Origin of the sequence: Bartonella sp. CL100XZDX (genome assembly GCF_042195375.1) — a bacterium.
In the GTDB taxonomy this organism is placed as follows: domain Bacteria; phylum Pseudomonadota; class Alphaproteobacteria; order Rhizobiales; family Rhizobiaceae; genus Bartonella.
Window position 1 is genome coordinate 1 of record NZ_JBHIOH010000066.1, and the last position, 113,682, is coordinate 113,682.

The window sequence follows — 113,682 nt, forward strand, 5'->3', positions numbered from 1 at the left end:
CGTCAGTGGCTTTTTCTATCACATCAGATGCTGCTTTATCAGCTGCTTCAGGTGCTTTCTTCACATCATCGACAGCCTTATTAACAGCGTCAGTGGCTTTTTCCGCCGCATCAGATGCTGCTTTATCAGCTGCTTCAGGTGCTTTCTTCACATCATCGACAGCCTTATCAACAGCGTCAGTGGCTTTTTCCGCCGCATCAGATGCTGCTTTATCGGCTGCTTCAGGCGCTTTCTTAACATCATCAATTGCCTTATCAACAGCGTCAGTGGCTTTTTCCGCCGCATCAGATGCTGCTTTATCGGCTGCTTCAGGCGCTTTCTTAACATCATCAATTGCCTTATCAACAGCGTCAGTGGCTTTTTCCGCCGCATCAGATGCTGCTTTATCGGCTGCTTCAGGCGCTTTCTTAACATCATCAGTTGCCTTATCAACTGCATCAACTTTATCCGTATCATGTGCAGGATATTCGGAAGCCTTTCGTGCCGCACTTTGAACAAGTGAAGTAGAACAAGCTATGAAAACCCCCATATAAAAGAGTGTTTTCCAATTGATTTTACGATACATTCTTTTTTCCCCTTAAGAGCTTATTAAATAGTTGAAACAAACAATCTTCTTTTTAATGACTATTCATGTCATTCAACGTTGTCACAGCACGTCGATTTTGATTCCAACAGGAAATATCATCACATACTGCTACAGGTCTTTCTTTTCCGTAAGAAATTGTTTGAATCCGTTGTGCAGACACACCTAGAGACACCAAATAGTTTCGCACAGCAACAGCACGGCGCTGTCCAAGTGCCAAGTTATATTCACGTGTTCCCCTCTCATCAGCATGACCTTCGATCATAATAGAATAATAAGGATAATGAAGCAACCATTCTGCTTGGCGCGTTAAAATACGTTCCGCATCAGCATCAAGTGAAGAAGAATCGAGACCAAAAAACACGCGATCACCCACATTAACCGTAAATTCTTGTCCTGAACCTGGTGACATCTGATTCAAACCAGCATCATTCATATAAGCGCCATTCATACCGTTAAGTGCACCAACATTTTTTTTGCCACACCCACCCAAGCATAGTGAGAAAAGAAAGAGGATAGCTAAGGAATGAGAGATGGTTTTTTTGGTAGAGCGCATAGTCCGTTTCTCCTTGAATTTCGTAAAGAAGGGTCAATTCTTAAAAATATTTTTAAGAATAACCGTTAATTCCTAATGAAGACGAAATTTTTTCTGTTTTTTTTCGTCCTCATTTTTACTTTTAAGTCTCTGCCAATTTTTCTTCTCTTTGGCCATTCCTCTAACATTTCCATAAGAAATGTTTCCCTTATGCGTCATGGCTTTTTATGCATCATCTTGATCTTGATCTTGACGATTTTTTTGCAGCGCGTTCAGCTTTGCAAAAACTTTATCAGCGTCAAAAGTCTTATGCAGATTTTCTTCACTCTCATTTTCCTCTAGAGCAGCGTTTTCCGTCACAGAAGCGGGAAGCAACGACCTATCTTCTTCTGCAGCAACAGGGCGATTTTTCGCCGCACGCTGGAGCTCAAAATCTAAATCGATTTGCGAACACAAACCAAGCCCTACAGGATCAAGAGGAACCAAATTTGCACTATTCCAATGGGTTCTAAGGCGGATTTGTTCAATTGTCGCTTTTGTTGTCCCAATCAACCGTGCAATTTGTGCATCTTTCAACTCGGGATGGTTTGTAACCAACCATAGGATACCATTGGGACGATCTTGGCGTCGAGAAAGAGGGATATAGCGCGCCCCTTTACGTTTTTTTTCAGGAATATGCACCCTCGATTGAGAAATTTTCAATCGTGCGTTTTGATCAGCCTCCACCCGTGCAATTTCACTGCGCGTCAATTGCCCAGAACTAATCGGATCTAAACCTTTAATACCATAAGCCGCATCACCATCGGCAATAGCTTTTACTTCCAAGACATGCAATTTACAAAATTCTGCAATCTGATCAAAAGAAAGAGCTGTATTATCAACCAACCAAACAGCTGTTGCTTTGGGCATCAAAAGTTGCGTTGCCATTTTTATAAATCCTCTTCTGCGCCTCTTCTATGAGGCAGGTTACCGCCCACTCAAGAGCACTGGAACTTTTTTATATGTTTAGGTCTCTCCAACCACTCCTAAAACAAAGCGAGGCATGGAATAAACCATTTTGCTATGAGATTACATTCTGTTATAGCGTTATTTTTGCTCAACGACAAGAGATCTCTCTTGTAATGATCCTCAACTAAGGTGTCTTTACCTTTAAGATGAATTTTCTTATAAAGGGTTTATTCGATTATTTCACCTCATGCTGTGGCACATTTATTCTGGTGGGATGCGTGCTTTATCGCCTTAAATTCTAAAGAGTATCCAACTGGAAAGAAAGCCCTCAAATAGGAAGGAAAACTATGGCAGGCCATTCACAATTTAAAAATATTATGCACCGTAAAGGGCGTCAAGATGCAATGCGCTCGAAAATATTTTCTAAGCTTGCACGCGAAATTACCGTAGCAGCAAAACAAGGTGCTCCTGATCCAGCCATGAATCCACGTTTAAGGCTGGCTGTTCAAAATGCCAAAGCACAATCGATGCCGAAAGATAATATTGAACGCGCGATTAAAAAAGCGTCAGGCGCCGATGTCGAAAATTATGATGAAGTACGCTATGAGGGCTATGGACCAGGTGGCGTTGCCGTCATTGTTGAAGCTTTAACCGATAACCGCAACCGCACCGCTTCAAATGTGCGCGCCGCCTTCACAAAATCAGGAGGAGCCTTAGGGGAAACAGGATCGGTCAGTTTCATGTTTAATCGGATTGGTGAAATAATCTATAAGCCAGAAGCAGGGACAGCCGATAACATCATGGATGCAGCAATTGAAGCCGGTGCCGAAGATGTGCAATCAGAAGAAACCGGACATCATATTACCTGCGCATTTGAAGATATTGGTGAAGTTTCCAAAACACTTGAAGCAAAACTTGGTGAAGCAGAATCGATTAAAACGATTTGGAAAGCCACCACCCTTGCACCAATAGATGAAGAAAAAGCTTTGTCCGTTTTACGGCTGATTTCAACATTAGAAGAAGATGATGATGTGCAAAATGTTTATGCCAATTTTGATGTCAGTGATGAGATTTTGGCAAAATTGTCTGTATAATTCCCATCATTTGCATAAGCCCTCTCTTCATTCATGAGGGCTTCAAAAGCATCTGTTACCTCTCCTCTTTATCCGCACATATAAAAGCCCCGCGTCAATAGCGGGGAAAAGCTGTCAGTGCAACAAGAAAACCGCAATTAATTTCAGAAAACATAACCAAAAAAAAAGAAAGCATACAAAACTCTGTAGCCTCACGCCTTTCTTACATGCCCCAAAAATTATCCCTATATCCCCTCTCTATTTGATCTTTTTGTTCTTTAAGATGAACCTCCTCTCCGCTCTCAAGTGATGAAAATGATCTAGCCTCTAAACAATTGGGATTTTCCTAACGTATTCCTATGACGAATCACTCATAAAATTCACTTGAAACTTAAGGCTCAACAAACATGCACTCCCCTAAATATTCGCCACGCACTTAAAAACACTTAGAATATATCAAGGAGGTTTATACGTCCTATATCACCACACTTCAAAGGACAGTGTTTTTACAACATCACAGAATAAAAATAAGCAAATAGAAAGCCAGAGCTGATTGTTTAGCAAAGTATTGTACAAAAAGGCGGTACATCTCTCTAATCTGTTGCGGATAAATTTTTGACTTTATGGCATTAACTTTATGGCATCGTATATTTCTAAAATAACGTCATTTATCTTAAAAATCTGTCCTTTTGCTCTTACCAATCAATCAATATTCAGACCTAAAACAACCGCGTACTTGAATAAAACACATCAAAGAGCAACAGCCCCCCTGACAAGAGGACTCTTCACAAACAAAATCGAAGAGGAAGTTTAAAAAAATATATATAGCGACACTTTGAATAAAAAATTGAAATCTAGAGATCTCAGAATTTTCGACTCTATTTTTTCAAGGTACTGTTTTGAATTTTTTTAAGCATTTTCCCCCAAGGAAATTCCATTATCGATCAACAACCGTAGATGATAGATGAAACCTACATAACTCCCCATGCCCACTATAATCAATTCCTTCTTTTAAATAATTAAAAAACTATTGAGATTGTTTAAACTTGAGACTGTATTCCTTCTATATTCTGTTTTTAAGCATTTTGTTTTATTGTATATTGAGCAAAGGCGACCATGCTGGATCTGAAGCATCATTGGGAGTGGGTAATTGACGTTCATTGCGACCCGTAATATCAATCGTATAAATTTTTGGTCCCATACCGGGATTTTTGCGAAAGAACATCAGCACACGACCATTAGGGGCCCAAGTTGGTCCTTCATTGTGAAACCCCGTGGTTAAAATTCGTTCTCCTTGTCCATCAGGGCGCATAACACCGATAGAAAATTGTCCGTTTAATTGTTTTGTAAAGGCGATATAGTCACCCCGTGGAGACCAAATAGGTGTTGAATAACTCCCATCGTTTGAAGAAATACGCTGAATATCACTCCCATCCGCATTCATTTTATAGATTTGCGGCTTTCCACTACGATCTGAAGAAAAGACGATTTGTTTTCCATCCGGTGAATAAGAAGCAGAAGTATCAATAGCAGAAGTTGTTGTAAGTCGCGTCATCGTACGGGTTCGTAAATCCATGGTGTAAAGATTGGCACTCCCATCATTTTGTAACAAACTCATGATAACTTTTTGTCCATCAGAAGAAAAACGTGGAGCAATTGTCATGTTATTAAACGTTCCGATCAACTCTCTTTGCCCCATTTCAATTTGTTGGAGATAAACATGAGGTACTTGATTGTCCTCATAAGCCATATAGGTCATTTCTTGTCTTTTTGGGGAAAAACGCGGTGTAAGCACCAATTCACTTCCATCAGACATATAAATCAAATTTGCGCCATCTTGATCCATCATTGCTAAGCGTTTAATGCGTGCATTTTGGGGTCCTGTTTCATCGATAAAAACAATTCGTGTATCAAAATAACCACTTTCTCCTGTCATCTCACTATAGATCTCATCTGCGATCATATGTGCCACACGCCGCCAACGTTCTGTCGCGGTATAAAAACGCCGTCCTTTCAATTGTCTTTGTCCAAAAACATCCCATAAACGAAAATCGACCCTCAAACGTCCATCGATTTCTCTCATGACTTGCCCAGTAACTAAACCTTGCGCTTTTATTTTCTGCCAAGAAGCAAAATGCGGTTGTTTATTAGGATTAGAAATGTTTTCAAAAAAATTTGCTTTATCAAGCGGTAAAAAAAGCCCCGACCGTTCAAGATCGGCTGTCACCACAGCAGATATTTTCAACCCAATCGAATCATTGGAAATAAAGTCTGTAATTGCAATGGGAATGGGATTAAAATCAGCGCTCGAAATAGTTCCTTTCAATTGCGCATAACCCGATGAATTACTTGAAAGCCACAACCCACAAGTGACAATAAACCAAGCAAAAACTTTATGTCTCGTTATAGTCATCATGGAATGTGTCCTTTCGTTAAGCGCTTTTTTCTCGTTTATCATCTTATTTCTTGGAGGGGATCAACATTAAAGTCAAAACCTTGCCCCCATAGATCATATTGATCACGTGGGAGATCTGCATAAGGTTGGCATGAAAAGACAGCAGCGTACACCTGCCTTATCATAATAGCTTGTTGACTCTCAAGGCCGCTTACGGGATCAATGATAGGATCACCCACAACCATCCCTTCACGGTCTAAGTAAAATCGCAACCGCACAACCGGACGGTTTTTTAAATCGCCGCCAAGCGCCACAAGTTTAAGCTTCTGTTGAATACATCCCCCCGCAATATTGACCAATGTTTGTGCCATTTTTGTGGTATCATTAATATTTTTTCTTGCACCCAAAGCTTCTGGTGTATGAGAACGTTTTGCCCCCCCTCCTTGTGACCGCGCACGATTAAGCAAATTATTTTCCTCCAGAGCTAAAATATCTTCAATGGTCTGTTTCTCTTGGTTTTTCTTGTTAAGCTTTGGCGTCTTTTGATTCAATGCAGCCTCATTCTTCCTTGGAGATTTTTCGTCAAACTTTGGTTTAAACTGTGGAAGAAGAGATTTTTCTGGAAGTACAATTTTGGGCGCTTGATGAACAATCTGCTCTGCTGGTACTTTTGGGACCGTTGGAGCCAATTCTTTTGGCGATATCATCTCTTCGTTTTTGTGCGCAGGCTTGAGCGCAACCTTAGAGGCATCTTCCGGCACTCTCAAAGGCATCTCAGGTGCAACCTTGGGCGCATCCTCTGGTGCCTCCAAAGGCATCTCAGGTGCAACCTTGGGCGCATCCTCCGGTGCCTCCAAAGGCATCTCAGGCGCAACCTTGGGCGCATCCTCTGGTGCCTCCAAAGGCATCTCAGGCGCAACCTTGGGCGCATCCTCTGGTGCCTCCAAAGGCATCTCAGGTGCAACCTTGGGCGCATCCTCTGTTTTTGCTTCTAATAATTCTGGTTTTGTAAGTTCTGGTGCAAATGTTTCTGATGTGTTCTCGCTTGATGGTGGCGATGCTGTTTCAACGGGACGCGGCTTTTCCTTTGGTTGAAATGGTGCAAGACTATCTATTTGTCCCTCTCCAATATGGCGTGCATCTTCTTTCTCTTGTGGCTGCATAGTTGGTTTTATGGCAGGGACAGCACGGATAGGAGCCTTCACGGCTCCTTGTTGAGAAGAAAACTCGTCCACTAAAGGAGCAAGAGTAATGGGAATTGCTTCCAATGGTTGTGGTAAAGAGACAGAGCTTGTAAACTGAATGGCTCCCCAACTGAGAAAAATGACATGGACCACAAGGGATAAAGCCAAGCCTCGTTTCATACTATGATAGGAGTCTTTGTTCATTCTTTATGCCTTATTTATGCCTTACATTTTTTCATTTTTAATCACTCTATGCTCTTTTTAAAAAAAAATTAAAAACAACCGGTTATGCGCAATTTTATTACTTATTATTTATTGTGCTAGACTTGCTAACGCAACTTGAGAAAACCCCGCTTTTTGAATATCCGCCAGCAATTTTAATACCTGCTGATATTCAACAGTTTTAGCAACCCGCACAAAAACCCGTTGATCTTTTTGTGTAGCATCTACTTCCAGAAGAGTTTTCAGGTGTGCAATCAGGGCCTGTGACGTTTCATAATAATCTTGATTAATGGCAAAGCGCCCTTGCGCGTCAAGTGAAACCGTAAGGGGTGTTTTTTGAGCTCGTACGGGACCCGCTTGACTACGAGGCAAATCTAGAGGAATACCGTTCACTAAAAGGGGAGCAGAGACCATAAAAATAATCAACAAGACCAGCATGACATCCACAAAAGGAGTGATATTGATCTCACTCATCAGTTGGCTTCGTGAATGATGCCGCCTACGTGTATTTTTGCGAGAAGAAGAAGCAACAGAAACGCCCATGGATAAGCTCCTTTTTATAAAGAGGAAGGTGCTGTGCGTGTTTCATCAATACGCCGCGATACAATTGTTGAAAATTCATCGGCAAAATTTTCTATTTGTGCAATGATGCGCGCACTTTCATGAGTCAACTTGTTATAAGCAATAACGGCTGGAATTGCTGCAAACAAACCAATAGCGGTTGCCAAAAGCGCTTCTGCAATCCCCGGCGCGACAATGGCAAGTGATGTATTTTGAGAAGCTGAAATAGAAAGAAAAGACTCCATAATACCAATAACTGTTCCAAAAAGTCCGATAAAGGGTCCCGCGGATCCCAGTGTCGCAAGAAAACTTAATTTTGATTCTATTTTTTCACTTTCACGTCCCAGCGTCAAATCCATAGCCTTATCAATTCTGCTCTGCAAACTTTTCGATGTATGGGTCCCTTTTTCAAGAGATTTTTTCCATTCAACCATTGCTGCTATAAAAACTGCGGATATACTATTGGTACGTTGACTTTTGCATGATGCATAAAGATCTTCTAGCGCTTTGCCGGACCAAAATGTACGTTCAAACTGCTTTATTTCACGCCGTATTCTCCGATACGTAAAAATTTTATCAAAAATAATTGCCCAACTCCAGATGGAAGCGAGCAGCAACCCAATCATAACACCTTTCACGATCCAACTCGCTTGCATAAACAAATGCAACATTCCAATTGTTTCCGGATTTGTTAGTTCACCATGCGGCATAATTTTTGTCCCTCTAAATGAAAGGTGTATTTTTAAAAGTTTTATAAAACAGATTATTTTATAGTTTCTAAATTTAAGTAAAAACTCTAGTCTCACATAAATCCATGCGCTAAAACAAGACTTGTTTCTTAAATTTCCTTAAAAAGTGATGACGAGAGACATCCCTCAATGCAGGCCCCTCCTCATTTCACAACAGCATTTATGAAAAATATAACGATAAGAACTTCTCCATAAATACTATAAAAATAAAAGATATAAAAATGCATAATATAAAATCTATTATGCACCACCATCTTTACGCTTATGATAAAGAACGCTAAACCATCATACGCGTTTTAAGCTTAAAATGCTGCAATAAGTCTTAGCACTTGAAAAGATTCATAAGAAGCATTTTATTCCTTTCTTAAGTGTTTTTGTACCCACTCATCAACCCCGCTTGTGATATGTAAGAAAATGTTTTTAATTAATTCGCAGCAATAGAGCTTGAAAAGAAAAAATCTTACAAGTTTCAGAATTATCTAAAAATTGCAACGCAGTGAATTATCATTATAAATAAATATGTTATCATCATGAAAAATTATGCTTTGCCTCAGGCTATTGTTTCTCTCATTCTTTAATAAGATCACACCATCGGGCAAAAAAACGACACTAAACCACCCTACCATACCTCACGACAATGCGCCTCCCCCATGCACCCCTACAAGTCCTATATAATCTAGTGTAAGTCTCATGTAATCTCATTGTGTTGTGAATTTGCCTCTTTCAATGCCTATCATCTCTCTGGCACTATGGTATAACGTAAAAGCTTCTGTGATATGAAAAAAGCCTTTTCACGTCTTTACTTCATGAAAACCAGCTTCTTCGCTCTCTTTGCTCACTTGCGATATTTGATCGTTATTGCATTGAGAATGATACATAAGGAACATTTTTACAATTTTTTCAATGATTTATATTGCTCTCTTATGATGTGTAAGCAAATGATTTTAATTGTTTCAACATGAACAGATTTGAAATGCAAAGTATTTTATTCCTCTATTAGGGTTTGTACCCGTGAGAAGTGATAATTTATCTTTCTCAGTCAATATATTATATAATAATATGCTTTTGAAACTTTAAATCAAGAATGCATTTCTGCTTTGTATACATTGATCTCTCACTCATTTACTACGCTTAGAAGCGCACATAAAGTGATGCATTATAGATAGAAATGGATGAAACACGTGCTCTTGTGATGCCAAATGACAGTCCAATAAAAAAACAAATCAAATTGCTTAAAAACACCCTTTGGGTGTTTTGAGACAATTTTCGACCTAATGGCTTATTATCACTTTATTGCAATATTGCGCTGGGTATGTGCATTTTTATAAAAACAAATCTTAATCCATTTTTTATTTATTTTTTTTTGTACTTTTCGCTGTTTTCCGATGCCAACAAACCTTTCTTCAAAAGAAAGAAAATATCTTGAGTTTATAGCAGAAAATGGATGAGGCGACATTGTTTTTGAATCATAACATGGATGAGGCGTGTTTAATTTTGTGAAATATCATCTTCAATTTATTGTAGTGTTGTAGCAGAGCTGTTTTCTTTTGCTGTATCGTGTAACCTTGTTGGAAAACATTTAGGCTATGATAAATGTATAGTTTTAGATTGTAGATTACTTTATATCTGCCGATCTCTCCTAAAGCTGCTGGTTCAATGAATAATACTTTTAACCAAGAATTTTTGCAAAAAGTTCTTTGGGTAAACGTCGCGGTTTTGCCTCCTCATTAATCAGAGCAATTTCAACTTTGGCTGTTACCAACGTGGTCATCTCATGCAAAATAGATTGCTCCATAAAAAAGCGTGCCCCTTGGATATGAGTAACACGTGTTTTAACGACTAAAAGATTATCAATTTTAGCTGGTCTTGAAAAATTAATTTCCATATGACGAACAACAAAAAACAGTTTTTCTCCCTCAACCCCTGCTGCTAACATCTTATTATTAAAACCGGCATCTCGTAAAAACTCTGAACGTCCTCGTTCAAAAAACTCAAGATAACGCGCATGATAAACCACACCGGAAAAATCTGTATCAGCAACATAAACGCGGACCTGAAAATTATGAAAAGCGTTTGTATGATTGCTCTTAAAAGGTGTTATTTCTGTCATCGACTTCATGCCCCATAAAATCATCTAATATAGCTAATATAGCAAATTGTTTATCAATCAAAAGATTGAACACATTTTTGTGTTGAAGTTGTGGAAAGCAAAAGCAAAAAACCCTCAATAGTGCCAAACTTTTTCGACCAGAATATGTTAAAGGAAGCACGTCTCTTGTATTTTATGACCTTGCTATAAAATGTTCAAATAGTTTCTTTTAATGAAGAAATGCCTTAGTCATCTTCCCCATCCCATAAAGACGTCTGAAGTAATGAATTGTCTTGAGCATCAGAAAGTTGAGAACGCCTTTGTATAGACGTTGTAGAGGCTGGAGCAGAAAGCCCTAAATGGCTCCAAGCCTTTTCAGTTAGAATGCGTCCACGAGCGGTTCTTTGAATAAAACCTTGTTGGAGCAAATACGGTTCAACAATATCTTCAATGGCATCGCGTGGTTCTGATAAAGCAGCAGCAATCGTTTCAATCCCCACCGGTCCCCCTAAAAAAGTTTCCGCAATCAGAAGCAAGTAGCGACGGTCAAGCGAATCAAGACCAAGATGATCGACCTCAAGGCGCGAAAGCGCTTCATCGGCGATTTTTTGGTCAATTTGTTTTGCTTGTTTAACCAAAGCAAAATCACAAACGCGCCGTAAAAGCCGTCCGGCAATACGAGGGGTCCCCCGTGCTCGGCGTGCAATTTCATGGGCACCATCATCACTAATCTTGACGGCAAAAAGCCGCGCATTACGCTGCACAATATATTCCAATTCTTCTATCGTATAAAAATTGAGACGAATTGGGATGCCAAAACGGTCTCTCAGCGGTGTGGTCAAAAGCCCCAAACGTGTGGTTGCCGCTACCAAAGTAAATTTAGCCAGATCAATTTTCACCGAGCGTGCGGCCGGCCCCTCCCCAATGATCAAATCAAGTTGATAATCTTCCATGGCTGGATAAAGAATTTCCTCAATCGCCGGATTTAAGCGATGAATTTCATCAATAAACAAGACATCACGTTCTTCAAGATTGGTCAAGAGAGCGGCTAAATCTCCTGCTTTAGCGATGACCGGCCCTGAAGTAGAGCGAAAATTAACGCCTAATTCTTTTGCCATAATCTGTGAAAGCGTTGTTTTTCCCAACCCCGGTGGTCCTACAAACAAAACGTGATCCAGCGCTTCTTGCCGCGTTTTTGCTGCTTCAATAAATATTTTTAAATTAGCCCGTGCCGCTTCTTGACCAATAAAGTCATCGAGAACTTGTGGTCTTAAGGAACGATCTGGATCGTTAGGAAGGGAGGCGGAACCCAGAAGGCGTTTATCTTCATCTTTATGCATTGTTACCTTGATTTTAAGTAGGAGAAGAAAGCAATTTGAGACTATGGCGGATCAGCAGGGCAGAAGAAACAGTTTCCCCCTCAAGAGCGTTCATCGCAAGAGCAAGAGCACGGGATGCATGCTCCCGTTCAAACCCTAGCTTCATCAACGCGGAAAGCGCATCATGCGCAGGTTGATTGGTCATCTCACGCTGAGAAACCGAAACAGTCTTGAGCGCTTGTTCAAAGGGGAGTGTTTTACTTTTCAACTCACCCACAATTCTTTCACTGACTTTTTTACCAACGCCCGGCGCTCGACTAATCATCGCAACATCGTTTAAGGCAATAGCCTGTGCAAGTTCATCTGGCGATAAAGTACCCAAGATTGCCAAAGCAACCTTTGCCCCTACTCCAGGAACATTTTGTAGAAGACAAAACCACTCCTGTTCAGCTCTTGTAGCAAAACCAAAAAGGCGGATTGCGTCTTCCCGAACATGCGTTTCAATAAAAAGGCTTAATGCCTCCCCAACAGAGGGTAAAGAAGGACGCAGCCGATTTGACACAAAAACAACATAACCCACACCGTGCACATCAAGAAGGATATGATCATCAAAGATATGTTCAAGAGTGCCCTTTAATTTGCCAATCATGTTGCCACCCCACTCATATCGCCTTCCTTGCCTGATAAGATAGGTCAATACTGTTACGGTGCATACTATGACAAAGAGCAAGAGCAAGAGCATCAGCCGCATCACTGCTATCAAATTCAGCCCGTGGGAGGAGAACTTTGACCATCATATGGATTTGTTCTTTAGCCCCATGTCCAACACCAATAACCGATTTTTTCACTTTGTTGGGCGCATATTCAAAAACAGGAAGATTTGCTTGCGCAGGAACCAGCAGTGCAATTGCACGTGCTTGCCCAAGTTTTAAAGTTGCTGTAGCATCTTTATTGACAAACACATGTTCTACAGCGGCTTCATGGGGCATAAATTGATGCACAACCTCTGAAAGACCTTTGTGGATCTGACATAGTCTGGAAGCCAGCTCACACTTTACATCAGAAGAAACCGTCCCTGCTGCAATAAACTGAAGACGATTACCCGCAACATCGATAACGCCCCACCCTGTACGCCGTAATCCGGGATCAATGCCTATAATACGAATCGTCTCTGCCATAAACTACAGTCTATACACTTTTCCCCCCTGTGAATAAAGATGTGAATAAAGACAAGACCACAAAGAAAACAGCAGTACAAGACAAAACCAGTAAAAAGATAATCATCCCCCCAAATTTATACAATTATAACACGCAACGAACAGCATCTTTATGAAGCATAACTGAAATCAATCAAAACCATTCACACATCACAAGCAAGCACCTTATCAAGCACCCTCTAAAGCATAAAATTTCCCTTTCTATATCATATCCAATGCCATAACGGTTAAACATCGCAAGTGAGCAAATAGATCAGTGCTGGATTGCACATTCATAATGTGTAAAGAGGCTATGCAATGGATGCTACACACTTTGCGAAAACTTTTTACATTATAGCATGACGCTACCATAACACGACAACACGTTGATTTATAAAGATAATTAATTATTTTGTATGTTGCATAAGAATCCCGAATATCCTAAGATTTTCTCATTACAAATCTGTTTATATTGAAGCAATCAAAACCATTCTCTTACATATGAAACGTGGGATTGCCGTATAGAGTGAAACTGTACAAGAAAGGACTAAAAATAATGCTTCTAATGAATTGTCTCAAGTTCCAAAGGCTGCCGCAACATTGGGGACTGGCAAAGATGATGATAGTGCCGGCTTTCTCCTTTGCAAGCATAAAGATGAGAGAGGCTCAACGGATATGAATAAGAACTAAGAGATATTTTTGAATATACTCATCACACCACAATGACATTGCGTAGAGAGGGACATTTCATAGAGAGGAACATGCATAGGGGCACAAGGAACCCATGGGACATTCATTATATGGCACTATATGGCACTATATGGCATTTTATTTTGGATATTTTATTTTACGCGAAGGAAAATACCTTCCATTCAAAACAAAAGACGCCCAAAAACTGTAACAATGTGTATCATCCTCATTAACACACACTTTACAGCAGCTTTATAGGCATAAATTATAGAGCATAAATAAATTGATGTACAAGCCCCTACTCTATCTTAGAGCCAGATCATTATCATAACCAAAACAAAATCACACGATAGATCAACAGAAAGTGTTCCAGCTGCAATCAACCAAAGCCGATTTCCCACAAAACCAACCATACTCCATCCCATGCCATAATTTACAATCAATACCTATACCCTTCAGCTATAAGCTCAAGATATTTCCTACGCTCAAATAGAAATTAGGCAGAAAAAAGCACTCTAGATTAGTTTTAGTTGTGAAATTTCGGTTGTAAAAAAAAATGGGTATACTGCTCTAAATATCGCAAGAAAGAAGCAAGGAGCTATTATTCTCAGCACGCCCAAAAGCTGTTTTGAGTAATTCGATTTGTTTTCCCACTAGATTATCATCGTTCAAGATAAAGCCGCCGCTTATTGACCAAAGTGCTTAAACTACAGCAGCATCTCTAAATGAAAAAAATGCACGCTTCTAAACGCAATGAATGAGAAACAAATTGGCGAAAAACTTCTGGCAATTCATGCCAATGAGGGGTCTCAAGTTCTAATGCTCGGTGTATGAAGTGACACTTTTACAATGTCTTTTTTATTTGTTCTGATGACATTTCCCCTTCGCACAAAGCAAGGGAGTACCTCTAAGAACGCCCAAAAGCTGTTTTCAGTAATTCGATTTGTTTTCCCACTAGATTATCATCGTTCAAGATAAAGCCGCCGCTTATTGACCAAAGTGCTTAAACTATAGCAGCATCTCTAAATGAAAAAAATGCACGCTTCTAAACGCAATGAATGAGAAACAAATTGGCGAAAAACTTCTGGAAATTCATGCCAATGAGGGGTTTCAAGTTCCAATGCTCAGTGTATGAAGTGACACTTTTACAATTTCTTTTTTATTTGTTCTGATGACATTTCCCCTTCGCACAAAGCAAGGGAGTACCTCTAAGAACGCCCAAAAGCTGTTTTGAGCAATTCGATTTGTTTTCCCACTGGATTATCATCTTCTAGAGCACAGGAGGCCGCAGTTTCCCACCCAGCACGCATATAGGTTATCCGCGCTTCTAAACGCAATGAATGAGAAACAAATTGGCGAAAAATTTCTGGCAATTCATGCCAATGCGGGGTTTCAAGTTCCAATGTCGGTGTATGAAGTGACACTTTTACAATTTCTTTTTTTATTTGTTCTGATGACATTTCCCCTTCACGCTCTGCGCGAAGAAGAAGGAGTTGAGAAGCGATTTGCATAAGTCGTGTACTTAAATACATAGCCTCTTTTGCATAGATTGCAGAAACCTCTGCCGAAAGAGAGCGTGCTACTAATTTCCCTTCTGAGTCAATATACGCTGCGGTTTTTTCAATCAGCGCCATTGTTTCTTCATAGAGACGATTAAAAGCATTTTCAAAAGCATTATGCTCAATCATGATAATAGGTTCATCATATGGACGTTTATGTACACTCACGCTTTTATACTCCAAGTATCAGCACAAAATTATACCACTCAACGAACAGAGTATTAAAAAGTTTCTTTTGTTGCTGTATAGAACGCTTTTTTTAAAACTGCTACCTCTTTTAATTTTTTTGCGCAACGCACTTTTTATACTAAGGTTAACGTGCCCAACAAACACTATAGGAATGTTTTTTATAAACGGATCATTTTCCTTGAAAATGACCACTGCCAAGATTGCCGTTTTTCACAATAATAAGCGACTCCAAATTGCAAAGCAATACCCGTTATTATTAAGAGGGTATCGGAAAAAAACGTTTCTGTCATCACTGTTTTTATAATTTGTCCAAACATCGCAAAAATGGTTCCCGTTACAAAGACCGGTAAACTATGTTTTCCTAAAATTGCTAAAGGATGTTTCTGAGAGACATAAAACCATTTATTGATGCACGGCAAAGAAAGAATGAGAAAGGCTAATGCAAGAACATGGAGTAAACGTGGCAAGCTTAAAAAGGTTTTATTAAAGTTCAACAAGGGGGAAGACCAGCCAAGCCACCCCAAAATGCCCCACCAGTTTAAGCGAACCCATAACAGCGCCAACAAGAGATACGCTGCCGCACAAACAATCCAAAAAGACTGAAAAGCGATTTTTTTTCCTTGTTTAAGCGCTAAAGTACTGGTCAATCCTATGACAAATAAGAATTGCCAAGACAAAGGATTTAAAAACCACTTTCCCTTTAAAGGATAAGAAGGAGGAGCAATTTTATAAAATCCGCAGATAAGATACAGTGTAAAGGAGCCCAAAAGCAGCCATTTTGTCTGCTTACAACTCAAATAAAGGATAAAAGGCGCAAAAAACATCAAAACGATATAAAGAGGAAGAATATTATTATATCCCAATTGATGCCCAAAGCTTAAGGTACTCAAAAATGCGATACCAGGCTCTTTAAAAAAGAGTCCCACATTGTTCATCGATAAAAGTTTTTCTGTTTTCCATAATAAAAAGGCAGCAAAAAAAAGACTTAACGTGACAAAAGTAGTAAAAAGATATGCACCATAGAGCTGCAGAGCTCTGTACCAAAGTTTTCGGATAATAAAAGCAAAGGATTTTTGCTGTAACCGTCCATGAAAGCTTAACCCAAGAGCAATCCCTGAAAGCAAAACAAACACTTCTGCACAATCAGAAAAACCGAAATTTCTATGAGTAAAAGACTCATAGATCGTTCTGGGAATATGGTTGATGAAAATCGTCAATAAGGCTAAAGAACGAAAAACATCAATACGTGTATCACGGCGAAAAGGTTGAGTATTATGCTCAAGAATACCTTGGTATTTCATCAGTGGACTCCCACACGTCACACCCCCCTTGAAGTCCCATAAAAATGGTGCTTACCCTTATTGCCAACAAGCATGAACAGGATGAAATTTTAATTTTTAAGTGTCAAGTTTCATTTTAAGCGTTTATTTTTTAAAAGGCAAAAGTTTTTTAAAGGCAAAAGAACGAAAAGCGTCCATACGTGTATCACAACAAAAAGGCAACATATTATGCTTTAAAACACTTTCATTTCTCATAAGCAGGCTCCCACACACCCACAAATCCTTTAAATTACGTGAAAATGGTGGTCACTTTTATCACAAATAAGCATAATAGAATGAAACTTTAATTTTTAAGCATTATTTTTTCTAAGAAACAGGGATTTGACATGACACAACAAAAAAATAAACCAATTGATCCACCTCTTTTCCCTCAGTTGATTTTAACACTTGATGTTCGGCGCAACACCCCACACACATTTTTGCAGCAAATTTTGCAAACAAAGTCTTTTGCATGCGTCATCCTCTATGATTCTGAAAAGTTGAAAGATGATAGCTCTTTTTTACAACAACAAGCGCAAACTTACGCAGAAGATATTCAACATCATAACGCAGCCCTTCTCATCGCTGATGACAGCCGCATTGCTGGGCGCATAAAGGCTGATGGATTGCACATAGAAGATGATCTTAACGCTCTTGAAAGCTTCAAAAATCAGCAAAAGGAACAAAAAATCATAGGCTTTGGCAATCTACGCAATCGCCATAGTGCTATGCTTGCAGCGGAAACAGGTGTTGATTACCTGTTCTTTGGAAAACTCGGTGCTGATAAAAAACCCCAAGCACACCCCCGCAATCTCCAGTTAGCAACATGGTGGGCAGAAATTATGCAAACCCCCGCCATTATCCAAGCAGGAAGCGATTTTTCAACCTTTGATGAAGTCTTAAAGACTGGATGTGAATTCATTGCTGTAGAAGAAGTCATTTTGGGGAACGACAACCCCTTAATACTGCTTAAAACAATGCAAGAAAAATGTGAGAAAACCCCCTTGTAATATAGGAGGAGAATTTATAAATAAAGCGTTAACTTTCGTGCTTCTTATATAGAGCACATAACGCCATATACAAATAGGAGAAAAATTCGTTTCGTTCATTCACAATTCAATCAGATCGCTTTATCACGCAGTAAAATTTCCCATCATTTAGTCAAGTTTTCCCACGTTTCAATCAATTGAATGGAAGGTGACCGTCTCTTTTTGTGCATTGTATAAGAAAATGAAATCATAAAGCTATTTAAATTCAAATAGTTATAAAAATAAATCAACATTTTATATTAATAACCAGCGATATTGAAAGAATATAAACAGTGAAATATAGCGGCACCTTCGAAGACCTTAAAGATATAGTTAAAACAGCTGGATATAAAATCATAGAAACTAAGTTTCTATCACTTAATTCTTCTAAAGGATATCAGATCAAAACCTCCGAAGGAGGCGTTATTAATTGGTATGAAAGCACAGGAACAATCAACGTTCAAGGCAAAGAATCCGCTGTGACAAATCTAGAAAAAGCTTTGGTTAAACACATACAAGAAACATCAACGAATCCTTCTCCAAAGACTGCTTCCAATACCTTAGAATCTTCTCCTAAAAAAATTTTTATCGTTCATGGTCATGACCGTACTGCCCTAAAGCAACTTACATCTATTCTTAATGATTTTAATCTTGAACCATACATTTTACAAAATACTGGCGGGAATGGCTTAACCATCATTGAAGCTTTAGAAAAAGGAATCTGTAGCGATTTCATAAAATTTGGTATTGTGCTGCTTACTCCCGATGATATAGGCTATGCCAAATCTGCCGGCAAAAAAGCAGCACAACCCCGTGCACGACAAAACGTTATTTTCGAAATGGGTATGTTAGCTGCCGCGCTTCCTCTTGAGAGGATTGCTATTCTACAAAAAGAAGGCATTGAAATACTTTCAGATGTTAATGGAGTTTACTACCTTTCTTTTAAAGAACACGTAAAAGAAACATTTCCCAAACTTATTAAGCGCTTAAAAGAAGCTGATTTCTCTTTTAATACAGATACAATTACTCATGCATTAAATTAAATTTGAATAATGCTTATGTTTATTTTTTAAAGCGCACACCCAAAATCACAAGGCACTCCACCACATTCCACAGACACACATCCTATAGCACAGAGAAACGATCACCCCCCACTCTTATTCAAACAGCAAGCGATTGTGCAAATTTTAATGAAGAGACCGCGCGTGAATTCATTACCGTGGAAGAAATCATTTTAGTCTCTTTGATAAACGCGGGGCTGTTGTCATGATTTTGGTAATTGTTCCAGAAAGGTTTAAGAGGCAGCCTCTCATTAGATTAAAGAAAAATAGGAAATTCACGTCGGGCATGTACTACAGCTACAATTTCGATTTGATGTGCAGCTACTCGATACAATATAAGGTAATTTGGATGCGCTACAATTTCTCGTAATCCTAATACCTTCTCACTCTGTCTGTATAAATATGGATGTTCAGCCAATGGCAGTACGGATGCTTCCAAAAACCTTTTCATTCGGCGGCGCGCGCAGCAGATGGATTTTCGCGAGCAATATAGGTAACATCTGACGCAAATCGTCACGTGCCGAAGACAACCAAACAACCGGAAGCATCACTTGTCCTGTTCAGCTTCAAGCTGACTGATTATAACTTCCATTTCAGCCATAACCTCATCATGCGGAATAGGAGGATATGGATTTGCAAGACTGCTCGCTACCTTATCGCGCAGCCATGCAGTGTAGCTGCTTTCCTGTTCAACGGTTTTGAACTCTGAAATTAGCGGAGAAAGGGTGGTCTTCATAATATATGTCCTTTCTATTCCTGAATATTGGAGATAATTACTCTTGTCTATGTTGTCAATATTAGCGAATTGAAAATGTTTAACTTTTAAGCGTCCAAAGTTCTTTTGATCTTAAAACTTAAGGCTTTTTAACCCTCTCAAAAAACACGAGGGCTAATGTCATGATTTTGACAATCATTCCAGAGAGATTTAAGAAGCGGATAGCCTCTCATAAAAAAACAAATTTTGTAAGTAAAAAACTATTTTTATTGTAAATTTCCTGAAATTACTTTATGAATTAAAAGATGTTTTGGTCGCATACGCAACGACCAAAAGGGGCCTTGAAAACCCTAAGTTCTAGCGTAAAGATGAGCCCACTTTGTGGGTATCCCGGAATTCCGGGAGTTTTTGCTATGTCCAGGTGCTTTAAGCACTAAAAGCAAAAAGGCTGACTAGAACTCAGTATTTTCAAGCTCCCGGAATACTCATGCGAGGGCGCTCGCGACCGGCGGGGGGCTTTAAAATGCGAACCAAAGATCTTGATAATGATATTTTCATTGGCAAAAAAATTCGTTTGAGACGAAAAATGCTAAAAATGTCTCAAACAACTTTAGGGCACGCTTTAGGCGTAAGCTTCCAACAAATTCAAAAATATGAAAACGGCTTAAATCGTGTCAGCGCAGGGCGATTAAAGAAAATTTCCGATATCTTGAATGTTCCACTTTCCTTTTTTTATGCCGATATCTTAACAAAACAGCAGTCCCCATACCACCATGATGAAATCGCATCAAGCACAGAGGAATACCTGCTGCTCAAAAGATTTAGAATTCTAACAACGGTAAAAAAGAAAGCCTTTTTACAGCTGATCTCTGATGAGAATGCAAGCTAACATAACGCGATAGTGTGTGCTATTCAAAGTCCCCTTTGTGAACACTTTATTGCTTGAATGCAAAACATGCCAACTCCCTGTTTTAAGAAGCGACACGTTAAGAGACACTATTTTAATTTTTATTGTAAATTTCCTAAAATTACTTTATTAATTAAAAGATGTTTTGGTCGCATACGCAACGACCAAGAGGGTCTTGAAAGCCCGAAAATCTAAACATGAATTTACCCCACTTTGTGGGTATCCCGGAATTCCGGGAGTTTTTGCTATGTCCAGGTGCTTTAAGCACTAAAAGCAAAAAAAGCTGATTAGATTTCAGTACTTTCAAGCTCCCGGAATACTCATGCGAGGGCGCTCGCAACCGGCGGGGAAAAATGCAATCTCAAAATCTTAATATTGATCTTTTTATTGGCAAAAAAATTCGTTTGAGACGAAAAATGCTAAAAATGTCTCAAACAACTTTAGGACACGCTTTAGGTGTCACTTTCCAACAAATTCAAAAATATGAAAACGGCTTAAATCGTGTCAGCGCAGGGCGTTTAATGGAAATTTCTGATATTTTGAATGTTCCCATTGCCTTTTTTTATGCCGATATCTTAACAAAACAGCAGTCCCCATACCACCATGATGAAATCGCATCAAGCACAGAGGAATACCTGCTGCTCAAAAGATTTAGAGTTCTAACAACGGTAAAAAAGAAAGCCTTTTTACAACTGATCTCTGATGAGAATGCAAGCTAACATCACACGGATAGCGTGCGCTATTCATAAGCATTCATACGTATTTTTAAAAGCAACCTCCATTGTAAGCATTTTTTCATTTTAGGGGGATAAGCCATTGATATAATAGAAGATAAGCATCTTTACATACGATAACCCCTCATCATTATTATTTTTAACAGGACTGTATTATTTTTAACAGAACTGTTTTAAACAGTCTGTCTCTCGTCGACATTTATGCTACTTTTTTAACTTACCCAACCCTACCTTGAACCAAGACGAAAAACTGAGAGATAAAAAGTAATATAGAAATGAAATTCTTATACGGCTTGTAATGATGAAAAAAAAATGTGAAAATTCTGATCGGTAATGAGGAGAAAACACCATGATCAAGAGAAGCGTGAAGCTGCTTATCTTAGGCGTGATTGGGCTTGCAAGTTCTGCTGTAATTTCAGCGGGAAACACTGAAGAAATCTCAAATTCTGAAAGCTCTTTCAATACGATTCAAGAAGCTTCAAACACTCAAGAACCCTTTCAGCCCTTAAAAGCTGGAGACTATGACCAAGCCTATGACTATTACATCCAAGGTTATTATTTAAAAGCTTTTCGTGAAGCACTCCGACGTGCTGAAAAAAATGATCCTTTTGCACAAACTCTTCTTGCCCGAATTTATATGGAAGGATGTGCTGTTCCTATTGACGGTGCGCGTGCTGCTTTATGGTTTGAACGCGCTGCAAAACAGGGGGAACCCCAAGCACAACTACGCTATGGACTTATGTTGTTTGATGGTAACTTTATAAAACAAAATCAAGGACTTGGTGAGCAATTCATTCAAAAAGCTGTCAAAGCAGGCGTCAAGGAAGCCTATTTTTATTATGGACAACTGCTTCTTTATAAAGCCTCACAGGAAAAACAAGCTCTCCCTGGTGTTTCTTCCCAAAGTCGTGAAAATGAAGCAATAGAGCAAGCCTTAAAATGGTACTTAAAAGGTGCTGCTCTTGGCGATGCTGATGCTGCTTTTTCTGCTGCAAAAATTCTTTCCTTAGGCACATTAAAACGACCAAAGGATGATCGCAATGCCCGCAAGCTCATGGAGGTAGCGGCTCAAAACAACCACTTAAAAGCTCAACTTCATTTAGCACAATGGCTTGTACAGGGGCGTGGAGGAGAAACAGATTTTCAGCGTGCTTTTCATTTACTTCAAAGAAATGCTATCAACATGGTAGCACCAGCACAGATTTCCCTTGCAAGGCTTTATCGAGATGGCACAGGAACAAAAGGCGATATAATAATGGCAGCGGCATGGTATACGCTCGCAAAGGAGGCAAAAATGCAAGCCCCTGATCTTGAAATAATGCTCCAAGGCATGGATAAGGCACAACTAGAAAAAGCGCACAAAGAAGCAATAAAGCTCCTTCCTGTTTTTTAAAATACTCCTCTCTGCATCAAAAAGATAAAATTTATAGAAATTCCGAGAGATTTTGCTCTGTCCAGGTGCTTTAAGCACTAAAAGCAAAATGCTGATTCGGACTCAGTGTTTTTAACTCCCGGAATACCAACGCGAGGGCGCTCGCAACCGGCGGGGGCTTTAAAATGCGAGCCAGAAATCTTGATAACGACATTTTCATTGGTAAAGAAAACGCACTGGTATCATTTGCTTAACAAACAATACCCAATAAGCAAAAGAGCTAGGCTATCCCGAAAATTCCGAAAGCTCTATTTTTTCATTCTTTTTGCTTAGATGAAAAACACGCCGTCTCTTATAAAAAAGCTATTTTTTATTGTAAATTTCCTAAAATTACTTTATGACTTGAAAAGTGTCTTGGTCGCATATGCAACGACCAATAGGGATCTAAAAACCCGAAAACTCAAACATGAATTGACCCCGCTTTGCGGGGATTCCGGGAGATTTTGCTATGTCCAAGTGCTTTCAGCACTAAAAGCAAAATGCTGATTTGAGTTCAGTGTTTTTAGACTCCCGGAATACCAACGCGAGGGCGCTCGCAACCGGCGGGGGCTTTAAAATGCGAGCCAGAAATCTTGATAACGACATTTTCATTGGCAAAAAAATTCGTTTGAGACGAAAAATGCTAAAAATGTCTCAAAAAGCATTAGGTCAACATTTAGGTGCCACTTTCCAACAAATCCAGAAATATGAAAACGGATTAAATCGTGTCAGCGCAGGGCGTTTAAAAGAAATGGCCGATATCTCCAATGTTCTACTTTCCTTTTTCTATGCTGATATCTTAACAAAACAACAGCCCCCGTACTCTCATGATGAAATCGCATCAAGTACAGAAAAATACCTGCTTCTCAAAAAATTTAGAGTCCTAACCTCGATAAAACAAAGAGCCATTTTACAATTACTCTCTGATCAAAATGAAAGCTAACATCATACGATAACACACACCACGCTCTATCCCATGAGACACTCATAATAAACTCCGTATGCACATATTCTTAATTAAAAACACCTCATGGTTTTAGGGAACTTATATCATTACCATCAATTATATCATTGCCATCAATGATGATATTTTACGACACAACGGGATAAATTTCCCCAAAATCTAAAAAATTTTTGTGCAAATTTTTAAAAAGCTTGCGTCTGAGCGCTTTTTATGGTCTTGCAAAGAACTGAAAAGCAAAAATACATAAAGGTCCTTTTTTACTTAAGCTTTTCTCTTTGCAAAAAGCAGGAGAAAGCCCATAAAGAGCACACAGGACCATGAGAGAGCCGCAAGGTTAATCAAAGGGATTTTAGCCCGAAAATAACAAAAGAGCTTGACTGTTAAAGGCAGCAAAGAAAAGCGCCATAAAGATAACAAGAGAGTTCTTTTTGCAAGAATAGAATTGGATAGAAACGATGAAAATTAATGGCAATGAAATTCGCCCTGGTAATGTGATCGAACATCAAGGAAGTTTATGGGTTGCAGTTAAATGCAACGCTGTAAAACCAGGAAAAGGTGGTGCATTTAACCAAGTTGAAATGAAAAATTTGATTGATGGTACAAAACTTAATGAACGATTTCGCGCTGCTGAGACCGTTGAACGCGTGCGCCTTGAACAAAAGGATTTCACATTTCTTTATCAACAAGGGGATGCTTTGGTCTTTATGGATTCAGAATCTTATGAACAACTTGAACTTCAAAAGGATTTTGTTGGTGAACGTGCTGCGTTTCTCCAAGATGGGATGACTGTCACAGTTGAACTTTATCAAGAAAAGCCTATTGGCATCTCACTTCCTGATCAAGTTGCTGTCACGATTGCGGAAGCCGATCCTGCCATCAAAGGACAAACGGTTACCTCCTCTTATAAACCCGCCATTCTTGAAAACGGGATTCGTATTCTTGTTCCCCCCTTTATGAATGCTGGTGAACGTATCATTGTAGACACCAATGAGTTGATTTATTTGCGTCGTGCAAATGAAAAAGATAAATAAAGGAATAAAAAATGGCCCATTCTGCAGTCATGAATGTCATGGTGCAAGCTGCAATGAAAGCAGGACGCTCGTTGGTACGTGATTACGGTGAAGTGCAAAATTTGCAAGTGTCTTTGAAAGGACCAGCAGATTATGTCAGCCAAGCAGATCGCAAAGCGGAAAAAATTATTTTCAATGAATTAAGCAAAGCGCGCCCCAAATTTGGTTTTCTGATGGAAGAGTCAGAAGAAATCATTGGAGAAGATTCACAACACCGTTTTATTGTTGACCCTTTAGATGGCACCACAAATTTTCTCCATGGCATTCCTTTTTTTGCTGTTTCCATTGCCTTAGAAAGCCAAGGGAAAATCGTTGGTGGTGTCATTTACAATCCCGTGAATGATGAACTCTTCACCGCAGAACGCGGGTGTGGTGCTTTTTTCAATGACCGACGCTGTCGCGTTTCTGCACGGCGCAGACTAGAAGATTGTGTCATTGCCACAGGCATGCCTCATTTTGGTCGCCCAAATCATGGAGCCTATCTTATTGAATTACGTAATGTGATGGCAGAGGTTGCCGGACTTCGCCGTTTTGGTGCTGCTGCGCTTGATTTAGCTTATGTTTCTGCTGGAAGAACCGATGGCTTTTGGGAAGATAACCTGCAAATTTGGGATATGGCTGCTGGAATACTGATGGTTCGTGAAGCAGGTGGTTTTGTCACCGATAAAGAAGGCGGTAGCGATATATTCCGCAAAAAAAATATCATTGCCGGCAATGAACACATTCGCCTAAAATTAGAAAAAACCCTCAAAAAAGGCATTTAAACCTCAGAAAAGATCTAGCAGATTACGTCAGCCAAGCAGATCGCAAAGCGGAAAAAATTATTTTCAATGAATTAAGCAAAGCGCGCCTCAAATTTGGTTTTCTGATGGAAGAGTCAGAAGAAATCATTGGCGAAGATTCACAACACCGTTTTATTGTTGACCCTTTGAGATGGCACCACAAATTTTCTCCATGGCATTCCCTTTTTTGCTGTTTCCATTGCCTTAGAAAGCCAAGGGAAAAATCGTTGGTGGTGTCATTTACAATCCCGTGAGTGATGAACTCTTCACCGCAGAACGCGGGTGTGGTGCTTTTTTCAATGACCGACGCTGTCGCGTTTCTGCACGGCGCAGACTAGAAGATTGTGTCATTGCCACAGGCATGCCTCATTTTGGTCGTCCAAATCATGGAACCTATCTTATTGAATTACGCAATATAATGATGGAAGTTGCCAAACTTCGCCGTTTTGGTGCTGCTGCTCTCGAATTTAGCTTATGTCGCCGCAGAAAAAACCGATGGTTTTTGGGAAGATAACCTGCACATTTTTGATAAAACTACCAGCATACTGATGCTTCGCAAAACCGGTGGTTTTGTCACTGATAAAGAAGGCGGCAGCGATATATTTCGCAAAAAAAAAATATCATCACAACAAAACGCCCCAAGAAGCAACAACGACATCAGAAGCCAACATCCTCCCCTACTTCTCTTAAGAAATCACCGCCTACACAGCAAAAAAGATTGACTATAATTTAAAATATCCCCTCTCTGCTAAGGGCTATCACATATGCCTCTCATAGTTTTCACCTCTACATGACAACAGAAATTTTAGCAAATCCATTGATTTATACAGCCATTCCCCCCCTTCATTTAACCATTATCTCAGATAGTCTATGAAATACTCTCGAGATTTATAGTAACAAAAATCTTTGTTTTCCAAAATTGCTTTCTGCATTTCACTTGCAAGTTGGTCTTTATCTTTTTCAACAACCTCTTTCAGCGCCTTTATCTTCTCATTACCGAAGATAATTTTTAATTTTTCTTTTAACTTTTTTTCCTCAACAAGCTTCTCCCAAAAGATCAATCGGTTATCGCATTTCTCATTTGATGATTTCATCCACTCTTTAACGCCTAATTTGTAAGCTTCTTCAAATGTTGGATTCCCTTCAACAATGGAAAGATTTTTTGCTCTATTTGTGTCATTCTCTTGACAAGTATTGATTACATCTCTAACTGTGACAGAATGGCAACCATTATCAAAGGCAACATAGCCTTTTTTCACTGTTTTAATAAGCTTCTTATAGTAAATGAAAGTTTCTCTTGCCGCCTTATAATCACTGGAAATATCACACAACAACAACAACACATTCTTTTTACAATATAATAATAAAGTACACTCACCAGACCAAGATTCCGAAAGCTTTAGCATTTTCTCTATCTCTTTGTGTTCTATACTTATAGATATGTTGTCCCACAAAGTATCTGTAAATTTTTTCTTTTCATCCTCCCCTGTAAAGTTTTCCTTTTGGTGCTGTTTGCATTCAGCTGTAATCATATCATCAAGAACATATAACCACCAATGAAGTAATAACATCGTAGGTTGACTCCGTTTTTTTTTCGTAAGAGGATCTACAAACCTTTGCAGAGTTATTCCATTCTTTCTCATTAATCGCACTGCTTTTATAAAAAATTTCCTAAAATACGAGGTATCCAAGAGACTACATATTTTTTTGTAATGTTCATAAGTAAGTTTTTTTCCAAGTGCTTGCTTGTACAATAAACGCACTTTGTGATCCCCTCGAACACAAATATCCTTTACCAATGGAAGCCGATCTCCACTGAATTTCATATCTTCCCTAGGATTTTTTATCCCCAGTACGTCTCTTTCCCATAGCCTTACTCCCTCATCCCATTGTTTCAACCATTCCTGCGATACTTTTTGAGTTTTTGCAAAAAGCCTTTGTTCCCCTTGTGCAATAATATCTTTATGTCCAGCGCAATCTTGCTCTTTTCGCTCAAGTTGGTCAGTCAATTGAAGACACTTCTGTTCCCCTTGTGCAATAATATCTTTATGTTCAGCGCACTCTTGCTTTTTTTGCTCAAGTTGTTCAGTTAAATGCTTGTTCTGATAAATTGCCAATGCAAGCATTAAGCTTCCCCCACAACACACTATCATTGCCAAACCGAACAAAAAATCCACTGAGTATCCCGAATACCACGACTTCCCCATCCATATGATGCAGAAAATCATAACGCCGCATCTTACACTCCCACATTTTTTCCCCCATTTCCAAATGACCTTAATTATAGCTATTATGAATAGCTATTGCCAATTTTATGTCTTCTTCCATTCTTGCTCTCTTTTATTCCCACCAATATTTAACGCAGCTCTTTTATCGATCCCTCGATATTGTATCATTGTGTGTACATCTGATTTGAAAATCACTACATATTATATTTTAATAAAAACAATACACAAAATATAGATATTTTTTCTGGTAAAATAAAACAATTTGTATTTAATTGTACTGCTCTAATGATTTATGCACTTTTAAGAAGAGCTTTATAATTCTTAAAATGCACTCCCACAATATTGGTTCAAAGTACTCAAAAGCCTAACACAGCAAAACATGGCTGCGTGCTCACCTTGTTTTATAAAATTGATAAAAAGCGTCTTTCTACTCATTTATCGGCTCTTTTTTAGTAAAGCGACATCATCATACACTTTCCTAATCCCCTCAATATTACTACAGCCCCTAAAACTTGAGACGCTTCATGAAGAAGACTTATTCTTTCTTTAAGTATTTTTACTTCACGCAATCTTCCCTGCTTGGTATATGCAAGAGACATGGTTTTGACTAATGCAACATAACCAAATTTGAAACGAGAAATTCCATGTAAGATCTTTCATGAAAAACAATGAGTTATCATTATAAATCAACGTGACAGTGCTGTTATGAAGAGAACTCCTCGCTCATCTTAATAGTCCATAGCAACTGGATATCGTTTTATATTCTATACACAGAAGTGTCTTTATAAAAATACTTCATCTCAGGCAAAAAAAAAGAACAGCCCGTTAAAAAAGAAAAACATCTCAATGCTTGCCTTTCTTTTTTCCATGAGAGATTTAAATTGATAAGCCTGTCTGAAAAGAGTACTGTTTATGCCCTTAAAAATACTGCTCTTGTATCAAGATCACTTACTCAGATGAGAATTGCAGTTTAGCCAAATGCGCATAAACATTATTTTTTATAATGAGTTGTGTGTTCCTTCTTCCACGAGAGCGCCTTTATCCATCACGAGAATACGATCTGCTTTTAAAATTGTTGCCAAACGATGTGCAATGACTAGGATTTAGGATTTTGCATCAATCCTTCTAAGGCATTTTGCACCAACTTTTCACTGTTTGCATCTAAAGAAAATGTTGCTTCATCAAGCAGTAAAAGTTTGATTTATAATAATAATTCATTGTTTTGTATGTTGAATGAGAATTCCGAATACCGTAAGTTTCTCTCATTTCAAACCTGTTCCATGTTGAATCAACAAAAACCATGTCTTTTGCACTTTACAAGCAGGGAGAGCCCGCGTGAATAAAAAAACTATTAAGAAAGGGCTTAAAATGCCTATAGTAAATCGTCTCAAGTGCCAAAGGCTGTAGCAACATCGACGAGTTGGCAAATATAATGATGGTTCCCGATTGCAGCAAGAGGGGTGCATTTCTTAAAATCGCCCGTGCAATACCGATGCGTTGTTTTTGCCCCCAGAAAGCATAGTACCACGTTCTTCTACTTGCGTATCCAAGCCACCTAGTAAAGCTTGAATAAATTCAAGTGCATTGGCAGCTTTAGAAGCGGCAAAAATTTCCTCTCCATGGGTATGTTCAGTTCCAAAAAAGAAGAAAAGTTTGCAATTATTTTATTTCAAGTCTTTATACTCTAGGGAAGAAAGGATTTTTGCGTGTATTTCAAAATGATTTTTGAATTTAAAAAACGCAACCACAATGATTTATAGACCCATCTGTTTATGTCGGATGCGTTTTTGAATTAATATTTAAAGTACACTCTTTGATAGGATAAAAAATCCATCCATTTGCAATCGTTTTGTTTAAAACCCTTGTACCCCATAAAAAGGAGGCTTTTACATGCCAATATTACCAAAACGATTTTTGAATTTAGAAAGACGACCACCACGATCTACGAGCGTTTGGGAGCCACCTGTCCATGCCGGATGCGTTCTTGGATCAATATCTAGATTAAGAGTATCGCCTTCTTTTCCCCAAGTAGAGCGCGTCGTATATTGGGTTCCATCCGTCATAACAACGGTAATTTTGTGATAGTTGGGGTGAATATTCGCTTTCATGCGTCAAACCTTTTGCGTTTATAGAATAAAATAGCACTTGCTTGTTTTTTTAAGTGCACTTCCTTTGTCTTTTTGATACATTGATTAAAGTATTTATTCCTATAACTGAGCACGCATCAAAAAACAAGTGTTCAAGATACATCATTGTATCAAGTGTTACAAATCCAATACAGTGAGCAAAATTTTATGACATTACGTTCTCGTTCAGAAAAATCGACAAAGTCTTCCCCTAAGAAATCTTCATTCTCTTCGCTTGCAATTTTTGTTCCTTATCTTTTGCGCTATCGTTGGTTGTTTATCTTTGCTTTTCTAGCGTTATCTGTTGCTGCTCTAGTCACATTAGCTTTGCCTGTGGCTATCCGCCAAATGTTTGATCATGGGTTTTCTACTTCAAGCCATGGACATATCAATTTTTACTTTGGAATTTTGTTTATCTTAGCCTTGTTTCTCGCATTTGCTTCAGCAGCCCGTTATTACTGTGTTATCACCTTGGGAGAACGGATTGTTGCCGATTTACGGCGTGATGTGTTTGTCCATATTATGAAACTTTCTCCTGCTTTTTTTGATCGGTCACATTCAGGAGAGATTGTTTCAAGGCTTCTCACAGATACCACACAAATAAAATTAGCTGTGGGCTCCACCGCCTCTACCGCTTTGCGTCAGCTGATTATCGTGATCGGAGCCGTCGTGATGATGGTGATCACCAATGCTAAATTGTCTTTGTTGGTTTTAGCGGCTATTCCTGTTGTGGCCATTCCCTTGGTCGTCTTTGGACGTAAAGTTCGCTCTCGTACCCGCGCGGCGCAAGATCGTCTCGCAGATGCCAATGCTGTTGCTACAGAGCAGGTAAGCGCTATTCGCACTGTGCAAGCTTTTACCGCTGAAAAACTCGTTACAATACGTTTTTCACAATTGATAGAACGTGCTTTTCAAACAGCACGTGCTTCTGTAATCTTGCGCTCCTTTTTTACGGGGTTTGCAATTTTTTTGGTTTTTAGCAGTGTGGTTGCTGTTTTATGGATTGGATCGCGTGATGTTTTGAATGGAACGATGACAGGAGGGACATTAGGGCAATTTGTCCTTTATGCGGTTTTTGGAGCTTCTACTTTTGCGCAATTATCGGAACTGGGAGCAGAATTAATCCAAGCAGCAGGCGCTGCTGAACGGCTTGCCGAATTGTTACAAGAACAACCTACTATTGTAGCTCCTAAAAATCCTTTATCATTAGAGCAACCTGTTCGAGGTGAACTTGTTTTTGATCAGATTGATTTTACTTATCCTTCTAGACCACAAGAGAAGGTTTTACGCTCGCTTTCATTTTCTGTAAAAGCAGGCGAAACGGTTGCTTTTGTTGGGGCTTCTGGAGCAGGAAAAAGCAGCATTTTTTCTTTGATCCTTCGTTTTTATGATCCGACAAATGGAACAATTCGGTTGGATGGCATGGAAATTAATCGCCTTTCTTTACAAGATTTACGCAGTGCAATTTCCTATGTTCCACAAGATGTCGCCATTTTTGATGGAACATTGCGTGATAATATTATTTTTGGAACTGAAACTACCCATGAAGAGGAAATTCTTGCTGCCGCTAAAGCGGCTAATGCACTTGAATTTATTCAAGCTTTACCAGATGGCTTGGATACGCAAGTAGGAGAACGTGGTACCATGCTTTCTGGGGGGCAAAAACAACGCATTGGTATTGCACGGGCAATTTTAAGAAATGCACCCCTGTTGCTGCTTGATGAAGCAACATCTGCTTTAGATGCAAACAGTGAAAAGTTGGTGCAAGACGCTTTAGAAGGATTGATGCAAAATCGTACAACCTTGGTCATTGCGCATCGTTTGGCAACAATTTTAAAAGCTGATCGTATTCTTGTGATGGATAAAGGCGCCCTTGTGGAAGAAGGAACCCATGCCGAACTTGTGGCAAAAAATGGCGTTTATGCTTACCTCGCAAAACTCCAATTTTCGCCTGAGTAAGTGATCTTGATACAAGAGCAGTATCTTTAAGGGCATAAACAGCACTCTTTTCAGACAGGCTTATCAATTTAAATCTCTCATGGAAAAAAGAAAAGCAAGCATTGAGATGTTTTTCTTTTTTAACGGGTGGTTCTTTTTTATGCGCAAGATGGAGCATTTTATAAAGACACTTCTGTGTACAGAATGTAAAATGATACCAAGTTAATCTCTATGGGCTATTAAGATGTGCAAGGAGTTCTCTTCATAACAGCACTGTCACGTTGATTTATAAGGATAATTCATTGTTTTTCATGAAAGATCATGAATACCATAGGATTTTCTCATGTCAAACCCTCATAGTGAGTCAAACAAAATCTCTTGGCTTGCTCATCACAAGCAGAGTTGGCGTGTGGAGTAAAACGGTACAAGAAAGAGGTAAAATACCTCCCTTGCCCCTTTACGTTCTAAGGGCTGTCAAAACATTGGGGCGCTGACAAAAGAGTATACGCTGGCAAAAAGTATAATAGGTGCTCGCTTTCTTGAAGCCTTTATGCGGCTCATTTGATAGGCTCTAGGGACACAAGCTCTATCCTAAAGACTGACCACACTCTTTAAAAAACTGAATATTAAAATTTTTTCATGCCCTCTCTCACCGCTCTAAACAATAGTGTTTACCGAAAATCATGACAAATTGTAACTCACAAATACGCTTCTCTCTATTGCAAGAGTATCCTTTTATGCTCTTTCAAAAACACGAACACTTTTTGAATATTGTTTGCAGATCCGTCTTATTGAAAAAGAGCAAAGACTTTTTTAGCACTTTTGGGCTTCTTATAACTTTTGTATGAGCGCGTATAAGCAACAGCTTTTATAATAAACTGGCTTTTGGCAAAATCGTAAAATTTTATCAAATTTATTGTTTGTAAATATCACCACGACCACTGTTCTGCTCTTGCAGACACGCAACCTCAAAACACTTTCTCTTTGCTCATAAATTGTCTCTCCAGCTCGCTCTTCCAGTCATAGCCCATAAAAATAAGGATCGAGTACTTCGATTGAACACCATCTTCTCACACCACCACCAACGCCATCATTTATATTTACAGCTCTCAACTTTATAGCCACCCCCTGTCGTGCTTTAAGAAGGCATTTTAACGATGATAAGAACATGTACAAAGAGGATATATCTTTAAGGTGTTTATGTTTTAAAGCTTGCACCAAATCATAATTTTTTTGCATAGCGAGCCAAGCATATGCAGCACTGACACCCTAACCATTTCAAACCGTTCAGCTGTTTTAGCAACAGATAAGCCAAGTTATACGATTATATCTTCAACTATGCATTCACCGAGGAGCAGAGGATTTTCTATCATTTTTTAGCGCTCCCTCTTCAGTGATCCTCTAGATAATTAACTCATTCAGCATCTATACCAGCAAAGCGAAATATTACGTGCTAATTTTCCTTTACATTCATTAGCTAAGCCCCCTCAAAATGACCTTTTAATAAATAGAGCTAAAAGGATAAGTCTTCAAAACCATTTGGTGAGATAGCTATATCAAGAGCACCTAAAATACGCCTTAGTTTCTAAGAATAGGCGATTTTCCCCCTTTTATTGTATCAGTCTTGTAGAAGACTTTAAGTCTTTTATGCTTAAATCAAAAAATTATAATTGGATTATATTGCATAAAGATGCTTTTTCTCATTTTTCCATTTAACACACGATAAGTTACCATTTAGGCACGATGAGAAGCTTGCCCTTTATATCATGATTTCAGAACCACATGAGAAGAATAAAAGATGATGTGGCTTAATAAGAGAGTTTGTTCATAAGCCGTTTTGCTGTCTTAAGGTCAAGGATGCCGTTAGGCGCAACTTGTAAAGGGTTGCCTTGAGGCTTAAGGACCCAAAGCTTGTTAGTCCCTTCATTAAACGCGGGTTTGATGTTATGATTTTGGAGAGCGATTATTAAGAATTTGAGAGGCAGACAGCCTCTCATTTTGATTTGTATGCAAACGAATTGCACCCTATTTATTCAGGGAGAATAAGAACATACCCAGGAGGTGCTAAACGGAATAAGAGAGCGTCGTAACCCCACGCAGCATACAGGGAGCAAATAGAAAAAATGCCTTCACCAATTGCTAAAAGTAATGTGAGCGATATACCGGCCTCATCTGCTGTTGCTTCGCGGCGTTGTAAGTAGTATCCGACAAAAAAGAAAAAGCACGTTATTCCACTCGCACCTGCAAAGAAGCTTAGTACGGCATGAACCGGTCCACGTATGCTGAACAGGATAAGAAAAATTGTGAAAGTAAATACTGTAAAGATCCCTTCGAATACCCCACGCACCATATTGCACAATTTTCGCATCATAATTGCAGAAAAGCTCTGTTCTGCGTATCGATTTTTTCTTTTGATGCTTGTATTCTTAGAAGATATACTGTTATTTTTAGAAGATATACCGTCCACAACTCCCCCCGTTTTAAGCCAAGATGCTATGAAGTTATTTATTTTTAATTATATCATCAAAAAATACAAGAAAAATTTATCCATTTTAACGAAAAAATAGGTGTTTTATTGAGGTGCAAATCTATTTTCTTTCGCAAGAGTTATTCAATTCGTTCGCCAATAGAAAAACTACCCCCATTGAAGAGGAAGCTATCCTGACGCAGAAAAGCTTCATAAGCTGTATTCCAATCCGCTCAGAAATCGCAACTCTCTAATCTACCCGCTTAATCCACCTTTGAAACTGCAATAAAATAAATTCTGCTGATGACAAGTAATGACAACATGAAAAAGAAAAAATATCACAATATCAAACTCTTCAATACAGTATGAGCTTTCTGATTTTCACTCAAAAAGCAAGTACCCACCCATAAACGACACCATACTAAAGTGCTGTGCATTCACAAATTTCCTAGCATTATCTCCCCTTCTCGAAATTGCACCTCTCCCGCAATCTTATCTCTCGATAGCACCCATTAAAGACTTTTAAAAGGTCCAAGGAAAAAACTCTCTGAGAAAGCTTTCAAGCCTAAAATGCCCCCGCCATTTTTATCATGATGAGGGCACAAAAAATCACGCAGAAATATGAAAAATCTCTCCGCATTTAAAAACAGGGCTTGTGCTTCAATCGCACGCTTTTTCTTGTTCTTTTGTCCATTGTCCCAAAGCCGCAAGATGGTTCATCCGAGCCCGATGACGAAATGCCTTCTGTGCAACAGCAATATTTTCATCTTTTCCCGCCCATGCTTTTAAGGCAGCTGCTTGCAGTGCTCGTCCATAGGAAAAGGTCAATTTCCAAGGCAATACGCCCAAAGAATTCATGGCAGATAAATGCGCCGTTGCTTCCTGATCAGACTGCCCTCCAGAAAGAAAAGCAATTCCGGGAACAGCGGCAGGAACAGTCTGTTTAAGCACTTGGACAGTCTTTTCAGCAACTTCTTCAACAGAAGCCTTGCGAGCATCCTTTCCATCAATCACCATATTGGGCTTTAAAATCATCCCCTCCAAAAGAACACGAGCTTCAAACAATTCTTTAAAGACAGCCTGCAAAACAGTGCGTGTCACCTCAAAGCAGCGTGTAATTGAATGCCCACACGATGATCCATCCATCAACACTTCCGGCTCAACAATGGGCACAATATTGAACTCCTGACATAAGGTAGCATAGCGTGCAAGAGCTTGTGCATTTTGTCTTATGGCGCCTCTTGTTGGCAAAGTGTGTTCATCAATAGCAATTACCGCACGCCATTTAGCAAAACGTGCTCCCAAAGCATAATAATTTTTTAGCCGCTCACGAAGACCATCCAACCCTTCGGTAATTGTTTCTTGGGGAAAAGCAGCCAAGGGTTTTGCACCGGTATCAACTTTAATCCCTGGCAAAGCGCCTGAATCCCGAATAAGATCCGTCAACATTTTCCCAGTTGATGCTTTTTGCCGAATGGTTTCATCAAATAAAATAACCCCAGAGATGGCGTTTTCCATCGCTTCTTTTGTACTAAAAAGCATTTCACGATAAGCACGGCGCTTATCTTCATTGGATTCAACACCAATGCTTTCAAAACGCTTTCCAATGGTCGCCGTACTTTCATCTGCCGCCAAAATACCTTTACCTGCATGCACCAAAGCAAGTGCAATATCTTCAAGCCGTTCATTCATAAAAAATTCCTCTTTATTTTGTCTTAATTTCTAAAAATGCGCAACACTATCAAAAACACTCTACACGACTGTATAGTTTTTCTTTAACCTTCCCTTCAAAGAAACCCTTTAAGCCTGCATGAGGGCAAGAATACCAGGAAGGGTCTTTCCTTCCATCCATTCCAAAAAAGCTCCTCCAGCAGTCGAAAGATAAGTAAAATCATTGGCAACACCGGCATGATTAAGGGCAAAAACCGTATCGCCCCCTCCCGCAATTGAAACCAACTTTCCCGTCAAACTACGTTCTGCTGCATGGCGTGCAACGGCAATGGTTCCCTTATCAAAGGGAGACATCTCAAAAACACCAAGGGGTCCATTCCACACAAGAGTAGCAGCTTCATCTATCGCAGCATTGATATGCGCAATAGAGCGCGTCCCAATATCCAATATCATGCCATCTTGTGGAATATCTTCAATGTCATAAAGACGATGCGGTGCATCTTTTTCAAAACGAAATCCAACGACAGCATCCTGAGGGAGCAGAAGCGTACAGTGACACTCTTGCGCTTTTTTAATGATTTTTTTTATCGTTTCCATCAATGCATGTTCACACAGTGATTTCCCTACATGGATACCTTGCGCAGCTAAAAAACTGTTAGCCATCCCCCCACCAATAATTAAGGAGTCAACTTTTTCCACCAAATGATTGAGCACAAAAAGCTTACTAGAAACCTTTGCTCCTCCCACAAGGGCAACCACAGGACGTGCTGGATTGCCAAGTCCTTTTTCTAATGCCTGCAATTCACCTTGCAAAGAGCGTCCTGCATAAGAAGGCAACAAATGCGTTATTCCCTCCACCGAAGCATGGGCACGATGAGAAACTGAAAAAGCATCATTAACATAGAGATCTCCATTATGAGCCAAAGCTTCTGCAAAAGAACAATCATTCTTTTCTTCACCAGCATAAAAACGAACATTTTCAAGCAGTAAAACACCACCATTTTGTAATGACTCAACTGCAACCTGCACCGCCGAACCGATACAGTCCGGAGCAAAAGCAACCGGCTGATTAATGATCTTTTCCAGCACTTGCACAACAGGACGGAGTGAAAACTCTTGCTCTACCTTTCCTTTGGGGCGACCACAATGAGAAAGCAGAATAAGTTTAGCACCACACTTTTGTAGCTCAATGAGTGTCTCTTTATGCCGTACAAGACGCGTCTCGTCACAAACTTTGCCCTGTGCCATAGGAACATTAAAATCTACGCGCACCAGAACACGTTTGCCCAAAACATCAACATCATCAAGTGTACGAAACCCCATCACTGCTTCCTCTTCACTTTCCATTGTTTCAAATAAAAACGCATCCAACAACCCTGCCCACTTTTCTTTCCACTTATCCCCCTCTTTGCTTTTACAAGAGATCCACGACAGCCTATCTCTCACCCTTTTCTTAATAAAAATCCAAAGCTTTTATCGTCAAATGTACAAAAGCCCACCATTGCTCTTAATCTTCATATTCCATTGTGGCAAACAAATGCATTGGCTCAACTTGATCTCTATTAAAGCTTCCTTTTACTTCTAGGAAAAAGAGTTTACATCTCCTGTTTCTGTTTTCTAACGTTTTCTCAAAAGGTATCTCGTTCAGATCTTACTTTTTAAAAGTTTACTCTTTCATGCATCTTTTAAAAGCACGTATTGACACAGTATTAAAACAAAACACATCATCAATTTTTCAATAGCCTCTTCTCTCTAGCGCATGAGAACAACAGCCTCTAACTATTTTTCTCAAAATTGCACAAAAATGAGACTTTTCCCTATAAAAAGAGGACCCTGAGGTCCTCTTATATTGTCTTAGCAAAAGCCACTGCCGTATCACTCATACGGTTAGAAAAGCCCCATTCATTATCATACCAAACCAGAACGCGACAGAGCTTACCATCAATCACTTTGGTTTGATCATTGTGGAAAATAGCTGAATGAGGATTATGATTAAAATCACAACTCACGAGTTTCTCTTCTGTAGTGTCCAAAACGCCCTTCAAAGAACCCTGTGCAGCAGTAGCAATAGCTGTATTAATTTCTTCGATTGTTGTGGAACGTTTAGCGATAAATGTCAAATCAACCACAGAAACATTAGGGGTCGGAACACGAATCGATACACCATCAAGCAATCCCTTTAATTCTGGCAAGACCAATCCCACAGCTTTTGCCGCTCCTGTTGAGGTAGGAATCATAGAAAGAGCTGCCGCACGTGCACGATAAAGGTCCCGATGCATTGTATCCAATACAGGTTGATCACCCGTATAAGAATGGATTGTTGTCATAAAGCCCTTTTCAATGCCGACCGTATTGTGTAAAACTTGTGCAACAGGCGCCAAACAATTGGTTGTACAAGAAGCATTTGAAACAACGCGATGCTCGCTGCTTAAAGATTGATGATTAACCCCATAGACGACCGTAAGATCTGCTCCTTCAGAAGGCGCAGAAATAAGAACACGCTTTGCCCCCGCATCTAAATGAGCACTTGCTTTATCACGCGCAGTAAAAATACCCGTACATTCCAAAGCAATATCGATATCCAAATCTTTCCAAGGCAATTGAGCAGGATCACGCTCTGCGCATACCTTTATTAAACCACCTCCCACATCAATAGCATCCCCTACCACCTTAACGATCCCAGGAAAACGCCCATGAACTGAATCATAGCGTAATAAATGGGCATTTGTTTCCACCGATCCCAAATCATTAATTGCAACCACTTCAACATCTTGTCGTCCACTTTCCACAAGTGCACGTAAAATATTGCGACCAATACGACCAAACCCATTAATTGCAACACGAACTGTCATTTCACATGTTTCCTCATCAATTTTTTAAGCACAACATTTAAAACACAATAAATGGGTATTTCACCAATCCAAAATCATTAATTCCCACAATGTCAATATCTTGATCACTCACTCACTTATCCACAATAATGCACAAGATCATCCACAATACTGCACAAAATATGATGCCCTACAATCACCCCATTCATGACAACACAAGCTGTCACTTTGTCTTTTCCTCTTTGATCTTTTCCAGCTCTTTTTCAACGGTGGCAACAACATTTTCCCAAGTAATACCAAAATGCGCATAAAGGGCATCAATTGTTCCACTTGCCCCAAAGCCCTCCATACCAATAAACACACCATCACAGCCAATAAAACGGTCCCATCCTTGGGCGACAGCAGCTTCAATGGCAATTTTAATCGGTGCATCTCCAATGAGAGCACGCTGATAGGAGAGAGATTGTTGAGAAAAAAGTTCAAAACAAGGCACAGAAACCACACGCGTTGGGATGCCTTTTTCTTCTAACACCGTATGTGCCTCCACTGCAATTTGCAATTCTGAACCAGAAGCAAACAGCGTCACTTGTGCATCATCGCTAGCTGTTAGGAATTCATAAGCACCAAGCATACAGAGATTTTCTTCTTCATACTCTTGACGCAAAAGCGGTAGATTTTGTCGACTTAAAGCCAAGGTAGAAGGCGTCCCGCGTGCTTTCAAAGCCAATTGCCAACACTCGACTGTCTCCATAGCATCGGCAGGACGAAACACAAAATGATTAGGCATTGCACGCAGGCAAGCCAAATGCTCCACGGGTTGATGGGTCGGACCATCCTCACCAAGACCAATAGAATCATGAGTCATGACATAAATCACCCGCAACCCCATGAGAGAAGACAAACGCATAGCAGGACGCATATAGTCAGAAAAGCATAAAAAGGTTCCCCCATAAGGAATAAAGCCGCCATAAAGGGCAAGACCATTCATCACAGCTCCCATTGCATGTTCGCGAATTCCATAATGCAGATAGCGCCCTGAAAAATCTTCAGCAGAGATACTTTTCATCTGGCTGCTTTTTGTATTATTAGATCCGGTTAAATCAGCCGAACCACCAATAGTTTCACTAACGACTTCATTGATCACTTCAAGAGCCATTTCCGAAGCTTTACGCGTAGCAACAACGGGGCGCTCTTCAACCAATTTCTGTTTATAAGTATCAATAGCGCCATCAAATCCGCCCACGAGATCGCCCCGCATCAATCTTTCAAACTCCACACGCTCTGAGATAGGAAGATCAGCAAATTTTTCTTCCCATTTTTGGCGTTTTTTAGCAGCATTGAGACTAGCCAAACGCCAATTATCGAGAATATCGGCTGGAATAACGAAAGGCTCAGCATCCCACCCTAAAGCGATACGGGTTTCAGCGATTTCTCGTGCGCCCAAAGGGGCTCCATGAACTTTATTGGTACCCGCTTTATTGGGTGCTCCAAAACCAATTGTTGTTTTACAAGCGATCAAAGTTGGTTTATCGGAATTTTGTGCCGCCTCAATAGCCCGCGCAATTGCTGCTTGATCATGCCCATTGACTTTATGTGTCTCCCAACCAGAAGCCTTAAAACGCGCAATCTGATCTGTACTGTCAGCAAGGGAAATCTCTCCATCGATAGAAATATTATTATCGTCCCACAACACAATAAGCTTATTGAGTTTCAAATGACCGGCAAGGGAAAGTGCTTCTTGAGATATCCCTTCCATAAGGCATCCATCGCCCACCAACGCATAGGTGTAATGGTTGATAAGATCACCAAAACGGGCATTTTGCAAACGCTCTCCAAGAGCCATCCCCACGGCATTCGCCAACCCTTGTCCGAGAGGACCAGTCGTTGTTTCGATTCCCGCCACATGCCCATATTCTGGATGCCCAGCAAGCTTTGCTCCTAATTGGCGAAAATTTTTGAGATCTTCAATGCCAATATCTTCATAACCAGAAAGATACAAGAGAGCATAAAGCAACATAGACCCATGTCCTACTGATAACACAAAACGATCACGGTTAGGCCAGCGAGGTTTTTTGGGGTCATGAGCAAGGAATCTTGTATAAAGAACCGTAGCAATATCGGCGGCTCCCATTGGCAAGCCTGGATGACCAGAATTTGCTTTTTCAATCGCATCAATAGCAAGAAAACGGATAGCATTGGCCATCTGATTCTGTTGGTGGGTGTTTGTCATGAATAATCGACCATTTCGTTAAATACGTTATTCTGTTGCTTTTTCCGTATTCTCTTAAAATTCTCAAGAAATACTATTTTCTAACCATTAGCGTGAGACTTTTTGCCACCACTTCAATAACATTAATAACATTCCCCTCACGCGTCCTGTATATCCATGTCATTTATGCCAATACGCGCAAAAAATCCAGCTTTTAATTTATATCTATCCCCTGCTTTGCTTGCTAAAATATCTTACATACTTAAAAATAAAATGCACACAACACAAGAGTGAAAGTGATTCGTTTTTGCATAACACATTGATAAAGGATACAATTACCCAAAGGATAAAAGCAATGAACCAAGAGACTACAGTTCTACAAGATGCTTTAGAGCACCTAGAAAAGGCACTTAGAACTTTAGAGATCACCATAATAAACCGTAATGCCGTTATTGATAAAAATAACGAATGGGAAGAAGAAATCCAACGAATGAATGCTGACCGCAGCCATCTTGCCCAAGCGCTTGACAAAGCTGAAGCCCAAATTGAACGCTTAGAGTCCGTAAACAAAGAAGTTTCCAAACGTCTTATTAAAGCAATGGAAACAATTCGTGTTGTCATTGATAGATAAAGGTTTGAATGTATGGAAACTGTTTCCGTTACCATTGATGGTAAAATTTATCGCATGGCTTGTGACAAAGGACAAGAACGTCGTCTTATTGCGCTTGCTGCTCAATTAGATCAATATATCACACATTTAAAGAACAATTTTGGTGAAATTGGCGACCATCGTTTATCGGTTATGGCTGGCATAATGATTATCGATGAAATGGAAGAAATAAAACGAGAAAATAAAAAATTACAAGAAGACTACAATGCTCTTTTACGACTCCACAACGAAAGAGACCGCACCATGGGGAAAATTATGCGTGACACCACACAACGCATTGAAAATCTCACCAACCAATTGCTCAAAGATGATCAAAACCACACAAACATTCAAGAACAAGAACAGGAAGATTTCTAAAAAGTACATCAGCGCATAATAAACCAGAGACTTGACTTGTCCGCCACATCTCACAGGATAAAAATTCTTAAACCCACACCAGTCTGTAAACAGTCTGGTTTCTTATAGGAAGGATTCCAGCTACTCACGACTTATGGGATTAACTTAAACCTCAACAAGAAAGCCCTACCCTGAATATTTCACCTCCGCACAAACGCTTCCTATATCAAGGAGGCTGCCTTATATCACCACATTTCAAATGAGATGTCTTTTAACAGCGCAATAAGATAACAAAACCAACATCATTGTAAAAAAAATCATATAAATGACAACAGCAACAAACAAATAAAGCACCCTTCGAAAAAAAGAGCTATATTCATGTTCCCTATGAATGCATGTCCAAAATCCTTGCCCCTAGATAATATCAAGCAGATTCAATATATTAAAAAAATAACCTTATCTATTATACCGTAAAACACCGCTATTTGATAATATAAGCACCATAGAGTCTTTGCACCTAGAATGTTCATCCGATGAAACCCACCGAAAAGAACCGTATCATTTATAAACCAGCGTGAATTAAGTATTTTCATCCTTTAGAGCAAGAAAAAAGTCAAAACCGAAGAGTATGTTAATCTCATACAACCTCAAACATCATAAACAACAATAATAGCTCTTGAAAACATCCTCTACCGCTATTTTTATCCTTATAACAAATAATCCATATTCCTCTCCCCACCACCCAAAATCTCCAAGCTTAATAAAAGAGCAAGTCGGCACCATCATTATAACCAGCCCTCAATATTGCGACAGCCCCCTTGGCTCTTAAAACGGTTCATAAGAATTATGCCTTTCTTGTACAATTTTTACCCACATGTCCCACCCGCTTGTGACGTACAAGCAAAGAGTTATAATTAACAAAACATAAATAAATTGAAGAGAATTTTACGGAATTCGGGGTTCTAATTCAAGTTTAATAACGATAAATTATCATTATAAATCAATATGTTACAAATGATCAGACAAAGCATATTTTAAAAACACATTCACCCATCACTTTTTCTCATAACATACCAGCACGATTTTTTAGGCACATAATTTTAATTTTATTCAATTCTGTCTGCAAAAGTTTAAAATGAGAACAATTTCAAGGCTCTCATTCAAAAAGAAAAAGAATAAATTCTCATTATCAATGAACATCTCGCTCGTATAAACTCAATAAAGCAATCCCCAATATGCCTTAATGAAATAAAAGGGGGGCTCCCATTAAATGCCCTACCGTAAAAGCAGCTTCCTCAGAACTAAAACAAAATCAACAGACAACATCACCGCATCTGCTCCCATCCCCAAACTGGACAACCTAACGCAATACCTTTCTATCTTACGATAAGAGATAAAAGAATAATGGGTTCTATGGAGGCATTCACAAGAGGCGCGCACCCGTTGTTTTTAAAGCCTGTTCAAAGGCGCATGAAAAAACACCATGCGTAAACGGCTCAAATCCCTTTCGTTCCATCTTGAGAGACAGAAGCAATACGTAAGAGATTTGTCGCACCGGGCGTTCCAAGGGGAACCCCAGCTGTCACAAGGAAGCGATCTCCCCCTTTGCAAAAACCTTCCTGAAATGCAATAGCTGCTGCACGATCAACCATATCCTCTAAACTCCGTGCATCTTGCGTGACCACACAATGAAGCCCCCAAACTAAAGCCAAACGCCGTGCTGTTTCCACAATGGGCGATAAAGCAATAATCGGTCTATTAGGGCGTTCACGAGAGGCGCGCACCCCGGTGGTTCCTGAAGCCGTATAGGCAACGATAGCGGATAGAGCAAGTGTTTCAGCAATCTGACGCGCAGCAAGAGAAATCGCATCCGTTCCTGTTGATTCTGGTGCTGGATGTTGTGCCCCAACCTGAGCAGCATAAGTGTGATCCTGTTCGATTTGCCGCGCGATTCGGTCCATCATAAGCACAGCTTCTTCAGGATAGCGACCAGAAGCAGATTCAGCAGACAACATCACCGCATCTGTTCCTGCATAAACTGCTGTAGCAACATCCGACACTTCTGCGCGTGTGGGAACAGGAGATGTAATCATTGATTCGAGCATTTGTGTTGCCACCACAACAGGCTTTCCTGCTAAACGACAAGCTTTTATGAGCTCCATCTGAAGTGCAGGGACCTTTTCCAAGGGCATTTCCACTCCAAGATCACCCCGTGCAATCATAATACCATCGGATACCTCAATAATTTTCTCTATATGCTCCAAGGCTTGAGGCTTTTCGATTTTAGCCATCAAAGACACCTTGCTTTTCGTCAACTGACGCACCGCTATAATATCTTCTGGACGTTGAATAAAAGAAAGAGCAACCCAATCAACAGGCTGCTGTAAAAGAGCCTGAAGATCCTCCTTATCTTTTGACGTCATCGAATCAAAAGGCAAAATTGTATCGGGAAAACTGACACCTTTTCGATCAGAAATACGGGTTCCAGCAACCACGCGACACTGTACAAAATGACCATCACAAACTTGCGCACGCAGTTCCACCCTTCCATCATCAATCAACAACCGATCCCCTGGTTTAACAGCCGAAAATACATCCTCATGAGGGAAAAAAACACGCTGTGCATCACCAAGAACATCGCGATTATCTAATGTAAAGCTTTGCCCAACACGCAAATCTTCTTGCCCCTTAGCAAAACGCCCCACACGCAGTTTTGGCCCCTGAAGATCCACTAAAATACCAATGGGGCGTCGAACTGTTTTTTCAACTTCTCGTATAGACTTGACCAAATCACCCAGCATATCACGATCAGTATGGCTCATATTAAGACGAAAAACGTCTGCCCCTGCCCTAAAAAGCTTCTCAATCATCAAACGAGAAAAAGAAGAAGGACCAAGAGTCGCAATAATTTTTACTTTACGTGCACGTTTCACGGTGGAGAATTTCCTGAAAGAGAAGGTATAACTGAATTGTTTAACAAAGACTCATCCGTCAACTGTACCATCCAACTGGTTTGATTTCCGGTATCGATCTCTTTAAATTCAGCCTTTTGATATCCTCGAGGGAAACAATCATGAACCCCTTGAATGGTAAATTGGCTATCTTGTACACACATGGTCACAGAGCCTGCCCAGTTCCCTTTTTTTTGTGCTCCTTCCGCATAAAAATAATAAAACCGTGAAGCAAGAGGCCCCTCAATTAAAGTTTTACATTCCGTCACTGGTACCGTCCACCAGCCTTCGCTCACCCACCCTGAAAATGTACGATATCCAAGAGCAACCCCTACAGACTGTTGGGTTGTATTACAAACTCTAAAGTCAGCTTTTGCAAAAACAACGAGGGGAAACAAGAGCAAAATACTCAAGAGAAAAACTTTTAATCCTTTCTGAAACACCCAATATCGTTTTTTTAAAATCACAAAACTTCCTCTATAATGTCAAATTCTCAAAACAAATTACACATTTCTTTTTTAAAAGCTTTTCAAGTCTAAAACGTATATTTTCATATTTTTCTTTTTATAGCCCTTTTATCAATGCATATATCTTAAAAATTTTACAAAATATTTAAAGTCAATTTGTAAAAAAGCTGTGTAGCTTGATTTACTTTTTATTTTCAAGCTTTTTTAACATAAATTCGTCGTCGAAAAACAACTTAAAATATATAACTTGGAGAAAAATACAATGAACGATACAGTAACCGATCAAACACACGCTATATCCGTAAACCAATTACGCTCTTTTATCGAACGTATTGAACGACTAGAAGAAGAGAAAAAAACCATTTCTGATGATATTAAAGACGTTTACACTGAACTTAAAGGCTCTGGCTTTGATAGTAAAGCTGTTCGAAGCATTATACGGCTGCGTAAAAAAGAAGAGCATGAAAGAATGGAAGAAGAAGCAATCATTGAACTTTATAAAAATGCGCTTGGTATGAATTAAAACCATTGATAACATTGGAAATTTTCTTAAGAAAAGAAAATACAAAAAACAAATGGCAAAAAATAACTGAATGTATAAAAATTTCACCCAACAATAAGCCGTTTGTGTAACTTGTAACGAGACTATCGGTCACAGAATACACAATATTGCAACAGCCCTCACATTTAAAAGGATTTATACAGAGAATTTTTATTCTTATTCTTCAATCATTGTTTATCCACATAAACCCTCACTTGTATGCCAACCCAGTTTGTGATGTGCAAGAGAGGTGTTTTTTATGATTAAACATCAATAAATTTGAAGTGAGAAAGTCTTCCGATATTGAGGACTCTCTTCAAATTGAAAAAAATGAATTATGATAATAAATCAATTTATTATCTACGAAAAGAAACATATGAAAATAGTCAGCAGTTGAAATCCGCTAAACGAGATTCTAAACTATTTATAAAAGAAGAGGTGGTTAAAGATCTTAATCTTTGAGGATAGGGAGAAATTCAGCATATTTACACATTTGATAAAAAGACCCTTAACAAAACTTTATTGGAATCTATTAACGGACTCATAAAGATCATTGATTCGAGAGGTTAGAATGTGATCTCTCCATTTTCCAGAAATCATCAAATAGTCTTTGGCATAGCCTTCTTTTTCAAAATGAAGGCGTTTTAATAAACGTTCGCTTTTTATATTCTCAGGTCTATAATTTGCCATCACTCTATGCAGATGATAAACATGAAAGATATGGCGTATTAGAGCCGATAAACTCTCAAACATGAGACCTTTGCCTTGTTGTTTTTCATCAAGAGAAAAACCAAGATGACAGGCTTGAAAAACACCCCGAACCACATTTGTAAAATTCACAACACCGATGACTGTGTTTTCATTTTTTAATCGTACAGCATATCGATATGCTTGTCCCTGTGCGCTTTCACAAGCAAATGCATTGGCTCGTGTTTCCCAAGCTGTTAGGGTATGGTAATCATCAGATCTAACAGGTTCAAAAGGACGCAGATGATTCGCATTACGCGAGGTAATAAGAAGACAGTTCAGCTGCATCTTCTAAACCGATCAATGTGGAAATTGTTCGCTTTGTTTTAATTGCCATCATTTTCTCCTCCTAGACAATGTCACAATAACACGTTGATTTATCTTAACAAATCATCATTTTTAAACTCAAATCATAATGTCGAATACAGTAAGCTTTCCTCATCACAACACTTCTTACGTTAGAATCAATGAGGATCATTTGCTTTTCCATCATAAGCGGAGGTGGTATGTTTAAAGCATAAGGTAAAGACAAGGGAATATTTCTTATGAATGCTCTCAAGTTCCAAGGGGCGCTGTAGCAACATTGGGGACTGGCAAAATATGCAAGGGAACTGGCATACTTCCATATACGAAATTTTGAAAAAACTCACGGCAAAGATAGTTTTGTTTCTTTGCCTTGTAAGCTCAGAGCATGCTTGTTTTGCGCTATCATATCACTGTCCCCCCGTATACAAATCCCAATGACCATCACCTTGAGGTGCTATATGTTACAGTGCGATCTAAAAAGTCTCTGCCATAACTCGTCAACAACACTGTTCCCGCAAAATCAGCCATAAGATCTTGTAACAAATCAAAGAAAAGCGATGATGCAATACGAATTAAAATGCTTAGATATTAATATCTAAAACATTACCGTGAACACGCTTCCATTTCTTCGCGTAAAATTTCAAGTTCTAACCATTCTTCTTCTTTTTGTGTGCAAGTATTTTTCTTTTTTTCCAACGTTGTTGATAAACGCTCAAAACGCTCTTTATCACTGCGATAGAGAGCTGGATCAGAGAGTTCTTGCTCAATTTTTTTGATTTCGTCCTGCAAAACAGCAATTTCTTCAGGCAATTTTTCCAATGCATAAACCTGCTTATAAGACAATTTACCTCGTGTTTTTTTCTCCCGCCCTATCAAGCCATGATCTGTTGATGTGTCCTGCTTTGAAAGCTCTTCCGCATGAGATTTTGAAGGTGCTTTACGCTGCGATAATTCTGTTTTTTTGCGTTGTAAACGAAGAGCATGCTGGTTTTGCGCCATCATATCACTATAGCCGCCCGCATACAAAACCCAATGACCATCACCTTGAGGTGCCAACATATGCGTTACAGTACGATCTAAAAAGTCTCTGTCATGGCTGACCAACAATACAGTTCCCGCAAAATCAGCAATAAATTCTTGCAACAAATCCAAAGTTTCCATATCCAAATCATTGGTCGGTTCATCAAGAATCAAAAAATTTGCAGGACGAGAAAGAAGTCGTGCAAGCATGAGGCGTGCTCTTTCTCCCCCGGAAAATTCTTTAAGGGGAGTGCGTGCTTGTTCCGGTGAAAATAAAAAGTCTTTCATATAAGAAACCACATGCCGCTCCAGCCCATTGATCACAAGAGTATCACCTCTTCCCCCCGTTAAATAATGCGCTAAAATTTCTTCTTCATTTAAAATACGTTGCTGATCAAGCAATGCCATAGAGAGGTTATAGCCATGCCTCACCGTTCCACTATCCACGGCTTCTTGCCCAATTAATGCAGAAAGGAGCGTTGTCTTTCCGATTCCATTGGGTCCCACCAACCCGATTCGATCACCCCGCTGAATGCGCAAAGAGAAATCTTTCACGATAATGCGATCACCATAGGATTTTGAAATTTTCTTTGCTTCAAGCACCAATTGCCCAGAATCATGACTTTTTGCTGCTGTCAAAAGTGCATTTCCTGGCTGCCCTTTATAGGTTTGATGACGCTGTCTTAAGTCTTTTAATTCGCCTAAGCGCCGTACATTACGCTTACGCCGTGCGCTCACGCCATAACGCAACCATTGCTCTTCACGAGCAATTTGGCGCCCCAATTTATGCTGTTCGATGGCTTCTTCTTCCAGTGCTTTATCACGCCAATTTTCAAACTCAGAAAAACGCTTTTCCAGTCTTTTGGTTGTGCCACGATCAAGCCATACCGTTGACCGCGTAACATTTTCTAAAAATCGCCGATCATGGGAAATCACCACAATCGCTGAACGCAAAGAAGCCAAAACAGCTTCCAGCCATTCAATGGTTGGTAAATCAAGATGATTGGTTGGTTCATCTAAGAACAAAATATCGGGTTTTGCAGCAATGGCCCGTAACAGTGAAACACGCCGCTTTTCGCCTCCCGAAAGCGTTTCCAATTTTTCCGCCCCAGAAAACCCTAAATTTGTGCGAAGCGTATTGATCCACTGGACATCAGATGTATCGTCCAGCCCCGCTTCCATATAAGCATTAATATCTTCAAATCCTGAACAATCCGGATTTTGTGAGACATAACGGAGCGTTACTCGCGGGTGGCGAAAAATTTCGCCACCATGAGGTTCTAATATTCCTGCGGCAATTTTTAATAGGGTCGATTTTCCACAACCATTACGGCCGACCAGCGCAATACGCGCCCCCTGCTCAACCGATAAACAAGCTTGATTGAGCAAAGGCGTTTTTCCAAAATTTAAGAAAATGCGGTCAAGCCGCAGAAGCGGCACCGCCATTAACGAACGCGGCGCGGACAAGGTGCTTTATACATCACCCCTCTTGCATCACGGTAAGCACATAATTGTCGTACAGGAACTCTCTGTCCACAAGGTGCTTGGTAAACATGCCCTCTACGACCACGATACGTGCACAATTGTGATACCTGTCTTTGTTGTTTTCTTTGATTTGCAGCTGCACCTGTTACTGTTCCAGCCAAAGCACCAAATGCTGCACCGGTCAGTGCTGCTCCAGGCGTACTTCCAGCAATAGCAGTTCCAGCCAAAGCACCGATTGCTGCTCCTCCTACGCCGTAACGTGCAACGCGTTCATCGTTTGTAGTACAAGCGACTGAACTGAAACCAATGGCTGAAACAACGGCCACTTTAAAAATTGATTTTAACATATCAAAACCTTTCCTTCTCAAGATCAATACATATATCGTTTATGTCGGCACTTCATCACTAGGCCCCCCCCTGCCTTATTCAAAATATATTGGAAGAGCTTTATGGAATAGGTACAGACACTAACAATATAGCTTTTCCAGAACCTAAATGGCAAGAAAAGGTTCCACAAATACGGTTAGAAAGTGTTAAAGAAGAGCCAAATGACACATTTTTGTCACAAATTGGCCATTTTACCCCTTTAAGAGTTAAACCTTTTAAATCAGAAAAACCGATAATACTAAACAAACATCCCTTAGGCAAATCATACGAACAAGGTTTTGACAAAACCGGCCAACCTTCTTCCAAACCGCTTGTCAACAACACTGAAATACCCCTTTCAGCCATCATCAACGCTTGCGTTATATGAGAAAGGCTATGATCACTTCGCTCCCCTCCCAAAGCACCGCACAAAATAAGCTTTTTAGCGCCATTTTGCAGCGCTCTTTCACATGCCAGAGCACTATCTGTCATATCTTTATCAGAGGGAAAAACTTCACGCGGAACATGACTATATTGACGTATTAAATTCTCATCTGATGAATCAAAATCCCCTAACCACAACTCAGGCGTCGCATTAAGCGCTGCCGCATGACGCATACCACCATCAGCAGCAATTACCCGACTGTTTTGAATTTGATTAAGCAAACGATCAGTGATATGAACATCCCCATTTAATAATATCGTAAATGTTGTCATGCCATACTTTGCCTTTCACAAAATTTTCTTTACAGTGCATCTTTTTATAAGTGAGAGTCATTTTTTATAAACAAAAAGCATGATATAGCCAAACGAATCCTTATCTCTAATGCCTTTCTTAAAGAAACATACGATACAAAGATACAAATGCAATTTGCCAAATTACTCCGCAGAAATAATGTGCACCATGGTCCAACGCACCCCATTTTTCACCGCAATTTTCTTTTTCGCTCGTGCTTGTATAAAGCCACTCTCATAAGTTTAACGTTTCTCCTTTCGGCTTGTCATACACCACTTTCTCAAAATGATAGGCTTTCTTCCACTTCTTCTAAAACGATCAAACGTACCAACAACCACAATATCTATGTCACATTAAGCGCTCTGCAACACCCACGTATTCTGCAAATGTATGGTGGCGCTTATCATGATGCAAAACTTGAACACCTTTTAGCAAAGATTGTCCGTAAACTGGCAGTTGCATCACATAGTTCTCATCAAAGCTATTCTGTAACAATTTTAAACTCAGAAACTGTCAATGCCTTTGCGCTCCCCAATGGCTCGATCTACATCACTCGTGGTATGCTGGCATTAGCCAATGATTCTTCAGAAGTTGCAGCCATTTTAGCCCATGAGATAGCACATATCAGAGCCAATCATGGCATTTTACGCCTGCAAAAAGAAGCCCAATTAAAGATGACCAATCACATGTCTTCACGTCTTCTTTCTTCTATTGGCAAAAAACTTCATAACCCTATGCAAAACAAGCAACAACTCGCGCAATTTTCCCGCAATCAAGAGCTGGAAGCTGATTCCCTTGCACTCGAAATGCTCCAACAATCAGGATATGATCCATTTGCTTCACCGCGCTTTCTTCAAACAATGGAAGCCTATAGTGCTTTTCGTAATATCTCCGGCACCCAAAATGCCTCTCTAGATTTTCTAGCTTCTCACCCAACCACCCCTCAACGCATTCGGCTTGCGATAGAAAAAGCGCGTAAAATCAGTAAAGGGAATAGTACAATATCCGATCATGATTCTTTTCTCAAAAGCATTGATGGCATGATTTTTGGAGGAGGCTTTTATACAGGTTTTGTACGAGGCAACCAATTTATTCACCCACAATTGCGCATAGCTTTTTCTGTTCCAAATAATTTTACAATAGAACATTCAGCACACACTGTTTGGGCCAGTGGACCAGATAAAATTGCGATTCGTTTTGACGCTATTCCACATCCTGCTGAAATATCTGCGAGTGATTATTTGAAAAGCGGCTGGATTCTCGGGCTAGACCAATCATCTATCCGCCCCATCACAATTCAAGGGCTCCCCAATCAAGAATTTACGCGTCAAGGATTCCAAAGCCAAAGTTTACTTGGAGCACAGGCCTATGCTACCAATGATCAATGGCAATTTGATGTGGTTGCCATTCCATTCAACAACCACATCTTTCGTTTTTTGACGGCCGCTCCACATAATTCTCGAAATTTTGCAGAGGTTGCCCAAAAAACGCTACAAAGTTTTCATTCTCTTTCATCTTCACAGTTAAAAAAATTGCAGCCCTTAAAAATCCGTGTTGTTCGTGTTAAACAAGGAGAAACCGTTGCAAATCTTGCAGATAAAATGCAATACACACCATATAAAGAAAAACTCTTTCGCATCCTCAACGCCCTCTCACCAACGCAAACTTTACCCGCAGGTACCAAAGTAAAAATTATTACAGAATAAGCCTTTTTTCTCATCTGCTACAGTTTTAATTCTTTTCTATCTGTATCACGCCCTCCCCCTTAAAGCATATTCGAAAATAAGGAGGAATACTTTAAAATCCAATTTCATCATGCCTCTATAGGCCTCCGTGTGATACATATTTTCTCCAACTAACTCTGCCCCCTGTCTTCCTCTGTTTATCAGTAGCGCCCCCAAGGAGGCATATTCCTAAACAAATATGCCCCCCTAAAACTGACTTCATCATATTCTCATATGCCCCCACTTAATATATTCTCTTTCCTCCTCCCCCCCCCCAAAGCATTTCACTGCTTATATATCGTAAGCGTCTTCTGAATGAACCGTAAGGAGAGCAGAACGCAATTTTTGCAAAGCCCTAGCTTCAATTTGACGCACGCGCTCTTTCGAGATTCCTAACTTTTCACCCAAAACTTCTAGAGTCGCCCCCTCTTCATTTAAGCGACGAAAGCGAATAATTTCCAACTCCCGTTCGTTGAGAATTTGCAACGCATCGTAAAGCCACTGTGTACGCCGTTGACCATCAATGACTTGCTCAATTAAAGCATCAGGAAGAGGACTATCATCCACCAAAACATCCATCTTAGCAATGGGATTATCACTATTCTCAGAAACAGAAACACTCAAGGAATTATCAGAACTGGAAAAACGAAAATCCATCGTTTCAACATCGCGCACGGAAACGCCAAGCTTTTCAGCGATTGTGCGAAAAATATCCTGTTTTGACAAAGCACTATCATCTTGTATCAGTTTTGCACGCAAACGCCGAAGATTAAAGAAAAGTGCTTTTTGCGAAGAACTCGTTCCCCCTCGAACGATTGACCAATTTCGCAAAATATAATCTTGAATAGAAGCGCGTATCCACCACGTTGCATACGTTGAAAAACGCACTTCCCGATCAGGTTCAAAACGTGCAGCGGCTTCCAATAGTCCCACATACCCTTCTTGGACCAAATCTCCCAATGGCATTTTGAAACGTTTAAAGCGATTAGCAATAGCAATCACTAAACGCATATGAGCCGCTGCAATTTGATGCATGGCATCATCATCACGTTTGTCTTTCCACCGCAGAGCCAAATCATGCTCTTTTTGTCGTTCAAGATAAGGTGCTTGCATAGCAGAACGCATCATATTACGTCCTAAGCTTTTGTCTGCATCGCTATAATTTTTGCTGCTTTTATAAACAGCATTTGAAAGATTACCCATAATAACCCCTTGCGATTAAAATTATCAAAATTGATTTGGCAACGACATCATTGTTCTTTGCTTAAAAAGAACGCAAAAGTTGTTAACTTCTGTATCCACTACTTTAACGTGTAATTTTATAATCGCAATTGTTTTTTTTACTGTCATGGTAAAACTTCTTGTCATAAGATACAATTTCACCTGCAAAATGCCTTTACAATATGCCTTTTAGCCTATGAAATATTTGAAAAAACTTTCTCTCCACTTTTCATGACAAAACAGCAAAAAAAATAAAGTGATCACGCAAAACAAATGCTGTTTTTTGATAACCAATTCCGTTTCCTTTTAAATTGAAGAATTTATTCATGCTTTCAGCTTTACAATACAACTAATAAGTGTAATTTGCAAATATAAAGCATCTAAACTGAATGAAAACTGAATAAAAAAAGAATCATTCAAGTTTTAAAGGCGCAAAGAAACAGCAAAAAATGACAAGAGTGATTGAAGCAAACGCAACAAACGTGTTAAAGAAAGAGCACCATTATGAAATTGTCGCAAAAAGCTTTTGACCAGTGTCACACTGAGAAAGAAAATGATCATGGATAGCAAGATTGTTCAACAGAATGAGATTCTTCAAGATGATATTCTCATTGAAAAACACGGAAGGGGTAAATTTGAAGGTTTTCGTTTTTATGCCAACAAAAACAGTACCGATCAAATAGCTGAGAAGCAAATTTCAACAGAGAATGAGAATTTGATTCTTGCTTTTTCCAAACGCGCGGCACGTTTTTGTGCTTGTGCAAATGGAGATTTTACCCTCAGTTCTGATGGAATTGTGCGCTGGATTGGTCAACCCGTAGGACAACTTGTAGCAACAGAAGATTTTTTCAAACCAAAACTGATTGTTTTAGCAGATGAACAACTCACAGGAGAATCCCGCAATAACGTTGTGAAGCGATTAGAACGCTTTGTCACCTTTCATTTTGAAACGACTTTAAAACCCCTGTTTGATTTGCGCAATGCTGATAATTTAACGGATTCAACAAACAGTCTTGCTTTACAACTTTTTAACTCTTTAGGGATTTTACCACGCCGCGAAGTTTTAGACATTGTCAAAAAACTTGCGCAAGAATCACGTGCCGTGCTTCGGCGTCTAGGCGTGCGTTTTGGCGCTTTTCACATCTATGTTGCCGGAATGCTTAAACCTGCTCCGGTTCAAGCCATTACTCTCCTGTGGAATCTTCAAAATGCGGGACAAGATCAAACTGGTTTGGGTGAAATTTTTTCAGCATTATCTGCTGGTCGAACCTCTTTGATTGTTGACCCTACCTATAATCGCCAATTTTATCAATTAGCCGGCTACCGAATCTTAGGACAACGTGCTGTACGGATTGATATTTTAGAACGTCTTGCCAATCTCATCCGCCCCGCACTTCATTGGAAACAAGGAAGTGATCCCAGACCCGATGGAGCCTATGATGGCAAAAGTTTTTTTGTTACACCAGCCATGATGTCCATTCTTGGGGCCAATGGAAACGATATGGAAGAAATCCTCAAAGGACTTGGTTATCAATCGTACAGCATAAGCAATACTGTTTTTGAACAAAATCTCTTTGCACACCAAGCCCCTTCCCCTGTCAATAGGACAATGCAAGATGTTCCTGCAGCAGAATGCGTTGGAAGTCAATGGCAAACAATAAGCGATTTAGAAACAACACGAGAAGAAAAAAATACCTCATACCCAAACACTTTATCCTCTGATATTGAAAAACATCTCCATAAAACCAATCGCTTACCAGCAGCTGAACCTGTTGGGAATTTTGCCAAATCCCCTCGCTCTACAGAAGAAGATAAAGTTATTTTATTATGGCATTATAAGCATCAATTTCACCACCACGCACAAAAAAAAAGTGATAAATTAGGAAATAAGTGGCAAAATAAATCGAAGAACGCTGTAAAAAAAGCGGAACACACAAATGAAAATTCCCCTCAAGAAGCACTATCACAAGCAAAACGCTCTCATAAGTTCCACAAATCCCAAGGAAAACATGCAAATCATAAGCCTTTTCACAAAGAAAAGCGCCTTAATCCTGATTCACCTTTTGCGAAACTAGCTGTACTACGCGATCAACTCACCAATCATAAAAACACGCACCCACTTTCCTCTAAAGAGAATTAAAGTAACAAATGGAGTTTGATCTTGACCCACGTAGTAACCGACAACTGCATTCACTGCAAATATACGGATTGCGTTGAAGTCTGCCCTGTTGATTGTTTTTATGAAGGGGAAAATATGCTTGTTATTCACCCCGATGAATGCATCGATTGTGGTGTTTGTGTGCCAGAATGCCCAGCAGAAGCGATTTTACCTGATACAGAACCAGGATTAGAAAAGTGGTTAGAACTTAATCTTCATTATGCAAACAAATGGCCTAATCTAACCACCCGAAAAGATCCCCTTTCTCAAGCAAAAGAAATGGATGGCGTTCCAAATAAATTAGAAAAGTATTTTTCAGAAAATCCAGGAAGTGGCGAAGAGTAATGATACAGTGTACACCCTCCTCCTTCAACGACTGAAAGACTTCTCTTGTAAAAATAAAAAAATCCTTAAGCGAAATGATTGATTCTTTTAAAGTTTGATGTTAGTGTTATTTTAACATGATCATCTTTCTAAGTATTTTTCTTTGCTTTTTACAGTAAAGCAATGTATTTTTTTGGATTTAAAAGTACTCGGCTTTTATGCTCACTTAATTGGTACGATATACTTGGTTAAAGAAAACTCAACCCTCAGGTTTATAACCTGTTTTCCGATACATTTGTTGATCATAAGGGAGTAAACTAAAATATGGCATCCCAACATGGAACGTCTTCCAAGACCAAAGAATTTGCAACCTCTGAATATATCGTCTACCCTACACATGGAGTAGGACAAATTATAGCGATTGAAGATCAAGAAGTTGCAGGACATAAATTGAAACTTTTTGTCATTCATTTCGCGAAAGATAAGATGGATGTCAAAGTCCCCATTGCAAAAGCCCTTTCCGTTGGAATGCGTAAATTATCTGCTAGTGACTCTGTCGAACGTGCCTTAAAAGTTTTACGTGGAAAAGCACGTGTTAAACGGACCATGTGGTCACGTCGTGCACAAGAATATGATGCCAAAATCAACTCAGGAGATCTTATTTGTATCGCCGAAGTGGTCCGTGATCTTTTCCGCTCTAATCTACAACCTGAACAATCTTACTCTGAGCGCCAACTTTATACAGCTGCTCTTGAAAGAATGGCCCGCGAAATTGCGGTTATTAATAGTCTTTCTGAAACAGAAGCTATCAATCTCATAGAGATGCATCTCTCCAACAAGCCGGAACGCGAGTTTAAAACTGAGAGAGAAGAAACAGATGAAAACAGTAAAGCTGTCTACGCTGCATAATACACTCTCTCATCATAATGATGATATTTCGATAAAACCAGCGAAAAGCTGGTTTTATTTTTTAACATCCTCTCTGCCCTTAAGGACAAAGTTTCTTAACCAGCGCCAATCTATAAACAATCTAACTTTTCGACAAATTCCTCCCCTTTATTTTCTTTCTTCATAGATAACAAACTGATTAATCATCATAATCTAGCATTATTCATATTAAATTAGAATCTTGAATATGGTAAGATTACTCATTTCAAATTGCTCTCATGTTGAATTAATCAAATCACTAGCTTGTCAATCACAAGCGAGGCTGATCTGTGGGTAAAAACTGTACAAAAAGAGCAAGACACTGTCTCAAGCACCAAAGGATATACCGACATTGGAATCTGGCAAGATGTGTAAGGGGGCGGGACTTGATTTTTTATTAAGCGTAAAGATCATAGTGCCGTTTATACACTACACCGAGATTTTACCATTTACCCTTCTACAAAACCATTATAACATTCAAAAACGCCGTCATAAAATGGATAGCACAAATATTGAAAAATATTCCTTTAAAAAAAACGCGTGACGGTACAACATAAGCATATTTTGTCGTGGGCGCTCTATTTTGCATGAGAAGCATTCCCCCATTAAAGAACGCGATAAAAAAAGCATGAACTAAAACCATCATCTCCATTCTGTAAAAAGCATTCCAAATACTTTTGAAAGCAGTAAAGCTAACGTAAAAAATAACAATAAAAATGAACGTTAGCATTGCCCTTTCAATTTCATATTTTTCCCAAATGAGATTTCTCATTTCAGAGATTACGAGATATACGCAATATTCTTACTCCAATCGGACACATAAAATCTAGAATGATTCATAGAACTCTTAAAAGTCTCAATCTCTGTTTCAAACAAACCGCTAAAGATTGGATATTCTCAGCAGGAATTGTCCAGATATCATCTTCAATCTGATCTTCACGAATATGACGCAAAGGATTAGTATGAACGCCTGTCAGGATAAGTAAACGCAAAGCCAGTTGTGTTATGTTTTGTGTTTTACAGAGTAACTGATAAAAAACCGGCACATCTTTCCAATCCATAGCTGGTCTATTTTACGTTTTATGACGTTGCTTCCTTAAGAGCGCGCATGCTTTTATCGTTGCTTGTAAATCAACATCAAAACCCAAGGCAACCGTATGTTTAAGACAAAGATTAAGACGCTTCAGTGCTATCTGAGCTGTTCCAGCTTTTGCATGCCAAATGGGAGAAAGCGTATTGCGTATCTCAGTTTGCGTAATCTCTGAAACGGGCAGACAACCTAATTTGGGGAGAATATGGAGGCGTCAGTGTAAAAACCAATCACACGCCTCACCATCATTTTTTAATTCAGCTTTACGGCTTTCAAAAGCATCTAAAGCAATATTTTTTAAATAATGGAGATTGCGCATTGCCTCACGCTTTTGTTTCTCACGTTCTTTAATGGGATCACGCCCCTCACGTAAAACAGCCCGCCACCCAGTTGCCAATTCACGGGCTTGTTTTAAAGAAACATCTCTCAAGGCACCCAAGCCCATTTCGCAGCCCCCGGAAAGGTATAACGGTAAATCCTGACACCACCCCCATCTCTTACGTTTGTGAAGAAGCAAGCCGGCACCATCGTTATATTTGTCAGCTCGTGGGTGTTGTGCTACAGCCCTTGGCTCTTAAGACAATTCATAAGAGTCCTTTCTTATACAAATTTTATCCACACACTCATCCCGCTTGTGACGTGCAAGCAAGTGGTTTTGATTGATTCTAGATAGAGAGATTTGAAATGAGAGAATCTTACGTTATTCGGGGTTCTAATTCAATATGAAAACAGTGAATTATATATATAAATCAATGTGTTGTCTAGTAATGAACAGATAACAAAAAAAATCATAAACTTAGGTAAGCACCACCATAAAATCACTCATAAACCAGCTATGAACTGGAGAGTCGTACCGGCTTTGATAAAATACTTTGCTCATCCCCATACACAACACATTTGGTTTTAAGTTTACTTATTTTTACAAGCTGTTCGCAACAAATCCCTTATATTCACAAAAATAAGAAAAATATATGGACAATTCTTAGTTCAAAAATATGAAAAGACAGCGTGATATTCATAGAAAAGTCTCATGTACCTTTATCAATCAAAAGCACTAAAGATCATTGAATGTGTACACCTTCTGTCTTGTAACGGTTGTCTCTTTTCTGCTCATAAGAAAGCACGCTGGCATCAGCATACACTTAATCCCAATGTTACAACAATTCTTACATTTGAAAGTATTCATTATAGACATTTTTTCCTTTTTTATAGAGTTTTTACTCACATACCATCCCCACTTGTGACCGAAAAGCAAGTGATTGTCATTGATTCAACATGAGAGAAATTTGAAATGAGAAAATCCTACGATAGACCTTCCATTCAAGGCGCAAAACAACAAATGATCTTTATAAATCAATGTGATGTCGATCTCTATTTTTTTAAGGAGAATCACATGTCACAATATAAGCCTATAGACAACCATTGCCTTAAATATTCTCATAAAAAACACCGATATGCTTAAAGCCTTACATAGATCAACTGCCTTAAACGATGATATTTTACGGTCTAATAGGATTCTCTCTATAATCAATAAAGATTAAGTGCGATACAAAATGATTCTATTACTGAGCTAACTTATATCAATACCCAAGCTCTTAACGAAGTCATCATAAAAGACACTGATACAAGTAGCCCTTTATAGCCTCTCAAGAAAACAAGAAAATCATCTCCCACAATAGAATCATTTCTCTACGGCAAAACTTTATCCCACATATGTTCCCAAGAAAAAGCGAAAAACGCATCTTACCCAATGCATTCACTAATGAATCAAGAGAAACTTACCACTGAAAGAGATAAAACGCTAAAGTTTTAACCACTAAAACAGAACGTCCACGATACATTCCCTGTTCCACATCGATAGAAGACGATGCAAGGGAACCTCAACATTCATCTTAAAGCGAAAATGCACGCCCCAAGCATGCATTGATCGATGAAATAAAAGAAGTTCACCACTGGAAAAGAAAGAAAACGCTAAAGTTTTAACCACTAAAACAGAACGTCCACGATACATCCCCTGTTCCACATCGATAGAAGACGATGCAAGAGAACCTCAACCTTCATCTTAAAGCGAAAATGCACGCCCCAAGCGTGCATTGATCGATGCAATAAAAGAAGTTCACCACTGGAAAAGAAAAAAAACGCTAAAGTTTTAACCTCTAAAACAGAACGCTCACGATACATTCCCTGTTCCACATCGATAGAAGACGATGCAAGAGAACCTCAACATTCATCTTAAAGCGAAAATGCACGCCCCAAGCATGCATTGATCGATGAAATAAAAGAAGTTCACCACTGGAAAAGAAAGAAAACGCTCAGTCTTTAACCACTAAAACGGAACGCCCACGATACATTCCCGTTTTCAAATCAATGTGATGAGGACGACGTAATTCACCAGAATTTTTATCTTCGATATAAGTCGGCGCCTTCAGAGCATCAGCCGAACGGCGCATGCCCCTCTTCGCTGGAGAGGTTTTTCGTTTAGGTACAGCCATAAAAAGACACTCCAAATCCATTAAAACAGAAAAAGCAATGTCAAAAATGACAATGCTTCATTTAAAAACACCATAAAATTTTAAGATATTATACACTGATAAAAAAGAAGAGGCAATGTCAAAATGATCCTCCTCTTACTAAAAATGAGCTTCTTGTTATCAAAAATGGTGTCACAATAATCAAAGGAATATCAAAAACACTGCAAAATTTGAGAATTTTATACACCAATGAAAGCTTTTTTATAAGATCTTCATTCAATTTTTATTTGGTTTAAAAAGGGATTTGCGCATACAGTAGAGATACGGATAAAAAGAGAAGTTGATTTTTAATAAAAAACGACGCCAATTTATGAAAACAAGAAAAAGCGACAACCTTTCTCTTTAAACTTCATAATTTCATTTTTGTAAAAACAAAGGAAGCAAGAATGCACGAATTTACCACCCTTCTTGCAAAACATAGAGACACCGTTGAAAAGCGGCTTGATACCCTGTTAAGTGATCAAATCCAAAATGGTGAAATTTCACGCCCTAAAAACTTAATCAAAGCCATGCGTTATGGTGTGCTGAACGGTGGAAAACGCTTGCGTCCTTTTCTTGTAATTCAAAGTGCTGCACTTTTTGATGTCCCTGTAGAACATTCTCTTGATATTGCATGTGCCTTAGAATGTATCCATTGTTATTCGCTCATTCATGATGATCTTCCCGCTATGGATAACGATATACTCCGGCGTGGAAAACCCACTGTCCATGTAGCATTTGATGAAGCAACAGCAATTCTAGCAGGCAATGCCCTCTTAACATTTGCCTTTGAAATTATTGCTCATAAAGCTAGTATTTTATCTACAGATATTAGAATCAAGCTGATCACGTCTCTTGCACAATCGGCAGGGCTTGGCGGTATGTTAGGTGGACAAATGCTGGACCTTGAAGCTGAAAAAAGACCGCAAGAAAGTACTGACATCATCACTCTACAACACATGAAAACAGCAGCCCTGATAAGCTTTGCTTGCCAAGCAGGTGCCATCATTGGCAATGCATCTAAAGAATTAACTGAAAAGCTTACTGATTTTGGTACCTATCTTGGTTTAGCCTTTCAATTAACCGATGACCTTCTTGATGTCACCGCCAACACGCAAACCCTAGGAAAAACGGCTGGGAAAGATGAAACGGCACAAAAAGCCACTTTTGTTCATCTTTACGGCATTAAAGAAACCCAAAAAAAGCGAGATACACTCATCAGTAAAGCAGAAGCATTCTTACATCCTTTTGGCGCTAAAGCACTCCCCCTCCAACAAGCAGCACACTTTAGTGCAATACGCCAAAATTAAACTTCATCCGCCATATTGTACATAGTGTACACCATCATATTTATTGAATGCATAATAGACTTTTCAAAGAAACGTTACCATTAATCTCCATTATAGTCCTTATCATGAAATGGGTGCGACAAATCTTAAGAAGAATTTCATTAAAACAAGCCGCGTGAATTTATAACACAAGTGCATTCTGGGTATCCTATTTTGCATGAAAAATGCCTTCCATTAAAGAATGAAAGAAAATAGGAAAACTGCTCCATTACCATTCCTTAATAAGCATATAATCCAGCACAATCATTTTCTTTATCAGCGTCCAATCTTGTCAGCAACTCTTGGCACAATATTCATGAGAAGCATTTTTATTTCTTTTTTAATGATTGTTATGCCACGCCCACTTATAATGTACAAGCAGATGACTTTGATTGCTTCAACATACATAGATTTGAAATAAGAATAACGGATAACATTCTTCTTTCCCATTCAACATGCAAAAACAATGATGCGCCTTAATAAATAAAAGCCTTGATCCACTATAAACCCCATGAAACACACGTGAAATACGTTACTATTTTCACTGAGATTTCTTTAGGGCTCCTTCTAAAAAAAACATTGCCAACAGATAAACCAATAAATAGATACCCAAAATATAAACGAGAGAGAAAAAGCCAAATATATTGACCATATACGCACTCATGTAAAAAAATACCAATAAGCTAAATCTCCCAACGGTTGACAAGAAAGATTCATATGTAGCCCTGAAATGATCACTAATACTATCATGCAAAACAACTTCTACACGAAGATATGTATACTTAATTAAGTAAAAAATCATACAAACTAAAATAACAGCAATTTCTTTTTTTGGCTCAAAGAAAACCATTGTAAAAATCAGTGAACCCAAAAGAAACAGCAATAAAATAAAATTCACTCTTTCACTTAGTTTTGTAAAGAGAAAACTAGCCAAGAGCTGAGAGAGCAATATCAATGAAAATGTCACACCAAGGTCAAAATAAGTGACATTAATATTATGATCTTTAAATATCCACTGCCAATACTGCGAGAATATATTGAAAAAGATCAGTGAAAAATAAAAGCATAAAGAGATATAAGGAACTTTAATAAAAATAGACAACATCTCTTTAGCATCATAAATGAGAGAATTCGCTTTATTTGGTTGTTTTTCTCCTTTCAGGTCATCAAGAAAAAACAAACCAAATAGTGTTGTCATCAACATTAAAAACGCCGCGATATACCATATATATTGGCTAGAATAATCAGCAAAATATGCGCCAATTAAACTGAATATAAACATGCCGATGTAATTATATTGAGAGCTAGAACCAAGCACTTTTTTAGTCGATGTCAATTTTGCTTTTGCATATTGAACAAGTAAAGCATTATAGGCGCCAGCAATCAATGTCAGCGATAAGGCATTAAAAGATTCTGCCAAAAGAAAACCATAAAAGCTTGTAGAAAATCCCATGAGACATAGCCATGTAGCAGCAAAAGCCGCTGCCAAAACGATAGATATTTTATAACTTTTTCTATCGGCAAAATATCCCAGAGGAATATCTGTAACCATCATAATAAAAGCCTGAAACGACTTAATGATCCCGATATCAATAAGAGTTAGTCCTTTTTCAAGCATATAAAAGACAATAAAGGCACCTGTTAAAATTCTTATACCGTTAAATAAAAAGCCAAACGCTAATATATTTGTCATCTATTCCCCAATAACGCCAAAAAAGGGCACCATATACATCATTTATATAAAGATAAAAACTTACATTTTACGACAAATAGGGCAATAACCGCTATAAGGATCTTCAGTCCTATCAATTTTATAGCTGGAAAAATTAATAAATAATGTTTTTTCTATAATTTGACATTTGTCAAAATCCGTTAAATATTTTACTGCCTCAAGAGCAGCCAAAGAACCAGCAACCGCATTATACGGATCTATCAAAGTATTCATATAGTTTTGCTTAATAGTCTTAACAAACTCAAACTCATTAACATCCTTCATATGATTCTGATTCACACATGCATAACATCTTGTTTTACCTGGAATAATCAACGGGCCAACAATAGCATTTACCGTGGCCGAAGCAGCATATAACAGCGCGCCACCCATATTAAAAGCAGCTTCGTTCATTAAATGGAAAAAAGCTGGCCTTGGATTATCTGCTGCGCATATAACAAGATCAGCTCTTTCGAATAGACGGCATGCCTTTTCTATATTATCTATTTTTTCATCATAGAACTCATATTGAGTCGAAGGACTAATATATGGAGCTTTATCTCTAGCAACATCAACCTTTTTTTACCTAAGTCACTATAATTATAGAGTATCTGTCTAGATAAATTTGATTCTTCGACAATATCAAAATCATAGCTTTTAATATGTCCTGCCCCCATAGCAGATAATGTATAAAAAACGTAGCTTCCACATCCACCCAAACCAACTATAGTTATCTTAGCATCTTTCAATTTGGAGTTAGCTAAAAGGGCATTGTCAAAACTACCTGATACATGCTTGAATAAGTTAATTTGCCTATCAAATCTATTATACTCGCTCTCACTAAGCCCAGCTTTTCTAATAGAATCCTCCTTTGAAAAGGGGGGTTCTATTATTCTATTATCAAGCATATATTTTGCTAAATACAAAAAATCTTCGCTTTCTGCAGTATCTAGGTTACATTTCAATATTATATCACCTATGGTATTCTCTGCATCAAAACACGCCAAAGCCTTTATAACATTCGGTGACGTACCACTCATATCAAGAGCTATAACATTTTGCAGATCCGCCCCTATCAAAACCTCATCACCTTCTTGCCTCGCTGATATGGTATACGAATAAACATACTTGTTTTTATATAGCAAATTCATTTTCAAATCTCCCCCTAGCAAGCTGAAGATCTACATGACTCAACAAATCGTGCAAATCACTTGTGTTATCAAAATTAAAATTATCGAAACAAAATTTACGCCCATGATACTCTTCAAGATATTTTATATGTAGCCTTATAGCATTCATTTTTTCATCTATTGAGAGCTCACCTAAGCGTACATGATGAAATCTACGAAAAAATGCTGCATCCCCTTGAATATGTGCTAATTCTGCAGAAGTTGTCGCTATCATTAACTTTAAATTCTGTTCCAGCATAAAAGGTTTGAATAAATCCATGGCACCGATACCTCCATCACTTCTGGTATTAGCGATTGAATGCCCTTCATCAATAAAAAGGGCGACATTCTCATATGGAGACACAGTTTCTATTAAAGTTCCGATTTTTCGTTCAAACTCCCCCCGTAATCCCGTATCAGATATCACGCTTCCTAAATTAACCTCTAGTATGACATATCCATTCAACATAGGCTTAAACTGATTAAGCCTAAAAGCTAACTCACGCACAAAAGAAGTCTTTCCACATCCAGCAGGACCAGAAATAACAATACTTTTCTTATAAGCGCAAAACAAAGAAACCATCGCTGTTCTTATCATTTCTTCGCGACCAATATACGGAGATCTCTTTCCTAAACCAAGGACATTCAAATTGACTCTACTTTCTCTCATATCGCGAGCCAATAATAGCGCCTCTTCATTTTGTAAATACATATCACCCCCAACCGTAAATAGAAGGGGTCATACAACCCCTTCCAATATTTTCAATTATGATAATGCAGAATCGCAAATCAAAGATTTTACTTTAGCAGATGTAGAAGAATAAGACTTGATCTTCGTTCCTAGTACCACGTTACTATTTGATTCTACTTTCATTTTAACCTCCTCGTTTAAAATAATATTCGGAAGAATAATCTCTCCCTATTTTAAATTTTCATTTATATTTAATTATGTCAATTAATAATTTGGAATAACTTATTCCGTTACAAAATCGCTCAAGCCATATTTTTTATAGCGTCTCAAGTCTGTAATATTTGTTCGAAATGGATTTTTATTTTTCGAAGATAAGTACTTCCAACCATCTGCGCAGTTTATGATTTTTTGTACTTTTATGAACTTGCATAGAAGGCTGTTATAGCAATACAAAGCTTTTTTGAGGTATTGAAGTATTTGAAAAAAAGTACAGGACCCCACGATCTGCAAGCAATAAAGCTTTTGTAAAAAAATTAAACAATAAAATTTTGAAAAGAGTTCAAATTATCCTATTAATTGGGAAAAATTCTAACAGCACTATCCAGCTTTTTATGGAAACCCATAAAATTGCTGGAAATAATGTCACGTTTAGTTTTCTATTGGATCTGTTTTAAGACAGTATTATCAAGGAGAAATGCTTGAAAACAGTGAGGAAGCACCTCAATTTATGAACAATCATCTTGTTCTCAACATGCAACCACAATGAGGACTGAATATTGATTTACAAGCAAAAGAACAACCTTTAATGAAGAAAAAATGCACTCCAAGAATTTATTTCAACCTTGCCCAAAGCGTGTATGAATATAATCACTCAAAAGCGCTTCAAATTCTTCAGCAATGTGATCACCCCGCAAAGTTTTTACCTTTTGTCCCTCAATAAAAACAGGTGCCGCAGGGCTTTCCCCCACTCCAGGCAAAGAGATTCCAATATCTGCATGTTTTGACTCCCCCGGTCCATTGACGATACATCCCATCACGGCAACCTTCAAACTTTCAACGCCAGGGTATTTTTCACGCCAAATAGGCATATTTTTATATAAATCTGCTTCAATTTTTTGTGCCAATTGTTGAAAGACCGTTGAGGTTGTACGCCCACAACCAGGACAAGCCGCAACCACAGGCAAAAATTGTCGAAAACCCATTACTTGCAAAAGTTCTTGCCCCACCTTTACTTCTCGTGTTCGATCACCACCAGGTTTTGGTGTTAAGGAAATTCGTATTGTATCGCCAATCCCTTGCTGTAATAAAATGCCCAAAGCCACCGAAGAAGCAACAACGCCCTTTGTTCCCATCCCAGCTTCCGTTAATCCCAAATGAAGAGCATAATCACAACGCGCCGCCAAAGTGGTATAAACAGCAATAAGATCTTGGACGTCACTTACTTTAGCAGAAAGGATAATTTTATCACGTCCCAACCCCATATCTTCAGCGCAAAGAGCCGATTGCAGAGCAGACTGCACAACAGTTTCCCGCATCACTTCAGCAACCGATAAAGGATTTTCTTGCTGTGCATTTTCATTCATAAGCCGTGTTAACAATGCATTATCAAGAGAACCCCAATTCACGCCAATGCGAATAGGTTTATGATACCGACAAGCAATCTCAATAATTTCTGCAAATTGACGATCTTTTTTTGCGCCAAAACCAACATTTCCAGGATTGATGCGATATTTTGCAAGCGCCTCAGCACACGCAGGATGCTCAGATAAAAGCTTATGACCAATATAATGAAAATCCCCAACCAATGGTACAAAAAATCCTAACCTCTCCAATCGCTCCCGTATTTTTGGTACAGCAGCCGCCGCTTCATCGCGATCAACAGTAATTCGAACCAATTGTGAACCAGCTTGCCAAAGAGCAGCCACTTGAGCAACAGTTGCATCAACATCAGCGGTATCTGTATTGGTCATTGACTGTACAACTATCGGGCTCTGCCCCCCAATGATCACATCACCAACAGCAACACCAACAGATCGACGACGCTCAAGTGGTTTAGATAAAAAATAGGTCGTATTCATCAAGTCCTCAAATTTTTAAAACCTGCGCTATCAATCATTACTTACATTGACTTCCTCCGCGCTTCAAAGGACGAAAATTACACCGCCCACCAATCTTAACAGATTGCTCTCAAAAGGTTCTACCTACTAACACTGATGCAATTCAACTCATAGGTGGATTCATTCTATAGACGCACCGGATAAGTTCTACTACTTCTGTTCAAGTTTATACTTCTACACTTGGTTGATTCAAAAAGAAACTGAAACCAAACAGAGACAATACTGTATTTTTAAGTTGCATGCCGATACCTTACATCAACGTCATCACAAAACAGTGTTTTACAACACAACAGATAACGCCTAACAAAACACCATTTTTAAAATGCATGAAAGACATCGCCAAATTAATCCAACATATTGATTTATAATAATCTATTTTTTACAAATTTGAATGCTAAACCCAAATATCGTAAGATTTCCTCATTTTAAATCTTCTTAATTGAATCAATCAATACCACTCCCTACAGCCACAAGAGAATATGTAGATAAAAACTCCTTATAAACTATTTCAAGTGCCAAAAGATATCCCAACACTTTAAACAAACAAAAAAATGAAGACATCGCCCACCATCTTTATGATGAATCTTACACCATCTTGTAAAAATTTTTACCTTACATCCTTAACAAAAACCATCATGAAAAGAACTCGGACACATTAAAAAATGCCTCATTAAACTCAAACTCTTAATTTTCATCTCACCCACGCGCGGCATTATCAATGCAACTTTTCAATTTTCAAGCCGTTATAGCAAAACCCCAAACACAATTCCAACTGTCACGCAACAATTTAACACATGAAGGAGTCAATAAATGTGTCTATTTTCACCCCATAGAAAAAATGCTAAAATTAAAAAACGTATAGCACAATTAAAAAGAGAGCTGGTCCCCGTAAATCATTGGAGTTTTCAAAATGATAGCTTTGAAAACATTTCTGAGCTGTTTAACACATGGAAACAAAAAGGCCGTCACGCACTTTATCACCTCAACGAACATGCTACAGAATTAAAGAAAAAAGCGAAAGAAAATCCTAAAAAAACCCTCGCATTAGCAGCAGGAATTGTTTTAGTAAGCTTCTTGCTAATCCGTAAACATTAATAACACAATCAATAACCTTCCCTTTTAATGCCCGATTCAAAGCGGGCATTTTTATGGTTTACAAAATATAAACTTTACGTCTTTCTCCTAACTTTACGCCCTCTCCCAAAAGGATAAGTTTTCCAGCCATCCAGCCAGTCTATAATCCAGCTTTTGTCTATCGGAAACCTATCAACGCATGCGATTCACATCACCACCCCTCAAAGGAAAACATTTCTAAAGGCAACAAACAAGCCCTACAACGAATGTGCTCCCCACACAAACACTTAACGCATCAAAAAGACGCTTGATACCACACCTAAAATGAGGATATTCACGGGACAATAAGATAACAACTCAAATATTCAATCCAAAACTTCCCCCAATTTCCCAGCCTTCCCAAAACTTCATTGTGTATATAGACTAAAAATAAAGAATTAATACTGGAAAAGCTTACACTTTTACTCTATACGCCCCCGATTGTCATTTTAATTGAGGAAAGGGGAGGATATTTTGATATTGAAAACCCACACTCCTCTCACTACTAGGTATTTTTTATAAAAAATACCTTTAGACAAAAGAAATGTTTCTCAACAACAATCATTGCATTTTCCTTTGAATTTCACACGAACGTATTTGCAATAATTCTTCTATTTTTTTCCAACTCATTTTGCCAAAATATAGAACAGATTAAACAAGAAAAACAACAGCTTGCACATTTTAAAAATCCACTCGATGAAATAAAAAAACGACATGGTTTCTTAAATAAAACATCCGCAGCTCTTCAAAGAACATTCAAAAAGCAAAAGAGTCATGGCCTCCATCGCTCTAATTTTAGTCACTTTCAAAAATTGACAGGTATCAGCAGCAGCAAAAATACTGAAAAGAGGAAAGAAAAATTCTTATACTAAAGAGCCATTAAAAAACGCAAAATCAAAAGCCGCAGTTGATATTTTTGATGAACAAAAAGCCAAAACACAACATAGAACAAGCTATTTACGAAAAAGCGCGTGAAAAACAAAAAAAACCATAAAACAGCTTATTGATCAACTTAAAAGTCCTAAAGATACTGATCAAATTCAGCCCATTCAAACACTCTACGCAGCCCTACAGATTCACGAATACGAGTTCTACAAATGAAAGCCTCGGCAATAACCCAACAAGGAAAAGAAGAATGTGAAGCGAAAGAATTTAGAAAACGACACAAAGATTATACCCAACCACTCTATAGTCATTAAACTAAAAAAAATTGTGAAAACGTACGAGTAGCTGATCATGAACTTGCCATAGAACGTCAGAAAAAAGCTGAAGAGGAAAACCATAAACGTAGAGAAGAATGGGAAAAAGCAAAAAGAAGAGGAAGCTAAACGAAAAGCCGAATATGAAAATGGGAAGCTGAAGCTGAAAAACGGAGAGCTGAAAGTGAAGTTAGAGGACGAGCTAAACTTTAAGAATTACAGTGAACATAACAAGAGAATATTCGTAAAATGTTTGGAACTGAAAAACAAAAAGAAAACGAAGGCACATTGACCTAGATAGATAACGATTTAGTCCCTTACAAAGACAAATAGACAACACCATTACACATCTTTCATCGGCTATATCTGCTCCGGTAACTACATTTTATACGCTCTATAGTGTGTCCCCATAAAGTACAATATTATGTATAAGCGTTTTTTAGCTAGATTATTGCGACAGTTTTCAAACTTAGCATCATTGTTATACACACAATACAGATTGATAATAACAACACATCTATCAGAGATAGATTTTTCAATGATCTGCCTCACATCATGCAAATATCACATAAAGAGTACACTCAGATAAAAAGAAGAGCCTCCTTTCCACACCTCAAAAGATGATGTTGCTAGAAACGACAGGCAAAGCTTCCAATACTCCATCCCCCCTACTGAGTTATTTCAAAAGAAATGGAAGTAAGTAAAGATGCATGCGCTTTAATATTCTAAGGCACATTATTTTACATCATGAAATAGAATAATAAGAAGCTTAAGAGCTTTAAAAGATGTAGTATAGCAAACCAAACGAAATCTTCTAACGTGAATATCCATTTGCTATAAGTAAATGACGCAAAAATTAAACTGAAAAAACCCAAAATTTTATCCTCCAGAATCGACTCGCTGCGAAGTATCTACATAGGTAACCACGGACATGCCAGGAATGAGTTTTTCAATCCCTTCCTGTCCAGGATCTAAAGCAATCCGTACTGAAATACGTTGCGCAATTTTGATAAAATTACCAATTGTCGTATCCGTTTTTAACAATGAAAACTCTGAGCCTGTAGCAGGTGCAAAACGAACCACACGCCCTGTTAACTTTTTGTTGTTCAATGCATCAACAGAAAAAACAACCGGTTGCCCCACACGCATCTGAGAAAGTTGCGTTTCCTTATAATTAGCAATAATCCAAATATCATCAGAAATAACAGAGACCAATTGTGTCCCCGGCATAACATATTGCCCTACCCGCGCTCCAACTAATCCAATATAGCCTGTTCGAGGAGATAAAATCTTTGTATGATCGAGATTAAGTTTTGCCAACTCAACACTCACCTTCGCTCCAGAAATTTCTGACTGTAAACTTTGCCGTTCAAGATCCAATTGTTTTTGCAATTGGCGTTTTGTTTCGAGAGCTGTCAAGAGTTGTGAAAGAGGACGAGAAACAGAACTTGCCGCATCACCAAAACCTAACTTTTTACTATCTGGAACAACATTTGAAAATGCTCGTGAACGCGCCAACTCCACCTCTGCTGTATTAATCTCGCCCTGCAAAAGCTGTGCTTGTAATTCAATACTTGCCAGTTTTGCATTTTTTGAATCGAGAACAGCCTGTGCCCGTGCAAGCTGCTGGCGAAAAAGAGAATCATCGAGCTCAAAGAGCAGCATTCCCTTTTCAACGCGTTGATAATCTTGCACATAAATCCGTGCAATCACCCCAGAGATCTGTGAACTAACCAGAGTAACATTGCCCTTAATGGAAGCATTATCGGTTATTTGAATGTTACTCACAAAAGGAGGAAGTCTCCAAGCCCACAAAATCAGCAAAACACCCGTAATACCCGATAGGAATGCAACAATCGTAGCTTTTGACCGTAATGTTTTTATCATTTTTTTGCACCCCTCTTTCTATGACATTACTCTACTTTTCTAATGCGCGCAAAGAGCATGACTTAACAATCATTGTGACAAGAAAAATAACAAATACAACCATTGAAATATAAAAATAAAGCCGAAAAACGTCATCATAAGCAAAAATATTTGCTGTTAACTTAAATTTCTCTATCAACATAGAAGTACCTTGCTCACTTCTCAAGCCATTGGGAACAGAAATACCATAAGAAGGCGAAAATAAAGTATTCATCTCACCAGAAATAAGTGGATCAGTAATAATAATATTTTGTGTTAAGGACTCAAAGTTCTTATGGGCAAAATAAAACTGTAGGCTGCCAAAAAAAGCCGACCCCATCAATCCCCCTGTCACTTGCGTTAACAAAAAAACAGCAATAAAACTTAAAACGTAACGCGGTCCTCGCTCACCAGCGATCACAAATCCTTTGAAAAGAGCAGGAGGCAAAAAAAGTGCATAACTAAAACTCACCAACCCTTGGCTCAACATCATATCTTTCGGGCGCGTTAAATAGTTTACATGACTGTCTAAATAAGCTCCCAACGCCAAACAACCTAAAGATAACAAATAAAAATAATCCTCACGCCCCGCCCGTAAAAAAAAGACACAAACAGCCCCCCCTAACAGAATCCCTAATGTCACCGCAAGATACATGGGCGCCATCTCACGATTGAGCAAACCAAAAAGATTAAAAAACCCTACGGGCAAATTTGACCGCTCCAATAAAAAAACATGAAAGATCAATAAAATAAAAACAGATTGGATCATTTCTTTACTGAAAATCCAACGCAAATCAATCAACGGTTTTTCTCTATTAAGCTCAATAATAATAGCAATAGCCAACGATAAAATAGCAAGTGCGAGCCCCCAACCAATCCATGGTGCTTCATACCACCAATACAATATGCCAACAGACATGATCACAGCATTTAATCCAAGACCAAGAGCAATCAAACCATAGCTTATCCAATCTAATTTTTGAATAACCTTACTACGCACAACAGGAGTAAGAGGCAAAGTATAGATACAGACCAAGCTGATAAGAACCAACCCCATTTCCAGAGCGGAAAGACTGGAAAAACCACCATTTTCCAGCAAATCAGGAGAAATCAAACGTGATAAAGGTGCCGCTAAAGCCGCATTCATATAATTCAAACTAAGACCAATAGTAAACTTCTTTGCTGGAGCAAAAGCCTCCATCATATAAAGCAGCGCAAGCGAAGCCAAAGGAGCAGCAGCAATCCCAGCAAAAAAGCGAATAATCAATGCAGAACGCAAATCCGTAACAAAGAGCTGCAACACGCAAACCAAAACAAAGCCAAGAATTGATAATTCAGCAAAAGCGCGTAGCCCAAATTGATAGCGGATTTTGATCAACATAATCGCTACACTCACATTTGGCGCCATATAGGCCGCTACCAGCCATGTCGTCTCGGCCAAAGTTGCATGAAAATCACCCGTAAGATGGACAATATTAGACTGAACAATATTAGCCCCTAAACCATAAGCCCATTGCAAAATAAGAGAAGCCAAAATATAAACAAAGCACTTTGGCAAAGGTCCCGCAAAGACACGACCAGGACGAGGAAAGGGTTTTGCGCTCCTTTTAGCAGACACAACCGTACTCTTTTTTCCGCTCATGTCACCTTTTCCTGTATACTCTGCTACGCTTCTATCAATACAGCACCATCAGCTGACAAATGCTGGAAAAAAGACTCTATTTTATGATTGTCCTCATCACTTATCCCTCCTTCTAACGTCGCTTGAATCTGCAAAATCTGCTGTTCTAATGCATCAAAAGAAAGATTCTCTACAGCCACAACGCGCTCTACCAATAAAGAGCAGCCCGAAAAGGTAATATTTGCAACGCCCCCGCATACAGCAAATAATTTTTCACCCAAAGAGGTGCGAACACGAACACTACCCAACACAATACTTGCCACCAATGGCGCATGATGCGCCATAACTGTCAAATAACCTGAGGCTGAAGGAAGAACAACAGACACTACCTGCTCTGAAAACACAATTTTTTCAGGCGATACAAGCTCAAATAAAAAATGCTCTTCTCTATTGTTTTCCACAAAAATCTCCACAATACCCGATATAAGGACTCTTTGTTTTCTTCAACGACTCGTCCTTTTTAACGAAAAATACCCATGACAGTTTTTTCTTGAATAAGAAGCTTCTTACTAAGAAGCCTCTGCCATGAGACGCTTTCCTTTTTCAAGTGCTTCATCAATCGAACCAACCATATAAAAAGCAGCTTCTGGCAAATCATCATAATCGCCAGCACAAAGACCTTTAAAGCCTTTGATTGTCTCTTCTAAAGGAACGAGTTTCCCCGGCGAACCAGTAAAGGCTTCCGCAACATGGAAAGGTTGTGAAAGGAAACGTTCAATTTTACGCGCCCGCCCCACCAGCAACTTGTCATCTTCAGAAAGTTCATCCATTCCAAGAATAGCAATAATATCCTGAAGCGCTCTATAACGTTGTAAAATGGTTTGTACTTGACAAGCAACTGTGTAATGCTCTTCCCCCACAATCAATGGATCCAACATACGTGAAAAAGAGTCAAGCGGATCAACCGCCGGATAAATTCCCTTTTCCGCAATAGAGCGCGAAAGCACAGTTGTTGCATCCAAATGAGCAAAAGACGCTGCAGGCGCCGGATCCGTCAAGTCATCTGCCGGAACATAAATTGCCTGAACGGAAGTAATAGAGCCTGTTTTTGTACTGGTAATACGTTCTTGCAACGCCCCCATATCCGTTGCCAAGGTAGGCTGATACCCAACAGCAGAAGGAATACGCCCTAAAAGAGCAGATACCTCAGCTCCTGCTTGCGTGAAACGGAAAATATTATCCACAAAGAAGAGAACATCTTGTCCTTCATCACGGAAACTTTCTGCAATTGTCAATCCTGAAAGAGCCACACGCGCACGTGCTCCTGGTGGTTCATTCATTTGCCCGTAAACAAGGGCACACTTTGACCCTTCCGTTGAACCATTATTCTCTTTTGGATTCACATTCACGCGGCTTTCGATCATTTCATAATAAAGATCATTTCCTTCACGTGTACGTTCTCCCACACCAGCAAATACAGAATAGCCACCATGTGCCTTTGCAATATTGTTTATAAGCTCCATAATGAGAACGGTTTTTCCAACACCAGCACCACCAAACAAGCCAATTTTACCCCCTTTAGAATAAGGGGCTAACAAATCCACGACTTTAATACCGGTGACGAGAATTTCCGAAACAGTCGATTGCTCAACATATTCAGGTGCCTCTTGGTGAATAGAACGTGTTTTGGTTGAAGCGATTGGTCCCACATTATCCACCGGTTCCCCAATCACATTCATAATACGTCCCAACGTTGCTTCTCCTACAGGAACGCTAATTTGTGTGCCTGTATCCACAACCTTTTGGCCCCGCATCAAACCATCAGTCGTATCCATAGCAATCGTACGCACGGTATTTTCACCCAAATGCTGCGCAACTTCTAATACCAAGCGATTACCTAAATTCTCTGTTTCCAAAGCGTTGAGAATATTTGGCAATTCACCTTCAAATTGCACATCAACGACAGCACCAATAATCTGCTTGATTTCACCAACAGCGCCTTTTGCACGCTCTTCTTTTTTTGCGGATGTATCTTTTTTTACAGGTGTATCTTTAGCTGCATCACGCGCAGGTACAGAGGAAGCCTCTACATCCACTTGAGATTTCGAAGCGGCTTTTTTCACGCTGGAACGAGCAGCTGGTTTCTTTTTTTCACCTTTTTCTGTTCCTTTGCTTGAGGTTACTGCTTTTACCATCAATCCTTACCTTCTCCATTTAAAGCGCTTCAGCGCCCGCAATAATTTCGATCAATTCTGTCGTAATCTGTGCTTGACGTTGACGATTATAAGCCACCGTCAATTTACTAATCATTTCACCCGCATTGCGCGATGCATTATCCATAGCTGTCATCTTGGCGCCCATCTCACCAGCAACATTTTCCAGCAAAGCCCGAAAGATTTGCACCGAAAGATTACGTGGTACAAGGGCCTCTAAAAGAGACGCAGCATCAGGTTCATATTCATAAACAATCGATTGTGAACCTTTGTTATGATCGGTTTGCTCCACAACATCTATTGCCCCAACAGCTGCTTTTGGAGCAACCATTGGAATCAAATCCAAAGCTGTTGGACGCTGATTAATTACGGAAACAAATTCAGAATAAAACAGCGTACAGACATCGAAAGCGCCTTCATTGAATAAATCAACAATCCGTTGACTAATCATCACTGCCTCTGCAAAACCAATTCGCTTTACAGCATGCAAATCGATATGGTCAATTATCAAGCCTTTGTAATCACGCGATAAAATATCCGCGCCCTTTTTACCCACAGTGATAATTTTTACTATTTTATCAGCCGCCAACAATGCCTTAATCTGTTCACGTGCACGACGAGCAATTTGCACATTAAAAGCACCACACAAACCGCGCTCAGCAGTACACACCACCAAAAGATGCACATCATCGCGCCCCGTACCACGCATAAGAGCAGGCGCATCAACACCATCTACATCAGCAGCAACACTGGTCAAAATATCAGCCATTTTCTTCGCATAAGGGCGTGCAGACTGCGCTGCCTCTTGAGCACGATGCAACCTTGCCGCTGCAACCATTTGCATAGCTTTGGTAATCTTTTGTGTTGCTTTAACCGAAGCGATACGGTCTCTAAGATCTTTTAGTGAAGCCATTCAAGCATTCCATCAATTCATCACGAGAAATTTTTCGCATAAGTATCAAGAACAGTTATCAACTTATCTTTCAGCTCATCTGTTATTTGCTTTTGCTCAGCAATTGCCTTTAAGAGATCTTGATAATCACTACGCAAAAGCACCAAAAGTCCCTGCTCAAACCGCGCAACATCAGAAACCGCCAAAGCATCAAGATAGCCATTCACACCCGCGAAAATAACCACCACCTGTTCTTCTGTTTTGAGTGGAGAAAATTGCGGCTGCTTCAACAACTCTGTCAAGCGCGCACCCCGATTTAACAAACGCTGGGTTGACGCATCCAAATCAGAGCCAAACTGCGCAAAAGCTGCCATTTCACGATATTGCGCCAATTCACCTTTAATCGAGCCAGCAACTTGCTTCATCGCCTTAATTTGTGCGGCAGAACCAACACGCGATACAGAAAGACCAACATTTACAGCAGGACGAATTCCTTGATAAAACAAATTAGTCTCTAGAAAAATTTGTCCATCAGTAATCGAAATCACATTTGTAGGAATATAGGCAGAAACATCATTTGCTTGCGTTTCAATAACTGGCAAAGCTGTCAACGACCCAGATCCATTTTCCGCATTCAACTTTGCAGCCCGCTCTAAAAGACGAGAATGCAGATAGAAAACATCTCCCGGATAAGCTTCACGACCTGGAGGACGACGCAATAAAAGAGACATTTGACGATACGCTACCGCCTGTTTTGACAAGTCATCATAACCGATCAAAGCATGTTGCCCATTATCACGGAAATACTCACCCATAGCACATCCAGCAAGAGGTGCAATAAATTGCAGTGGTGCTGGATCAGAAGCAGTCGCTGCAACAATAATAGAATATTCCAGCGCTCCACGTTCTTCTAAAACTTTAACGAATTGTGCCACCGTCGAACGTTTTTGACCGATAGCCACATAAATACAATAAACTTTATCTTGCTCTCGTCCAGCCCCTTTTTCATGAAAAGGTTTTTGGTTTAAAAATGTATCGAGCAAAATTGCTGTTTTTCCTGTTTGGCGATCACCAATCACCAATTCACGCTGCCCCCGTCCAATAGGGATGAGTGCGTCAATCGCTTTCAATCCGGTCGACATCGGTTCATGGACAGACTGACGCGGAATAATTCCAGGAGCCTTAACATCGACACGACGACGCTCTGTTGCTTTAATGGGCCCCTTACCATCTATAGGGTTTCCCAACGCATCAACCACACGCCCAAGCAAAGCGGGGCCCACAGGAACATCGACGATAGCGCCTAACCGCTTTACACAATCACCTTCACGAATATCACGATCTGAGCCAAAAATGACCACACCAACATTATCAACTTCCAAATTGAGTGCCATACCGCGCACACCGTTTGGAAAGGCGACCATTTCCCCTGCTTGGACATTATCCAAACCATAAACGCGAGCAATACCATCTCCCACAGAGAGAACCCAACCAATTTCTGAAACCTCAGCCTTTTGGTCAAAGTTTTTGATTTGCTCTTTTAGAATTTTTGAAATTTCAGATGGTCTAATATCCATCAGCTGACCTCTTTTTTCAATGCAAGCTTAAGCGAAGACAATTTTGTGAGAAGAGACGTATCAATTTGAGACGACCCCACACGAACGATTAATCCACCAAGAATTGTTGGATCCACAATGATGTGCAGCAAGACTTTTCCTCCAACAACACCTTCCAAAGCCTCACACAACTCTTGTCTTTGTTGAGAACTTAAGGGGCGCGCAGAAACAATTTGCGCAGTAACCTGCCTACGAGCGCGTGCAACACAACGCTGGAAAGCATGTAAAATACCAAATACGGCACTAAGCCTACGGTTTATTACAATAACGCGTAAAAAATTACCAATGACCTGCCCTGCGTTTTTATCAGCAAATTTGATGTTTACACAAACAGATTGCATCACCTTAATTTGCTCTTTAACTGAAAAGAATGGACTGAGCACAAAGAATTTTAAATCCTTATTCTCCAAAACAAGCAAAAGATCCTCTACTGCCTTTTCAACCTTTTCGACGTTTCCGGCTTCTTGAACGCAATCAAAAAGCGCTTGCGCATAGCGTTGATCTACCAACGGCAGCGGTATGAGAGAAAATGAATCCGACACGAAATACCGCCTCTTTCCCTTGAGCGACTCTCTGATAGTTATCAGATGAAATGAAACAGACATTCTCAATCTTAAGAATCTTCTTCTTAAAACCTAGAACAAAAATCACTTGGTTTCTAGCATAGACATAGCCGACTCGCAACACCACAAATCGCTGCTTTTCAAAAATTTTAATAAAATATTCAAAATATTTTTGAAAAGCATTTTTTTAGATATACAGGATGGCATCACAGTTTTTTTATGCCTCTTTTTGACATTCTCTGAGCGATTTTTTCACTCTCTTTGATTTTTCTTCAAACGCTCTTGTCACCATAACAAAACATTCCCTTTATCACCACAAAACCTTTAACGAAAGACGACGTCGACTGAAAAAGTCTATTATTTCAAACTGATAAGAAAGAAAAAACAATGAATATCCTCCTAAAAATTAAAGAAAAAATTGATCTTTTTTCTTCAAACACCCACTCCTTTTAAAAAATTTTACCAAGTAATATTTTCTTGTAAGCACACTCTTTTAATATACAAAACATTGATTTATAATGATAATATATCATTTTTCATACCGGATGAGCTTCAAATATCGAAAGATTCTCTCTTTTCAAATTTTTTTATCAAAATCACTCCCTTGCTTCATCACAAACAAAAAAGGAAATGATTAAAGAAAACAACACCTCTTATAAACGCTCTCAAGTACCAAGAGTTTTCGTAATACTCAAAGCTAAATAATAAATGGCGCCATTTTATACCTTTATGAAATAAAGATGGGGAGCCTTAACGTGGTTTTTTCATTCATGAAAGCTTTGATATTCTACACTCGAAAAACATCGTAAAATGAATTCGAGTATGCTGAGAAACATTTGCTTAAACAAGCATATGAATGTAGTAATACAATAGATGTTCTGTAATATTCCGCTTTGGGCGTTCTGCTTTACATGAAAAATGTGCCCCCATTAGAGAACGAAAGTAATAAAAGCATGAAACAATGGATAATCTCCATTTCACGACAACGCCTATGAATGCTATAATGGTAACCCCATTGAGCAGCCCCATCTTTACACTTATGAAAGAACAAGCCGGCACCATCACACACTTTGCCATCTCCCAATTTTACGACAGCCCTTAATTCTTGAGATGATTAGGTATTTTGGTCCTCTCTTGTATAGTTTTACGCGACACAGGCTCCCCATCTGTAACATGCAAACGAATGGTTTTGATTGATCAATATAAATAGATTTTAAATAAGAGAATCCTACGATAGTTGAGACTATAATATGAATAACGGCATATTATCACTATAAATCAATATTTATTATTTATAAAAATTATTATTATGGACGCTTTTGAATATTCTAGAGCCGAATGAATAAGGATGACAACGATGAATGCTCATTTTGACCTTCACGCTCCAAAATGAGTCCGTGTTCTCGTCAAAGATAAATAAAATAGATATATGCAATATTCTCGCCCTAATCTAGCATACAAACGCAGGTACGACTCGTACAGCGCTGATACATCTTATGAACGCTGCTTCATAAGGCTTTAAGGTCAAATAACATCAAAAACACGTCCCTCATTAAGCTCACATAGCGTCACTTTATATGACACTATATTGCACTGATTTAGAAAAAGCATAGATCAATATCAATTTGAACGCGAATAGAATTGGGTATTTTGGGTGTACAGCTAAGCATTTTCAGCCCTTATAAAAAGAATCCGCCTATCAAAAGAATACTGTCCCTCATACAAAAAAAGGAGTAAAAGCCGAAATGATAGTGCCCTCGAAGAAGAGAGGCGCTTCTGCTGGTTCTATAACAAAGATATTTTTTCCCGTGGCTCTACTTAATGCAATGTACATGTATCATATTTTGCTGCCTGGATGCTTATTCTGAATAATATAAGAGTTCAAGTAAAGCACCTTAAGCAAAGAGACCTTCACTTTATGCGATACTGGTTTTAGAAAAAACTTTGCGGATCAATATCAATTTGAACCCGAACGGAACTGGGCATTTTGGGTGTACCGCTAAGCATTGCACGTATAAACCCTTGTATATCAAAAGAACGCTGTCCTTGCAGCAAAAGCCGAAAACGATAACGCCCCCGAACCAAAGCCAAAGGCGCTTCTGCTGGTCCCATAACCGAGATATTTTTTTCCCGTGGCGCTGCCTGACGCAATGCGCGCGCATAATGCTCTGCTGCTTGGCGCTGTTGTGCAGAGATAATCAAAGAGGCAAGCCGCCCATAGGGGGGCAAATGATAATGCTGACGCGCTGCAATCTCACGTGTGTAAAAATCTTCTGGCTGGCATGCAAGTAAGGCTTTGATGACCGGATGATCTGGTTGATAAGTTTGCAATAATCCTAAACTTTTCAATCCCACACGCCCTGCTCTTCCGGTAACTTGAGAAAGCAGCTGATAGGTACGTTCACTTGCGCGTAAATCGCCATTGGCAAGACCAAGATCAGCATCAATAACGCCAACCAGAGAGAGCTTGGGAAAATGATGTCCTTTAGCGACTAACTGTGTTCCAATAATAATGTCCACATCGCCATTTGCAATGGCTTGTAATTCGCTTCGCAACTTCCCAATCCCTCCTTTGAGATCTGTTGAAAGGATCAATGATCGCGCTTGAGGAAAAAGCATTTGTGTTTCTTCGGCAATTCTTTCCACACCCGGTCCACAAGCCACGAGATGATCTAATGTCCCACATTCAGGACAGGCTTGAGGAAGTGGTTCATGATATCCACAATGATGACATTTCAGTTGCCCGTGCGCACGATGTTCGACCAACCAACTTGAACAATCGGTACAATGAAAACGATGTCCGCAAATTCGGCATAAAGTTAAAGGTGCATAACCACGACGATTAAGAAAAAGAAGAGCTTGTTCGCCTTTATCAAGCGTTTGTTTTAAAGCCCTTTCAAGAGCAAAGGAAATAAAGCGCCCCTTTTGCACCCCTCCTTGGCGCATATCAACCACCCGCAACTGTGGAAGTGCAGCTTCTTTAAAACGGGAAGGTAAATGCACCTTTTGATAACGCCCTTTTAAAACATTGGCTTGGCTTTCAATCGACGGTGTGGCTGAAGATAAAATAACAGGAAAATGCTCAAAAGAGCCCCGTGCAACAGCCATATCACGCGCATGATAAAAAATGCGCTCTTCTTGTTTATAAGCGCTATCGTGCTCTTCATCGACAACAATCAAGCCAAGCTCATGAAAGGGAAGAAAAAGTGCTGAACGAGCCCCCGCAACGACACGCACCCGCCCTTCTGCAACTTGTCGCCAGACGCGTTCTCTACGACGTGGCGTCAAATCAGAATGCCATTCTGCTGCCGCAGCGCCAAAACGTGCATAAAAACGATCTAAAAACTGCTGTGTTAAAGCAATTTCCGGCAATAAAATTAAAACCTGCTTGCCCTCTTTGAAAGCTTGAGAAACCGCTTCAAAATAAACCTCTGTCTTTCCTGAACCCGTAACACCATCAAGCAAAAAAACTTGAAACTGAGAAGATAAAACACCTTCCCGCAATAATGTTGCTGCTTCACTTTGCGCTCCCTGCAACTGAGGGGGACAAAAATCAGGATCAGGCATTGCCACAAGATCAGGAGCAGGAACCTTAACATCTTCAAAAATTCCTAGCGCTTTTAAACCTTCAACAACAGAAACCGAAGTTCCAGCCGCATGTGCAAGACCAGAACGTGTCCATATCTTCTCACTGCGCACCAATTCCAAAACCCGTGACCGCGCTGGTGTGAGACGTTCTACATTTCCACCACAATATCGCAAACCCAGCATCTTCGCTTCCGGCTCTAAAGCAGCCGGTACCGACAAAACCAATCGTGCGACAAGACCAAAAGGTGCCATTGTATAGCGACTAACAAAACGCAAAAATGTGATCATTTCTACTTTTAATGGGGGGCAATCAAAAACATGAAGCAGAGAGCGTAATTTTTCACGCGCCACCGAAGCAGACTTTTTCCCATCGGCTGTCTGCTCTCCAACATCCACAACAAAACCGCAAAGCGCACGCCCCATCACCGGAACCCGAACAAAGGAGCCAACGTTCACCTCCATAGAAGATGGAACTTTATAACTATAAGCGTGAGCAACAGGAAGAGGAACCAATACGGATACAATCTTTTCCTCTATCATGCTTGAATTCATCTTGTAAACCAATCTACGACCTATTGAGCACCAACAGGTCTAAACCTTAATCTTTAAACACTCTTATAAAATTCATTGCAGGATTCAATCCCCCCCTTATCACAATACTTTTCTAACAAAAATTCTTTTTAACACGCATTCCCTCACCAAAGTGCCAATATAAAGAACCAATCTCATCGTCTATAACAAAAAAACTCTATAGCAAAAAAACAGCACCATTCTTCTGTGTAAATAAAGCGCATCACTATTAAGCATTCAACATGCTACCGGTTAAGTGCATCCTTCAACAAAGCGATCCCATAGTATGACTTCTTCCCAACACACACTTTTATTTTTTTACCGCCTCATATCTCAATTTATCTTCAACAAACTGATTTATAAAGATATAATCATTATTTTACCTATTGTAATAAAAACCCTCAATACGATGATTTTTTTTCATTTCAAACCCATCGAGAAACATTTGTAAATCCTTATTGATGAAAAAGTATCCCATGATTTTAATTATAAGGAGAATAATATTGCAAATGGAGCCGTTACAATATTCACCTTGGCTTTGTGCCAAAAAGTGAAAACACGTGTATACATCTTTCAGCTTGATTGAAAATCAAGCAACAATACAAGCAGCACAAAAGCGTATTTTTGAAGAATGGGGAAAACAGAATAAATCAATGTAATTGACCATAAAAAAACCCTTCATGCGTAAAATTTTACAGGCGTTCTTCAACAGTGTTTTACGACAAAATAAATCCATCCGCTTTCATCAAAAACAAAGTTAAACATACCCCCTAAAAAAGGAAGGTATCTTATGATGCACTCTCAAATATCAAGAGCAATCGCAAATAGGAAATGAGCAAAGTGTTTGATAATGCTAGCTTATTTCCATAAATATAAAAACACCGCTACGCAAAGATGCCAATACGCAAAAATGTTGGTACGCAATGAATTCTATGCCTTATCACGAGCAACACTATGAAATGGGTGTGGAAACGATAAATCATATTTCTTTACCGAAAACGGATACATGATTAACACCATAGCATTCTTGTTCTTTACACAGATATTAATTCTTTCTCTTGCTTTTGCAGTCAACAATAGCGCATAACAAAAAATAGGATAAAGCTAAAAAAAGAGGTTAGAGATGAAATTTTTTGTGGATAGCGCCAATATCGAAGAAATCCAAGAGTTACAGAATTTAAGCCTTGTTGATGGTGTCACCACCAATCCCTCTCTTATCCTAAAATCAGGACGCAATATTCTTGATGTTACAAAAGAAATTTGTGCTCTCGTTAGCGGACCTGTTTCTGCTGAAGTTGCAGCAACGGAATTTGAAAGCATCATGAAAGAAGCAGCTGTTTTAGCAAAGGTTGCCGACAATATTTGTATCAAGCTTCCTTTAACGCTCGACGGATTAAAAGCCTGTAAAGCCCTCACAAAAGAAGGACTAAAAACAAATCTCACACTTTGCTTTTCTGCCAATCAAGCCTTATTAGCCGCCAAAGCAGGTGCGACATTTGTTTCGCCTTTTATTGGTAGACTGGATGATTGCGGAAATAATGGAAGTGAACTGCTTCATGAAATTCGCACAATTTATGATAACTATAACTTTGGAACACAAATCTTGGCCGCTTCAATCCGCACCGTTAATCATGTCAAAGAAGCAGCACTAAGCGGTGCTGACGTTGCAACAGTTCCACCAGCAATCTTAAAAGCACTGGTCAAACATCCTCTTACTGATAAAGGGTTGCAAATATTTCTCAACGACTGGAAAAAAACAGGACAAAATATTGCTTAATATCTAGAACTTTTATTGGAAAGATCTTTTGAAAGTAACAAAAAAATCTGTTCAGCCAACTCTTCCGCAACACGTTTTTTTGCATCTTCTTCTGCTTGCAGCGTTGCATATTCTTGACGAAGTTGCTCAAAAGATGCATTCATCATTGCTGTTCCTTTTGCAACAAGAGTATTTTTCATATCCTGCAAAGTATAAGAAGCTCTGCTCATAACAGTTCCAACAGAAGGTCGTCCCTTTCTCTTTTTCTCGAAATCAACCTCTATCTGCATAGATTCTCTTGTAAAGACGGATATCTGCAATGCCAATTGATAAGCAGGTAGAGAAGGTTTAGCACCATTTCCATACAAAAGAAAAAGCAGATGATTGCGCACCATTTGACCAAAACGATCCGAAGGTTCTTCCACAACAATAGAAGCAAGCTTTTGCGCTAACCCCAAAGAAGCTTGTCCAGAAGGGTATCCAGAAGCAGGATTCCCATAAGAAGCAGAATCCATTGTCATTGCACTCTGCAACTCTTGACGGTAAAGCGGTTCAACTTTGCATCCACACAACAGTGTGAATACACCAGCTAAAATGACAAGAATAGAACTTCTAAAAAACGACATTCACAATCCTTTGTGGAACAACAATGATTTTTTTCACAGGCTTTTCAACCAGCTGCGCCTTTACAAAATCTAACGCCAAAACCGCTTCTTTAATCATCACCTCATCAGCAGTTGCTGCAACGCTCACCTCACCGCGTTTTTTACCATTAATTTGTACTGGCAAAGTATAGCATTCCGCAACGGTTAACGCACGATCATAAACAGGCCAAGCAAACGCAGACATTAAAGTTTTTCCTCCTAAAGCAGCATGACATTCTTCTGCTAAATGGGGCATCATGGGTGCAATCATGGCAAGAAAAAAATCCATAGCTTGACGTAAAGAAGCTTTCATTTCATCGTCAACACTTTCTATCCTATTTAACAACGGTGCCATAATATTCAAGAATTCATAAAGGCGTGCAATAGCCCGATTAAAAGCGAATTTTTCCAAATCATCTTCTACAGCGCAAAGCGTGCGATGTGCGACCTTTGAGAGTTCCAAAGCCGCCCCCTGATGCCCTGCACAAGGCGCCACATCCTTTAAAATAGAAGCACTCACAGCCACACAACGCCAAACACGCTGTACAAAGCGATGTGCACCTTCAACACCAGATTCTGTCCAAATGACATCCCGCTCGGGAGGAGAATCTGACAACACAAACCAACGCACAGTATCAGCGCCATAAGATGCAATAATATCATCAGGATCAACGACATTCTTTTTTGATTTTGACATTTTCTCAATCAAACCAATCGTCACTTCACTTTGATCGGTTAATTTATAAGCACACCGCTTTCCATCTTTTTCAACAATCGAAATTTCTGCTGGAGAAACCCACCCTTGATCATCCCGATAGGTTTCATGCACCACCATCCCTTGGGTAAAAAGCCCCTTAAAAGGCTCATCTACCGTCACATGACCGACCAATTTCATAGCACGCATAAAAAAGCGCGCATAAAGAAGATGCAAAATGGCATGCTCAATTCCACCAATATATTGTTGCACAGGCAACCATTCAGCTGTTTCTTGTTTGTCAACAGGTCCCTGCGCAAAAGGAGCCGTAAAGCGTGCATAATACCAAGAAGAGTCAACAAATGTGTCCATGGTATCGGTTTCGCGTTTGGCAGGTTGACCACAGGAAGGACAAGTAACATTCTGCCATGTTTCATGCCGTGCAAGAGGATTTCCTGGTTGATCAAAAGTAACATCATCAGGCAACACAACCGGTAAATTGGCACGTGGAACAGGAACAACCCCACAAGTTGTACAATGGATCATCGGAATGGGACACCCCCAATAACGTTGACGCGAAATCCCCCAATCACGCAAACGAAATTGCACTGTTTTCTTCCCTTGCGGTTGCCCATTGAGCATTTGTTTTTCAAGCTTTTTAGCAGCTTCTTCAAAAGCTTGTTGGGGTGTTAAACCATCCAAAAAACTGGAATTGATCATCACCCCATCACCCGTATAAGGTGTTTCAGTAATAACAAAATCTTCTGCTTGCTCTCCTTTTGGTAAAACCACCGGTTTTATTGGAAGATCATATTTACGCGCAAAATCGAAATCTCTCTGATCATGAGCCGGACAACCAAAAACAACCCCTGTGCCATAGTCCATAAGCACAAAATTCGCGATATAAACGGGAATATGTACTGTTGAAACGAAAGGATGAACAGCCAAAAGGGGCGTGAGAAACCCTTGTTTTTCAGCTGTTTCAAGTGCTGCTGTTGTCGTTCCACCACACCGACAATTTTCAATAAAAGCACTCAACGCTTTGTCTTTTTTTGCCAAAGCTTGTGCAATAGGATGATCAACAGACAGAGCCAAAAAGGAAGCGCCAAACAGTGTATCAGGACGCGTTGAATAACAAACAACCTCATCAAATTTCTCACAAACATCATCAGCATCACCCGCCGACTTTAAAGCCCAACGAATCAGCAAACCTTGTGATTTTCCAATCCAGTTTTTTTGCATGGTGCGAACTTTTTCCGGCCATTGGTTCAGCTCTTCAAGCCCAGCCAAGAGCTCTTCACTAAAGTCGCTAATTTTGAAAAACCACTGCGTCAACTCACGCTGTTCCACCAACGCACCAGAACGCCATCCCCGCCCATCAACAACCTGTTCATTGGCCAAAACAGTATGATCAACAGGGTCCCAATTCACCTTAGCCACTTTACGTGCTACCAACCCCTTTTGATAGAAATCAAGGAACAACATTTGTTGGCGGTGGTAATATTCCACATCACAAGTTGCAAATTCACGCGCCCAATCGAGTGAGAGTCCTAATTGTTTTAATTGCCCGCGCATAACCGCAATATTTTGATAGGTCCAAGTTTTAGGATGCACTTTACTTTGCAGAGCAGCATTTTCAGCTGGCATACCAAAAGCATCCCACCCCATAGGATGAAGCACATTAAAACCCTTTGCCCTTTTATAGCGTGCCACCACATCCCCCATGGCATAATTGCGCACATGCCCCATGTGAATACGGCCAGAAGGATAAGGAAACATTTCTAAAACATAATATTTTTCACGAGCATCTTCTTGAAGAGTCTGAAAAATTTTCTTTTCATCCCAAATTTCTTGCCATTTTTTTTCTCTCGCACGTGGATTATAGCGTTCGCCTATATTATAATGTCCAATTGTCATTCCCATTATACTCTTTTAATAAAACAGAACCAAAAACTTGTTTTATTATGCTTGACCATGGATTAACCTCATCGTCAACATTTTCGTGAAATATTTCCCTAAGTATTTTATAAAACTTTAAAAAAAAACGACCAACTCTTGAACAAAAAAGGTAAAGCACAAAAATATGAATACACAAACGCCCCTCGATGCCCCTTCCGTTGAAGCATGGCAAAACCTTCAAAAAGACATTGCAGCAATATGCCAAGAGCTACAACGCCCCGTAGAAGAAATTGAACTTATCGCTGTTTCAAAAACTGTTTCTGCTATTGATATACGACCCCTTTTGCAAGCAGGCCAATCTTTGTTTGCAGAAAACCGCGTACAAGAAGCAGCACAAAAATGGCCTGCTTTACGTCAACAATTTGAAAATATTAAACTCCATCTCATCGGTCCCCTACAATCAAATAAAACAGCAGAGGCGGTAAAAATTTTTGATGTTATTCAAACGGTTGACCGTGAAAAAATAGCCAAAGTTTTGATGGAAGAAATGCAAAAGCAAAAAAGGCATCTTCCCTGCTATGTTCAAGTCAACATTGGCTTAGAACCGCAAAAAAGTGGTGTTGCACCCCAAGAAGTGATCCCTTTTGTTTCTCAATGCAAAAACAATTATGGACTTGATATCATCGGTCTTATGGGCATTCCCCCTGTCGATGAAAACCCCGGCCCCTATTTCGCACTGTTAGCAAAATTAGCAAAACAAGCAGGTCTTCCAAAGCTTTCCATGGGCATGTCCAGTGACTTCAAAACCGCTCTACAGTTTGGCTCTAACGTCCTTCGCATTGGCTCTGCTTTATTTGGACAACGCCCTGTGTAAAGCAATTTCCCCTAATATAAATTCATTCCCCCTTCATATAATCTCCCTTGAAAATTCTACGAACAAGCCAAAAACAGCAGAAATGAGAAAAAATATTTCCTTCAATATCAATAAAAGAGCAATTCTAGCAAAAAAGATTCCAGTCCCTCTTTCATCCTGTTAGCAAAATAAGCAAAAAAGCTGGTCTTCTCAAATTTCTCACCGGCACATCCACAACACGTACAATAGCTTCAAGATAGCATTGCAATTTGGCTCTCATATTCTCGCACATTGGCTCTACTTTACTCCCCTCTGACCGCCTCTCCAGCAAAAGCAACGTAAAAAATAAATCCTTATATAAAGGCAAAATGATAAGAGGGGCGTTGCGCATTCATGAAAAAACTGTCGCGAAATAAATAATTGCAAAAGAATATTTAATAAGATCATCGCAATGATTTCCATTAAAAACCACGAATTCTCTTAACTTCCCCAACACGCGTAAACAATTTCCCCACATGCCAATGGTGTAAAGCAGACAAAAAGAGGCTTATGGCTGCATAATACAGTAACAAAACTCTTTCATGTAAGTCACTTGAGCAAAATAAACATCTCAAATACCCAATAGAGCACCAAGAACCGCGCTAAACAACATGATAGCAATCTATAAGGTCAACGATAGCATAGAGACTATCTATGCTCTACAAAGCGTAAAATACAGTCAATATCCGCTTGAAAAATAAAAGAACGAATCCCGTGCATATGCGCACAATACATACCCGCAAAACAATGGAAATGAGAACGATTTCAATAACGATATTCCTTTATCATTATTCCTTTGTCGATCTCGTAAACAAAGAGAAAAACTTCAACTTTTCATATGCGCAATTTTTCTGATTTTAAACTTTAATTAAGGAAAAACAGGGGATATTTCTTATATTTTAAAATATTGCAAATAATATTATTATCTTCTTAAGAAGAAATTTAATATATACATAATATATATTATTCATACAGTGTTTTTATTGTTATTTTTAAAGTTTATCTTTGACATTTTTCTAAAAATACATGATAACCATTTGAAATGTATCATTGTGATACTACTTTTAATGTAGATAATTAAGGAGAATTAATATTTTTGGTTCATGCAGCACATTCGGTCATATGGCGACAAGTCCTTCTTTTGGTCATTCGCACAATTCAAGACCTGCTCATGGAAATGCATGCAGTCCTAATACTTTTCTTTCTCACATGAATGCACAAGATTTTGACTATGCAGTTGCAGGAGGGATAACCGGAGCAGCATTGGGAGCTGCAACTGGTCCAGGTGCACTTATGGGTGGACTTACTGGTGCCACGACTGGTTTCTTCGGAGGTTTTGGTTTAGGGTTCGTACAGAAAGTTCATGAGTGTTGGTTCTAATTTTTAGAGAGCAACTATAAAGATATCTCTGAAGTTAATAATTTGTAATTTTTTTCGAAAAATATCTAAATTATATTATCTACAATTATTATTGAGACGGACTTCAGAGATATTTATAATTTGTAATTATATTATAATTTGGATTGCGTGATGACAGATCTTATCTCTAAAATTATTGAAACACTTATAGCAACATTTTTTTGGTTTAATATATCTTTTTTATTATAATTTTATTTCTTATAGTTTGAAAGATTCTCTAAAAAAATCATTATTAATAAGCTCAATATTCTTTCTTGTTAGTCTTTTATTTAACTATATTGGTTTATATCAAATTTTGAGAAATATTTTATAATAGACATTTTTAAAATGTCTCAGTGTGTTTATAAAAAGCTCTATACCGCAATAGGTTTTGCTATATTTGAGTATCCTAAAAACATAGAATACCTTCTTTAATATCATCACATCAGATTTAAAAATTGACTATTCTAATCTTTGTCATTTAGTCTAACCTCACAATGAAAAGCTTTTGGGAAAACTCTGCCACAAATATAACCATACAAAAATACAGAGGCAGATTTTCAAAACAATAAAAAGAGGGAAACATGACTGAAAAAATCTATCCAGTATCAGAAGAGATCAAAAAAAATACTTTACTCGATGAGGAAACTTATCAACAGTGGTATCGAGAAAGCATCGATGATCCAGAAAGCTTCTGGGCAAAACATGGTCAACGCATTGAATGGTTTAAACCTTTTACAAAAGTAAAAAACACTTCTTTTAACGGAGATGTCTCCATTCAATGGTACGAAGATGGGATAACAAATGTTACCTATAATTGCATTGATCGCCACCTGAAAATCCATGGAGACAAAATCGCGCTCATTTGGGAAGGAGATAATCCTTACCATGATAAAAAAATAACCTATAACGAGCTTTATGAACATGTTTGTCGTTTTGCTAATCTTTTGAAAAGTCGTGGCATTAAGAAAGGCGATAAAGTAACCATTTATCTCCCCATGGTACCCGAAGCAGCCTATGCTATGCTCGCCTGCGCCCGCATTGGTGCTATTCATTCGGTTATTTTTGCTGGCTTTTCTGCTGAGGCAATAGCAGGACGCCTTGTCGATTGTGAATCAACCTTCATTATTACCGCTGATCAAGGCTTGCGTGGCAGCAAACGGATCAACTTAAAAGACAATGTTGATCATGCTATTGAGATAGCCGCGCGCCAAAACGTGCAGGTGGACCAAGTCATGGTTATACGGCGAACTTGTGGACCCATTCAATGGGTAGAGGGGCGTGATTTTTGGTACCACGAAGAGATAGCTCATGCCAAAACAGCTTGTCCACCAGAACCAATGAATGCTGAAGATCCGCTTTTTATTCTTTATACTTCAGGCTCCACCGGCAAACCCAAAGGTGTTTTGCATACCACAGCGGGCTATCTTGTTTTTGCCTCGATGACTCACCAATATGTTTTTGATTACCACCCCGATGAAGTTTACTGGTGCACGGCTGACATTGGTTGGATAACCGGTCATTCTTACTTGGTTTATGGACCTTTATGCAATGGTGCGACCACTTTAATGTTTGAAGGCACACCAACCTTTCCTGACAAAGGCAGATTCTGGGAAATTGTCGACAAACACCAAGTCAATACGCTCTATACAGCACCAACAGCTATCCGCGCCTTAATGGGAGCAGGAAATTCGTTTGTTGAACACTCAGACAGAACATCGTTGCGTCTTTTAGGCACGGTAGGAGAACCGATTAATCCAGAAGCATGGGAATGGTTTTATCATATAATTGGAAATGACCGTTGTCCGATTCTCGATACATGGTGGCAAACGGAAACAGGAGGGCATATGATCACGCCCTTGCCCGGTGCAACACCCCTCAAAGCAGGATCGGCCACACGTCCTTTTTTTGGTGTTCAACCCCAAATTGTTGATGCCCAAGGCAATGTTTTAGAAGGTGAAGCAAAAGGCAATCTTTGTATCAGTGATTCATGGCCCGGACAAATGCGCACACTTTATAAGGATCATGAACGCTTTATTCAAACTTATTTTTCCTCCTATAAAGGAAAATATTTTTCAGGCGATAGCTGTAGGCGCGATAGCGACGGTTATTATTGGATCACAGGACGAGTTGATGACATTCTCAATGTCTCGGGGCACAGGTTAGGAACTGCTGAAATTGAATCAGCTCTTGTTTCTCATCCCGCTGTATCAGAAGCAGCTATTGTGGGTTACCCGCATCCCATTAAAGGACAAGGAATTTATAGTTTTGTGACTCTCATGGAAGGAACAGAGCCAAGTGAAGAATTGCAAAAAGACCTTATCAAGCATGTGAGACAAGAAATAGGCTCTATTGCCATATTGGATAAAATTCAGTTTGCTCCGCAGCTTCCCAAAACACGATCAGGGAAAATTATGAGACGTATTTTACGAAAAATCGCTGAAAACGATTTTGATACTCTCGGAGATATTTCAACCCTTGCCGAACCACAAGTTGTTGAAGATCTGATTGCCAACCGACAAAACTAAAAACACGACGCAATACAACATACGGTGGTTTTTGTTTTTTTTTGCTAAAATTATCTCAGCATTATTACGAAAACCACCGAAGAGAATAAAAAACAAAACAATGCATGAGAAGCTCAATCATTCTAACAACAAACGCTTTTTTTCATAACAGGTAAGAAATAATTTAAGCAAAAACCTCAAGATTGGGATGCGAACAAGAATAAGAAAGTAAGATAAAAAGAGCAACATAGCTTTTTAAAATCACCCAATGTCCACTCAATGCAAAAAAAGCCTCTGAGTAAGAAGGAAAAATAGTTCTGATGTTTATGCTAGAATCCCTTTGAAATTCCTGCTAAAATCATAAATAAAGCTAAAAAAAGAAAGTATAAGTGATAATATTCTTGAGCAAAAATATTTATCTATAACGAGGGTGTATAAAAAATATTGAAAACCATGAAATCTAAAATAAACAAGCTTACAACAAAAATCTAAAGCAATGAAAGTAAGAGTTTTTAGAATAAATGATGCAATATAAAATCAGGAGTAATAATAAAAAGTGATTCATTTTGAAAATGTCGGCCTACGCTATGGAATGGGCCCTGAGGTCCTTCGTGATATTAGCTTTCATATTCCTCCTGGATCATTTCAATTTCTCACAGGTGCCTCTGGAGCAGGGAAAACGTCGCTGATGCGTCTTATGTTTTTGGCACTCAAACCCACTCGCGGTCATATTGATCTCTTTGGAACAGACACAGCATTACTCAAACGACAAGAGCTCCCTGCGCTGCGACAACGTATCGGTGTGGTTTTTCAAGATTTTCGTTTACTCGACCACATGACCACTTATGAAAATGTCTCCTTACCTTTACGCATTAAAGGACAGGAAGAAGCAACCTATCGCAGTGAAGTGGAAGATCTTCTCTGTTGGGTAGGTCTTGGAGATCATATTCATGTTTTACCACCGGTTCTTTCCGGTGGGGAAAAACAAAGGGTAGCCATTGCACGCGCACTCATTGATCAACCTGAAATTCTACTTGCCGATGAACCGACTGGAAATGTCGATCCGCCCTTGGCAAAACGCCTCCTCCGTTTGTTTATTGAATTAAACCGTTTCGGAACGGCTGTTATCATTGCCACCCATGATATTGCCTTAATGGAACAAGTTGCAGCACGGCGTATGCTTCTCCATAACGGACGGATGACGATTCATGAATAAGTCTTTCCCCATTTTTACAAGCAATAAAAAAAATACAACAGCGATTATTCCCAGTGGTAATATTTCTGGAAAAGCATTGGTTGCCGTAATTGCTATTATGACATTTCTTTCAAGCCTCACCTTAATCGGTGTTGATTTAGTCCAACATGCTGCCCAAAATTGGAGTAATCAGATTAGCTATGAAGCAACAATACAAATACGTCCCATTGACAATGTTGATATCAACAAAGCACTCCGTGATGCCGTACAATTGGTTAAAACATTTTCTGGTGTACAAGATGCAAAAATTGTTGACCAAAAAGCTACAGAAAAGTTACTGGAGCCATGGCTTGGAACAGGCTTCAATGTCAATGAACTACCCCTTCCCCGCCTCATCATTGTGACCCTGAATGGGGATGAAAAAATCAATTTTTCAGCCATTAATCACGCCATTAAAACCAAAATTCCAGGAGGTCAATTTGATGATCACCGTGTTTGGGTTCATCGTTTTGCGACCATGGCACACACCACTGTTTTCATTGGTTTTTCAATTTTAGCATTGGTTCTAGGCTCTCTTATCCTCACCATCATTTTTGCCACCCGCAATGCATTGGCAGAAAATACACATATTATCAATGTCTTATATTTCCTTGGTACTGAAACTCTTTTCATTGCCCGCCAATTTGACTGGCATTTTTTTAAAACCGCGCTGCGTGGTGCTTTATATGGTGGTCTTACAAGCATATTTCTGTTTTCAGCCTTTTGTCTCTGGACGAATTATAACTTGGGAAGAGTGGAAGCTAGCCAAATAACAGCTTTGTTTGGACATCTTTCCATAAGTTCCATTCCTTACGGAAAAATTATTTTTCTTATTATTTTCGTTTCTTTTCTTACCACCCTTACAAACCGCATGACTATTTTAACACAACTGAAAAAAATCGATCAATGTGAAAACGGTTTATTTTAATTTTATGACTCACAACACTTCCAACTCATTGACGCAAAACAATTTAGAACGTCCTCTTCCAAAACGGCTCCACTATAGTTGGTCTCCTCGCTTTTTATTTCGCTATTTTCCACCGACAACCCTTACTCTTTCAATCATTGTTTTCATTTTCTGGAGCGGTTTTATTATTTTTTCTGAAAAAACTGAACGACTTTCTCCCCCAAAGCCTCTCCCCAAAGCTGATGCCATCATTGTGCTGACAGGCGGAGAAAACCGAATAGAGACAGGACTTAATCTCTTACAAAGGGGGCTTGGTTCACGTCTCCTCATCAGTGGTGTAAACACCACAACCAACCTGAAAAGTCTCATGCATAACATGCATATTACCCGACGGCTTATCTCCTGTTGTATTGACATCGGGCATCAAGCGATTAACACCAGAGGAAATGCTAAAGAAAGCGCCGATTGGATCAAAAAACACCACTATAAAACCCTTTATATCGTCACCCATGATTACCATGTGTGGCGCTCGATGCGAGAACTTAAATATTTAATGCCTGATATCCATTTCATTGCCTATCCTGTTAAAAAGAACAATGCTGAAAGCGCAATACAACAGATCAATCAAATCCGCATTCTTATATTCCAATATATTAAAACGCTCCAAGTCTATATCAGAACCGCATTCTAATCTTTATCCTTCTGACTTTTTAAAAACCTTGCCATCTTCTGACCTCTTCATACCTTTCTCTCATACTCTTCCACACGAGTTGCCTCTATAAAAGCTCGACAGAGCTACCCTCATACAACACAGAACACCCCCACAATATATGTATCACTGTATTGCACATTCACCCAAGACATCTCTTACATCCCAAACATATCTCACAGCACGGATTTGTACATGCCATCCCAATATATAAGCTCTTGTAAATAGAGCCCCTAGACAGCCATAAAATCTCCAGACTTGTTATAGGAGATCTATTGATACCACCGTCTTTACGCTTCATAAAAAATGCAAACCGCCTCACCCTATATTTTGCCGCACCCCAAGTATTACAATTGCTCTTAAGCCTCTTGGGATGATTGGTAAGAGGCATGCATTACGCCTTTCTTAAACACGAACATACCAACCTCGTATGACATGCAAAGAAGTAATTTTAATAGATTTAAAATAAGAAAATTTATGATACTTAGATTTCTCATTCAACAGAGAGAATGTTAAACTATCATCATAAATCAATATATTAGTAAATATTTCTTCATTCTACAAAGCATCTTCATAAGAGCATTTTAGATCACAGATAGGAATAAGCTAAAAACGCACACCGCTACAAATACCTCACGTTTTTTATCGCAATCTTTTTTGAAATCATTTCGCTCTCTAAGATCACTTTTTGTCTGGTTTCCTCCCCCCCAAAATAACGAAAATTTTTAAACTCTATTGATCTGTAAACAATAATCACTCAGCTTCTTGTCTAACGCGTTCTCCCTGCTCACTTCAATATCAGAACACCTCAAAAGACAGATTTCATGAGAATTGTGATTTCCTCTCAACATCTCAAAGGACGATGATTCCTATCAGCAACGATTTGTAAACAGTTCACTTTCTCTGGACAGGTTCCTCTCAGCTTCCCCATTTATATGGTTTACTCACATAAAGCTCGACAAGAAAACCCCTGCCTGAGAATATTCATCACTGCCGCTAAAGCTCATGCGTCATAATTTTAGTGATCTCACTGCCTAAGGTGCTTTATCACATACAACATATTGATTTATAATGGAACTTTATTACGTTACAACTTGAATGAGAGCTCTCAATATCATCAGATTCTCTCATTTCAAATCTGTTCTCTATTGAATCAATCAAAACCACCCGCTTGCACATCACAAGCGGGGCTGATGTGTGGGTAAAAATTGTACAAGAAAGGAGTAAAAATGGTTCTTATGAATCGTCTTAATGCAAGGGCTGTCGTAACACCCACGAGCTGGTAAATATAATGATGGTGCCGGCTTGTTACTTCATAAGTGTAAAGATGGAGGTGCTCAATGGATTTACCGTTATACCATTCACGGTCGGCGTCGTGAAATGGGCTTGGGAGCGTTGCGAGATGTCTCTTTAAAACAAGCCCGTGAATGTACAAACCAATGGCGCTCTGTATCGGACTTGTAGCAGGAGGAAGAATAACCACCATACCAACTAGACATACCATTGCTCATAACTAGCGCCATTATGTTCTTTAGCAGCATAACTGCAGCTTGGTATTACGATGTTCTCTTACTTCATCTCACACCTGCTGAATATGAGCTTATTCTTTTTCAATAAATGAAAGCCCTTTTCATTCATACATCATTCAAAATAAGAAGCTATCCGCCTCTCAAATTTTTTGTCTTCCTCACCAAACTCATGAAATCAAACCCGCATCTCACGGTATTAGTTCTTAAGATCACGCCCCCCTACCGAGTATCTGACGGCATCCTTACCCTAGAAACTCAAATGGCTTGTTTATCCTTCAGCTCCAAAATCATGAGATAAGGCAGAAAAAAGCGATGCCTTAAACAAAATATTCTAAAGAAAGCTAAGTTACTCGCATAAAGAAACAGAAAATGGCTGTGTCTTAGGTCACATTTTAAAACTTGAGCACGATCATAACTTATTTGCATAAACCTAAACACCTATAATTTGCACCACCCTCTGCAAAACCAAAAGTGAGAAATCCTCATAACCTCTTTTCCGAAAATTTTAAAAATACTAAACGAAACCTCTTAAACTTCTCAGCTATCTCGATACCAGTTCATTTTTTTGGAAGAATGGAAGTTTAAGCTGTTTTTGGCATCAACCTTCTTTTTTGTTCTTTTGTTTGTTAGCAGATATACTATTCACTTCCCCGCCTCGTTTTAAATTAAATCTTAAGAATCGTCGGGCAATATATTTCATTTGTCCTCCTCTTCACATCTCAGAAGACGAAGATTTTGAACAAAATTCAGTCTGCAAGCAATCTCATTCTAACGGGTTCCATTTAACTTCTCCTTAACAGGATTTACTTCCATAAGACTCGACAAGAAAGATTTAAAAATATTCATTATGCATTCTCAAAACATTTAATGCCTCAAGAAGGCTTATATGCCTATCATATCTCATATGATGTGGTGCGCTATAAGAAACGTTCACCTCTAGTGGTATGCTCCACTTAACGAACAAAGCGTTTTCTAAAATAGAGCAGCAAATAATGCTAAACTTTTCCCATTCATGTTTCGCTTCATCCAAGTGGAAAGCATCACGAACAAACATGCCCCAATTGATAAAGCTTAATCGCGTGAAAGAGCGACAACAGGGTCAAGCCGTGAAGCTTGCCGCGCTGGAGAAAAGCCAAAACATATTCCAATGAGTGTTGAAAAAGTAAGAGACATAATGATCGATTCAATAGTATAAACCAAATGGATAGGTGCCTTAAACAGAAGAAATAAGCCACCGATAGAAAGCCCAAGCAAGATCCCCAAACCACCACCAATCACACAAACCAAAATCGCTTCAATGAGAAATTGCTGTAAAATATCACTTTGCCGTGCACCAACTGCCATACGCACGCCGATTTCATTGATCCGCTCAGAAACAGTAACCAACATAATATTCATCACCCCAATACCCCCCACAATCAGGGAAATAGCTGCAATTGAAGAAATTAAAAGTGTTAAAATATTTGTACTCTCCATAACACGTTCACGGAAGAATTCAGAATTTCTAATGAAAAAGTCCTCCCCGCCATGCCGCATAATGAGAAAACGTTTTATCATGGTCTCCGCTAAATGTGAATCAATATCATCAGCAATTCTAACAGTAATTGCACGAACTTCTGTTGTGCCAAGAAAACGTGTCTGCACTGTTGTATAGGGCAAATAAAGCTGTAACGTATTTGATGTATCTCCACTTGCATTATTTTGCGAATCAACAACACCAATAATACGCGCTGGAACATTCCCCACATGCACCACCTTTCCAAGGGGGCTTTCATAGCTATGGGGGAAAAGAACAGACAATGCTTCTTTCTCGATCACGAGATCAACCGCCCGATCATGGACACTTTTTTGATCAAAAAACTGTCCTTTGAAAACTTTGAGCCCCTGTGTCTGAAAAAATTGTTCTCCCACCCCCGCAATGACGGCATTGACTTCAACTGCACCAAAACGCACTTTCGAGCTTGCTGAAATCTGTGGTGTTACACCAGAAACATAAGGTAATCCAGACAAGGCTTCTGCATCAGCTTCAACCAAACTGGTTATTTTTTCTGCTTGTGGATCAGAAAAACTTTTACCAGGAAAAATGGTTAATGTATTAGTACCCAAACTTTTAAAATTTTCCAGAATTTTCTCTCGTGTACCATTCCCTAAAGCCACCATAGCAATAATCGCCCCAATACCGATAATCACCCCAAGCATTGTTAGAAAAGTCCGCATACGATGTGCATTCATTGCCAACAGAGCCATCACAAACGCCTCACGGAATCGCTCAAAAAAAGAACGAAAAAAGCCCAGTTTTTGTTGGCCTTTTAGATTTTGTTGTTCCTGAAGAGATTTTCTACCAACTTTTGTTTTTGCAACCCTTGACCGCTTATCAGCAATAATTTCCCCATCACTGATTTCGATAATACGCTCTGCTCTTTCAGCCACCTGCATATCATGGGTTACAATGATAATAGTACGCCCTTCTTGATGAAGTTCATCCAAAATATGCAATACTTCTTGCCCACTCTTTTTGTCCAATGCACCAGTTGGTTCATCTGCAAGAATGACCTCCGCATTATTCATGAGCGCCCGAGCAATAGAAACACGTTGTTGCTGACCACCGGAAAGCTGATTTGGACGATGATTTATCCGATCACCCATGCCCAAACGCGTTAAAAGATCCTGTGCACGCTTTTTTCTTGCTTCCACGGCACATCCCGCATAAATAGCCGGAATTTCAACATTACCAAGAGCTGTCAATTCATTCAACAAATGGTAGCGCTGAAAAATAAAACCAAAATGATTACGTCGTAAAGCCGACAATTCATCCGCAGAAAGAGAAGCTGTTTCTTTACCAGAGATCCAATAACGGCCAGAAGTTGGACGATCAAGACAGCCTAAAATATTCATCAAGGTAGATTTACCTGAACCGGAAGCACCTACAATTGCCACCATTTCACCACGTTTAATGGTAAGATTGATGTTTTTCAAAACGGTAACAAACGTTTCGCCCGCAGGAAATTTGCGCACAATATTTTCCAAGACGAAGACAGCATCTGCTTGATTTGTGCTCATGCTTTAACTCTCGTCTTCGCTATGCATGTTAGAAGACTCTGGCATCACTCCATCAGACGAACTGGTGATGACGACATCACCCTCGTTAAGTCCTGAAATAATCTCTGCCATAACCTTATTATTCAACCCAACACTCACCTGTTTAGTAACCACCTTATTTTCCCCCACCAAAACAGAAACCCATGCTTTACGCTCTCTTGTCTCATCGCGTAAAGCATCACTTGGAACCAACAAGACATTCTGCGCGCGCCCTAAGATAATATGAACTTGAGCAGTCATATAGGTTCGCAAAAAATTGTCCGCATTATCAACATGTAGAATTCCATTGTAATAGATAGCCGATGATATTAAAGCACTAGAACCACTCACCATACCAGGATTAATACTCACATCAGCACGAATTGCTTCAGGAGCCGGCTCTACTTTTTCTAAAACGCCTTCATAACGACGCTGTGAATTACCTAAAACTGTAAAATAAAGTGGTTGTCCAGCTCGGACTTTAAGAATATCTGCTTCTGAGATTTGCGCCTTGATCGTCATCTTTGATAAATCACCCAAAATAACAATTGTTGGCGCCGACTGAACCGCATTCACATTCTGCCCTTCTTCCACAACTGTTGCCAAAACCGTTCCCGCTGAAGGGGCAGTGATGCGTGTATAACCTAAATTAACCTCTGCACTCTCCACATCAATTTGTGCTTGCACAATCTGCTGACGAAGTTGTTCAATTTGCGCCTCGCGTATTTTCACCTGTGTCGCAGCCTCATCGAGGTTCGCCCGTGAAATCGCACGTGTTTCGATCATTTTTTTCTGACGCTCTAAATTTTTCTGTGCAAGAGAAAGATAGGCTTCTTGTTCTACCAAATTCGCATAATAATGCGATAATGCTGCTTTTTTTCTTTTTAAATCATTTTCCTGATCTGTAGGATCAATTTCTGCCAAGAGATCGCCTTCTTTCACAACACTCCCAGGGGAAACACGCATTGACACCACACGCCCTGTTGCACGCGCACCAACAGCCACCAACCGGTAAGGACGTACAAGACCAGAAGCTAAAACACTTTCCTCAATATCCCCACGCTTCACCACCGCTGTTATATAAGTTGGAGTAGATGTTCCAAAAAAAACAGAACGTAACCATAACAACAAGAGAATGAGAAATATAGCAGTTAAAAAGAAGGAAAGTTTTTTATGTTTTGTAATGAAATTTTTGAGTAAGTTTTTTTTCATTTCCCTACCTTTGCACGCGAACGAGGTGCATTATCAACGACTTCTGGACGCGATACATCAACAACGCCATCCCAGCCTCCCCCCAATGCTTTCATCAACGTGATATATTGCGTAACCAAAGAAACACGGCTATCTTTAAGCGCCATTTGTGCAGAATAATAAGAGCGATCAGCATTTAACAATTCAAGAAAACTAGTATTTCCATTCTCAAAAAGGCTCCGTGAAAGTTTTAAGGAATGAAGAGAAGCTTTATTCGCAACGATTAGCTTTTCTAAGCGTTGATGTTCCTTCGTTAATCTTACAAGCGCATTTTCTACATCTTCTAAAGCTTCCAACACAGCAGCTCGATAAGTAATAAAAGCTTGATCACGCTGCGCGCGCGCTACCACAATAGAAGCCTCGACCTGACCTCCATTAAAAAGAGGAAAACGAAGACCAGGTCCAAAAGACCAGCCAATCGTTGAATTTTTCCATAATTGATCAATTGCCGTTGCTGCTGTTGAAATATTACCTGTTAAAGTAAGTGATGGATAACGATCTGCTTCACGTTGACCAATCCGTGCTGTCGCTTGCGCATATTGACGCTCTGCCCGTCGTAAATCCGGACGTGTTAACAAAATATCAGCTGGAATTCCTGCTGGTATCGGCCAGCGTGGTTGTGGAATCTTTGCATGCTTAGCATTTTTTTGTAAAAGATCCTTCAATGCCGTAGGCACACGACCAGTTAAGACAGAGAGGCGATGAACGCTCATTGCTACATTCGCTTCCATCTGTGATATATCTGCCTCTGTATTTGCCATCTGCGCTTGCGCATTTGAAACATCAAGCTCAGAAACATCACCAGCTGTTAATCTAGCGCGCATCAGTTCATAAGTTTTACGTTGTGAGACAGCAATTTGCCGCACAATAAACAACTTTTGTTGCCAACCACGCATTTGCACATAATTTGTTGCCACATCTCCTAGTAATGTCACCATGGTAGCACGCATATCTTCCACAGCCGCATCAAGGCCATAACGCGCTGCTTCAACCGCACGTTTATGCCCACCAAAAAAATCCAGCTCCCAGCTTGCATCAAAACCACTACTATACTGGTTTAACAATGCATCAGACTGTCCAGAACGACTACGGGTTCCTGAAATTGAATTGGACACATTTGGCAAAAGAGTTCCCACAACCTGCCCTAAACCCGCACGCGCCTCACGTACCCGAGCTTTGGCAACTGCAACATTATTATTTCCAGAAATAGCATAATCCATTAACGCATCTAGAACAGGGTCATTCAAATGCCGCCACCATCCGGCAAGCGCAACGGACTGCCCTGCAGTCTGTGCAGATTTTTCTCCCCAAACTGCTGGAACACGAAAAGATGTTTTCTGGTAATTAGGACCAACCATACATCCTGACAAAAGCAAACACAACAAGACACTAGAAAATAATCCACGAGAAGCGCCCCATTTGAGATTTCTGATATACATCCAGTCTCCCGCATTCTTTCAGAATCATTATTTAATATTAATACTTTATTTACCTCTTATTTCAAACTTGGCGTGAAAAATCAAATACAGTTTGCACAGGAATATGATCTGAAGGACGTTCCCATCCGCGCGCATCACGAAAAATAGAAAGATCTACAACAAAAGGTGCTAAATCTTGAGAAGACCAAACATGATCAAGCCGCCGCCCATAATCGGTAAATGCCCAATCGCGAGCACGATAACTCCACCATGTATAAAGCTTGGTAGGAACAGGAATATGCAACCGCATCAGATCAACCCATCCACCTTGACAACACAAATCCTGTAAACGCTCGGTTTCAATGGGAGTATGGCTTACAACCTTCAACAATTGCTGATGAGACCAAACATCCTCTGCCAAAGGAGCAATATTTAAATCTCCCACCAAAAGAGAAGAAAGACCATCGCCGTGATCCGCACGAATGGAAGACATTTCTTCTAAAAAATCAAGCTTATGACGAAATTTTTCATTCACATCAGCATCAGGGATATCTCCCCCAGCAGGAACATAAAAATTATGAATCCGCAAGCTTCTCCCATGGGCTTCCACAATAACTGAGATATAACGGCAATCTTGGTTTTGACAAAAAAAACGTTTTTCTACCTTTTTAAAAGGCAAACGAGAAACAATAGCCACCCCGTTATAAGATTTTTGTCCACTCAATGCGATATGCTTATAACCCGCTGCTTCAAAAGCCTCCACTGGAAATAAAGCATCTGGACATTTTGTTTCCTGTAGACACAAAACATCTGCGGAAAAGAGTTCCAAATACTGAAAAACCTGTGCAAGACGCAAACGAATAGAATTAATATTCCAAGTCGCAATACGAAAGAACATTTGTTTTAATCCAAATAACGTAACACTCTTTCTTCATTTCTTCGAAGGAAGCGTGAACATCCCATTAGCGAACCGGACGTCTGTCCGCACATTCATAACCTGCACAGTAGTTTCCAAATTTTGTTGGTCAACAATTGTCCACTGCCGCAAAGCAGAGCCTTTAGAATCAAAAACCATCCTTATTTGCCCTGCCCCAATCGTTTTATCACGCAGAACAATCGTCACAGCCCCTGGATCTTCGCGAAATGCCAACAAGCGCCCAGAAGATACATCAATTTTATCATCCAACAAAAACTTCATTGGCGTTTGCGAAAGTTGTGAAAAGTTCCAAGTATTCAAAGCCCGATTGTTAATACCCACAAATTGGCCATCTGCAATAATTTGTAAAGGCATTTTTTTGTAAATGAAACGAATTTTCCCTGGACGCTCTAAATAAAATGTCCCCTGAGACATTTTTCCCTTTGGACTAAACTGAATAAAATCACCTGTCATTGTTTTGATTGCCGCAAAGTGATTCACAACATTTTGCGCCTTTATCACTTTATTAGATACTTGCGAAAAAACAGGAAAAGTTAAACACCAAAAGATAATAATTCCCACCAACCCAAAGATTCTTCTTTGCGGTAAAAAAGACGTTTTCATAAAAAATGCTCCCAAGCAATACTTAATTAACTTTATAATTCATAACTTAAGTGATCAACGATGAATAAATACCTATCTTTATAAGATAAAGATATTGTTTGAAAAAACTATCAAAAGATTTTCAAGAGTATTCTTCTTCGACAGCCTCCAAAACTTTTTGCTTACCCATATCATTTACTGGACTAATGATGCCTTCTTCTTCCATCCTTTCAATCAATGTTGCAGCACAGTTATAACCAATGCCTAAACGACATTGAATATAAGAAGTTGAAGCCTTACGATCACGAAGCACAATAGCAACAGCTTGACAATAGAGATCATTTGCTAAAGAAACATCCCTCTTTATTTCTTGCGATCTCTTTCGGTATCGTTTCCAAATAACCAGTCTGCGTTTATGTTTCCGAAATCATCAAATTTTCCTGCTTATCTGCTGATTTTCTAAACGCATAATATATTCTTTCCCACCCCTAATCTATGAAGCAACATAAATTATAGTCAATACATAATGGATTAAGGACTAAACATATTACTCGCGAACCTGAAAGCTCTTTTAAGTGTCAAAAATGCTTTTTTGACTTCCTTCCCACCCAAAAGAATAAAAATCTTCATCCGAACCACTCTGTAAACAGTTTGGAGTTTAGCAAATTTCACTTAGCTTCCCACCCCATATAATTCATTTATATTAAGACTCGACAGATCAGCCTTGCCCTAAATATTTAGAGCGCACTTAAAAAGACACTTAAATACCAAACCTTACATGCTTTTACCCCCCTCTACACTCGCAATGACATTATTTTATACCAAGATATTGATTTATAATAATTTATCTTTTTAACTTAAATCATAACGCCAAAGACAATAAGATTCTCTCATCACATACTCTTTCATATTGAATCAATTCAAATCATTTGCTTGCACGTTACAAGCAAGGTTGGTGTATGGATAAAAGTTATATAAGATAAAGAATCCCCTTATAAGGAGTCTCAAGTACCAAGGAGCTATCGCAAATTGAGAGCTGGTATATGAAAATGCAGACTTTCTACGATACAGTAGGATAAACACTTGTTTTATAAGGTATTATAAAAAACAACTATAAATATTTTTCAAAAGCGTTCTTCTTCAGCCGGCACTAAAATTTCTCGTTTCCCTGCGTGATTTGCTGGACTAATGATACCTTCTTCTTCCATCCTCTCAATCAATGTCGCAGCGCGGTTATAACCAATGCCTAAACGGCGTTGAATATAAGAGGTTGAAGCCTTACGATCACGAAGCACAGTAGCAACAGCTTGACTATAGGGATCATCTTCTGAAGGAGACGACAAAGAAACATCAGCACCATCCTCTTCAACTTCTTGCGTAATTGTTTCTAAATAATCAGGTCGTGCTTGCTCTTTGAGATGCGCAACAACCTGCTCCACTTCATCATCCGCAACAAAAGGCCCATGCACACGCTGAATACGTCCTCCTCCCATCATAAAGAGCATATCTCCTTGTCCCAATAATTGCTCGGCTCCCTGTTCGCCTAAAATTGTTCGGCTATCAATTTTGGAACTCACAGAAAAAGAAATGCGTGTAGGAAAATTGGCTTTGATCGTCCCAGTAATAACATCGACGGAAGGACGCTGTGTCGCCATAATTACATGGATACCGGCAGCACGTGCCATTTGTGCTAAACGTTGAACCGCTCCTTCAATATCTTTCCCAGCAACCATCATCAAATCAGCCATTTCATCAATAATGACAACAATATAGGGCATAGGACTAAAATCAAGTGTTTCCGTTTCATAAAGAGGCTCACCGGTCTCGCGATCAAATCCAACTTGAATTGTCCGCACCATTGTCTCTCCCTGACTTGCAGCTTCCCTAAGACGTGCATTAAACCCATCAATATTACGAACGCCTAGTTTTGACATTTTACTATAGCGCTCTTCCATTTCACGAACAGCCCACTTTAAAGCAATCACGGCTTTTTTAGGATCTGTCACCACGGGTGTTAATAAATGGGGAATGCCATCATAAACCGAAAGCTCAAGCATTTTCGGGTCCACCATAATGAGACGACATTGTTCAGGTGTCATACGATAAAGCAATGATAAAATCATTGTATTGATAGCAACAGACTTTCCTGATCCTGTTGTACCAGCAACCAAAAGATGGGGCATTTTTGCTAAATCTGCAACAACAGCTTCTCCTCCGATTGTCTTACCCAAAGCAAGTCCTAGCTTTGCTTTGCTGTCAATAAATTCTTGCGCCTGCAACATTTCTCGTAAATAAACCATCTCACGCTTTGCATTAGGCAATTCTATTCCAATAACATTACGTCCTGGAACCACCGCAACACGCGCCGAAATCGCACGCATCGAGCGTGCAATATCATCTGCCAAACCAATGATACGGGAAGACTTAATACCTGCAGCCGGTTCAAATTCATACAAAGTTACTACCGGTCCAGGACAAGCATCTATAATTTTTCCTTTGACCCCAAAATCTAACAAAACCCCTTCAAGTTCCTGAGAATTTGCTCTTAAAACAGCAGGAGAAAGTTTTGCATCCCTAACAGACGGTGGTGGAACCGAAAGATAATCTACAAGAGGAAGAACAAAACCACCATTTGAAGAAGCTGTTAAAGACTTTCGATTTTTAACAGGAGAAACATAGGCTTTATTTTGATTTTTCTCACACTTTACTTTTTCACCCAAAAAAGTTGGCTCAATCCGATCAAATGGCTTTCCTTGCCCTTTACTCTGAAAACGCCTTTTGAAACAAAATAAACGAAAAAAACGCGCTTGTAAAAAATAAAAAAGATGCAAAAGAGCGCCACAAGTTGTCGCAAAAAAACCATGATTTTCACGATCCTCCTCTGCGGCATATTCCGTATCTTCTTCCAACTCAAAGACTGGATTAACGATTTCGTCTTTTGGAATGCTTTTTTCTTTTCTTTTCTTTGTTCGACGCCGCCATATCACATTACCAGCAAAAGCAGCGGTGAAAAAACCTAAAAGAATAAAAACAACACTGAAAAACACCGTGTAAGGAGGAGAAAGAAAAAGAGGAAAGACTGAAGAAGCAACACTTAAAACTTTATCTCCTAAAACCCCTCCCAATCCCATTGGCAATGGCCAATAAGTAAAAGAAGCAACAGGTGACATAAGGGCAAAAGCAATTAAAAAACAAATCGTTGATAGCACCCATAAAAAAAAGCGCAAAGTCAAATTGTAGATATTCTTTTGCGCCAACAAGAGAAAAGACCAAAATAACGGTGGCAACAAAACAGAAAGACTTGCCAAGCCAAAAAACTGCATAATAAAATCTGAAAAAATTGCCCCCATCCACCCCATAAGGTTTGTAACCTCATTTGTACTTGCATGGGTTAAAGATGGATCCGCAACATTCCACGTCGCCAAAGCAAACACACAAAAAATAATAAAGCCCAAAAGCCCAAGCCCAATAAATACCCCTATCTGACGTAAAAACATCTCAATAAGACGCGAACCTTGAGAATTTCGCACTTCTAATGAATCATAAGGAGAAGAACTTCGGTGCATCTATCAATTCCAAATACAAAAATTTCATATTTTAAAGAGTTATAACTCCCTCTCTCTCTTAAAAAAGCATGAAGCTTAAACTCTGTGCCGATTTGTAAACAAATAGCCTGTAAACAATCCGACTTCTTATCTAGCGCGTTCTACCTTCTAACCACTTCATATCATTCATATACCACCACCCTAAGAGACAATCCTTCATAAGGCGCACAAAAAGCTCTCCCTGAATATTTATCAAACGATCAACCAAAAAACACCTCATGTGTAAAGTGTTACATGGGTGCTATAGGCACCTTCCTAAACAGATGATGTTTTTTACGCTACATCATGATAACGGCAAAATATGAATACTGTTTTAACCATCACGAATGACCACAATTTTTTATCTACCATACTAACGAAATGTCCCCCTTCAGGACAGGTATACTGAAGTAACTCACACAACTTAAAAAATACACGACATCTTTGTTTATTTTTAGTTTTCTTTTTTATCAACCAAGTGTAAAAAGAATTGAAGATGATATTCAAAGAAAAGCTTATCCGATAAATCTGTAAAATGAATCACATAAATGATTAAGCAGAAAAACTCTGAAAAATTAATCTACCATAAGATTGGCACTAAAAAGGAACCTCATTTTTATAAAAAAAGAGAGAGAAAAGTAAAAGTTAAGTTATTTTAGGCAATGTAAAAAGATATTCTTTTTAAAAGAAAGCAAACTGTAAACAATGGAAGAAGTATTGTGTGTTCTAATCGCAATAAAGACGTACAACCCAATAAAAAAATTAAATCTCATAAAACTAAACAATGTGATCTGCTCATTGCCGGAGGGGCAGCTGTCGGTTTAACCTTAGCGATAGCACTCAAGCAAACAGCCCCTACTCTGAAAATAAAAATCGTTGATGCTGCTCCACAAGGAGATCCCCCTGCTTCTAACATACGAACCATTGCCCTTGCTGCTGCTTCTATTCGTATGTTAAAACAATTACAATGTTGGGAACCTATAAAACCCTATGCGCAACCCATTCATTCAATGATCATCACAGATGCAAGCACTAGTGATCCTGTCAAACCCACCCTTTTAACCTTTGAAGGCGACATTACCCCCGGTGAGCCCTTTGCTGCTATGGTAGAGCATAGAGAACTCATCAACACTTTAAAAAAACGTGTCAAAGATCTCAATATCCCTGTTATTACAAACACGCGTGTCATTGATTTTCATCAAGAACACCAACATACAACCGTCACTTTAAATAATGAAGAGGTTTGGCAAACAAAATTGCTTATTGCAGCTGACGGAGCCCATTCGAAATTACGCCAAAAAGCTGGTCTGAAAAAATTTTCTCATCCCTATAAACAAACAGCAATCATCTGCACAGTTGAACATGAAAAACCCCATAATGGTCAAGCAATTCAACATTTTTTACCTGCCGGTCCTTTTGCTCTTCTCCCTCTCAAAGGCAACCGATCCGCCATTGTGTGGAATGAAGATCATAAAACTGCGCAATATTATCTCAAAGCTGATGCACTTATTTTTGAAACAGAACTCGAAAGACGCATTGGCCATCGGTTAGGCAAACTCTCTTGGGATGGCGAACGTCAAGCTTTTCCTTTGAGTCTTTCTTTAACACGTCAATGCGTTAAACCACGTTTTGCTCTCGTTGGCGATGCCGCACATACCATCCACCCCATTGCAGGACAAGGACTCAATTTAGGATTACGCGATAGCGCTGCCCTCGCTGAAGTGATTATTGAAACAGCACGACTAGGTCTTGACATTGGCTCCCTCACGGCTTTAGAGCGCTATCAAAGCTGGAGACGTTTTGAAATTGTCCGTATGGCTTTAAGCAATGATTGGCTTAATAAACTCTTTTCTAATGATAGCCTTCTTTTACGGATGCTCCGCGATACCGGCCTTGGAATCATTAATCAAGCGCCAAAAATAAAAAAATACTTCATTCAAGAAGCTGCCGGACTCACTCCAAATGCCCCACGTCTTCTACACGGCTTCCCACTTTAAGAAAAAATTCATACTATTTTACAACCTTTGCCTTCCTCCTTCAAAGAACAAAAAATTCCTATTTCATCCAATCTGTTTACAAACCGGATTCCTGTCGAGTAATTTTTTCTTGACTTCCTCCTCCCATATTTCACTCAACATAAGACTCGACAAGCAAGCTACATTATGAGAATATTCACTACGCACTGAAAAAAACGTTTAATGTCTCAAAGAGGTTGTTGCTTTATATCACCACACCTTAAAAGAAGCCATTTCACAGCATAATAAAATAAACAAGACTTTTTAGCACACAACACTTTTATTTATAATAATAAGTTCATTGTTCTCATATTGAGTGAGAAATCTAAAGATCATAAAATACCCTTATTTCAAATCTCTCTCATGTTGAAGCAATCAAAATCATTCGCTTGCACATCACAAGCGAAAGTGTCGTATAAATAAAACAATTAAACAAAGCGACAAAAGCCTCCCTCTCTCAAGAACTAAGGACTTTAGCAATATTGGAGGCGAGTAAAGTGTATAAGGACGCCGGCTTATACTTTTTATTGAAGTAAAAATGGTGGTGTACAATGAATTTTATATGATCATAGGGGCTTTTACGTTATACTATTCACGAGAAGCGCCATAAAATAAGCTTAGTTGCATTGAAAAATTTTTCTTTTAAAAAAGCGCGTAAATTGGAAACACAAATGCATTCCGTTTGGGGCATTCTGTTTCTCAGACAAACCCTTTAACTTATTGTGGAATACCACACAATTTTAGAAAAAATATTCCGATATATAACAAAATGTTCCGCACTCTATACCATCACACACAATTGTAAACCTGCATACACCCCCTATTTCACACCATAAAAGAAGATAAACCGCAATAGAAATGATCCAATCCTTTTATTTTCAAATACACTCTTTATTCATTATTCATAAACGCTCATAAATGAATTTTAATCACAAACGCTCAGAAATATGTCATAAATTCTATAAAACCCATAACAGCCATAGAAATTTTCCATTTTCTACACACTCACTCATCTCAACTAACGATAAATAAAGTAAATGCCTCATATATAATCTTACAGAAAAAAGCCCAAACAAAATATATAACATCAGGCTTGTTCTACAGAACTGTATTTCAAAAATATAAGTATGCTAATTTATTAACATATTAATTGATAAAATTATCATTTTACATATTGAGTTAAAATCCCTATGCAATAAATTATTCTCATTTCGACCATTTTTGTAAATAATCAATAAAACTCTTTATTTACATAGACTAAAAAGAGCAACGTTAATGAAACGATAAAAAGAAGTAAAATACCCCCCTCTCTCAAATGCCAAAAGCAATTACAATATTTCAACCTGGCATCATCATTATGCTTGCCAGATTATGACAACAAGACCTTTTGCATTTAAATAAATTTGTTCACGCTCCCTATTGTCGTATTTGGTAACTCAATACTTTAATATATTTGTTCAGTATGTTTATACAATCAAATTACCCAAAAGAGCATACTTCTTGCATTTACATTCCTTAGTATTCCCTTATCTTGTAAATATCGCACACGTGTTACGTTACTTCGAGTTCATCAAGTGTATACCCATTCTCCAACCACTCTTTAATCCACTTAGGTCTACGTCCACGCCCATTCCATAATTCCCATTGGTTATTGGGATTTCTATAATGGCGCTCTTTGCTCACAAGATCAGCGATATCAATTCCATGGGCATTAGCAATTTCAAGAATTTTTCGTCGCGCATTTTGCTTTTCCTTTGCTTGCCGTTTTTTTAATTCCACATCGATTTGTATACGCATCTCTTGTAGCTCATCAAAATTCATATTCTTGAGATCATTCACCTTAATTACTCCCCTTGCAAAAAAGAATTTCTTTTTGCCATATTTTAAACACAATTATAGACAATTTCTGTCCATTTATTATCGAAATTAAAATTACGATACATATATCACTTTGACGGAGATGTGCTTTGAGCCACAAAGAACTGTTTATTGGTATATCAACCACCACCACTGCATCTTTTTTCAGTTCAATTACTGGAACTACTAAATGCAGTGCTCAAACACCATCACACCTCTCTGACTCTCATGAATCAGTAGTCAAAAGTAAATATAAATCGTCACTCTATAAATTATGGCAATACGCAACAAAGAACAAGCCCTCTCTGTATAATGATAGTGTAGTTCATTATAACAGTAAAACCTCCCCTTACACACAACGGCTTTTTACTTCGTATAAATTTTTTTTGAAAAAATTTTTGCAACTAGAGAATTATATAAAACAAGCAGCTTCAATACAGTATCAAAGATTATTATTTTTTAAAAGCAGCGCCTTTTTTCGTGATTCCAATAATATTGGTTGGCGTAATGTGCTCTGTTTTATTCAACACTTTTATCTCGTTGGTTGGATATTCGCATATATTAGAAATCTTCTTAGAAGAGAACAAAGCAATAATCACAAGGAATATTCTAAGCTAAACAATCTCATTCTGCAAATTTATAAAATCAAAAGACAACGAGAAAAAGCACCACAAAGAATTAGCATTTGTATTAATAAAATTCTTCGTAATAAGGTGTATTGCTAATGATTGTTCCAGATTTCACATTTTTTGCTGCTGCATACATATCCAATACGCCCCCCATAGCATTTTCAGTTATCGCCAAACAAGAAGAGCGGGACAATGTCTATGTAATAGATGATAAAGATAACTTGTTCTATCAATCATCTCAGCTTAAGGAAACAATCGCAACAGCTGAACAGAGTGAACATAATTTTAACATAATTTTAGGGCAAATTGGTGTTGGAAATGTGAAATTGTTTTCTCTTTTTGATGCATTTGATTTTTGCAGAAATCTTACAGCTGCACAAAGCGCTTTAACTTACTGCTATGAACAAACAACATCGAAGTGCGTCTTTGAAAAAGCGACTTTGCAGTCTGTGCTGAATTTTTACAATACAGAAAACTCAAGCCACACCCGTATGCAAAAAGTTACTTCATATGTTGGAGTAAAAGCTGCTGTACGAGGAAATGAAGACTTGCAGGAGCCTGTAAAGCTTAAAAAAGAAGAACCAGAACAGACAACTAAAGTAGATTCTCTTTCTCTTTATTCAAAAGGAGAAGAAGATGCATTTACACATAAAGAAAGTAGCGCCCGCGATGCTTTTTCAGCTGAAGATTTTTCTTCATCGAGAAGATCGCAGAGTGAAGACTGATATTTTCACGAAACTCCAGAAATTTGATAGGATATTATAATGAAAGGTAGATAAGAAAATGTTAAAGCTCTAATTAGTAAGATTGAACAAAATCTCTTCTAATTGAGGGCAAAGATAATGAAAATGATAGAACAAAACAGCGTTGATATAGCATTTAGTCAAAAAGCAGCACGTGAGATTACAGTCGTGATGCTTTCAGAAAGAGAATGGTATTTCACGTTTATTTCCGACGATCCAATCACCGGAAAGCCAAATAAATATACGTTACTTACACAAAGAGGAAAACTAAGAACTTGGGCTGATCCAAAATATCTTTTTAAGTTTCTTCATGAACGAGGGGTCATTTGTGGGAGTTTTAATCTTAATCAGGGTAAAGAACATGAAACAATTAAATATTCTTCACACAACAGCTCGTAATAAAATTGCTGCATTTTCTGCGGCTTTAACTGTGTTTTTTATGACAAATCCTACATGTGTCCAAGCAGCAAGTTTAAGTACTGCACAAAAAGCTTTAGAGGAACTCCAAAAAGATTTAAAAGCGATTATCCCTCTTGCTGCTGCCGTAATACTTTTGTGCTTAGCAATTGCTTATGCAGGGCGCTATATCGGAAAAGATACATTCGTACGATGGGCAATCGGGGTCGTTATCGCTGGTTCAGCAGCTGAACTTGCCAATTTATTATTTAAACCAAACTGATAAATATTTTAGACATAAAATGTTTCTTTCGGGAAATAAGAAGATTAGATTTCTGTGTTTTTATTTAGCACAATAAAAACTATATCGAAAAAAGAAATTATTTATCTAACTG

Annotated in this window: 82 protein-coding genes and 9 pseudogenes; 33 read left to right on the forward strand and 58 right to left on the reverse strand. The window is 39.1% G+C overall.

The annotated features are described in order from the left end of the window. The 3 genes and pseudogenes from ACFILU_RS07255 to ACFILU_RS07265 form a co-directional block, all read right to left on the reverse strand. Positions 1-565, reverse strand: a pseudogene (locus tag ACFILU_RS07255) (tol-pal system protein); the annotation flags it as partial. Positions 566-617: 52 nt separating this feature from the next. Beyond that, positions 618-1,139, reverse strand: coding sequence for a peptidoglycan-associated lipoprotein Pal (gene pal, locus ACFILU_RS07260; protein WP_273790460.1), 522 nt, complete (start codon positions 1,137-1,139; stop codon positions 618-620). Positions 1,140-1,343: 204 nt separating this feature from the next. Then, on the reverse strand, positions 1,344-2,045 hold the full coding sequence (locus ACFILU_RS07265) for a DUF1013 domain-containing protein (RefSeq protein ID WP_375610271.1): 702 nt from the start codon (positions 2,043-2,045) through the stop codon (positions 1,344-1,346). Between the two features lie 368 nt (positions 2,046-2,413). On the opposite strand from ACFILU_RS07265, the gene ACFILU_RS07270 reads away from it, so the two are divergent. Beyond that, on the forward strand, positions 2,414-3,160 hold the full coding sequence (locus ACFILU_RS07270) for a YebC/PmpR family DNA-binding transcriptional regulator (protein ID WP_254492472.1): 747 nt from the start codon (positions 2,414-2,416) through the stop codon (positions 3,158-3,160). 1,069 nt (positions 3,161-4,229) lie between these two features. Here ACFILU_RS07270 and tolB read toward each other — a convergent pair. From tolB to ACFILU_RS07330, 12 genes and pseudogenes are all read right to left on the reverse strand, one after another. Then, positions 4,230-5,555 carry a Tol-Pal system beta propeller repeat protein TolB gene (gene tolB, locus ACFILU_RS07275; protein WP_375630936.1) on the reverse strand — a complete coding sequence of 442 codons (1,326 nt, stop codon included), beginning with the start codon at positions 5,553-5,555 and terminating at the stop codon, positions 4,230-4,232. A gap of 38 nt (positions 5,556-5,593) precedes the next feature. Beyond that, a complete protein-coding gene (locus ACFILU_RS07280) occupies positions 5,594-6,922 on the reverse strand; it encodes a cell envelope biogenesis protein TolA (protein ID WP_375675425.1) in 1,329 nt (442 codons plus the stop codon). A 108-nt stretch (positions 6,923-7,030) separates the two neighbouring features. Next, complete coding sequence (gene tolR / locus ACFILU_RS07285) at positions 7,031-7,483, reverse strand: protein TolR (RefSeq protein ID WP_375675427.1); 453 nt, start codon at positions 7,481-7,483, stop codon at positions 7,031-7,033. A 14-nt stretch (positions 7,484-7,497) separates the two neighbouring features. Beyond that, the gene (gene tolQ, locus ACFILU_RS07290; RefSeq protein ID WP_273790464.1) at positions 7,498-8,211 is read right to left on the reverse strand and encodes a protein TolQ; all 714 of its coding nucleotides are present in this window, start codon (positions 8,209-8,211) and stop codon (positions 7,498-7,500) included. 1,708 nt (positions 8,212-9,919) lie between these two features. Next, the gene (ybgC, locus tag ACFILU_RS07295) at positions 9,920-10,360 is read right to left on the reverse strand and encodes a tol-pal system-associated acyl-CoA thioesterase (protein WP_273790465.1); all 441 of its coding nucleotides are present in this window, start codon (positions 10,358-10,360) and stop codon (positions 9,920-9,922) included. A 224-nt stretch (positions 10,361-10,584) separates the two neighbouring features. Beyond that, positions 10,585-11,679, reverse strand: coding sequence for a Holliday junction branch migration DNA helicase RuvB (gene ruvB, locus ACFILU_RS07300; RefSeq protein ID WP_375675429.1), 1,095 nt, complete (start codon positions 11,677-11,679; stop codon positions 10,585-10,587). A gap of 13 nt (positions 11,680-11,692) precedes the next feature. After that, positions 11,693-12,307: a Holliday junction branch migration protein RuvA gene (gene ruvA, locus ACFILU_RS07305; protein ID WP_273790467.1), complete on the reverse strand. Its 615-nt coding sequence runs from the start codon at positions 12,305-12,307 to the stop codon at positions 11,693-11,695. A gap of 13 nt (positions 12,308-12,320) precedes the next feature. Continuing rightward, on the reverse strand, positions 12,321-12,836 hold the full coding sequence (ruvC, locus tag ACFILU_RS07310) for a crossover junction endodeoxyribonuclease RuvC (RefSeq protein ID WP_273790468.1): 516 nt from the start codon (positions 12,834-12,836) through the stop codon (positions 12,321-12,323). Positions 12,837-13,852: 1,016 nt separating this feature from the next. Continuing rightward, complete coding sequence (locus ACFILU_RS07315) at positions 13,853-13,987, reverse strand: hypothetical protein (RefSeq protein WP_273790469.1); 135 nt, start codon at positions 13,985-13,987, stop codon at positions 13,853-13,855. 127 nt (positions 13,988-14,114) lie between these two features. Next, a pseudogene (locus ACFILU_RS07320) lies at positions 14,115-14,430 on the reverse strand (hypothetical protein); the annotation flags it as partial. A gap of 322 nt (positions 14,431-14,752) precedes the next feature. Then, complete coding sequence (locus ACFILU_RS07325) at positions 14,753-15,271, reverse strand: DUF1465 family protein (RefSeq protein ID WP_375649927.1); 519 nt, start codon at positions 15,269-15,271, stop codon at positions 14,753-14,755. Between the two features lie 179 nt (positions 15,272-15,450). Further along, entirely contained in the window at positions 15,451-16,593 is a 1,143-nt protein-coding gene (locus tag ACFILU_RS07330; RefSeq protein ID WP_375630931.1) for an OpgC family protein, read from the reverse strand. A gap of 365 nt (positions 16,594-16,958) precedes the next feature. On the opposite strand from ACFILU_RS07330, the gene ACFILU_RS07335 reads away from it, so the two are divergent. Both ACFILU_RS07335 and ACFILU_RS07340 read left to right on the forward strand, forming a co-directional pair. Further along, positions 16,959-17,621 (forward strand): thiamine phosphate synthase, encoded by a 663-nt coding sequence (locus ACFILU_RS07335; RefSeq protein ID WP_375675430.1) that lies wholly within the window; start codon positions 16,959-16,961, stop codon positions 17,619-17,621. A gap of 311 nt (positions 17,622-17,932) precedes the next feature. After that, the gene (locus ACFILU_RS07340) at positions 17,933-18,682 is read left to right on the forward strand and encodes a TIR domain-containing protein (RefSeq protein ID WP_375675432.1); all 750 of its coding nucleotides are present in this window, start codon (positions 17,933-17,935) and stop codon (positions 18,680-18,682) included. Between the two features lie 274 nt (positions 18,683-18,956). Here ACFILU_RS07340 and ACFILU_RS07345 read toward each other — a convergent pair whose 3' ends face one another. Both ACFILU_RS07345 and ACFILU_RS07350 read right to left on the reverse strand, forming a co-directional pair. Next, positions 18,957-19,217 carry a type II toxin-antitoxin system RelE/ParE family toxin gene (locus ACFILU_RS07345; RefSeq protein WP_375675433.1) on the reverse strand — a complete coding sequence of 87 codons (261 nt, stop codon included), beginning with the start codon at positions 19,215-19,217 and terminating at the stop codon, positions 18,957-18,959. Positions 19,218-19,247: 30 nt separating this feature from the next. After that, positions 19,248-19,436: an antitoxin gene (locus tag ACFILU_RS07350; RefSeq protein WP_375675435.1), complete on the reverse strand. Its 189-nt coding sequence runs from the start codon at positions 19,434-19,436 to the stop codon at positions 19,248-19,250. Positions 19,437-19,902: 466 nt separating this feature from the next. Between ACFILU_RS07350 and ACFILU_RS07355 the strand changes: the two genes are divergently transcribed. The 7 genes and pseudogenes from ACFILU_RS07355 to ACFILU_RS07385 all read left to right on the forward strand — a co-directional run. Next, positions 19,903-20,304, forward strand: coding sequence for a helix-turn-helix domain-containing protein (locus tag ACFILU_RS07355; protein ID WP_375675437.1), 402 nt, complete (start codon positions 19,903-19,905; stop codon positions 20,302-20,304). Positions 20,305-20,675: 371 nt separating this feature from the next. Then, positions 20,676-21,041 carry a helix-turn-helix domain-containing protein gene (locus tag ACFILU_RS07360; RefSeq protein ID WP_375675439.1) on the forward strand — a complete coding sequence of 122 codons (366 nt, stop codon included), beginning with the start codon at positions 20,676-20,678 and terminating at the stop codon, positions 21,039-21,041. A 364-nt stretch (positions 21,042-21,405) separates the two neighbouring features. Then, positions 21,406-22,449, forward strand: coding sequence for a tetratricopeptide repeat protein (locus ACFILU_RS07365; protein WP_375675440.1), 1,044 nt, complete (start codon positions 21,406-21,408; stop codon positions 22,447-22,449). Between the two features lie 595 nt (positions 22,450-23,044). Beyond that, entirely contained in the window at positions 23,045-23,410 is a 366-nt protein-coding gene (locus ACFILU_RS07370) for a helix-turn-helix domain-containing protein (RefSeq protein ID WP_375675442.1), read from the forward strand. Between the two features lie 476 nt (positions 23,411-23,886). Further along, positions 23,887-24,462: an elongation factor P gene (gene efp / locus ACFILU_RS07375; RefSeq protein WP_015856958.1), complete on the forward strand. Its 576-nt coding sequence runs from the start codon at positions 23,887-23,889 to the stop codon at positions 24,460-24,462. An 11-nt stretch (positions 24,463-24,473) separates the two neighbouring features. After that, a complete protein-coding gene (locus ACFILU_RS07380; RefSeq protein WP_375675443.1) occupies positions 24,474-25,265 on the forward strand; it encodes an inositol monophosphatase family protein in 792 nt (263 codons plus the stop codon). Positions 25,266-25,273: 8 nt separating this feature from the next. Continuing rightward, positions 25,274-26,005 (forward strand): annotated as a pseudogene (locus ACFILU_RS07385) (inositol monophosphatase family protein); the annotation flags it as partial. A gap of 132 nt (positions 26,006-26,137) precedes the next feature. Here the strand turns inward: ACFILU_RS07385 and ACFILU_RS07390 are convergent. The 4 genes and pseudogenes from ACFILU_RS07390 to rpmE form a co-directional block, all read right to left on the reverse strand. After that, positions 26,138-27,409 carry a hypothetical protein gene (locus tag ACFILU_RS07390; RefSeq protein ID WP_375675444.1) on the reverse strand — a complete coding sequence of 424 codons (1,272 nt, stop codon included), beginning with the start codon at positions 27,407-27,409 and terminating at the stop codon, positions 26,138-26,140. Beyond that, positions 27,369-27,536 carry a hypothetical protein gene (locus tag ACFILU_RS07395; protein WP_273790483.1) on the reverse strand — a complete coding sequence of 56 codons (168 nt, stop codon included), beginning with the start codon at positions 27,534-27,536 and terminating at the stop codon, positions 27,369-27,371. Before ACFILU_RS07395 ends, ACFILU_RS07390 begins: the two co-directional genes overlap by 41 nt. 923 nt (positions 27,537-28,459) lie before the next feature. Next, positions 28,460-28,706, reverse strand: a pseudogene (locus ACFILU_RS07400) (ABC transporter); the annotation flags it as partial. Between the two features lie 691 nt (positions 28,707-29,397). Continuing rightward, a complete protein-coding gene (gene rpmE / locus ACFILU_RS07410; RefSeq protein WP_005774581.1) occupies positions 29,398-29,619 on the reverse strand; it encodes a 50S ribosomal protein L31 in 222 nt (73 codons plus the stop codon). Positions 29,620-29,805: 186 nt separating this feature from the next. Between rpmE and ACFILU_RS07415 the strand changes: the two genes are divergently transcribed. After that, complete coding sequence (locus tag ACFILU_RS07415) at positions 29,806-31,596, forward strand: ABC transporter transmembrane domain-containing protein (protein WP_375675445.1); 1,791 nt, start codon at positions 29,806-29,808, stop codon at positions 31,594-31,596. A gap of 2,008 nt (positions 31,597-33,604) precedes the next feature. On the opposite strand, the gene ACFILU_RS07420 is transcribed toward ACFILU_RS07415, so the two are convergent. The 5 genes from ACFILU_RS07420 to tkt form a co-directional block, all read right to left on the reverse strand. Further along, positions 33,605-33,946 (reverse strand): hypothetical protein, encoded by a 342-nt coding sequence (locus ACFILU_RS07420; protein WP_273790485.1) that lies wholly within the window; start codon positions 33,944-33,946, stop codon positions 33,605-33,607. A gap of 756 nt (positions 33,947-34,702) precedes the next feature. Further along, positions 34,703-35,734 (reverse strand): class I fructose-bisphosphate aldolase, encoded by a 1,032-nt coding sequence (locus ACFILU_RS07425; RefSeq protein WP_375675446.1) that lies wholly within the window; start codon positions 35,732-35,734, stop codon positions 34,703-34,705. A 108-nt stretch (positions 35,735-35,842) separates the two neighbouring features. After that, the gene (locus tag ACFILU_RS07430; protein ID WP_375630978.1) at positions 35,843-37,036 is read right to left on the reverse strand and encodes a phosphoglycerate kinase; all 1,194 of its coding nucleotides are present in this window, start codon (positions 37,034-37,036) and stop codon (positions 35,843-35,845) included. A gap of 521 nt (positions 37,037-37,557) precedes the next feature. Continuing rightward, positions 37,558-38,565 (reverse strand): type I glyceraldehyde-3-phosphate dehydrogenase, encoded by a 1,008-nt coding sequence (gap, locus tag ACFILU_RS07435; protein WP_375611739.1) that lies wholly within the window; start codon positions 38,563-38,565, stop codon positions 37,558-37,560. A gap of 202 nt (positions 38,566-38,767) precedes the next feature. Continuing rightward, on the reverse strand, positions 38,768-40,774 hold the full coding sequence (gene tkt / locus ACFILU_RS07440) for a transketolase (protein ID WP_375675447.1): 2,007 nt from the start codon (positions 40,772-40,774) through the stop codon (positions 38,768-38,770). A gap of 334 nt (positions 40,775-41,108) precedes the next feature. Between tkt and ACFILU_RS07445 the strand changes: the two genes are divergently transcribed. Next, on the forward strand, positions 41,109-41,384 hold the full coding sequence (locus ACFILU_RS07445) for a DUF4164 domain-containing protein (RefSeq protein ID WP_005774573.1): 276 nt from the start codon (positions 41,109-41,111) through the stop codon (positions 41,382-41,384). 12 nt (positions 41,385-41,396) lie between these two features. Beyond that, complete coding sequence (locus ACFILU_RS07450) at positions 41,397-41,780, forward strand: cell division protein ZapA (protein WP_273790489.1); 384 nt, start codon at positions 41,397-41,399, stop codon at positions 41,778-41,780. Between the two features lie 1,475 nt (positions 41,781-43,255). Here ACFILU_RS07450 and pyk read toward each other — a convergent pair. Further along, positions 43,256-44,692: a pyruvate kinase gene (gene pyk / locus ACFILU_RS07455; protein WP_375675449.1), complete on the reverse strand. Its 1,437-nt coding sequence runs from the start codon at positions 44,690-44,692 to the stop codon at positions 43,256-43,258. After that, positions 44,689-45,177, reverse strand: coding sequence for a DUF1036 domain-containing protein (locus tag ACFILU_RS07460; RefSeq protein ID WP_273790491.1), 489 nt, complete (start codon positions 45,175-45,177; stop codon positions 44,689-44,691). Before ACFILU_RS07460 ends, pyk begins: the two co-directional genes overlap by 4 nt. 262 nt (positions 45,178-45,439) lie before the next feature. On the opposite strand from ACFILU_RS07460, the gene ACFILU_RS07465 reads away from it, so the two are divergent. Further along, on the forward strand, positions 45,440-45,700 hold the full coding sequence (locus tag ACFILU_RS07465) for a DUF2312 domain-containing protein (protein WP_005774567.1): 261 nt from the start codon (positions 45,440-45,442) through the stop codon (positions 45,698-45,700). A gap of 537 nt (positions 45,701-46,237) precedes the next feature. Here ACFILU_RS07465 and rimJ read toward each other — a convergent pair. The 4 genes and pseudogenes from rimJ to ACFILU_RS07490 form a co-directional block, all read right to left on the reverse strand. Continuing rightward, positions 46,238-46,802 (reverse strand): annotated as a pseudogene (gene rimJ / locus ACFILU_RS07470) (ribosomal protein S5-alanine N-acetyltransferase). Between the two features lie 572 nt (positions 46,803-47,374). After that, on the reverse strand, positions 47,375-49,237 hold the full coding sequence (locus ACFILU_RS07480) for an ABC-F family ATP-binding cassette domain-containing protein (protein WP_375675488.1): 1,863 nt from the start codon (positions 49,235-49,237) through the stop codon (positions 47,375-47,377). Next, the gene (locus ACFILU_RS07485) at positions 49,237-49,623 is read right to left on the reverse strand and encodes a hypothetical protein (protein WP_273790493.1); all 387 of its coding nucleotides are present in this window, start codon (positions 49,621-49,623) and stop codon (positions 49,237-49,239) included. The genes ACFILU_RS07480 and ACFILU_RS07485 overlap by 1 nt, the downstream gene beginning before the upstream one ends. Positions 49,624-49,723: 100 nt before the next feature. Further along, a complete protein-coding gene (locus ACFILU_RS07490) occupies positions 49,724-50,359 on the reverse strand; it encodes a thiamine diphosphokinase (protein WP_273790494.1) in 636 nt (211 codons plus the stop codon). Positions 50,360-50,506: 147 nt separating this feature from the next. On the opposite strand from ACFILU_RS07490, the gene ACFILU_RS07495 reads away from it, so the two are divergent. Next, positions 50,507-52,084 (forward strand): M48 family metalloprotease, encoded by a 1,578-nt coding sequence (locus tag ACFILU_RS07495; protein ID WP_375654374.1) that lies wholly within the window; start codon positions 50,507-50,509, stop codon positions 52,082-52,084. Positions 52,085-52,393: 309 nt separating this feature from the next. Here the strand turns inward: ACFILU_RS07495 and ACFILU_RS07500 are convergent, their stop codons facing one another. Then, complete coding sequence (locus ACFILU_RS07500; protein ID WP_015856975.1) at positions 52,394-53,305, reverse strand: RNA polymerase factor sigma-32; 912 nt, start codon at positions 53,303-53,305, stop codon at positions 52,394-52,396. Positions 53,306-53,882: 577 nt separating this feature from the next. On the opposite strand from ACFILU_RS07500, the gene ACFILU_RS07505 reads away from it, so the two are divergent. The 3 genes from ACFILU_RS07505 to ACFILU_RS07515 all read left to right on the forward strand — a co-directional run bounded on the left by ACFILU_RS07505 (position 53,883) and on the right by ACFILU_RS07515 (position 56,714). Next, positions 53,883-55,463, forward strand: coding sequence for a hypothetical protein (locus ACFILU_RS07505; protein ID WP_375675450.1), 1,581 nt, complete (start codon positions 53,883-53,885; stop codon positions 55,461-55,463). 21 nt (positions 55,464-55,484) lie between these two features. Then, positions 55,485-55,826 (forward strand): ferredoxin FdxA, encoded by a 342-nt coding sequence (gene fdxA / locus ACFILU_RS07510; RefSeq protein ID WP_273790498.1) that lies wholly within the window; start codon positions 55,485-55,487, stop codon positions 55,824-55,826. Positions 55,827-56,129: 303 nt separating this feature from the next. Then, positions 56,130-56,714, forward strand: a complete 585-nt coding sequence (locus tag ACFILU_RS07515; RefSeq protein WP_273790499.1) for a CarD family transcriptional regulator — start codon at positions 56,130-56,132, stop codon at positions 56,712-56,714. A gap of 905 nt (positions 56,715-57,619) precedes the next feature. Here the strand turns inward: ACFILU_RS07515 and ACFILU_RS07520 are convergent. The 3 genes and pseudogenes from ACFILU_RS07520 to rpmF all read right to left on the reverse strand — a co-directional run. Then, positions 57,620-58,366 (reverse strand): annotated as a pseudogene (locus tag ACFILU_RS07520) (tyrosine-type recombinase/integrase); the annotation flags it as partial. Positions 58,367-59,638: 1,272 nt separating this feature from the next. Then, on the reverse strand, positions 59,639-59,833 hold the full coding sequence (locus tag ACFILU_RS07525) for a hypothetical protein (RefSeq protein WP_375675451.1): 195 nt from the start codon (positions 59,831-59,833) through the stop codon (positions 59,639-59,641). A 301-nt stretch (positions 59,834-60,134) separates the two neighbouring features. Further along, a complete protein-coding gene (gene rpmF / locus ACFILU_RS07530; protein ID WP_005774555.1) occupies positions 60,135-60,314 on the reverse strand; it encodes a 50S ribosomal protein L32 in 180 nt (59 codons plus the stop codon). Positions 60,315-60,739: 425 nt separating this feature from the next. On the opposite strand from rpmF, the gene ACFILU_RS07535 reads away from it, so the two are divergent. Further along, positions 60,740-61,642, forward strand: a complete 903-nt coding sequence (locus ACFILU_RS07535; RefSeq protein WP_375675452.1) for a polyprenyl synthetase family protein — start codon at positions 60,740-60,742, stop codon at positions 61,640-61,642. Positions 61,643-62,201: 559 nt separating this feature from the next. Here the strand turns inward: ACFILU_RS07535 and ACFILU_RS07540 are convergent. The 4 genes and pseudogenes from ACFILU_RS07540 to ispG all read right to left on the reverse strand — a co-directional run bounded on the left by ACFILU_RS07540 (position 62,202) and on the right by ispG (position 67,309). Then, a complete protein-coding gene (locus tag ACFILU_RS07540) occupies positions 62,202-63,353 on the reverse strand; it encodes an MFS transporter (RefSeq protein ID WP_375675454.1) in 1,152 nt (383 codons plus the stop codon). Positions 63,354-63,413: 60 nt separating this feature from the next. Next, positions 63,414-64,522, reverse strand: a pseudogene (locus ACFILU_RS07545) (HesA/MoeB/ThiF family protein). Beyond that, on the reverse strand, positions 64,506-65,252 hold the full coding sequence (locus ACFILU_RS07550; protein ID WP_375675455.1) for an AAA family ATPase: 747 nt from the start codon (positions 65,250-65,252) through the stop codon (positions 64,506-64,508). Before ACFILU_RS07550 ends, ACFILU_RS07545 begins: the two are co-directional and overlap by 17 nt. 815 nt (positions 65,253-66,067) lie before the next feature. Beyond that, positions 66,068-67,309, reverse strand: coding sequence for a flavodoxin-dependent (E)-4-hydroxy-3-methylbut-2-enyl-diphosphate synthase (gene ispG, locus ACFILU_RS07555; protein WP_375675456.1), 1,242 nt, complete (start codon positions 67,307-67,309; stop codon positions 66,068-66,070). 849 nt (positions 67,310-68,158) lie between these two features. Here ispG and ACFILU_RS07560 point away from each other — a divergent pair. Beyond that, the gene (locus ACFILU_RS07560; protein ID WP_273790507.1) at positions 68,159-68,443 is read left to right on the forward strand and encodes a hypothetical protein; all 285 of its coding nucleotides are present in this window, start codon (positions 68,159-68,161) and stop codon (positions 68,441-68,443) included. A 2,096-nt stretch (positions 68,444-70,539) separates the two neighbouring features. Here ACFILU_RS07560 and ACFILU_RS07565 read toward each other — a convergent pair. The 8 genes from ACFILU_RS07565 to ACFILU_RS07600 all read right to left on the reverse strand — a co-directional run bounded on the left by ACFILU_RS07565 (position 70,540) and on the right by ACFILU_RS07600 (position 82,598). Further along, on the reverse strand, positions 70,540-71,547 hold the full coding sequence (locus tag ACFILU_RS07565) for an HlyD family secretion protein (protein WP_273790508.1): 1,008 nt from the start codon (positions 71,545-71,547) through the stop codon (positions 70,540-70,542). Between the two features lie 31 nt (positions 71,548-71,578). Next, a complete protein-coding gene (locus ACFILU_RS07570; protein ID WP_375675457.1) occupies positions 71,579-73,207 on the reverse strand; it encodes an MFS transporter in 1,629 nt (542 codons plus the stop codon). A gap of 23 nt (positions 73,208-73,230) precedes the next feature. Continuing rightward, positions 73,231-73,647 (reverse strand): ATP synthase F1 subunit epsilon, encoded by a 417-nt coding sequence (atpC, locus tag ACFILU_RS07575; RefSeq protein ID WP_375675458.1) that lies wholly within the window; start codon positions 73,645-73,647, stop codon positions 73,231-73,233. Between the two features lie 108 nt (positions 73,648-73,755). Beyond that, positions 73,756-75,381, reverse strand: a complete 1,626-nt coding sequence (gene atpD, locus ACFILU_RS07580) for a F0F1 ATP synthase subunit beta (RefSeq protein ID WP_375675460.1) — start codon at positions 75,379-75,381, stop codon at positions 73,756-73,758. A 19-nt stretch (positions 75,382-75,400) separates the two neighbouring features. Continuing rightward, on the reverse strand, positions 75,401-76,312 hold the full coding sequence (locus ACFILU_RS07585) for a F0F1 ATP synthase subunit gamma (RefSeq protein ID WP_375675461.1): 912 nt from the start codon (positions 76,310-76,312) through the stop codon (positions 75,401-75,403). 20 nt (positions 76,313-76,332) lie between these two features. After that, entirely contained in the window at positions 76,333-77,868 is a 1,536-nt protein-coding gene (gene atpA / locus ACFILU_RS07590) for a F0F1 ATP synthase subunit alpha (RefSeq protein ID WP_273790513.1), read from the reverse strand. Then, positions 77,868-78,449, reverse strand: a complete 582-nt coding sequence (gene atpH / locus ACFILU_RS07595) for an ATP synthase F1 subunit delta (RefSeq protein ID WP_375675463.1) — start codon at positions 78,447-78,449, stop codon at positions 77,868-77,870. The genes atpA and atpH overlap by 1 nt, the downstream gene beginning before the upstream one ends. A 1,953-nt stretch (positions 78,450-80,402) precedes the next feature. Then, positions 80,403-82,598, reverse strand: a complete 2,196-nt coding sequence (locus ACFILU_RS07600) for a primosomal protein N' (RefSeq protein ID WP_375675465.1) — start codon at positions 82,596-82,598, stop codon at positions 80,403-80,405. A gap of 1,153 nt (positions 82,599-83,751) precedes the next feature. Here ACFILU_RS07600 and fsa point away from each other — a divergent pair. Next, entirely contained in the window at positions 83,752-84,405 is a 654-nt protein-coding gene (fsa, locus tag ACFILU_RS07605; RefSeq protein ID WP_375675466.1) for a fructose-6-phosphate aldolase, read from the forward strand. Here fsa and lptE read toward each other — a convergent pair. After that, positions 84,402-85,010, reverse strand: coding sequence for an LPS assembly lipoprotein LptE (gene lptE / locus ACFILU_RS07610; protein WP_375675468.1), 609 nt, complete (start codon positions 85,008-85,010; stop codon positions 84,402-84,404). The genes fsa and lptE overlap by 4 nt on opposite strands. After that, entirely contained in the window at positions 84,997-87,639 is a 2,643-nt protein-coding gene (leuS, locus tag ACFILU_RS07615) for a leucine--tRNA ligase (RefSeq protein ID WP_375675489.1), read from the reverse strand. Before leuS ends, lptE begins: the two co-directional genes overlap by 14 nt. Positions 87,640-87,805: 166 nt before the next feature. Between leuS and ACFILU_RS07620 the strand changes: the two genes are divergently transcribed. From ACFILU_RS07620 to ACFILU_RS07650, 7 genes and pseudogenes are all read left to right on the forward strand, one after another. Beyond that, positions 87,806-88,495 carry a YggS family pyridoxal phosphate-dependent enzyme gene (locus tag ACFILU_RS07620; RefSeq protein WP_375675469.1) on the forward strand — a complete coding sequence of 230 codons (690 nt, stop codon included), beginning with the start codon at positions 87,806-87,808 and terminating at the stop codon, positions 88,493-88,495. Positions 88,496-89,635: 1,140 nt separating this feature from the next. After that, positions 89,636-89,893: a hypothetical protein gene (locus ACFILU_RS07625; RefSeq protein WP_375675471.1), complete on the forward strand. Its 258-nt coding sequence runs from the start codon at positions 89,636-89,638 to the stop codon at positions 89,891-89,893. 602 nt (positions 89,894-90,495) lie between these two features. Beyond that, entirely contained in the window at positions 90,496-92,439 is a 1,944-nt protein-coding gene (acs, locus tag ACFILU_RS07630; RefSeq protein ID WP_375675472.1) for an acetate--CoA ligase, read from the forward strand. A 535-nt stretch (positions 92,440-92,974) separates the two neighbouring features. Next, positions 92,975-93,634, forward strand: a complete 660-nt coding sequence (gene ftsE / locus ACFILU_RS07635) for a cell division ATP-binding protein FtsE (RefSeq protein WP_273723097.1) — start codon at positions 92,975-92,977, stop codon at positions 93,632-93,634. Continuing rightward, positions 93,627-94,580 carry a cell division protein FtsX gene (locus tag ACFILU_RS07640; RefSeq protein WP_375675474.1) on the forward strand — a complete coding sequence of 318 codons (954 nt, stop codon included), beginning with the start codon at positions 93,627-93,629 and terminating at the stop codon, positions 94,578-94,580. The genes ftsE and ACFILU_RS07640 overlap by 8 nt, the downstream gene beginning before the upstream one ends. Positions 94,581-94,584: 4 nt before the next feature. Beyond that, positions 94,585-95,250 (forward strand): YdcF family protein, encoded by a 666-nt coding sequence (locus ACFILU_RS07645; RefSeq protein WP_375675475.1) that lies wholly within the window; start codon positions 94,585-94,587, stop codon positions 95,248-95,250. Between the two features lie 1,247 nt (positions 95,251-96,497). Beyond that, positions 96,498-96,720 (forward strand): annotated as a pseudogene (locus ACFILU_RS07650) (Arm DNA-binding domain-containing protein); the annotation flags it as partial. A 1,148-nt stretch (positions 96,721-97,868) separates the two neighbouring features. Here ACFILU_RS07650 and ACFILU_RS07655 read toward each other — a convergent pair. The 7 genes and pseudogenes from ACFILU_RS07655 to ACFILU_RS07685 form a co-directional block, all read right to left on the reverse strand. Beyond that, the gene (locus ACFILU_RS07655) at positions 97,869-99,857 is read right to left on the reverse strand and encodes a MacB family efflux pump subunit (RefSeq protein ID WP_273790526.1); all 1,989 of its coding nucleotides are present in this window, start codon (positions 99,855-99,857) and stop codon (positions 97,869-97,871) included. Positions 99,858-99,860: 3 nt separating this feature from the next. Continuing rightward, a complete protein-coding gene (locus tag ACFILU_RS07660; RefSeq protein WP_273790527.1) occupies positions 99,861-101,087 on the reverse strand; it encodes an efflux RND transporter periplasmic adaptor subunit in 1,227 nt (408 codons plus the stop codon). Beyond that, positions 101,084-102,565, reverse strand: coding sequence for an efflux transporter outer membrane subunit (locus ACFILU_RS07665; protein WP_375675476.1), 1,482 nt, complete (start codon positions 102,563-102,565; stop codon positions 101,084-101,086). Before ACFILU_RS07665 ends, ACFILU_RS07660 begins: the two co-directional genes overlap by 4 nt. 61 nt (positions 102,566-102,626) lie before the next feature. Then, a complete protein-coding gene (locus ACFILU_RS07670) occupies positions 102,627-103,442 on the reverse strand; it encodes an exodeoxyribonuclease III (protein WP_273790529.1) in 816 nt (271 codons plus the stop codon). 33 nt (positions 103,443-103,475) lie between these two features. After that, the gene (locus tag ACFILU_RS07675) at positions 103,476-104,084 is read right to left on the reverse strand and encodes an outer-membrane lipoprotein carrier protein LolA (RefSeq protein ID WP_273790530.1); all 609 of its coding nucleotides are present in this window, start codon (positions 104,082-104,084) and stop codon (positions 103,476-103,478) included. 121 nt (positions 104,085-104,205) lie between these two features. Continuing rightward, positions 104,206-104,464: pseudogene (locus ACFILU_RS07680) on the reverse strand (DNA translocase FtsK); the annotation flags it as partial. A 723-nt stretch (positions 104,465-105,187) separates the two neighbouring features. Next, positions 105,188-107,629 carry a DNA translocase FtsK 4TM domain-containing protein gene (locus ACFILU_RS07685; protein ID WP_375675478.1) on the reverse strand — a complete coding sequence of 814 codons (2,442 nt, stop codon included), beginning with the start codon at positions 107,627-107,629 and terminating at the stop codon, positions 105,188-105,190. Between the two features lie 737 nt (positions 107,630-108,366). On the opposite strand from ACFILU_RS07685, the gene ACFILU_RS07690 reads away from it, so the two are divergent. Further along, complete coding sequence (locus ACFILU_RS07690; protein ID WP_375675479.1) at positions 108,367-109,644, forward strand: ubiquinone biosynthesis hydroxylase; 1,278 nt, start codon at positions 108,367-108,369, stop codon at positions 109,642-109,644. A 1,569-nt stretch (positions 109,645-111,213) separates the two neighbouring features. Here the strand turns inward: ACFILU_RS07690 and ACFILU_RS07695 are convergent. Continuing rightward, positions 111,214-111,501, reverse strand: coding sequence for an H-NS family nucleoid-associated regulatory protein (locus tag ACFILU_RS07695; RefSeq protein ID WP_375675481.1), 288 nt, complete (start codon positions 111,499-111,501; stop codon positions 111,214-111,216). A gap of 128 nt (positions 111,502-111,629) precedes the next feature. On the opposite strand from ACFILU_RS07695, the gene ACFILU_RS07700 reads away from it, so the two are divergent. The 4 genes from ACFILU_RS07700 (at position 111,630) to trwL (ending at position 113,570) form a co-directional block, all read left to right on the forward strand. Next, a complete protein-coding gene (locus ACFILU_RS07700; protein WP_375675483.1) occupies positions 111,630-112,244 on the forward strand; it encodes a hypothetical protein in 615 nt (204 codons plus the stop codon). Next, positions 112,244-112,873 (forward strand): TrwN protein, encoded by a 630-nt coding sequence (locus ACFILU_RS07705; RefSeq protein ID WP_375675484.1) that lies wholly within the window; start codon positions 112,244-112,246, stop codon positions 112,871-112,873. Before ACFILU_RS07700 ends, ACFILU_RS07705 begins: the two co-directional genes overlap by 1 nt. Positions 112,874-112,990: 117 nt before the next feature. After that, positions 112,991-113,290, forward strand: a complete 300-nt coding sequence (korA, locus tag ACFILU_RS07710; RefSeq protein WP_375660677.1) for a KorA family transcriptional regulator — start codon at positions 112,991-112,993, stop codon at positions 113,288-113,290. Continuing rightward, the gene (trwL, locus tag ACFILU_RS07715) at positions 113,253-113,570 is read left to right on the forward strand and encodes a VirB2 family type IV secretion system major pilin TrwL (RefSeq protein WP_375675486.1); all 318 of its coding nucleotides are present in this window, start codon (positions 113,253-113,255) and stop codon (positions 113,568-113,570) included. The genes korA and trwL overlap by 38 nt, the downstream gene beginning before the upstream one ends. Positions 113,571-113,682: the final 112 nt, after the last annotated feature.

Coding starts and splice junctions, on each gene's coding strand:
- pal (WP_273790460.1), bottom strand. CDS start 1,139: ATGCGCTCTACCAAAAAAACCATCTCTCATTCCTTAGCTATCCTCTTT.
- ACFILU_RS07265 (WP_375610271.1), bottom strand. CDS start 2,045: ATGGCAACGCAACTTTTGATGCCCAAAGCAACAGCTGTTTGGTTGGTT.
- ACFILU_RS07270 (WP_254492472.1), top strand. CDS start 2,414: ATGGCAGGCCATTCACAATTTAAAAATATTATGCACCGTAAAGGGCGT.
- tolB (WP_375630936.1), bottom strand. CDS start 5,555: ATGATGACTATAACGAGACATAAAGTTTTTGCTTGGTTTATTGTCACT.
- ACFILU_RS07280 (WP_375675425.1), bottom strand. CDS start 6,922: ATGAACAAAGACTCCTATCATAGTATGAAACGAGGCTTGGCTTTATCC.
- tolR (WP_375675427.1), bottom strand. CDS start 7,483: ATGGGCGTTTCTGTTGCTTCTTCTTCTCGCAAAAATACACGTAGGCGG.
- tolQ (WP_273790464.1), bottom strand. CDS start 8,211: ATGCCGCATGGTGAACTAACAAATCCGGAAACAATTGGAATGTTGCAT.
- ybgC (WP_273790465.1), bottom strand. CDS start 10,360: ATGACAGAAATAACACCTTTTAAGAGCAATCATACAAACGCTTTTCAT.
- ruvB (WP_375675429.1), bottom strand. CDS start 11,679: ATGCATAAAGATGAAGATAAACGCCTTCTGGGTTCCGCCTCCCTTCCT.
- ruvA (WP_273790467.1), bottom strand. CDS start 12,307: ATGATTGGCAAATTAAAGGGCACTCTTGAACATATCTTTGATGATCAT.
- ruvC (WP_273790468.1), bottom strand. CDS start 12,836: ATGGCAGAGACGATTCGTATTATAGGCATTGATCCCGGATTACGGCGT.
- ACFILU_RS07330 (WP_375630931.1), bottom strand. CDS start 16,593: ATGAAATACCAAGGTATTCTTGAGCATAATACTCAACCTTTTCGCCGT.
- ACFILU_RS07335 (WP_375675430.1), top strand. CDS start 16,959: ATGACACAACAAAAAAATAAACCAATTGATCCACCTCTTTTCCCTCAG.
- ACFILU_RS07350 (WP_375675435.1), bottom strand. CDS start 19,436: ATGAAGACCACCCTTTCTCCGCTAATTTCAGAGTTCAAAACCGTTGAA.
- ACFILU_RS07355 (WP_375675437.1), top strand. CDS start 19,903: ATGCGAGGGCGCTCGCGACCGGCGGGGGGCTTTAAAATGCGAACCAAA.
- ACFILU_RS07360 (WP_375675439.1), top strand. CDS start 20,676: ATGCAATCTCAAAATCTTAATATTGATCTTTTTATTGGCAAAAAAATT.
- ACFILU_RS07365 (WP_375675440.1), top strand. CDS start 21,406: ATGATCAAGAGAAGCGTGAAGCTGCTTATCTTAGGCGTGATTGGGCTT.
- ACFILU_RS07370 (WP_375675442.1), top strand. CDS start 23,045: ATGCGAGCCAGAAATCTTGATAACGACATTTTCATTGGCAAAAAAATT.
- efp (WP_015856958.1), top strand. CDS start 23,887: ATGAAAATTAATGGCAATGAAATTCGCCCTGGTAATGTGATCGAACAT.
- ACFILU_RS07380 (WP_375675443.1), top strand. CDS start 24,474: ATGGCCCATTCTGCAGTCATGAATGTCATGGTGCAAGCTGCAATGAAA.
- ACFILU_RS07390 (WP_375675444.1), bottom strand. CDS start 27,409: ATGCTTGCATTGGCAATTTATCAGAACAAGCATTTAACTGAACAACTT.
- ACFILU_RS07395 (WP_273790483.1), bottom strand. CDS start 27,536: ATGTGGGAGTGTAAGATGCGGCGTTATGATTTTCTGCATCATATGGAT.
- rpmE (WP_005774581.1), bottom strand. CDS start 29,619: ATGAAAGCGAATATTCACCCCAACTATCACAAAATTACCGTTGTTATG.
- ACFILU_RS07415 (WP_375675445.1), top strand. CDS start 29,806: ATGACATTACGTTCTCGTTCAGAAAAATCGACAAAGTCTTCCCCTAAG.
- ACFILU_RS07420 (WP_273790485.1), bottom strand. CDS start 33,946: ATGATGCGAAAATTGTGCAATATGGTGCGTGGGGTATTCGAAGGGATC.
- ACFILU_RS07425 (WP_375675446.1), bottom strand. CDS start 35,734: ATGAATGAACGGCTTGAAGATATTGCACTTGCTTTGGTGCATGCAGGT.
- ACFILU_RS07430 (WP_375630978.1), bottom strand. CDS start 37,036: ATGGGGTTTCGTACACTTGATGATGTTGATGTTTTGGGCAAACGTGTT.
- gap (WP_375611739.1), bottom strand. CDS start 38,565: ATGACAGTTCGTGTTGCAATTAATGGGTTTGGTCGTATTGGTCGCAAT.
- tkt (WP_375675447.1), bottom strand. CDS start 40,774: ATGACAAACACCCACCAACAGAATCAGATGGCCAATGCTATCCGTTTT.
- ACFILU_RS07445 (WP_005774573.1), top strand. CDS start 41,109: ATGAACCAAGAGACTACAGTTCTACAAGATGCTTTAGAGCACCTAGAA.
- ACFILU_RS07450 (WP_273790489.1), top strand. CDS start 41,397: ATGGAAACTGTTTCCGTTACCATTGATGGTAAAATTTATCGCATGGCT.
- ACFILU_RS07465 (WP_005774567.1), top strand. CDS start 45,440: ATGAACGATACAGTAACCGATCAAACACACGCTATATCCGTAAACCAA.
- ACFILU_RS07480 (WP_375675488.1), bottom strand. CDS start 49,237: ATGGCGGTGCCGCTTCTGCGGCTTGACCGCATTTTCTTAAATTTTGGA.
- ACFILU_RS07485 (WP_273790493.1), bottom strand. CDS start 49,623: ATGTTAAAATCAATTTTTAAAGTGGCCGTTGTTTCAGCCATTGGTTTC.
- ACFILU_RS07490 (WP_273790494.1), bottom strand. CDS start 50,359: ATGACAACATTTACGATATTATTAAATGGGGATGTTCATATCACTGAT.
- ACFILU_RS07495 (WP_375654374.1), top strand. CDS start 50,507: ATGCAATTTGCCAAATTACTCCGCAGAAATAATGTGCACCATGGTCCA.
- ACFILU_RS07500 (WP_015856975.1), bottom strand. CDS start 53,305: ATGGGTAATCTTTCAAATGCTGTTTATAAAAGCAGCAAAAATTATAGC.
- ACFILU_RS07505 (WP_375675450.1), top strand. CDS start 53,883: ATGGATAGCAAGATTGTTCAACAGAATGAGATTCTTCAAGATGATATT.
- ACFILU_RS07515 (WP_273790499.1), top strand. CDS start 56,130: ATGGCATCCCAACATGGAACGTCTTCCAAGACCAAAGAATTTGCAACC.
- ACFILU_RS07525 (WP_375675451.1), bottom strand. CDS start 59,833: ATGTATCGTGGACGTTCTGTTTTAGTGGTTAAAACTTTAGCGTTTTCT.
- rpmF (WP_005774555.1), bottom strand. CDS start 60,314: ATGGCTGTACCTAAACGAAAAACCTCTCCAGCGAAGAGGGGCATGCGC.
- ACFILU_RS07535 (WP_375675452.1), top strand. CDS start 60,740: ATGCACGAATTTACCACCCTTCTTGCAAAACATAGAGACACCGTTGAA.
- ACFILU_RS07540 (WP_375675454.1), bottom strand. CDS start 63,353: ATGACAAATATATTAGCGTTTGGCTTTTTATTTAACGGTATAAGAATT.
- ACFILU_RS07550 (WP_375675455.1), bottom strand. CDS start 65,252: ATGTATTTACAAAATGAAGAGGCGCTATTATTGGCTCGCGATATGAGA.
- ispG (WP_375675456.1), bottom strand. CDS start 67,309: ATGAATACGACCTATTTTTTATCTAAACCACTTGAGCGTCGTCGATCT.
- ACFILU_RS07560 (WP_273790507.1), top strand. CDS start 68,159: ATGTGTCTATTTTCACCCCATAGAAAAAATGCTAAAATTAAAAAACGT.
- ACFILU_RS07565 (WP_273790508.1), bottom strand. CDS start 71,547: ATGATAAAAACATTACGGTCAAAAGCTACGATTGTTGCATTCCTATCG.
- ACFILU_RS07570 (WP_375675457.1), bottom strand. CDS start 73,207: ATGAGCGGAAAAAAGAGTACGGTTGTGTCTGCTAAAAGGAGCGCAAAA.
- atpD (WP_375675460.1), bottom strand. CDS start 75,381: ATGGTAAAAGCAGTAACCTCAAGCAAAGGAACAGAAAAAGGTGAAAAA.
- ACFILU_RS07585 (WP_375675461.1), bottom strand. CDS start 76,312: ATGGCTTCACTAAAAGATCTTAGAGACCGTATCGCTTCGGTTAAAGCA.
- atpA (WP_273790513.1), bottom strand. CDS start 77,868: ATGGATATTAGACCATCTGAAATTTCAAAAATTCTAAAAGAGCAAATC.
- ACFILU_RS07600 (WP_375675465.1), bottom strand. CDS start 82,598: ATGATAGAGGAAAAGATTGTATCCGTATTGGTTCCTCTTCCTGTTGCT.
- fsa (WP_375675466.1), top strand. CDS start 83,752: ATGAAATTTTTTGTGGATAGCGCCAATATCGAAGAAATCCAAGAGTTA.
- lptE (WP_375675468.1), bottom strand. CDS start 85,010: ATGTCGTTTTTTAGAAGTTCTATTCTTGTCATTTTAGCTGGTGTATTC.
- leuS (WP_375675489.1), bottom strand. CDS start 87,639: ATGACAATTGGACATTATAATATAGGCGAACGCTATAATCCACGTGCG.
- ACFILU_RS07620 (WP_375675469.1), top strand. CDS start 87,806: ATGAATACACAAACGCCCCTCGATGCCCCTTCCGTTGAAGCATGGCAA.
- ACFILU_RS07625 (WP_375675471.1), top strand. CDS start 89,636: ATGGCGACAAGTCCTTCTTTTGGTCATTCGCACAATTCAAGACCTGCT.
- acs (WP_375675472.1), top strand. CDS start 90,496: ATGACTGAAAAAATCTATCCAGTATCAGAAGAGATCAAAAAAAATACT.
- ACFILU_RS07640 (WP_375675474.1), top strand. CDS start 93,627: ATGAATAAGTCTTTCCCCATTTTTACAAGCAATAAAAAAAATACAACA.
- ACFILU_RS07645 (WP_375675475.1), top strand. CDS start 94,585: ATGACTCACAACACTTCCAACTCATTGACGCAAAACAATTTAGAACGT.
- ACFILU_RS07655 (WP_273790526.1), bottom strand. CDS start 99,857: ATGAGCACAAATCAAGCAGATGCTGTCTTCGTCTTGGAAAATATTGTG.
- ACFILU_RS07660 (WP_273790527.1), bottom strand. CDS start 101,087: ATGAAAAAAAACTTACTCAAAAATTTCATTACAAAACATAAAAAACTT.
- ACFILU_RS07665 (WP_375675476.1), bottom strand. CDS start 102,565: ATGTATATCAGAAATCTCAAATGGGGCGCTTCTCGTGGATTATTTTCT.
- ACFILU_RS07670 (WP_273790529.1), bottom strand. CDS start 103,442: ATGTTCTTTCGTATTGCGACTTGGAATATTAATTCTATTCGTTTGCGT.
- ACFILU_RS07675 (WP_273790530.1), bottom strand. CDS start 104,084: ATGAAAACGTCTTTTTTACCGCAAAGAAGAATCTTTGGGTTGGTGGGA.
- ACFILU_RS07685 (WP_375675478.1), bottom strand. CDS start 107,629: ATGCACCGAAGTTCTTCTCCTTATGATTCATTAGAAGTGCGAAATTCT.
- ACFILU_RS07705 (WP_375675484.1), top strand. CDS start 112,244: ATGATTGTTCCAGATTTCACATTTTTTGCTGCTGCATACATATCCAAT.
- korA (WP_375660677.1), top strand. CDS start 112,991: ATGAAAATGATAGAACAAAACAGCGTTGATATAGCATTTAGTCAAAAA.
- trwL (WP_375675486.1), top strand. CDS start 113,253: ATGAAACAATTAAATATTCTTCACACAACAGCTCGTAATAAAATTGCT.